The sequence below is a fragment of the Streptomyces sp. NPDC051109 genome, from assembly GCF_044455885.1.
Lineage (GTDB): Bacteria > Actinomycetota > Actinomycetes > Streptomycetales > Streptomycetaceae > Streptomyces.
This window is the reverse complement of the sequence record NZ_JBITFF010000020.1, coordinates 1-112817: the sequence shown is the minus strand read 5'-3', so window position 1 is coordinate 112817 and position 112817 is coordinate 1. Positions and strand designations below refer to the sequence as shown.

At 72.3% G+C, this 112817-nt stretch carries 108 protein-coding genes and 1 riboswitch (1 of these 109 running past the window's edge); of the genes, 31 read left to right on the top strand and 77 right to left on the bottom strand.

All coding sequences use genetic code 11. From position 1 onward, the window contains the following. Together ACIBAD_RS29635 and ACIBAD_RS29630 are read left to right on the top strand one after the other, a co-directional pair. On the top strand, window positions 1-234 hold the 3' portion of the coding sequence (locus ACIBAD_RS29635; protein WP_134074582.1) for an MFS transporter. It extends 1146 nt beyond the left edge of the window; only the last 234 of its 1380 coding nucleotides appear in the window; its start codon lies off the left edge, out of view; the stop codon is at window positions 232-234. 299 nt (window positions 235-533) lie between these two features. Next, complete coding sequence (locus ACIBAD_RS29630) at window positions 534-908, top strand: RNA polymerase-binding protein RbpA (RefSeq protein WP_007262928.1); 375 nt, start codon at window positions 534-536, stop codon at window positions 906-908. 94 nt (window positions 909-1002) lie between these two features. Here the strand turns inward: ACIBAD_RS29630 and fxsA are convergent, their stop codons facing one another. The 4 genes from fxsA to ACIBAD_RS29610 form a co-directional block, all read right to left on the bottom strand. Continuing rightward, window positions 1003-1587, bottom strand: coding sequence for an FxsA family membrane protein (gene fxsA / locus ACIBAD_RS29625; protein WP_398909637.1), 585 nt, complete (start codon window positions 1585-1587; stop codon window positions 1003-1005). A 60-nt stretch (window positions 1588-1647) separates the two neighbouring features. Beyond that, on the bottom strand, window positions 1648-2505 hold the full coding sequence (locus ACIBAD_RS29620) for a polyprenol monophosphomannose synthase (RefSeq protein ID WP_134074584.1): 858 nt from the start codon (window positions 2503-2505) through the stop codon (window positions 1648-1650). A 327-nt stretch (window positions 2506-2832) separates the two neighbouring features. Beyond that, the gene (locus ACIBAD_RS29615) at window positions 2833-4467 is read right to left on the bottom strand and encodes an amidohydrolase (RefSeq protein ID WP_398909634.1); all 1635 of its coding nucleotides are present in this window, start codon (window positions 4465-4467) and stop codon (window positions 2833-2835) included. 66 nt (window positions 4468-4533) lie between these two features. Continuing rightward, on the bottom strand, window positions 4534-4974 hold the full coding sequence (locus ACIBAD_RS29610) for an Lrp/AsnC family transcriptional regulator (protein WP_166682183.1): 441 nt from the start codon (window positions 4972-4974) through the stop codon (window positions 4534-4536). 217 nt (window positions 4975-5191) lie between these two features. Between ACIBAD_RS29610 and ACIBAD_RS29605 the strand changes: the two genes are divergently transcribed. Further along, window positions 5192-5635 (top strand): hypothetical protein, encoded by a 444-nt coding sequence (locus ACIBAD_RS29605; RefSeq protein WP_134074586.1) that lies wholly within the window; start codon window positions 5192-5194, stop codon window positions 5633-5635. Between the two features lie 57 nt (window positions 5636-5692). On the opposite strand, the gene ACIBAD_RS29600 is transcribed toward ACIBAD_RS29605, so the two are convergent. Both ACIBAD_RS29600 and ACIBAD_RS29595 read right to left on the bottom strand, forming a co-directional pair. Then, window positions 5693-6790, bottom strand: a complete 1098-nt coding sequence (locus ACIBAD_RS29600) for a phosphotransferase family protein (protein WP_134074587.1) — start codon at window positions 6788-6790, stop codon at window positions 5693-5695. Window positions 6791-6803: 13 nt separating this feature from the next. Next, window positions 6804-7937 carry a hypothetical protein gene (locus ACIBAD_RS29595; protein WP_398909631.1) on the bottom strand — a complete coding sequence of 378 codons (1134 nt, stop codon included), beginning with the start codon at window positions 7935-7937 and terminating at the stop codon, window positions 6804-6806. A gap of 710 nt (window positions 7938-8647) precedes the next feature. Between ACIBAD_RS29595 and ACIBAD_RS29590 the strand changes: the two genes are divergently transcribed. After that, the gene (locus ACIBAD_RS29590) at window positions 8648-9547 is read left to right on the top strand and encodes a phytanoyl-CoA dioxygenase family protein (protein WP_398909629.1); all 900 of its coding nucleotides are present in this window, start codon (window positions 8648-8650) and stop codon (window positions 9545-9547) included. 12 nt (window positions 9548-9559) lie between these two features. On the opposite strand, the gene ACIBAD_RS29585 is transcribed toward ACIBAD_RS29590, so the two are convergent. Continuing rightward, window positions 9560-10732: an acyl-CoA dehydrogenase family protein gene (locus ACIBAD_RS29585; protein ID WP_398909627.1), complete on the bottom strand. Its 1173-nt coding sequence runs from the start codon at window positions 10730-10732 to the stop codon at window positions 9560-9562. A gap of 149 nt (window positions 10733-10881) precedes the next feature. Next, window positions 10882-11628, bottom strand: coding sequence for a TetR/AcrR family transcriptional regulator (locus tag ACIBAD_RS29580; RefSeq protein WP_134074591.1), 747 nt, complete (start codon window positions 11626-11628; stop codon window positions 10882-10884). A 241-nt stretch (window positions 11629-11869) separates the two neighbouring features. Between ACIBAD_RS29580 and ACIBAD_RS29575 the strand changes: the two genes are divergently transcribed. Continuing rightward, complete coding sequence (locus tag ACIBAD_RS29575; protein WP_398909676.1) at window positions 11870-12391, top strand: DUF6230 family protein; 522 nt, start codon at window positions 11870-11872, stop codon at window positions 12389-12391. Next, window positions 12382-13356 (top strand): DUF6114 domain-containing protein, encoded by a 975-nt coding sequence (locus ACIBAD_RS29570; RefSeq protein WP_398909624.1) that lies wholly within the window; start codon window positions 12382-12384, stop codon window positions 13354-13356. The genes ACIBAD_RS29575 and ACIBAD_RS29570 overlap by 10 nt, the downstream gene beginning before the upstream one ends. Window positions 13357-13433: 77 nt before the next feature. Here ACIBAD_RS29570 and ACIBAD_RS29565 read toward each other — a convergent pair whose 3' ends face one another. The 3 genes from ACIBAD_RS29565 to ACIBAD_RS29555 all read right to left on the bottom strand — a co-directional run bounded on the left by ACIBAD_RS29565 (window position 13434) and on the right by ACIBAD_RS29555 (window position 15685). After that, on the bottom strand, window positions 13434-13586 hold the full coding sequence (locus tag ACIBAD_RS29565) for an SCO1431 family membrane protein (RefSeq protein ID WP_134074592.1): 153 nt from the start codon (window positions 13584-13586) through the stop codon (window positions 13434-13436). Between the two features lie 144 nt (window positions 13587-13730). Further along, a complete protein-coding gene (locus tag ACIBAD_RS29560) occupies window positions 13731-14153 on the bottom strand; it encodes an SPW repeat protein (RefSeq protein WP_134074593.1) in 423 nt (140 codons plus the stop codon). A 95-nt stretch (window positions 14154-14248) separates the two neighbouring features. After that, window positions 14249-15685 carry a peptidase C39 family protein gene (locus ACIBAD_RS29555; protein WP_398909621.1) on the bottom strand — a complete coding sequence of 479 codons (1437 nt, stop codon included), beginning with the start codon at window positions 15683-15685 and terminating at the stop codon, window positions 14249-14251. Window positions 15686-15820: 135 nt separating this feature from the next. Between ACIBAD_RS29555 and ACIBAD_RS29550 the strand changes: the two genes are divergently transcribed. After that, the gene (locus ACIBAD_RS29550) at window positions 15821-16456 is read left to right on the top strand and encodes a hypothetical protein (RefSeq protein ID WP_134074595.1); all 636 of its coding nucleotides are present in this window, start codon (window positions 15821-15823) and stop codon (window positions 16454-16456) included. Window positions 16457-16834: 378 nt separating this feature from the next. Further along, window positions 16835-18784, top strand: coding sequence for an AAA family ATPase (locus tag ACIBAD_RS29545; protein ID WP_134074596.1), 1950 nt, complete (start codon window positions 16835-16837; stop codon window positions 18782-18784). Window positions 18785-18806: 22 nt separating this feature from the next. On the opposite strand, the gene ACIBAD_RS29540 is transcribed toward ACIBAD_RS29545, so the two are convergent. The 10 genes from ACIBAD_RS29540 to ribD form a co-directional block, all read right to left on the bottom strand. Continuing rightward, entirely contained in the window at window positions 18807-19880 is a 1074-nt protein-coding gene (locus ACIBAD_RS29540) for a hemolysin family protein (RefSeq protein ID WP_134074597.1), read from the bottom strand. Next, window positions 19877-21337 carry a hemolysin family protein gene (locus tag ACIBAD_RS29535; RefSeq protein ID WP_398909618.1) on the bottom strand — a complete coding sequence of 487 codons (1461 nt, stop codon included), beginning with the start codon at window positions 21335-21337 and terminating at the stop codon, window positions 19877-19879. Before ACIBAD_RS29535 ends, ACIBAD_RS29540 begins: the two co-directional genes overlap by 4 nt. A 327-nt stretch (window positions 21338-21664) precedes the next feature. Further along, complete coding sequence (locus ACIBAD_RS29530) at window positions 21665-22129, bottom strand: PH domain-containing protein (RefSeq protein WP_134074598.1); 465 nt, start codon at window positions 22127-22129, stop codon at window positions 21665-21667. 52 nt (window positions 22130-22181) lie between these two features. Further along, window positions 22182-23030, bottom strand: coding sequence for an ATP phosphoribosyltransferase (hisG, locus tag ACIBAD_RS29525; protein ID WP_099893832.1), 849 nt, complete (start codon window positions 23028-23030; stop codon window positions 22182-22184). Between the two features lie 76 nt (window positions 23031-23106). Beyond that, window positions 23107-23388 (bottom strand): phosphoribosyl-ATP diphosphatase, encoded by a 282-nt coding sequence (locus ACIBAD_RS29520; protein ID WP_030157590.1) that lies wholly within the window; start codon window positions 23386-23388, stop codon window positions 23107-23109. Window positions 23389-23423: 35 nt separating this feature from the next. Beyond that, window positions 23424-23909: a 6,7-dimethyl-8-ribityllumazine synthase gene (ribH, locus tag ACIBAD_RS29515; RefSeq protein WP_048475497.1), complete on the bottom strand. Its 486-nt coding sequence runs from the start codon at window positions 23907-23909 to the stop codon at window positions 23424-23426. Between the two features lie 65 nt (window positions 23910-23974). Then, window positions 23975-25273, bottom strand: coding sequence for a bifunctional 3,4-dihydroxy-2-butanone-4-phosphate synthase/GTP cyclohydrolase II (locus tag ACIBAD_RS29510; RefSeq protein ID WP_134074599.1), 1299 nt, complete (start codon window positions 25271-25273; stop codon window positions 23975-23977). Next, entirely contained in the window at window positions 25270-25923 is a 654-nt protein-coding gene (locus tag ACIBAD_RS29505; protein ID WP_398909614.1) for a nicotinamide riboside transporter PnuC, read from the bottom strand. Before ACIBAD_RS29505 ends, ACIBAD_RS29510 begins: the two co-directional genes overlap by 4 nt. After that, on the bottom strand, window positions 25920-26552 hold the full coding sequence (locus tag ACIBAD_RS29500) for a riboflavin synthase (RefSeq protein WP_398909612.1): 633 nt from the start codon (window positions 26550-26552) through the stop codon (window positions 25920-25922). Before ACIBAD_RS29500 ends, ACIBAD_RS29505 begins: the two co-directional genes overlap by 4 nt. Beyond that, window positions 26553-27638 carry a bifunctional diaminohydroxyphosphoribosylaminopyrimidine deaminase/5-amino-6-(5-phosphoribosylamino)uracil reductase RibD gene (gene ribD, locus ACIBAD_RS29495; RefSeq protein WP_398909674.1) on the bottom strand — a complete coding sequence of 362 codons (1086 nt, stop codon included), beginning with the start codon at window positions 27636-27638 and terminating at the stop codon, window positions 26553-26555. A gap of 251 nt (window positions 27639-27889) precedes the next feature. Next, window positions 27890-28019, bottom strand: a riboswitch (FMN riboswitch). Window positions 28020-28300: 281 nt separating this feature from the next. Here ribD and ACIBAD_RS29490 point away from each other — a divergent pair. The 4 genes from ACIBAD_RS29490 (at window position 28301) to ACIBAD_RS29475 (ending at window position 33602) form a co-directional block, all read left to right on the top strand. Next, complete coding sequence (locus tag ACIBAD_RS29490) at window positions 28301-30658, top strand: chitinase C-terminal domain-containing protein (RefSeq protein ID WP_398909610.1); 2358 nt, start codon at window positions 28301-28303, stop codon at window positions 30656-30658. A gap of 92 nt (window positions 30659-30750) precedes the next feature. After that, on the top strand, window positions 30751-31689 hold the full coding sequence (gene sigJ / locus ACIBAD_RS29485) for an RNA polymerase sigma factor SigJ (protein WP_398909608.1): 939 nt from the start codon (window positions 30751-30753) through the stop codon (window positions 31687-31689). A gap of 30 nt (window positions 31690-31719) precedes the next feature. Further along, on the top strand, window positions 31720-32478 hold the full coding sequence (locus tag ACIBAD_RS29480) for an SDR family oxidoreductase (RefSeq protein ID WP_398909604.1): 759 nt from the start codon (window positions 31720-31722) through the stop codon (window positions 32476-32478). Window positions 32479-32609: 131 nt separating this feature from the next. After that, entirely contained in the window at window positions 32610-33602 is a 993-nt protein-coding gene (locus ACIBAD_RS29475; protein ID WP_398909602.1) for a CorA family divalent cation transporter, read from the top strand. A 21-nt stretch (window positions 33603-33623) separates the two neighbouring features. Here ACIBAD_RS29475 and ACIBAD_RS29470 read toward each other — a convergent pair whose 3' ends face one another. Next, window positions 33624-34781, bottom strand: a complete 1158-nt coding sequence (locus tag ACIBAD_RS29470; protein WP_398909600.1) for an ROK family transcriptional regulator — start codon at window positions 34779-34781, stop codon at window positions 33624-33626. Window positions 34782-34836: 55 nt separating this feature from the next. Here ACIBAD_RS29470 and ACIBAD_RS29465 point away from each other — a divergent pair, with 55 nt between their 5' ends. The 3 genes from ACIBAD_RS29465 (at window position 34837) to ACIBAD_RS29455 (ending at window position 38294) form a co-directional block, all read left to right on the top strand. Next, window positions 34837-36051: an MFS transporter gene (locus ACIBAD_RS29465; RefSeq protein WP_398909598.1), complete on the top strand. Its 1215-nt coding sequence runs from the start codon at window positions 34837-34839 to the stop codon at window positions 36049-36051. 85 nt (window positions 36052-36136) lie between these two features. Beyond that, entirely contained in the window at window positions 36137-37561 is a 1425-nt protein-coding gene (locus ACIBAD_RS29460; protein ID WP_134074604.1) for a solute carrier family 23 protein, read from the top strand. 91 nt (window positions 37562-37652) lie between these two features. Further along, window positions 37653-38294, top strand: a complete 642-nt coding sequence (locus ACIBAD_RS29455) for a DUF5995 family protein (protein WP_398909595.1) — start codon at window positions 37653-37655, stop codon at window positions 38292-38294. Window positions 38295-38375: 81 nt separating this feature from the next. Here the strand turns inward: ACIBAD_RS29455 and ACIBAD_RS29450 are convergent, their stop codons facing one another. Both ACIBAD_RS29450 and ACIBAD_RS29445 read right to left on the bottom strand, forming a co-directional pair. Then, a complete protein-coding gene (locus tag ACIBAD_RS29450) occupies window positions 38376-40088 on the bottom strand; it encodes a flavin monoamine oxidase family protein (RefSeq protein ID WP_398909593.1) in 1713 nt (570 codons plus the stop codon). Window positions 40089-40139: 51 nt separating this feature from the next. Continuing rightward, window positions 40140-40940: a carbon-nitrogen hydrolase family protein gene (locus tag ACIBAD_RS29445; RefSeq protein ID WP_134074607.1), complete on the bottom strand. Its 801-nt coding sequence runs from the start codon at window positions 40938-40940 to the stop codon at window positions 40140-40142. Window positions 40941-41270: 330 nt separating this feature from the next. Between ACIBAD_RS29445 and ACIBAD_RS29440 the strand changes: the two genes are divergently transcribed. Both ACIBAD_RS29440 and ACIBAD_RS29435 read left to right on the top strand, forming a co-directional pair. After that, window positions 41271-41987: a GNAT family N-acetyltransferase gene (locus ACIBAD_RS29440; RefSeq protein WP_398909591.1), complete on the top strand. Its 717-nt coding sequence runs from the start codon at window positions 41271-41273 to the stop codon at window positions 41985-41987. Window positions 41988-42094: 107 nt separating this feature from the next. Continuing rightward, the gene (locus ACIBAD_RS29435) at window positions 42095-42412 is read left to right on the top strand and encodes a WhiB family transcriptional regulator (protein WP_134074609.1); all 318 of its coding nucleotides are present in this window, start codon (window positions 42095-42097) and stop codon (window positions 42410-42412) included. 80 nt (window positions 42413-42492) lie between these two features. On the opposite strand, the gene ACIBAD_RS29430 is transcribed toward ACIBAD_RS29435, so the two are convergent. Together ACIBAD_RS29430 and ACIBAD_RS29425 are read right to left on the bottom strand one after the other, a co-directional pair. Next, window positions 42493-42948 carry an Lrp/AsnC family transcriptional regulator gene (locus tag ACIBAD_RS29430; protein ID WP_007262967.1) on the bottom strand — a complete coding sequence of 152 codons (456 nt, stop codon included), beginning with the start codon at window positions 42946-42948 and terminating at the stop codon, window positions 42493-42495. Between the two features lie 10 nt (window positions 42949-42958). Then, a complete protein-coding gene (locus ACIBAD_RS29425) occupies window positions 42959-44431 on the bottom strand; it encodes an amino acid transporter (protein WP_053693965.1) in 1473 nt (490 codons plus the stop codon). 332 nt (window positions 44432-44763) lie between these two features. Here ACIBAD_RS29425 and ACIBAD_RS29420 point away from each other — a divergent pair, with 332 nt between their 5' ends. The 7 genes from ACIBAD_RS29420 (at window position 44764) to ACIBAD_RS29390 (ending at window position 54335) form a co-directional block, all read left to right on the top strand. Continuing rightward, window positions 44764-45786, top strand: a complete 1023-nt coding sequence (locus tag ACIBAD_RS29420) for a GDSL-type esterase/lipase family protein (protein ID WP_398909587.1) — start codon at window positions 44764-44766, stop codon at window positions 45784-45786. 126 nt (window positions 45787-45912) lie between these two features. Further along, a complete protein-coding gene (locus ACIBAD_RS29415; RefSeq protein WP_398909672.1) occupies window positions 45913-46857 on the top strand; it encodes an SCO0930 family lipoprotein in 945 nt (314 codons plus the stop codon). A gap of 120 nt (window positions 46858-46977) precedes the next feature. Then, window positions 46978-47862, top strand: a complete 885-nt coding sequence (locus ACIBAD_RS29410) for a LytTR family transcriptional regulator DNA-binding domain-containing protein (protein ID WP_398909585.1) — start codon at window positions 46978-46980, stop codon at window positions 47860-47862. A gap of 199 nt (window positions 47863-48061) precedes the next feature. Then, complete coding sequence (locus tag ACIBAD_RS29405; protein WP_134074611.1) at window positions 48062-48337, top strand: hypothetical protein; 276 nt, start codon at window positions 48062-48064, stop codon at window positions 48335-48337. A gap of 117 nt (window positions 48338-48454) precedes the next feature. Next, window positions 48455-50185 carry a cation acetate symporter gene (locus ACIBAD_RS29400; protein ID WP_398909583.1) on the top strand — a complete coding sequence of 577 codons (1731 nt, stop codon included), beginning with the start codon at window positions 48455-48457 and terminating at the stop codon, window positions 50183-50185. After that, window positions 50182-51417 carry a histidine kinase gene (locus ACIBAD_RS29395; RefSeq protein ID WP_134074612.1) on the top strand — a complete coding sequence of 412 codons (1236 nt, stop codon included), beginning with the start codon at window positions 50182-50184 and terminating at the stop codon, window positions 51415-51417. Before ACIBAD_RS29400 ends, ACIBAD_RS29395 begins: the two co-directional genes overlap by 4 nt. Before the next feature lie 104 nt (window positions 51418-51521). Then, complete coding sequence (locus ACIBAD_RS29390; protein ID WP_398909580.1) at window positions 51522-54335, top strand: ATP-binding protein; 2814 nt, start codon at window positions 51522-51524, stop codon at window positions 54333-54335. On the opposite strand, the gene ACIBAD_RS29385 is transcribed toward ACIBAD_RS29390, so the two are convergent. The 29 genes from ACIBAD_RS29385 to ACIBAD_RS29245 form a co-directional block, all read right to left on the bottom strand. Further along, window positions 54278-54850: a sigma-70 family RNA polymerase sigma factor gene (locus tag ACIBAD_RS29385; RefSeq protein WP_398909579.1), complete on the bottom strand. Its 573-nt coding sequence runs from the start codon at window positions 54848-54850 to the stop codon at window positions 54278-54280. The two genes, ACIBAD_RS29390 and ACIBAD_RS29385, sit on opposite strands and share 58 nt — an antisense overlap. Window positions 54851-55050: 200 nt before the next feature. Further along, on the bottom strand, window positions 55051-56493 hold the full coding sequence (locus ACIBAD_RS29380; RefSeq protein WP_208329120.1) for a GuaB1 family IMP dehydrogenase-related protein: 1443 nt from the start codon (window positions 56491-56493) through the stop codon (window positions 55051-55053). Between the two features lie 166 nt (window positions 56494-56659). Next, entirely contained in the window at window positions 56660-57799 is a 1140-nt protein-coding gene (locus ACIBAD_RS29375; protein WP_398909576.1) for an XdhC family protein, read from the bottom strand. Then, entirely contained in the window at window positions 57799-59124 is a 1326-nt protein-coding gene (locus tag ACIBAD_RS29370) for a transposase (RefSeq protein ID WP_134074615.1), read from the bottom strand. Before ACIBAD_RS29370 ends, ACIBAD_RS29375 begins: the two co-directional genes overlap by 1 nt. A 71-nt stretch (window positions 59125-59195) precedes the next feature. Next, window positions 59196-59843 carry a TMEM175 family protein gene (locus tag ACIBAD_RS29365; protein ID WP_398909574.1) on the bottom strand — a complete coding sequence of 216 codons (648 nt, stop codon included), beginning with the start codon at window positions 59841-59843 and terminating at the stop codon, window positions 59196-59198. 137 nt (window positions 59844-59980) lie between these two features. Further along, the gene (locus tag ACIBAD_RS29360; RefSeq protein WP_030157542.1) at window positions 59981-60337 is read right to left on the bottom strand and encodes a nuclear transport factor 2 family protein; all 357 of its coding nucleotides are present in this window, start codon (window positions 60335-60337) and stop codon (window positions 59981-59983) included. Beyond that, window positions 60338-61852, bottom strand: coding sequence for an ATP-binding protein (locus ACIBAD_RS29355; RefSeq protein ID WP_398909572.1), 1515 nt, complete (start codon window positions 61850-61852; stop codon window positions 60338-60340). Further along, window positions 61849-63111 carry an MFS transporter gene (locus ACIBAD_RS29350; RefSeq protein WP_398909570.1) on the bottom strand — a complete coding sequence of 421 codons (1263 nt, stop codon included), beginning with the start codon at window positions 63109-63111 and terminating at the stop codon, window positions 61849-61851. The genes ACIBAD_RS29355 and ACIBAD_RS29350 overlap by 4 nt, the downstream gene beginning before the upstream one ends. 25 nt (window positions 63112-63136) lie before the next feature. After that, window positions 63137-63961, bottom strand: a complete 825-nt coding sequence (locus ACIBAD_RS29345) for an FAD binding domain-containing protein (protein ID WP_398909568.1) — start codon at window positions 63959-63961, stop codon at window positions 63137-63139. Further along, window positions 63958-66363: a xanthine dehydrogenase family protein molybdopterin-binding subunit gene (locus tag ACIBAD_RS29340; protein ID WP_398909566.1), complete on the bottom strand. Its 2406-nt coding sequence runs from the start codon at window positions 66361-66363 to the stop codon at window positions 63958-63960. Before ACIBAD_RS29340 ends, ACIBAD_RS29345 begins: the two co-directional genes overlap by 4 nt. 5 nt (window positions 66364-66368) lie before the next feature. Continuing rightward, window positions 66369-66944, bottom strand: coding sequence for a (2Fe-2S)-binding protein (locus tag ACIBAD_RS29335; protein ID WP_398909564.1), 576 nt, complete (start codon window positions 66942-66944; stop codon window positions 66369-66371). A gap of 2 nt (window positions 66945-66946) precedes the next feature. Then, entirely contained in the window at window positions 66947-67561 is a 615-nt protein-coding gene (locus ACIBAD_RS29330; RefSeq protein WP_398909562.1) for an NADPH-dependent F420 reductase, read from the bottom strand. 48 nt (window positions 67562-67609) lie between these two features. Then, a complete protein-coding gene (locus ACIBAD_RS29325; RefSeq protein ID WP_134074620.1) occupies window positions 67610-69094 on the bottom strand; it encodes an aldehyde dehydrogenase family protein in 1485 nt (494 codons plus the stop codon). 32 nt (window positions 69095-69126) lie between these two features. Next, window positions 69127-69867, bottom strand: a complete 741-nt coding sequence (locus ACIBAD_RS29320) for a type 1 glutamine amidotransferase domain-containing protein (RefSeq protein WP_398909559.1) — start codon at window positions 69865-69867, stop codon at window positions 69127-69129. Between the two features lie 70 nt (window positions 69868-69937). Next, window positions 69938-70681 (bottom strand): MinD/ParA family protein, encoded by a 744-nt coding sequence (locus ACIBAD_RS29315; RefSeq protein ID WP_398909557.1) that lies wholly within the window; start codon window positions 70679-70681, stop codon window positions 69938-69940. Continuing rightward, on the bottom strand, window positions 70681-71949 hold the full coding sequence (locus tag ACIBAD_RS29310) for a PP2C family protein-serine/threonine phosphatase (protein ID WP_134074623.1): 1269 nt from the start codon (window positions 71947-71949) through the stop codon (window positions 70681-70683). The genes ACIBAD_RS29315 and ACIBAD_RS29310 overlap by 1 nt, the downstream gene beginning before the upstream one ends. After that, on the bottom strand, window positions 71931-72395 hold the full coding sequence (locus ACIBAD_RS29305; RefSeq protein WP_398909555.1) for an ATP-binding protein: 465 nt from the start codon (window positions 72393-72395) through the stop codon (window positions 71931-71933). Before ACIBAD_RS29305 ends, ACIBAD_RS29310 begins: the two co-directional genes overlap by 19 nt. A 5-nt stretch (window positions 72396-72400) precedes the next feature. Further along, on the bottom strand, window positions 72401-72712 hold the full coding sequence (locus ACIBAD_RS29300) for an STAS domain-containing protein (RefSeq protein WP_134074624.1): 312 nt from the start codon (window positions 72710-72712) through the stop codon (window positions 72401-72403). Window positions 72713-72770: 58 nt separating this feature from the next. Further along, a complete protein-coding gene (glgX, locus tag ACIBAD_RS29295) occupies window positions 72771-74906 on the bottom strand; it encodes a glycogen debranching protein GlgX (RefSeq protein WP_398909553.1) in 2136 nt (711 codons plus the stop codon). After that, complete coding sequence (locus ACIBAD_RS29290; protein ID WP_030157517.1) at window positions 74903-75247, bottom strand: STAS domain-containing protein; 345 nt, start codon at window positions 75245-75247, stop codon at window positions 74903-74905. The genes glgX and ACIBAD_RS29290 overlap by 4 nt, the downstream gene beginning before the upstream one ends. Window positions 75248-75284: 37 nt before the next feature. Next, window positions 75285-77105, bottom strand: a complete 1821-nt coding sequence (locus tag ACIBAD_RS29285; RefSeq protein WP_134074625.1) for an AGE family epimerase/isomerase — start codon at window positions 77103-77105, stop codon at window positions 75285-75287. 1 nt (window position 77106) lies between these two features. Then, a complete protein-coding gene (locus ACIBAD_RS29280) occupies window positions 77107-77553 on the bottom strand; it encodes a VOC family protein (protein ID WP_208329121.1) in 447 nt (148 codons plus the stop codon). Next, on the bottom strand, window positions 77553-78164 hold the full coding sequence (locus ACIBAD_RS29275) for a DJ-1/PfpI family protein (RefSeq protein ID WP_134074626.1): 612 nt from the start codon (window positions 78162-78164) through the stop codon (window positions 77553-77555). Before ACIBAD_RS29275 ends, ACIBAD_RS29280 begins: the two co-directional genes overlap by 1 nt. Next, on the bottom strand, window positions 78157-79770 hold the full coding sequence (locus ACIBAD_RS29270; RefSeq protein ID WP_398909549.1) for a GMC family oxidoreductase: 1614 nt from the start codon (window positions 79768-79770) through the stop codon (window positions 78157-78159). Before ACIBAD_RS29270 ends, ACIBAD_RS29275 begins: the two co-directional genes overlap by 8 nt. Window positions 79771-79783: 13 nt before the next feature. Then, window positions 79784-80164, bottom strand: a complete 381-nt coding sequence (locus ACIBAD_RS29265; protein ID WP_398909547.1) for a nuclear transport factor 2 family protein — start codon at window positions 80162-80164, stop codon at window positions 79784-79786. A gap of 12 nt (window positions 80165-80176) precedes the next feature. Next, entirely contained in the window at window positions 80177-80632 is a 456-nt protein-coding gene (locus ACIBAD_RS29260) for a nuclear transport factor 2 family protein (RefSeq protein WP_134074629.1), read from the bottom strand. A gap of 40 nt (window positions 80633-80672) precedes the next feature. Next, the gene (locus ACIBAD_RS29255) at window positions 80673-81104 is read right to left on the bottom strand and encodes a nuclear transport factor 2 family protein (RefSeq protein ID WP_134074630.1); all 432 of its coding nucleotides are present in this window, start codon (window positions 81102-81104) and stop codon (window positions 80673-80675) included. Between the two features lie 90 nt (window positions 81105-81194). After that, window positions 81195-82838, bottom strand: coding sequence for a thiamine pyrophosphate-binding protein (locus ACIBAD_RS29250; protein WP_398909545.1), 1644 nt, complete (start codon window positions 82836-82838; stop codon window positions 81195-81197). A gap of 8 nt (window positions 82839-82846) precedes the next feature. Next, window positions 82847-83671: a type 1 glutamine amidotransferase domain-containing protein gene (locus tag ACIBAD_RS29245; protein WP_134074631.1), complete on the bottom strand. Its 825-nt coding sequence runs from the start codon at window positions 83669-83671 to the stop codon at window positions 82847-82849. 267 nt (window positions 83672-83938) lie between these two features. Here ACIBAD_RS29245 and ACIBAD_RS29240 point away from each other — a divergent pair, with 267 nt between their 5' ends. From ACIBAD_RS29240 to ACIBAD_RS29220, 5 genes are all read left to right on the top strand, one after another. Continuing rightward, on the top strand, window positions 83939-84211 hold the full coding sequence (locus ACIBAD_RS29240; RefSeq protein WP_134074632.1) for a UBP-type zinc finger domain-containing protein: 273 nt from the start codon (window positions 83939-83941) through the stop codon (window positions 84209-84211). Next, window positions 84208-85929, top strand: a complete 1722-nt coding sequence (locus tag ACIBAD_RS29235; RefSeq protein WP_134074633.1) for an FAD-dependent oxidoreductase — start codon at window positions 84208-84210, stop codon at window positions 85927-85929. The genes ACIBAD_RS29240 and ACIBAD_RS29235 overlap by 4 nt, the downstream gene beginning before the upstream one ends. Window positions 85930-85983: 54 nt before the next feature. Continuing rightward, the gene (locus ACIBAD_RS29230) at window positions 85984-86502 is read left to right on the top strand and encodes a hypothetical protein (protein ID WP_134074634.1); all 519 of its coding nucleotides are present in this window, start codon (window positions 85984-85986) and stop codon (window positions 86500-86502) included. Window positions 86503-86585: 83 nt separating this feature from the next. Next, entirely contained in the window at window positions 86586-86921 is a 336-nt protein-coding gene (locus ACIBAD_RS29225) for a putative quinol monooxygenase (RefSeq protein ID WP_030157498.1), read from the top strand. Next, a complete protein-coding gene (locus tag ACIBAD_RS29220) occupies window positions 86918-87397 on the top strand; it encodes a group II truncated hemoglobin (RefSeq protein ID WP_398909541.1) in 480 nt (159 codons plus the stop codon). The genes ACIBAD_RS29225 and ACIBAD_RS29220 overlap by 4 nt, the downstream gene beginning before the upstream one ends. 100 nt (window positions 87398-87497) lie before the next feature. Here the strand turns inward: ACIBAD_RS29220 and ACIBAD_RS29215 are convergent, their stop codons facing one another. From ACIBAD_RS29215 to fmt, 8 genes are all read right to left on the bottom strand, one after another. After that, window positions 87498-87905 carry a barstar family protein gene (locus ACIBAD_RS29215; RefSeq protein WP_398909539.1) on the bottom strand — a complete coding sequence of 136 codons (408 nt, stop codon included), beginning with the start codon at window positions 87903-87905 and terminating at the stop codon, window positions 87498-87500. Then, the gene (locus tag ACIBAD_RS29210; RefSeq protein WP_398909537.1) at window positions 87902-88282 is read right to left on the bottom strand and encodes a ribonuclease domain-containing protein; all 381 of its coding nucleotides are present in this window, start codon (window positions 88280-88282) and stop codon (window positions 87902-87904) included. The genes ACIBAD_RS29215 and ACIBAD_RS29210 overlap by 4 nt, the downstream gene beginning before the upstream one ends. Before the next feature lie 149 nt (window positions 88283-88431). Continuing rightward, window positions 88432-88653 (bottom strand): CarD family transcriptional regulator, encoded by a 222-nt coding sequence (locus ACIBAD_RS29205; protein WP_030157491.1) that lies wholly within the window; start codon window positions 88651-88653, stop codon window positions 88432-88434. A 156-nt stretch (window positions 88654-88809) separates the two neighbouring features. Then, entirely contained in the window at window positions 88810-89823 is a 1014-nt protein-coding gene (locus tag ACIBAD_RS29200; RefSeq protein ID WP_134075717.1) for a sugar-binding domain-containing protein, read from the bottom strand. A 124-nt stretch (window positions 89824-89947) separates the two neighbouring features. Next, on the bottom strand, window positions 89948-90634 hold the full coding sequence (rpe, locus tag ACIBAD_RS29195; protein WP_030157487.1) for a ribulose-phosphate 3-epimerase: 687 nt from the start codon (window positions 90632-90634) through the stop codon (window positions 89948-89950). A gap of 112 nt (window positions 90635-90746) precedes the next feature. Then, window positions 90747-91469, bottom strand: coding sequence for an alpha/beta fold hydrolase (locus ACIBAD_RS29190; RefSeq protein ID WP_398909534.1), 723 nt, complete (start codon window positions 91467-91469; stop codon window positions 90747-90749). Window positions 91470-91666: 197 nt separating this feature from the next. Further along, window positions 91667-93127 (bottom strand): RsmB/NOP family class I SAM-dependent RNA methyltransferase, encoded by a 1461-nt coding sequence (locus ACIBAD_RS29185; RefSeq protein ID WP_398909532.1) that lies wholly within the window; start codon window positions 93125-93127, stop codon window positions 91667-91669. A gap of 104 nt (window positions 93128-93231) precedes the next feature. Next, window positions 93232-94176, bottom strand: a complete 945-nt coding sequence (gene fmt, locus ACIBAD_RS29180; RefSeq protein WP_134074638.1) for a methionyl-tRNA formyltransferase — start codon at window positions 94174-94176, stop codon at window positions 93232-93234. Window positions 94177-94473: 297 nt separating this feature from the next. On the opposite strand from fmt, the gene ACIBAD_RS29175 reads away from it, so the two are divergent. Next, entirely contained in the window at window positions 94474-95022 is a 549-nt protein-coding gene (locus tag ACIBAD_RS29175) for a hypothetical protein (RefSeq protein WP_398909530.1), read from the top strand. Window positions 95023-95167: 145 nt separating this feature from the next. Here ACIBAD_RS29175 and ACIBAD_RS29170 read toward each other — a convergent pair whose 3' ends face one another. The 14 genes from ACIBAD_RS29170 to pyrR form a co-directional block, all read right to left on the bottom strand. Continuing rightward, window positions 95168-97300 (bottom strand): primosomal protein N', encoded by a 2133-nt coding sequence (locus ACIBAD_RS29170; RefSeq protein WP_134074640.1) that lies wholly within the window; start codon window positions 97298-97300, stop codon window positions 95168-95170. A gap of 92 nt (window positions 97301-97392) precedes the next feature. Then, window positions 97393-98601, bottom strand: coding sequence for a methionine adenosyltransferase (metK, locus tag ACIBAD_RS29165; protein WP_030873691.1), 1209 nt, complete (start codon window positions 98599-98601; stop codon window positions 97393-97395). A gap of 197 nt (window positions 98602-98798) precedes the next feature. Continuing rightward, window positions 98799-100028, bottom strand: a complete 1230-nt coding sequence (gene coaBC / locus ACIBAD_RS29160) for a bifunctional phosphopantothenoylcysteine decarboxylase/phosphopantothenate--cysteine ligase CoaBC (RefSeq protein ID WP_398909527.1) — start codon at window positions 100026-100028, stop codon at window positions 98799-98801. 98 nt (window positions 100029-100126) lie between these two features. After that, on the bottom strand, window positions 100127-100399 hold the full coding sequence (gene rpoZ, locus ACIBAD_RS29155) for a DNA-directed RNA polymerase subunit omega (protein ID WP_004948662.1): 273 nt from the start codon (window positions 100397-100399) through the stop codon (window positions 100127-100129). 63 nt (window positions 100400-100462) lie between these two features. Next, complete coding sequence (gene gmk, locus ACIBAD_RS29150; protein ID WP_134074642.1) at window positions 100463-101026, bottom strand: guanylate kinase; 564 nt, start codon at window positions 101024-101026, stop codon at window positions 100463-100465. A 61-nt stretch (window positions 101027-101087) separates the two neighbouring features. Continuing rightward, window positions 101088-101411 carry an integration host factor gene (locus tag ACIBAD_RS29145; protein WP_008740406.1) on the bottom strand — a complete coding sequence of 108 codons (324 nt, stop codon included), beginning with the start codon at window positions 101409-101411 and terminating at the stop codon, window positions 101088-101090. A 299-nt stretch (window positions 101412-101710) separates the two neighbouring features. Continuing rightward, window positions 101711-102559 carry an orotidine-5'-phosphate decarboxylase gene (gene pyrF / locus ACIBAD_RS29140; protein ID WP_398909524.1) on the bottom strand — a complete coding sequence of 283 codons (849 nt, stop codon included), beginning with the start codon at window positions 102557-102559 and terminating at the stop codon, window positions 101711-101713. Next, the gene (locus ACIBAD_RS29135) at window positions 102556-103665 is read right to left on the bottom strand and encodes a quinone-dependent dihydroorotate dehydrogenase (RefSeq protein ID WP_398909522.1); all 1110 of its coding nucleotides are present in this window, start codon (window positions 103663-103665) and stop codon (window positions 102556-102558) included. Before ACIBAD_RS29135 ends, pyrF begins: the two co-directional genes overlap by 4 nt. An 83-nt stretch (window positions 103666-103748) precedes the next feature. Then, window positions 103749-107057 carry a carbamoyl-phosphate synthase large subunit gene (gene carB / locus ACIBAD_RS29130; protein WP_134074644.1) on the bottom strand — a complete coding sequence of 1103 codons (3309 nt, stop codon included), beginning with the start codon at window positions 107055-107057 and terminating at the stop codon, window positions 103749-103751. Beyond that, a complete protein-coding gene (carA, locus tag ACIBAD_RS29125; RefSeq protein WP_398909519.1) occupies window positions 107050-108207 on the bottom strand; it encodes a glutamine-hydrolyzing carbamoyl-phosphate synthase small subunit in 1158 nt (385 codons plus the stop codon). Before carA ends, carB begins: the two co-directional genes overlap by 8 nt. Beyond that, the gene (locus tag ACIBAD_RS29120) at window positions 108204-108785 is read right to left on the bottom strand and encodes a hypothetical protein (protein ID WP_134074646.1); all 582 of its coding nucleotides are present in this window, start codon (window positions 108783-108785) and stop codon (window positions 108204-108206) included. The genes carA and ACIBAD_RS29120 overlap by 4 nt, the downstream gene beginning before the upstream one ends. Beyond that, on the bottom strand, window positions 108782-110068 hold the full coding sequence (locus tag ACIBAD_RS29115; RefSeq protein ID WP_134074647.1) for a dihydroorotase: 1287 nt from the start codon (window positions 110066-110068) through the stop codon (window positions 108782-108784). The genes ACIBAD_RS29120 and ACIBAD_RS29115 overlap by 4 nt, the downstream gene beginning before the upstream one ends. A gap of 2 nt (window positions 110069-110070) precedes the next feature. After that, on the bottom strand, window positions 110071-111060 hold the full coding sequence (locus ACIBAD_RS29110; RefSeq protein WP_030157459.1) for an aspartate carbamoyltransferase catalytic subunit: 990 nt from the start codon (window positions 111058-111060) through the stop codon (window positions 110071-110073). A 144-nt stretch (window positions 111061-111204) separates the two neighbouring features. Continuing rightward, window positions 111205-111774 carry a bifunctional pyr operon transcriptional regulator/uracil phosphoribosyltransferase PyrR gene (gene pyrR / locus ACIBAD_RS29105; RefSeq protein WP_134074648.1) on the bottom strand — a complete coding sequence of 190 codons (570 nt, stop codon included), beginning with the start codon at window positions 111772-111774 and terminating at the stop codon, window positions 111205-111207. A 240-nt stretch (window positions 111775-112014) separates the two neighbouring features. Here pyrR and bldD point away from each other — a divergent pair, with 240 nt between their 5' ends. Then, the gene (bldD, locus tag ACIBAD_RS29100) at window positions 112015-112515 is read left to right on the top strand and encodes a transcriptional regulator BldD (protein WP_007263032.1); all 501 of its coding nucleotides are present in this window, start codon (window positions 112015-112017) and stop codon (window positions 112513-112515) included. The last annotated feature ends 302 nt before the right edge of the window (window positions 112516-112817 follow it).

Here is a 112817-nt window from a genome sequence, read left to right as displayed (position 1 = left end):
CTGGTGCCGGCGGGCAAGGAGGCCGAATACTTCTCGGCGTACGAGATGAGCGACCGCGGGGTGAGCTGGGTCGGGCCGCTGGTGTTCGGCCTGACGTACCAGGTCACGGGCAGCTACCGGGACGCGATCATCTCGTTGGTGGTCTTCTTCGCACTGGGTTTCGTGCTGCTGGCGCGAGTGCCGGTGCGGCGCGCGGTGGAGGCGGCGGGGAATCCTGTTCCCGAGCGGATCTGAGAGGACACGACCCGGATCTTCATACGAATTCCGAACGGATTTCGACGTTGAAGCGAAGGGCCGGTAGTGTACGCCTTTGGCCTGCCAGCCGGACCGTTACTGCGCGCTAAAGAACTGAAGACGTTGGGTGACATCTGCTGCCAGATGTGACAAAACGGGCACTGGTGGGTACAACAAGGGGCGGCACGACGGGCGACGCATCACCCGGAGCGGGAATCTATACCGCCGACCGGACGTTGACCGGATGACGACGACAGCGACACCTGTCCTGTGGGCGACAAGCCCGGGAGGCACGATTCATGAGTGAGCGAGCTCTCCGCGGTACGCGGCTCGTGGTTACCAGCTACGAGACGGACCGCGGCATCGATCTGGCCCCGCGCCAGGCGGTGGAGTACGCATGCCAGAACGGACATCGATTTGAGATGCCGTTCTCGGTTGAGGCAGAGATTCCGCCGGAGTGGGAGTGCAAGGCGTGCGGCGCCATGGCACTCCTGGTTGACGGGGACGGGCCCGAAGAGAAGAAGGGCAAGCCTGCGCGAACGCACTGGGACATGCTCATGGAGCGGCGCACCCGCGAGGAACTGGAGGAAGTGCTGGCCGAGAGGCTGGCGGTCCTGCGTTCCGGCGCCATGAACATTGCCGTGCATCCGCGGGACAGCCGCAAGTCCGCCTGACACCCGGACGTGTAGCAGAACGAGAGCCGAGGGCCCCCGCCACGAACTGTGGCGGGGGCCCTCGGCTTTCGTTCTTTTGTCCGTGCCTGCCCGCTCAGGGCGCCAGCGGCGGCCGGTAGCCGGCGTCCGGCCCCGGCTGCCGCGGCGGCTGCTGCCCGTCCTCGCGGATGACCTCGCCCTGGACGATCTTTCCGTCGGGCTGGTGGATCCGGGCCTGCTGGAAGGCGTCCCCGAAGCTGCCGGCCGGAGCCGCGGCCATCTTGCGTTCCAGGGAGCCGGACAGCCGGCGGCCGGTCCACGCCCGGACGGGCGGGACCAGGAGGAGCAGGCCGACCACGTCGGAGAGCAGGCCCGGCAGCATCAGGAGCAGTCCCGCCAGCATGGTGAGGCCGTTGCCTCCGCCCGGCTGCTGCGGGGCGGGCTGCTGCCCCTGCTGGGCCTGCTGGAAGGTGTTCGCCAGGTTCTTGAAGGCCCGCCGCCCGGCCCGCTTGATGACCACGGCGCCGAGCACGATCCCGCCCGCGAGCAGCGCGGCGACGGCCGGCCCGCCGACCGCGCCGGCGACCAGGCTCAGCAGCCAGATCTCCAGGATCAGCCAGGCGGCGACCGCCAGCGGAAGGAAGGTGCGGGCACGCGAGCGCCGCCGCGGGGCCGTCGAGAGGGGAACACCGGTCGTCATACCACCCAGTGTGCCTGGGGCGGCGTAAAAGCGGCCTCAGCCGGAGGTACCGGACATCCCCTAAGGGGCGTCCGGCCCCTGGGCCGCGCCCTTGTCCGGGCCCTGGGCCGCGCCCTTGTCCGGGCCCTGGGGCGCTCCCGGGGCCCCGCCCTTCGGCTTGTCCTGGCCGGTCAGCTTCGCGGCGTGGCCCTTGAGCCCCCACTGGGTGACCCGCCAGAGGGCCTCCACCACGATGTCCTTGCTCATCTTGCTGTCGCCGAACTCACGCTCGACGAAGGTGATGGGCACCTCGACGACGCGGAAGCCCTGGTGCACGGCCCGGCGGGCCAGGTCCACCTGGAAGCAGTAGCCCGCGGAGGCCACCTCGTCCAGGCCCAGCCCCTCCAGGGTCTCGCGGCGGAAGGCGCGGTAGCCGCCCGTCACGTCGCGGATCGGGACGTCCAGCATCAGCCGGGAGTACACCGAGCCGCCGCGCGAGAGGAACTCGCGGCTCTTGGGCCAGTTGACCACCCGGCCGCCCGGCACCCAGCGCGAACCCAGGACCAGGTCGGCCCCGGCCAGCGCGGTGAGCAGCCGCGGCAGCTCCTCCGGCTGGTGGGAGCCGTCGGCGTCCATCTCGACGAGCACGCCGTAGTCGCGCTCCAGGCCCCAGGCGAAGCCCGCCAGGTAGGCGGCGCCGAGGCCTTCCTTGCCCTTGCGGTGCAGGACGTGCACGTGGTGGTCGGCGGCCGCCAGCTCGTCGGCGAGCTTGCCCGTGCCGTCGGGGCTGTTGTCGTCCGCGACCAGGATGTGCGCCTCGGGCACCGCTGCGCGCACGCGGCCGACGATGGGCCCGATGTTCTCCGCCTCGTTGAAGGTCGGAATGATCACCAAGGCCGTGCCGAGCGGTCCGTGCCCTCGCTGTCCGCCGTCGCTCACTGGGTCCGCCTTCGTGTTCTGGTCCGTCCTGTCACAGAGGATGACTTTAGAACAGTGGCCGGGTCCCGCGGTCCTTCGGGCCGGTCCCGGCTCCCGCTGGCTGCGGGTCGCCGTGACCGTTGTCTACTGGACCGCGGGCCCCGACCGGGGCCACCCTCCCCCGAGCTCCTGCGGAGCAGGGGGGACCACCGTCCCGGCGAAACCTTCCCTCGCCCCCGAGGCGCGGGCGCGCTGAGCAGACGGAGCCGCCCGGTACGGACGTCCGGTGGTGGACCCGGCCGAACCTATCCGGGTCCGAGCACCCGTACCGAACCGAGGCCGACCGGATCACCCCTGTGGCCGTACGAATACCTCCCGGCCGCCGACGACGGTGGCGAGGCACACCGGCAGATCGCCGCCGGGGGTGAGGTCGGGCAGACCGGGAGTCCCCGAACGGGGGTCCGTGGACCAGCGGGCGACCCGGTCGTCGGGTGCCTGGACCACCAGTTCGGCGGTCTCCCACAGCGCGTAGTCGGCCGGGGCGCCGGGCACGAGCACACCGGCTCCGTCGCGGCCGAGGGCCCGCCAGCCGCCCCGGGTGTGGGCGGTGAAGGCGGCCCGTACGGAGATCCGGTGCTCGGGCGTGCGGTGGAAGGCGGCCGCCCGGACGGTTCCCCACGGGTCGAACGGGGTCACGGGGGCGTCGGAGCCGAAGGCGAGCGGCACACCGGCCTTGAGCAGGGCGGCGAAGGGGTTGAGCGTACGGGCGCGCTCCGCGCCCAGCCGGTCGGCGTACATGCCGTCCTCGCCGCCCCAGGCCGCGTCGAAGGCGGGCTGTACGGAGGCGGTGAGGCCGAGGTCCGCGAAGGCCGCGATGGTCTCGGGGGTCATCATCTCGGCGTGCTCGACGCGGTGCCGCGCGGCGCGGACGCGGCCGAGGCCGACCTTCTCGGCGGCGGCGCGCATGCCCTCCACGACGGCGGTGAGGGCGGCGTCGCCGATGGCGTGGAAGCCGGCCTGGAGGCCCGCCTCGGTGCACGCGGCGACGTGTTCGGCGACGTCGGCGGCGTCGAGGTAGCCGGTTCCGGTGTGGCCGGCGTCGGCGTACGGGGCATGCAGGCAGGCGGTGTGGGAGCCGAGGGCGCCGTCCACGAAGAGGTCGCCGGCTGCGCCGATGGCGCCGAGCGCCTTGGCCTGTTCGAGGTCCCGGTCCGCCCAGTAGCCGAAGACGCGGGGTCCGGGGCGCTCGCGGGCGAGGCCCAGGAGGCCCGCGAAGTCCTCGGCGGAGGAGATGTCGGGGCCGCCGCACTCGTGGACGGAGCCGATGCCGAGGGAGGCGGCCCGGTCGAGGGCGGCCCGCTGGGCCTCGGCGCGCTGGGCGGGGGTGACGGCGGCGAGCGCGGCCCTGCGGACGGCGTGGTGGTCGTCCCGGGTCAGCGGCTCGTCACCGCGGACGGAGACGGCCGGTACGAGGTCCAGCAGTGCGGTGGTCACGACGGCGGAGTGCACGTCGATGCGGCTGAGGTAGAGCGGGCGTCCGCCGGCGGCCTCGTCGAGCTCGGCGCGGCGGGGGGCACGGCGCTCGGGCCACCGGGCGGCGTCCCAGCCGTGGCCGAGGAGCACCCGGTCGGCCGGGCGGCGCTCGGCGTACGCGCGGACGAGGCGCAGGGCGTCGGCGAGGGAGGCGGCGCCGGTGAGGTCCAGCCCGGTGAGGGCGAGGCCGGCGGAGGTGGTGTGGACGTGCGCGTCGGTGAAGGCGGGTGTGACGAGCGCCCCGCCCAGGTCGACGACCTCGTCGACCCCTTGCGCGAAGGCGTCGGCGGCGCCTTCGGAGCCCACCCAGGCGATGTGTCCCCGCTCGACGACCATCGCGGTGGCGAAGGGGTCGGCGGGGCTGTGTACCTCGCCCCCGCGGAGGAGGACGGTCCGTTCGGATGCGGGGGCTCCGGCGGCGTCGGCGGAACTGGCGGTGCGGTCGGTCATGGCCCTAGTTTCGCGGGTCCGCGGCCCCGCCTCGACCGCGCCCCCGCGGGCGCGGCGGAAAAGGCGTCACACCCGGGGCGGGCGGGCCTCGTACGGGGTGGAGAGGACCACGGTGGTGCGGGTCGCGACGTGGGCCAGGGCGCGCAGGCGGCTCAGGAGGTCCTCCAGCTCCAGCGGGGTCGCGACCCGGACCTTCAGGATGTAGTTCTCGTCGCCGGCGACGCTGTGACAGGCCTCGATCTCCGGTACTCCGGCCAGCCGGTCGGCGATGTCGTCCGGCGCGCTCGGGTCGAAGGGCTTCACCGAGATGAAGGCCGTCAGGGGCAGGCCGACGGCTTCGGGGTCGACGACGGCTGCGTATCCGCGGATCACTCCGCGCTGTTCCAGACGGCGTACCCGCTGGTGGACCGCCGACGTGGACAGTCCCGTGGCCTTGCCCAGATCCGTGTAGCTCATCCGCCCGTCCCGCACGAGCAGATCAACGATCTGGCGGTCCAGCTCCTCCATTGCGCTCATAGCCGCTCAACCTAAGGCCCAAGGGCGCTCCAGGCCCAGTGCTGTCCAGCCACAAGTGGCACCTGCGGCGGGCATGTGACCAAGGCCACAAGGGTATGCAGGCGTACGCCGGGATGTTGTGGTTACTCGTGCCGCGCGGCGGGAAGTGCTTGCTGTGGCCGAGGCCGTAGAACCTGCCCGCCCGGCCCACCCAAGGGGGAGTACATCCATGCTGAACACCAAGCGCGCCGGTCGCACCGAACCGGAGCCCCTGGAATTCGTCGACGCCGAGGACGGTGAGTACCTCGAAGACGCCGACGGGTTCGACGGCTTCGAGATCCACCACGCGATCTGCCCCGACTGCGGCCAGTCGATCGCACTCGTCGCGGATGAGGAGTACCTGCCGGAGCACGCGCTCTGCCTGACCCCGTGGAACCCGTTCGGGCTCACGGTGTGCGCGGGCACGGGCCGCCCGGCCTCCGACGCGCTGCCGACGGTGGGCACGGGCCAGGGCGAGCCCCAGGAGCTGGAGGTCGTGCTGCTGGACCTGCCGCAGGGGCTGGACTGGCGGACGCAGCCGTTCTCGCACGTCGGCGGTCCCGGTTCGCGTCCCGTGCGGATGCCGGCGCCGACGCTGCTGCCGCAGATGCGGCAGCACGCGCAGGCCGCCTGACGGCCTTCCCGGCCGCGTGCGCCCGGTCCCGGCCGGATCCGGCGGATCCCGCCGGATCTACCAGTACGTGCCCCGCACCATGGCCCGGAGGGTGGCGTGGTGCAGGATCAGGCCGTCCGGATCCGCGGGGACCTCGACCTCCCCGAAGTGCGCCTGACGGTAGGCGATGCGCAGCATCACGATCCCGTGCCGCAGGGCCGCGTACAGGGTGTGGAACTCCATGTCCCGCGGTGTGTGGCCGGTGAGTTCGGCGTACCGGCGCTCGATGTCGTCGCGGCGCAGGAAGTCCGGCAGGCCGGGCTGTCCGAAGCTGACGGTGAGGTCCTGGAAGAAGCGGTGGAGGTACACGGTCCAGCCGAGGTCGACCTCGCGCGGGGCGTACGCGGCCATCTCCCAGTCCAGGACGGCCACGGGCTCGAACCCGTCGGCCCGGTAGACGACGTTGCCGATGCGGGCGTCGCCCCAGTTGAGGACGGCGGGGCCCTCGTCCTCGGGCCACAGCTCCTCCAGCCGTTCGAAGGCCCGTTCCAGCAGCGGGGACGGCGCGAGTCCGTCGACCACCCAGGCGTAGTAGGCGCGTTGGGCGTCGACGTGGCGGCGCAGCGGGCTGCCGGCGCCCTCGGGGAGGAGGAACTCGGCCTCCTTGGCGGGGAACTGGTCGTGCAGCCGGGCCAGCAGCGAGACGCTCGCCTCCTGGAGGGCGGCGCGTTCGGAGCCGGTGGCGGCGTGCAGCCAGTTGCCCTCGTACGTGTAGGGCATGACGTCGGGCGGGACCCGGCCCTCGGCGCGGGCCATGACGAAGAAGGGCGCTCCGAGCGGCTCGGGGTCCTGTTCCAGCCACAGTACGCGCGGGACGGGCAGGTCGGTGTGGGCGGCGACCAGGCTCATCACGCGGTGCTGGCGGGGCATGTCGTACGTGGGGAACACGGTGTAGGCGGCCGGGTCGGCGGCGAGCCGCAGCGCGCAGCCGCGGACCGGGGTGTCGGGGTGCTCTATGTCGAAGAGCAGGGTCTCGCTGGACATGCCGTTGGACGCGGGGACCGCGACGTTGGTGACCTTGGCGCCGGGGAGCCTGCCGTCCAGCCAGGCCGCGAGGCGGCGGCCGAGTTCCCCGGGCTCCCGGGTGGAGGTGCGCGGACGTGGTGCGGTGGCCATGTGAGCCCCTTCCCTACTGGGCGACGGAGGAGTGGTCGGCGAAGCCGCTCGGGTCGTGGCGGCCGAAGCTGCCGTGCTCGAAGATCCCGAAGCCGGTGCGCCCGTCGAGGGTGAAGCGTGCGGAGTGGTCGGTGACGCCGAAGGCGGCCATGGGGTGGGCGGCGGGGTCGGAGAGGTCGTAGACGCGGCGGTCGGTCCAGCCGCGGCCCTGCCAGGTGCCGTGCTGCCAGTCGGCGGCGGGCGGGTAGCCGGCGCCGACGGCGAGCGGTGAGGAGTTCAGGATCTCGACGCCGAGTTCGAGGGGATTGCGGGCCGGGTCGGTGAGGTGGACGACGGCGCTCTCGGGGTGTCGGGTGCCGGGGCGGTAGCGGATCTCGGTCTGGGGCCAGCCGAGTTGTACGTCGTGGCGGCCGCTGTCCTCGGGGAAGACCTGGACGGCCTCGTTGAGGGTGCGGTGGCCGTCGGCGTCCTCCTGGACGACGACCATGAGGAAGCGGTCCTCGAAGCGGACGGGGATCCAGAGCCAGTGGAAGCCCTCGGGGCGGTGCTCCTCTGCGGCGCGGCCGCCGTCCTCGCCGGGGATCGGGCGCACGCCCCAGCTGCGGTCGCGGGTTCCGGTCCACTCGCCGGGGGTGAGGGCGTACTCCCGGCCCTTGGCGCGGATGGTGCCGGTGACGTGGCCGGCCTGGACGAAGCGGCGGCCTTCGAGCATGAGGCGGTCGCCGCGCCGCTGGACGTGGTGGGGCTCCCAGACGGCGGGGAACTCGGCGGTCCAGGTGATGTCGCAGGAGAGCCCGTCGGGGTCGGCGGGATCGGCCTCGCACCGGAGGGTGATCCGCTTCAGGGGTTCGTCGACGGTGATCCGCAGCGGGCCGACGGAAAGGTTCATGCGGTCGTCGGTGAGGGCGTCGGAGGCGCGGACGGCGAGGAGTTCGTCGCCGGTGCGGAAGGTGGCGTAGGCGTCGATGACCCCGGCGTTGGGGTAGACGCCGAGGCCGAGGATGAGGACGGCGCGGCCGGCGTGGTCGAAGACGTGGAAGATGCAGCGGTCGTAGGCGTTCCGGTCGCCGGTGACGAGGTGCTTCATCGACAACGGGGCCTGGTGGAAGGGGTATTCGTCGAGCGGTACGGGTCGGTCCGCGGGCATGGCAAACCTCCTGTGGCAGCGGGCTCGGGCGGATATGACGGTACGTCAGATACCGGGTCCCGGGCCAGAGTTCTGTCACTCCCTGACACCCCGGCACGTCTGGCCATCGGGAAGGGACCCGGGGGACCGCAGGACGCGGTCGGGGACGACGGGGGCCGGGCGGGGAGGACGGGGACGACGGGGCGGGGCGGGCACGACGAGGGCCCGGCGGGGACGACGGGGAGGACGGGGCGGGGCGGGCACGACGAGGGCCCGGCGGGGACGACGGGGAGGACGGGCGGGGAGGGGCCGGTCGGGGACGTCTCGAACGGATACCCGGAGGGCGGGGGCGGTTACCCGTGCGTCGGGTGGCGCGTTGGCCCGGTATGACCACGCTCGAAAGCCCCGGGGCAAGAACGGGACGGCGGCGGCACCAAACGGCGCCGCCCGGCTGCGAAGAATCGGTTCCCCGGCATGAAGAATCGGTTCAGCAGCGGCAGCCGGACCCGCCGATCTACCATGCGCTGCTCGCCCGCTGGGCCGCCGACGGGCGTACCCTGCCGGGCCTCCGCGATCCGGAGTGGTCCCGGGTCGCCACCTCCCCGATCTGGCCCTCCGGCCCGCTCTACGGCGGCGGCCGGTAGGGAGCGGGCGGGGGATGACCCGGCGCACTCCCTGTGCGCTCCCCGTGCCGCCTCGCCGGGGCGGAGGCCGGGCTGCACCCTGGGCCCATGACCGACCCGAAGCGGCTCTTGGCCGAATACCGGCGCGACGGCTTCGTCGTCGTACCCCCGATGACCCCGCACGAGATATGGGGTCCCCTGACCGAGGAACTGCCCGCCGTACTCGCCGAGGAGGGACCGCAGCGGTTCTTCGAGGAGGACGGCACGACCGTGCGCGCCGTCTACGGACTCCACCGCAGGGGCGGTCCCTGGCAGGCACTGGCCGAGGCGTCGCCGCTGACCGCGCTGGCCCGGCTGCTCCTCGGCGAGGACATGTACGTGTACCAGTGGAAGGTCAATCCGAAGGCGGCCCGGCACGGCGACCGCTGGCAGTGGCACAGGGACTTCGACTTCTGGCGGGCCGCCGACGGGATGCGGCGCCCGGCGGCCCTCACCGCAGCCGTGTTCCTCGACGAGGTCACCGAGGAGAACGGGCCGCTGCGCCTGGTCCCGGGCACGCACACCGAACGGCCGGCGGATGCCGCGCCCGCCGCGAACGGCGGGCCCGCGGAAGGCGGGGAGGGCGACTGGGCCTGGATCACGTCGAGCCGGAACGCCTACGCCCTACCGGACCCCTCGACCGAGGAGCTCGCCCGTACCCGGGGGGTGCACGAGGCCACCGGCCCGGCCGGCACGGCGGTCCTCTTCCACGGCAACCTGGTGCACAGCTCGGGCCCGAACCGCTCCACGCGCGCCCGTACCCTCGCCCTGATCAGCTACAACGCGGTGTCCAACGCCCCGCCGGCCGACCACCCCGCCGCGCGCCGGGACCTCTTCGTCAACCACGACGCGAAGCCCCTGGCCGTCGGGTTCGACCTGGACCAGACGGATTCCGGCCGCCGGCCCGGCCGGGGCGCTCCGAGCGTTCGCCCGGTCCGGCGCCGACCGGGGCCGGGCGCACCCCGATGAGCAGGCCGGCCGTCAGCGGGACTCGGGGCCGGCCAGGTGGCGGGCGATGACCATGCGCTGGATCTGGTTGGTGCCCTCGACGATCTGGAGGACCTTCGCCTCGCGCATCAGGCGCTCCACCGGGAAGTCCGCGGTGTAGCCGTAGCCGCCGAGGACCTGGACCGCGTCCGTGGTGACGGCCATGGCCGCGTCCGTGCAGAACAGCTTCGCCATCGCCGCCTGGCGGGAGAACGGCTTGCCCGCGTCGCGCAGCCGCGCCGCCGCCAGGTACAGCGCCCGGCCGGCCTCGATCTTGGTCGCCATGTCGGCGAGCATGAAGCGCAGGCCCTGGAAGTCCGCGATGGGATGCCCGAACTGCTTGCGGTCCAGGGCGTACGCGAGGGCCTCGTCCAGGGCGGCCTGCGCGACGCCGACGGCGCAGGCGGCGATGCCCAGACGGCCCGCGTCCAGGGCGGCCAGCGCGATGGTGAAGCCCTGGCCCTCCTCGCCGATGCGGCGGGTGTCCGGGACGCGGACCCCGTCGAAGTGCAGCTGGGCGGTGGGCGAGCCCTTCATGCCCATCTTCTTCTCGGGGACGGCGGCCGTCAGGCCCTCCGCGTCACCGGGCACCAGGAAGGCGGTGATGCCCTTGGGGCCCTCGCCGCCGGTGCGCGCGAGGACGGTGTAGAAGTCGGCGACGCCGCCGTGGGTGATCCACGCCTTGGTGCCGGTGATGACCCAGTCGTCGCCGTCGCGTACGGCCTTGGTGGTCAGCGAGGCGGCGTCGGATCCGGAGGCGGGCTCGGAGAGGCAGTACGCGCCGAGCAGGCCGCCGCCGAGCATGGCGGGCAGGTGGGCCTTCTGCTGCTCCTCGCTGCCGTATCCGGCCAGGCCGTGGCAGGACAGGGAGTGCACGCTGACGCCGAGCCCGACCGTCAGGCGGGCCGCGGCGAGCTCCTCAAGGACCTGGAGGTAGACCTCGTACGGCTGCTCGCCGCCGCCGTACTCACCGGCGTACGGGAGACCGAGCAGGCCGGCCTCGGACAAGAGGGTGAAGATCGCGCGCGGGAACCTCCCGGCGTCCTCCTCGTCGGCGGCCACGGGGCGGATCTCCCGCTGGGCGATCTCTCGCACGAGCGCGAGAAGATCCCGGGACTCCTCGGTGGGCAGCTGACGGTCCACCGGCTGCGGGGCGCGGTCTGTCATGGCGGCGCTCTCCTCCCTCGTCGGGCACGGCGGCGGCACGTGAGGTGTGGGACGGGCCGCCGGGTCTCGGTGCTTCTCACAGCCGATACTGCCCTCCCGGATCACGGAAGCGGCAGATCAGTGGCTGCGGGCGGCTTGAGTATGCCCGATCAGGGACTTCCCGTCACTGGGGCAAGATCACCGACCGACTCGAACGCGTCTTCGGGCAGGGGCGGCGGCGGACACTCCGGGACGAACTCCCCGATCACCGTCAGCGTCGCGCGCAGCTGGCGGACGAGGAGGGCGCCGAGGCGGTCCCGGTCGGGCTGCCGTGCGGCGGATTCCGGGTGGTCGCCGTCCATCGCGGCGCACGCCGCCTCGGTGTCGGTTTCTGCCGCCAGGGCCCCGATCCACTCCAGCGTGGCCCCCTCCACCCCGGACAGCCAGCCGACGAGCGCGAGCCGGGCGAGCGGCGGGACGGCGCGGCGCCCGTACGCGCCTTCGGCGATGGTGGCCACCAGCTCCTCGCGCACCGCGTCGCGGATCGCGAGCACCTCGGCGTCGGAGCCCACTCCGCCCGTGACGATCGTGCGGTAGGCGGCTTGGTGGTGCTCGGCGTAGTGGAGGTAGCCGTCGATGGTGCGGCGCACCCGCTCGACCTTGGGCAGGTCCGGCTCCCCGGCGGCGCGGGCGACGAGCTCGGCCACCGAGTCCTCGACGATGGCGAGGTAGTAGCCGCGCTTGCTCTTGAAGTAGTAGTAGATCAGCCCCTTGGCGACGCCCGCCTGTTTGGCGATGTCGTCCATGGAGAGCGCGTCGTACGAGGTATCGGCGAACAACTTGCGCCCGGTGGCTATGAGTTCGGCCCTGCGAACCTGCGAACGCTCGCTCGTACCCCGCTGTTGACTATTATTCAAATTCGGCCCTAGCCTCGAACTGCCACAGGATGCCCGCAGTATGGCAGACCTGCCTCATGCACTTCCCCTGCGCACCGGACGACGTACGGGAGGCACTTCCATGAGTACGGACAGAGGCGTCGACAGCGGCGCGGACCGCGACCCGGAGGGCCGCGCGGAAGCGCCCCGCAGGCGCGAAGGCCGGGTCCGCCGGCGGAAGTCGGCCGCGGTCGCGGTGCCCGCGGTCCTCGCGGTCGGGGCGATGGCCGTGGTCATGGCACAGGGCGCGCTCGCCGCGTCGTTCGCCGTCTCGGGGACCGCCTTCCAGGTCTCTTCCTCCAAGCTGAGCAGCAAGGGCCTGGCCTCGTACGTGCAGACGGACCGATCCGTCGACGGCAAGGGGCATCCGGTCGCGCTGCTCGGCATCGGCGAGGCCGCGCTCACCGACATCTGCCAGGCCGCCGAGGTGGGCACCCCGCTGGGCAAGGTCGTCTTCAAGCTGACCGCGGGCGGTCCGGCCGGGGAGGTCACCGCGAGCAACCTCGTCATCGACGGCGAGGACCTCGACGGCGACGCGACGTTCGGCACGGCGCAGATCGGCCGGGACGCCTCGACCCTCGACCAGGTGGAGGGGGTCGAGGGGGAGCCGGGGAAGTTCGGCCTCCGGGCCGGGGACATCGAGGCCGTCGGGCTGAAATCGCACGCGTGGTCCGCGACCGGCGGGAACTTCCGCCTCAGGGGCATGGGGGTGAGCGTCGGCCTGGACGGCGAGAAGTGCTTCTGAGCCGCCTCCGGCCACCGCCCCCACTCCCACCCCGGCTCCGACTCCGGCTCCGACTCCCGCTACCGCGGCAGCGACAGCGGCTGCGCGCCTGGCGCCGGGCCCGGCCGTTCTGGGGCGGGCTGCTGGTCGTCCTGGGCGGGGCCGAGCTGCTGCTAGTCCCGCTCTCCCCACTGACCGTGCTGGTGAGCCTCGGCGCGGGCGGGATCGCGGCGATCGGGATCGGCGCCGCACTCGTCGTGGCGGGCCTGTTCCTCTGGTTCCTGCCACAGGCCCGGGCGTACGTCTCGGTCCACGCCCTGCTGCTGTCGGTGCTGTCGTTCCCGGCGACCAACCTGGGCGGGTTCCTGGTCGGCACGCTGCTCGGGATCGCCGGGAGCGCGCTGGCCTTCGGATGGACGTGGCTCCCGGACGAAGCGGCGGACGAAGACCCGTCGTACGCACGCGGGCCGGGCCGGACCGGTCCGGGTGCGTTCGCCGCCGTGCTGCCGTTGCTGCTGGCGGCCGCGCTGGCGACGGGGGCCCCGCCAGCCAGGGCGGCGACCCGGCCCCACGGGCCGCCGACGGCCCCCCGGACTCCCCCGGCGGTCACCACTTCGCTCTTCGCCCCGCAGGGCTTCGCCTTCGCGGGCGTCACCGAGGTCGCGACGGCCGACGGGCCGCTGAGGGTGCTGGTGCTCAAGATGGCTGCGGCCTCACTGGCCGACTACCGGCTGCGCACCCGCGACGGCCGCGAGGAGTACGGGCTCGCCGCCGCCTCCCTCGAGCTGCGGGGGAACGTGACCTTGTACCTGACGAAGTTCAGCGGCTGCATCGAAGGACTGCTGTGCGTCACGTTCAGCCCGGACGGACTGCCCGCTCCCCCGGTGGTCCCGCCGTTCGTCTTCATGACCCGGGTCAGCGCGGAACAGGCGCTGGTCACCGCGGACCTGATCGTCACGCACGGCCTGCGGCTGGAGGCCTCCTAGCGCAAGCCTCTGGGGAGTGTCGTCGAAGTAGCGCCCGCCGCCGCGAGCCCGGCGTGATCGGCGAGGCGCCCCCCAGGTCAGAGCCAGCCGACCTGCGTGACGAACATGGCGATGACGACCACCAGCGTCCAGCCGAGCACGTGCTCCAGCCACTTGGAGTGGTCCTTGGGGCCGCCGGTCCGGACGAGGTTGCGGGCGCGGGCGGTGAGAGAGGCGCTGTATGCGGTCATACCGTCCAATGTGACAGCGTTCGCGGCTTTCGCGGTAGAGACGATCGTCACGCGTGGCACGCGTCACGCGCCCCGGCGCGGCACGGGCCCGGGCATGCCACGGGCCCCGGCCGGCCGACGGTCGGGGCCCGGTGCGTACGCGGGTCAGGTCGCGCGGTTGCGGCCCGCCATGCCCGCCATGGCGAGGGCCAGCAGCAGCGCGACGCCGCCGGTGATGACGTTGCTGAGCACGGTGCGGGTCGTGCTGACGTCACCGGCGATGACCCAAGGAGCCACGATCGTCCAGGCTCCGATGGCGACCGCCGTCCAGGCCATCGCGTGGGTGCGTTCGTAAGCGGAGCCGAGTCCGCTCATGCACAGGCAGTACGCCACGCCGGCGATCAGGTTGTTGATCGCCAGCGAGCTGAGTCCGCTGAACCCGGCGATCCAGGGCGAGGCCGCGAGGTACAGGCCCGTGATGAGAGCCAGTGCCTCCACGGCCTGCGCGGCGGGGGTGCTGGTGACCCGCTCGAACCGGGAGCGCATCTCGGCGAGGTCGGGGTGGTGTTCGATGCTGTGGGTGGTCATGGCGGGCCGCCTCCTGTAGAAGACTTTATGTGCCCTTTACGCCCTTATGTTCCGCTTATCTGCGCTCGCGGTCAACGAGAATTTCCGGCCTCCGGTCACAGCACTCCCACCACCCGGAGGGCCGCGATCTGGGCTCGGCTCGGACGGGCCGGTGCGTACAGGTAGCAGATGCCTCCGGAGCCGGATGCAACCTTTCCGGCGGAATTGTTGCGCTTCGTCCGCAACCAGACGTTCTCCCACTCCCGGCGCCCGTACACCCGGCGGACGGCGTCGTCATCGGGCGAGTTCGGGTCGTTGGCGATCACGTCCCCGGCGGCGGTGAAGCCGACGACGGTCATCAGGTGGCCCGCGGTGCCGTAGCCCGCTCCGGTGAGCTCCTCCACGCGGAAGGACTGGGAGGTGATCACGGGCATGCCGGCCCGGACCAGGACCTCCAGGTCGGCGAGGGAGCGGAGCCGGGTGACGACCCCGGCGAGATCGGGGTAGGTGGCGGCGTACGCGGCGTTGAAGGGCCAGTTGCCGCACCCCTTGTACGCGCTGTCGTACGTGGACCGGGCCGCGTGGCAGACCTGCGGGTCGGGGTGGCGGGAGTCGACCCAGGCCAGGTCCCCGGCGGCGGGCTTGCGGCCCCAGTACTCGATGACCATCTGGGTGGAGGTGGGGCTGCACCACGCCTCGCCGCCGTTGTCGTACTGGGGGTAGTGGCCCTTGTGGATCTCCTGCGAGTAGCGGGGGACCTTCAGCTCGCGGGCCTTGCCCGAGGGGGCGGAGGCGGGGACGGTGAACCGGTCCGGGACGTCGGAGACCATGGCTCCGGCCAGCCACACCGTCGGGCCCTGGTCGGCGCCGGGCTTGCGGTGCAGGGTCAGGCGCAGCTGCCAGTCCGCGATCCGTACGCCGTTCGCCCGCGCGGGGGCGTCGACGGCCAGGGTGTCGGTCCACACGGTGGTGCTGCCGTCGGTCTGGCCGTCCACGGAGGTGCGGCGGATGTCGCCGTCGCCGGAGGCCCAGCGGCCCATCACGTACCAGGGGGTGGCCGTGCCGCTGCCGTACGTTGCGCGCAGTTCGATCTGGATCCAGGTGCCCGCCGGGGTGTGGGCGTTCCAGGAGGCGATGGCTTCGGTGCCGGGCACGTCGGAGCGGTGCACCGGGGAGGTCCACACCGCGTACTCCCAGGTGGCCTTCTCCGCGGTGTGCGGGTCCGTGTACTCGGTGCGGCCGGCCGGGGTGTCGATCACCAGGCCGGGGCGCGTGCCGGCGAGGGCGGCGGTGCCGCGGTGGGTGCCGGCCCGCCAGTGCCCGTACGAGTACCAGAACCGGTTGTCCACGGTCTTGGAGGCGGCCGCGGCCGCGGCTGCCGCTTCTGCTTCCGCTTCCGCCTCGGCCGGACCGGTCCCGCCGCCGGCCCCGCTGCCGGTGCCGGCCGGGGGCGTCGCGGCGGCGGCCGAGGCCCGGCCGCCCGGGACGGTGACCGCCGCGGCCGCGGCGAGCGCGACGGCCAGCAGGGCACGGCGGGGTGTGGGTGCGGTCATCGGCGTGGCCCCCAAGGGTCGGTGCGGCTGGGTCGGCTCCCCACCCTTCCAGTTCCCGTCCGCCGGGCGGCGAAGCCACGGCCCCGTGTCGGGGTGACGCGGGACCGGGACGGGTGAGGGTCCTACTCTGGCCGGGTGGAGCCTCAGCAGTCACTTCAGTCACTCGCGCGCGAACTCGTCGCCCTGCCCCCGTCTCTGGGCCCGGTCCGGCTGATCGCCGTCGACGGCCACGCCGGGTCCGGGAAGAGCACCTTCGCCGGGCTGCTCGCCGAGGCGCTGGGCGGGGCGCCGGTGCTGCACCTGGACGACGTGGCCACCCATGAGGAGCTCTTCGAGTGGCCGGAGCGGCTGCGCGCGCAGGTGCTGGAGCCGCTCGCCGCCGGCCGGCCGGCCCACTGGGCCCCGTACGACTGGGTGGAGCGCCGGTTCGGCCCCGAGCGGGTGCTGGAGCCGGTTCCGCTTCTGCTGATCGAGGGGGTCGGGGCGGGACGGCGGGCGCTGCGCCCGTATCTGGCGCGGCTGCTGTGGATGGAGACCCCGCGTGCGCAGTCCTGGGGGCGCGGGCGAAATCGGGACGGGCGTGAACTTTCCGACTTCTGGGACGGATGGGAGCGCGCGGAGCTCGCGCACTTCGCGGATGATCCTTCGCGCCCCTTCGCGGACACTTTGGTACGCCAGAGCGGTACGGGGTACGAGTGGACTTCCGGGGCGAATGTGGCCGCCGGAAGGGCCTCTTCCGTTACGGAAGGTGACGAATTCCCCCGGGCCTGAGCGGCTCGGGAAGACCGCCGGCGCGGGCCTGCACCGACCTGCTTGACCTGGGCCCCGCACCGGCCTTACGTTCTCAATGCACGGTCTTTCCAGGCCGCAGCGGACGCGAAGCCCCCGATTGTTCCCCCGTGATCGGGGGCTTCGTTCTTCCCCGGGCCGGGTTGCCGCCGGCGCCGCACGGGCCCGGCCTCCCCGAAATCTTCACCCTGAGTCACCTCGTGCGCCCCTGGTGCGCCGCCGACCGGTACCCGCCGCACCCTACGTATGGTGCTTGGCCGCAGGTACGATGCATCCCTGATTTCATCGGCGCAGTGGACAACTCGCGGGCGCGACGCGGGGGTTGCTGTGCACCACGGGGGCAGGCTTGTGGGGGATGTGATGGATTTCGGCACGCCGGGCACGCACGCCCCGGCCGAACTCGCCTGGCTGCGCGGAGTGGACGCCTGCACCATGGGCGCCTATCCGCAGGCCGAGGAGGAGTTCCGGGCGGCCGTACGACTGGATCCCTCGATGGCCGACGCATGGCTGGGCCTGCACGCGCTCCGGGTGGACACCACGAACGCCTTATTGCGCATGTACGCCCACCGCGACCGCTTCGGCGAGCAGCGGGCCCGCCACCGGCGGACCCTGAACTCCTGGTACTGGCTGGGCTGGTGGGTACAGCCGGTGCTGGAGAGCCGGCGGGACCTCCTGCTGGCCCACGCCTCGCACTGGCTGGACGGCCGGCACGTCCCGGAGCTGGACCAGGCACTGGCCGCGCTGCCGCCGGTGGACACCGATACGCAGGTGCGGTTCCTGCACGCCTGCCGGGCCTACCTGGTCAAGGACTGGGAGCAGCTGGTCCGGCACACCGAGCCGCTGGTGGACGATCCGCTGCTGGGGATCGAGGCGGGCCTGTTCGGCGGGATGGCCCGGGTCCGCCTGGAGATGTACGGGCAGGCCGAGCCGATGCTGTCGGCGGCGCTGATGCGCTGCCGCAGCGAGCAGCCGCAGCGCAAGGAGCTGCGGTACTGGCTGGCGCGGGCGCACGAGGGGACCGGGCGCAGTGCGGCGGCGCTGCCGCTGTACCGGGCGGTGCACCGGGTGGACCCGGCGTTCATGGACACCGCGGCCCGGCTGACGGCGATCGAGGACAGCGACTACGTCGACGGGGCCGACGGATACGCCGGATACGCCGCGTCCGGCTACGAGGGGTACGCGGGCCACGATCTCTCCCCGGTCGGCGGGGACTTCGCGGCGGTGGCCCTCGGCGGCGGCCCCGTCCAGGACATCGCGGCGGACGGGCAGGCGGAGCCGGACCCGCTGATCTCGCCGGATCCGGATCCGCGGTTCGGGGCTCCGGGCGGCCCGGGCACGGGCCGGATGGAGGGCGTGCGCCGCAAGGTGGCGGTCCCGCCCCAGGCCGCGCCCGGCGGGCTGCCGGCCGGGCCGGCCGATCCGGCGCTGCTCGCCGAGGCGCTGGCGGAGCTGGAGCGGATGGTGGGCCTGGAGCCGGTGAAGCGGCAGGTGAAGGCGCTCTCGGCGCAGCTGCACATGGCCCGGCTGCGGGCCGGGCAGGGGCTGCCGGTGCAGCCTCCGAAGCGGCATTTCGTCTTCTCAGGGCCGTCGGGCACGGGCAAGACGACGGTGGCGCGGATCCTGGGCCGCGTCTTCTACGCCCTCGGGCTGCTGGGCGGGGACCATCTGGTGGAGGCCCAGCGGGCGGACCTGGTCGGCGAGTTCCTCGGGCAGACCGCCGTGAAGGCGAACGAGCTGATCGACTCCGCGATCGGCGGGGTGCTGTTCGTGGACGAGGCGTACAGCCTCTCCAACACGGGCTACAGCAAGGGCGACGCGTACGGGGACGAGGCGCTCCAGGTGCTGCTGAAACGGGCGGAGGACAACCGGGACCACCTGGTGGTGATCCTGGCCGGCTATCCGGCCGGGATGGACCGGCTGCTGGCCGCCAATCCGGGGCTGTCCTCGCGGTTCACGACCCGGGTGGACTTCCCGAGCTACCGTCCGCTGGAACTGACCGCGATCGGCGGGGTGCTGGCGGACGCGAACGGGGACTGCTGGGACGCGGAAGCCCTGGAGGAGCTGCGCAGCATCAGCGGGCACGTGGTGGAGCAGGGCTGGATCGACGAGCTGGGCAACGGCCGCTTCCTGCGCACCCTGTACGAGAAGAGCTGCGCGTACCGGGACCTGCGGCTGGCGGGCTTCCCGGGCGAGCCCTCCCGGGAGGACCTGGCGACGCTGCGGCTGCCGGACTTGATGCAGGCGTACGGGGAGGTCCTGTCGGGCCGCGGCCCGCAGGACCGCGACCGGCCGGAGCCGCCTCCGCTGTAGCGGGGGCGGCTGCGGCGGCGCCTCACACCCCGGCGGTGCTGGTCTGCCGGGGGCCCGCGCGGCGGGCCGGGACGCGGTGCGCGGGGTCGCGCACCTCGCCGACCAGCATCTCCAGGACGTCCTCCAGGGCGACCAGCCCCAGCACCCGGCCGGCCGGGTCGGCGACCTGGGCCAGATGGGTGGCGTCCCGGCGCATGACGCTGAGCGCGTCGTCCAGCGGGAGGGTGGCGGACAGGGTGGTCATCCGCCGCCAGACCCGCTGGGGCACGGCCCGCTCCCGCTCCTCCAGGTCCAGTACGTCCTTGACGTGGACGTAGCCCATGAAGGCGCCGTTCTCGGAGCGGACCGGGAAGCGGGAGTAGCCGGTGCGGACCGTCAGCTGCTCGATCTGGCGCGGGGTCGCCGAGGGGCCGACCGTGACGAGCCGTTCGCGGGCGAGCAGGACGTCGGTGACGGGGCGGCTGCCCAGTTCCAGGGCGTCCTCCAGGCGCTCCTGCTCGCCCGGTTCCAGGAGCCCGGCCTGCCGGGAGTCCTCGACGAGCCGGCCGAGCTGGGCGCTGGTGTAGACGGCTTCGACCTCGTCCTTGGGCTCCACCTTGAAGAGGCGCAGGACCAGGTGCGCGCAGGAGCCGAGCGCGGCGGTGACGGGTCCGCACAGCCGGGCGAAGGCCACCAGGCCCGGGCTGAACCAGAGCGCGGTCTTCTCCGGCGCGGCCATGGCGAGGTTCTTGGGCACCATCTCGCCGATGACCAGGTGGAGGAAGACGACGGCGGCGAGCGCCACCGCGTAGCCCAGCGGGTGGATCATGCCCTGCGGGAGGTGCGCCGCGTGGAAGAGCGGCTCCAGCAGGCGGGCCATCGTCGGCTCGGCGACCGCGCCGAGGGTCAGGGAGCAGACGGTGATGCCGAACTGGGCCGCCGCCATCATCCGCGGCAGGTTCTCCAGGCCGTACAGCACCTGTCGGGCCCGCTTGGACTCCTTGGCCAACGGCTCGATCTGGCTGCGCCGTACGGAGACGAGAGCGAACTCGGCGCCGACGAAGAAACCATTGGCCAGGACCAGGAGCAGGGCGAAGAGCAGTTGGAGGGCGTTCATCGGCCGGCGCCTTCCAGCTGGGCCGGCTGCGCCGAGCGCGCGTCCGGCGGGGCCTGCCGGCCGGGCCCCGTGCGTGCGGAGCCGGCGTCGATCAGGACGGTGGCGCGGGCGGCCTCGGGGCCGGTCCCGTGCCCGGCGGCGGGGACGGTGCCCAGCCGGACCAGCCGGACCCGTTCGGCGCGGTTGCGGCCGACCTGGCGGACGGACAGCTTCCAGCCGGGCAGTTCGGCGCGGTCCCCGGGGGCGGGGATCCGGCCCAGCAGGTCCGCGACGAGGCCGGCGACGGTCTCGTACGGGCCTTCGGGCACCTCCAGGCCTATCCGGCGCAGGGTCTGCACCCGGCAGCTGCCGTCGGCCTCCCAGGAGGGGCGGCCGTCCTCGGCGGGCACGGCGGCCAGTTCGGGGCCCTCGTCCTCGGCGAGGTCGTGCTCGTCGCGGACCTCGCCGACGAGCTCCTCCACGATGTCCTCCAGGGTGACCACCCCGGCGGTGCCGCCGTACTCGTCGACGACGACGGCCATCGGCTGTTCGCTGCGCAGCCGCTCCAGCAGCGGCTGCACCGGCAGGGAGCCGGGCACCAGCAGCGGGGCGACGCAGATCCGGCTCACGGTGGTGCGGGCGCGCTCGGACTCGGGCACGGCGAGGGCGTCCTTGAGGTGGACGACCCCGGTGACCTCGTCGATGCGCTCCCGGTAGACCGGGAACCGGGACAGGCCGGTGGCGCGGGTCAGGTTCAGCACGTCGGCCGCGGTGGCCGTGTGCTGGAGGGCGCTGACCTTCACCCGGGGGGTCATGACGTGCTGGGCCGTGAGCTCGCCCAGCGAGAGGGTCCGTACGAAGAGGTCGGCGGTGTCCTGTTCGAGGGCGCCGGCCTGGGCCGAATGGCGGACCAGGGAGACCAGTTCGCCGGGGGTGCGGGCGGAGGCCATCTCCTCGGCCGGCTCCACGCCGAGCGCCCGTACGAGACGGTTGGCGACGGCGTTGAGGCCGGCGATGACCGGCCGGAAGGCACGGGAGAAGACCTGCTGCGGGCCGGCCACGAACCGGGCCACCTGCAGCGGCCGGGAGACGGCCCAGTTCTTCGGGACGAGCTCGCCGACGACCATCTGGACGGCGGAGGCGAGCAGCATGCCGATGAAGACGGCGACGCCGGAGACGGCTCCCGCGGGCAGGCCGGTGGCCGCGAGCGGCCGGGCCAGCAGTCCGGCGAGGGCCGGTTCGGCGAGCATGCCGACCACGAGGGAGGTGATGGTGATGCCGAGCTGGGTGCCGGAGAGCTGGAAGGACAGCTCCCGCAGGGCCTCGACCACCGTGCGGGCACGGCGGTCGCCGTCGGCTGCGGCGCGTTCCGCCTCGGGCCGTTCCACGGTGACGAGGCCGAACTCGGCCGCCACGAAGAAGCCGTTGGCGAGGATCAGGGCGAATGCCGCCACGAGCAGGAGTAGCGGGATGGTCATGCCGCCGCCTCCGTGGGGAGGGCGGCGCGGGTACTACCGGACGATCCGTCCATTGCTGGAGGGAGTCACTCCTCAAGTCGCAGGTGCCCGCGGGCCTCGGGGTCCCGGGGCCGGTGGGAGGGCGTAGGGGTGCGCCCCGCCACCAGGGTAGTCACTGAGATCGCCGCCGCAATGGGACGCAGCCGTCGGCTGTGGCTCCGGTGCTTCGTCCGAGAGCCGCTCAAGGCCCGTTCGAGGCCCGTTCGAGGCCCGTTCCACGGCTGTTCGCCGTGTGTTCGAGCTCCGTCGGCCGGGAGTGCGCCGGTGGGACGTCCGTGCGGCGGCGGGTCAGTGGTGGTGCGGCCCGGTTCCCCGGGCCTCGGCGAGCGCGCGCAGCGCGCGGGCGTCGCCGATGGCCTGCTGCTTGGCCACCCCTGGCTGGATGCCGAGGGCGGGCAGGCTCGTACCGTCGCTCAGGTCCAGGAACACCCACGGATCGCCCGGGCGGAGGTTGACGCGCAGGATCTGCGCCCACTCCAGGCGGCGGGTGTTGGTCAGGTTCACGACGGTGACGCCCGTCTCGTCCGCGACCACCTTAGGGCGGCTGAGCAGGACGAGGACGGACGACAGCAGGACGGCGGTGACGATGAAGCTCATCCGCTCCCCCGGGCCGAGGTTCTCCAGCAGCAGGGCGATCGCCGTGATGGTGGCGAACATGGCGAGCCCGACGCCCAGCAGGACGGCCCGGGTACGGGTCGGCCGGAAGGTGACCGGCAGGGCGGGCAGTGCGGGCTGGGCGGCGGACTCGGCCATGATGCGGGAGATGCCTTCGGGAGGGGGCGTACGGATCGAAAGGGCGTACGGGTCAGAGACGGCAGGCGTGGATCGAGGTGGTGAGGATCGCGCGCGCGCCGAGCTCGTACAGGTCGTCCATGATCCGCTGCGCCTCCTTGGCCGGGACCATCGCGCGGACGGCGACCCAGCCCTCGTTGTGCAGCGGGGAGATGGTCGGCGACTCCAGGCCCGGGGTGAGCGCGACGGCCCGCTCCAGGTGCTCGGCGCGGCAGTCGTAGTCCATCATCACGTAGCTGCGGGCCACCAGGACGCCCTGGAGGCGCCGCAGGAACTGCTGGGCCTGCGGGTTCTCGGCGTCGGCGCCGTTGCCGCGGATGACGACGGCCTCGGAGGTGAGGATCGGCTCGCCGATGACCTCCAGGCCGGCGTTGCGCAGGCTGGTGCCGGTCTCGACGACGTCCGCGATGATCTGGGCGACGCCGAGCTGGATGGCGGTCTCGACCGCGCCGTCCAGGTGCACGACGGAGGCGTCGATGCCCTGCTCGGCGAGGTGCTTGGCGACGATTCCCTCGTACGAGGTCGCGATCGTCATCCCCGTGAAGTCCTCGGGGCCCTTCGCGGTGCCGGGCTTGGTGGCGTAGCGGAAGGTGGAGCGGCCGAAGTTCAGCGGGAGGATCTCCTCCGCGCTGGCGCCGGAGTCGAGCAGCAGGTCACGGCCGGTGATGCCGATGTCGAGCTTGCCCGAGGCGACGTAGATCGCGATGTCCTTGGGGCGGAGGTAGAAGAACTCCACGCCGTTCTCGGGGTCGAGGACCACGAGCTCCTTGGACTCCTTGCGCTGGCGGTAGCCGGCCTCATGGAGCATCGCCGACGCCGCTCCGGAGAGTGAACCCTTGTTGGGGACGGCGATGCGCAGCATGGGGCTTCCTTCAGTGCGTGGATTGCGAAACGTGTGGGCTGGGCGGCGGGCGGGGGACCCGCGGGAGGACTCCGGCCTAGAGGTGCGCGTAGACGTCGTCGAGGGAGATCCCGCGCGCGACCATCATCACCTGGACGTGGTACAGCAGCTGGGAGATCTCCTCGGCGGCGGCTTCCTTGCCCTCGTACTCGGCGGCCATCCAGACCTCGGCGGCCTCCTCGACGATCTTCTTGCCGATCGCATGGACGCCCTTGCCGACGAGCTCGGCGGTGCGGGAGGAGCCGGGGTCGCCGGTGGCGGCCTTGAGCTGGAGCTCGGTGAAGAGCTCTTCGAAACTCTTGGAGGGTGTGTTCGCCATGATGGTCCTCAGAATACGGGGTCCCCCGCCGCCACTCAGCGCCAGGGTTCGCTGACGGACCGCAGGGTCGCAGCAGTCGAGACGGCGGCGATGACCGCTTCGTGTCCCTTGTCCTCGTTCGACCCCTCAAGCCCGGCGCGGTCCAGCGCCTGCTCGTCGTTGTCGCAGGTCAGTACGCCGAAGCCGACGGGGACTCCGGTGTCGATCGACACCTGCACCAGGCCCTGGGTGACGCCCTGGCAGACGTATTCGAAGTGCGGGGTGCCGCCGCGGATGACCACTCCGAGGGCGACGATGGCATCGTAACCGCGACCGGCCAGTACCTTCGCCACGACCGGGAGCTCGAAGCTGCCCGGGACGCGGAGCAGGGTGGGCTCGTCGATGCCCAGTTCGTGCAGGGCGCGCAGGGCGCCGTCGACGAGGCCGTCCATGACCTTCTCGTGCCACTGGGCCGCGATGACGGCGACCCGGAGGTCTCCGCAGTTCCTGACACTCAGTTCGGGTGCGCCCTTGCCGCTCACAGCTGTGCTCCTCGGTTCTTCACGGTTCGTGGTGGTTCGTGCTGTCTGGTGGTGGTCGTACGTGCTTACTGGTTGCCGCAGGCGGAGGTGGTCACGCCCTGGTCCAGCCAGGGCAGGTCGTGGCCCATCCGGTCCCGCTTCGTGCGCAGGTACCGCAGATTGTGCTCGCCCGCCTCGGTGGGCATGGCCACCCGGTCGTTGACCGCGATGCCGTGCCGTACGAGGGCGGCGGACTTGTCGGGGTTGTTGGTCAGCAGCCGGACGCTCTTGACGCCGAGGTCGGCGAGGATCTGCGCGCCGGCGCCGTAGTCGCGGGCGTCGGCCGGCAGGCCGAGTTCCAGGTTGGCGTCCAGGGTGTCGCGGCCGCGCTCCTGGAGCTCGTACGCGCGCAGCTTGGACACCAGTCCGATGCCGCGGCCCTCGTGACCGCGCAGGTAGACGACCACGCCCCGGCCCGCGTCCTTGATGCGGGCCATGGAGGCGTGCAGCTGGGGGCCGCAGTCGCAGCGCAGGGAGTGGAAGATGTCGCCGGTCAGGCACTCGGAGTGGACTCGGACCACGACGTCCTGGCCGTCGCCGATCTCGCCGTGGACGAGGGCCACGTGCTCGACGCCGTCGGCCGTGGAGCGGTATCCGTACGCCGTGAAGTCGCCGTGGGCGGTCGGCAGCGTGACCGTGGCCTCGCGGCGCACGGTCGGCTCGGCGGAGCGGCGGTAGGCGATCAGGTCCTCGATGGAGATGATCGTCAGGCCGTGCTTGCGGGCGAACGGAATCAGCTCGGGCAGGCGCAGCATGACGCCGTCCTCGCCGGCGATCTCCACGATCGCGCCGACGGGGCGCAGTCCCGCGAGGCGGGCGAGGTCGACCGCGGCCTCGGTGTGGCCGTTGCGGACCAGGACGCCGCCGGGCTTGGCGCGCAGCGGGAAGACGTGGCCGGGGCGCACGAAGTCCGAGGGCTCGGAGACGCCGTCGGCGAGCATCCGCAGGGTGGTGGAGCGGTCGGCGGCCGAGATGCCGGTGGTGACGCCGTGGGCGGCACTGGCGTCGACGGAGACGGTGAAGGCGGTCTGCATCGACTCGGTGTTCTTCTGGACCATCTGGGGCAGCTCAAGCCGCTCCAGCTCGGGGCCCTCCATGGGGGCGCAGATCAGGCCGCGGCACTCGCTCATCATGAACGCGACGATCTCGGGGGTGGCCTTCTCGGCGGCGATGACGAGGTCGCCCTCGTTCTCGCGGTCCTCGTCGTCGACCACGACGACCGGCCGGCCGGCCGCGATGTCGCGGATGGCCTGCTCGACGGGGTCGAGGCGGAAGACGGCCTCAAGGACGGCGTCGATGTCGGGCACGGGCTTGAGGGTGGTCATGCCGTTGCTCCTTCCAGGGCCGGGGCGGGGGTGGTGCGCGAACGCTGGTACCAGTCGCGGGCGCCCCACAGGACGAGCGCGAAGTAGACGACGTAGACGAGGCCGGAGAAGGCCAGTCCGTTGGTGAAGGCGAGCGGGACGCCGACCAGGTCGACGAGGAGCCAGGCGAACCAGAACTCGACCAGGCCGCGGGCCTGGGCGACCATCGCGACGATCGTGCCGACGAAGATGTAGGCGTCGGCCCAGGGGCTCCACGACAGGTTCGGGAAGAGCGTGAACAGGCCGCCGACGGCCAGGGTGCCGAGGGCCGCCCCGCCGAGGAGCAGTCCGCGCTCCGTCCAGGTGGCGGTGCGCACCGCGAGGGTGCCGTCCTGGGCCTGCCGGCGGCCGCGCTGCCAGGTGCGCCAGCCCCAGGCGGCCACGCCGATGACGAGCAGCTGCTTGCCGACGCCGCCGGCGAGGTGGGCGGAGGCGTACGCGGCTATGAGGATCAGGCCGGACAGGAGCTGGGCCGGCCAGGTCCATATGGAGCGGCGCCAGCCGAGGGCGAGGGCGGCCAGGCCCATCAGGTTGCCGATCATGTCGGACCAGATGACCTTCTGGCCGAAGACCGCGAAGGCCTCCGCGTTGAGCCAGGTCAGGGCGGTCACGGCTGGTCCTCCTTGGCGGTCGGCGGCTCGGCTCGGAGATCGCCTGCGGCCATCAGGCGCTCGACGTACTTCGCGAGGACGTCGACTTCGAGGTTGACCGGGTCGCCCGGCTGCTTGAGGCCGAGGGTGGTCAGCGCGAGGGTGGTGGGGATGAGGCTGATGGTGAACCAGTCCGCGGCGGCCTCGACCACGGTGAGGCTGACGCCGTCCACGGTGATGGAGCCCTTCTCCACGACGTACCGGGACAGGTTCTGCGGGAGCGAGACCTTGACGATCTCCCAGTGCTCGGAGGGCGTCCTGGACAGGATCTCGCCGGTGCCGTCCACGTGCCCCTGGACGAGGTGTCCGCCGAGCCGTCCGCCGAGGGCCATCGGGCGCTCCAGGTTGACCCGGGAGCCCGTGTGGAGGGCGCCGAGGCTGGAGCGGTTCAGGGTCTCCTGCATGACGTCGGCGGTGAACTCGCCGTCGCCGGTCTCCACGACGGTCAGGCAGACGCCGTTGACGGCGATGGAGTCGCCGTGCTTGGCGCCGTCGGTGACGACGGGGCCGCGCAGGCGGAAGCGGGAGGCCTCCGAGAGCTGCTCGACGGCGGTGACCTCGCCCAGTTCTTCGACGATTCCGGTGAACACTCAGTGCTCCTTGGGGGCGGTGGGGGTGGGGACGGCTTCGGACACGGGTACGGCGGTGATGCGCAGATCGGTGCCGACGCGGACGGCCTCGGTGATGTCGAGGCGCACCGCTCGGGCGATGTTCGTGATGCCGGCGTCGGCGAGGGCGGCGGGGCCGGAGCCGAGGAGGGCCGGGGCGAGGTAGCCGACGACGCGGTCGACGGCTCCGGCTTCGAGGAAGGCGCCCGCGAGGGTGGGGCCGCCTTCCAGGAAGACGGAGCGCACGCCGCGGGCGTACAGCCGGCCGAGCAGGTCGTGGACGGCGATGCGGCCGTCGTGCAGGGGGAGCCGGAGCAGGTCGACGCCCGGCAGGTGCCGGGTGTCGGCGTCCTCGCCGACGACGAGCAGCGTGGGCGCGGCGTCGTCGAGGATGCGGGCGGTCGGCAGGAGCGCCGCGCGGGTGTCGAGGCCGATGCGCAGGGGCTGGGTGGCCCCTTCGACGCCCCGTACGGCCAGGTGCGGGTCGTCGGTGCGCAGGGTGCCGCCGCCCACGAGGACGGCGTCGGCCTGGGCGCGCAGCCGGTGGACGTCGGCGCGGGACTCGGGGCCGGTGATCCAGCGGCTGCTGCCGTCCGCGGCGGCGCTGCGGCCGTCGAGGGTGGCGGCGTACTTCCAGGTCACGTGCGGGCGGCCCAGGCGTACGGAGGTGAGCCAGGCGGTGTTCCCGGCCGCGGCCTCGGCCTCCAGGAAGCCGCCCTCGGCCTTGATCCCGGCGGCGCGCAGGGTGGCGGCGCCGCCGCTGGCCTGCGGGTTCGGGTCCGGGACGGCATAGACCACGCGGGTGACGCCGGCCTCGACGAGCGCTTGGGCGCAGGGGCCCGTACGGCCGGTGTGGTTGCAGGGTTCGAGGGTGACGTAGGCGGTGCCGCCGCGGGCCGCTTCGCCCGCGGCGCGCAGGGCGTGGACCTCGGCGTGCGGGCCGCCGGCCCGCTCGTGCCAGCCTTCGCCGACGACGGTCCCCGCGGCGTCGGTGATGACGCAGCCGACGACAGGGTTGGGGCTGGTGGAGCCGAGGCCGCGGGCGGCGAGCTCGACGGCGCGGCGCATGGCCTGCGCGTCGGCGACGGCGTCGACGTCGGCTTCGGGCTCGCCGAAGGCGTCGTGCGGTGTGTGCGCGGCGTGGTTCGCCACCGGGTCCTCCTGCCTCGTCGGGCACGGACTCCGGGGCCTGTCGGGATACGACAGATGAAGCGGTACAGCACACGGGGGACGCCGAGGCCGAAAAAACGGTCCTCCCGGACGCATCCGCAGGGATACGCCGATGAACCGCCGACGGCGGCGTACCGGTGACTGGCCCGCCGCGCACTGCCTCCCATCCGGACTTTCACCGTCGGTCCAGGAATTTCACCTGATCAACCGGCCGCTGGCTGCGGACGGGTCGCGGACTATACCGCCGGTTCGGAATTACACCGACCCCGGAGTGCGCTGCTTACTGGTACTGCTGCCAGTTTGCCACGGGTGATCGGCGGCCATGCGAGTGAGGGGCTGTGGCCTGGGTCACAGGGAGGGGATCGCGCGGGAGTCCGTCAAGTCCACTCCCTATTGGTCCAGACCTATTGACGGGGTGGTCTAGTCCTCTTAACGTTCCCTTCACCCTCCCCGGGAGACAGCCCGTCAGATGTGCGCACGTCACGGGCCAACACGCACCACTTCACCGCCTGTTGTGTCCTTCGTGTCCCGCCATCCTCCCCTCCCCAGGAGGCACCACAATGCCGTCCCCCACACGTACGAGAGCGATGCTCCTGGCATCCGGCGCAGCGATCGCCGGACTGCTGATGGGCGGGCTCTCCACCGGCGTCTCACACGCCGCGGACAACGAGGGCTGTCGCCCGGACGGGCTCTACAAGACGGCCGGCGTCGACGTCCCGTACTGCTCCGTCTACGACTCCGAGGGCCGCGAGAAGATGGGCGCCGACCACCAGCGCCGCGTCATCGGATACTTCACCGGCTGGCGGACCGGCAAGGACGGCACCCCCGCCTACCTCGCCAACAACGTCCCGTGGTCCAAGGTCACCCACCTGAACTACGCCTTCGCCCACGTCGGCTCCGACAACAGGATCTCGGTCGGCGGCGACAACGCGAACAACGCCGCCACCGGGATGACCTGGCCGGGCGTGGCGGGCGCCGAGATGGACCCGGCCCTCCCCTACAAGGGCCACTTCAACCTGCTGAACAAATTCAAGAAGCAGTACCCGAACGTCAAGACGCTGATCTCGGTCGGCGGCTGGGCGGAGACCGGCGGCTACTTCGGCGACGACGGCAACCGCGTCGCCTCCGGCGGCTTCTACTCGATGGCCACCAACGCCGACGGCTCCGTCAACCAGGCCGGCATCGACACCTTCGCCGACTCCTCGGTCGAGTTCATCCGGAAGTACGGATTCAACGGCGTCGACATCGACTACGAGTACCCGACGACCATGAAGGACGCGGGCAACCCGCTGGACTGGCAGCTCTCCAACGCGCGCCGGGCCGGCCTCGTCCAGGGCTACGCCGCCCTGATGAAGTCGCTGCGCGAGAAACTCGACCGCGCGGGCGCCGCCGACGGCAGGCACTACCTGCTCTCCGTGGCCGCCCCCTCCTCCGGCTACCTGCTGCGGGGCATGGAGACGTTCCAGATGCAGAAGTACCTGGACTACGTCAACATCATGTCCTACGACCTGCACGGCGCCTGGAACGAGTACGTCGGCCCGAACGCCTCGCTCTTCGACGACGGCAAGGACGGCGAACTGGCGGCCGCGGGCGTCTACTCCACCTCCCAGTACGGCGGCATCGGCTACCTGAACTCCGACTGGGCCTACCACTACTTCCGCGGCTCCATGCCGGCCGGCCGCATCAACATGGGCCTGCCATACTACACCCGCGGCTTCAAGAACGTGCAGGGCGGTACGGACGGCCTGTGGGGCAAGGCCCCGGCGACCACCTGCCCGGCCGGCGCCGGGCTGGCCAAGTGCGGGGACGGCGCCGTCGGCATCGACAACCTGTGGCACGACCTGGACGCCAACGGGGCCGAATCCCCGGCGGGCTCCAACCCGATGTGGCACGCGAAGAACCTGGAGAAGGGCGTCGTCGGCGACTACGTCACCAAGTACGGGTTCCCCGCGAACACCACGCTGACCGGCACCTACGCCCGCAAGTACGACTCCACGCTGGTGGCGCCGTGGCTGTGGAACGCCCAGAAGAAGGTCTTCCTGTCGACGGAGGACGAGCAGTCCGTCGGCGCCAAGGCCGACTACGTAGTGGACAAGGGCATCGGCGGCGCGATGGTCTGGGAGCTGGCGGGCGACTACGGGTACAACGCCGCCAAGGGCCAGTACGAGATGGGCGACACCCTCACCTCCCTGATGTACGAGAAGTTCAAGTCGGCCGCCCCGTACGGCGCGAAGAAGGCGGGCGCGGCCCTGCCCGCCCGGGCCGTGGACATCAAAACGGAGTTCACCGAGTTCAAGCTGGGCGACTCCAACTACCCGATCACCCCGAAGCTGAAGATCACCAACAACACGAAGACCACGCTGCCCGGCGGCACCGAGTTCCGGTTCGACTACGGGACCTCGGCCCCGGACAACGCTTCCGACCAGTCCGGTTTCGGCACGAAGGTGATCGCGAGCGGCCACACGGGCACCAATGCCGGCGGCCTGAAGGGCGATTTCCAGCGGGTCTCGCTCAAGCTCCCGGCGTGGCAGACCCTGGCTCCCGGCGCCTCGGTGGACCTGGCGTTCAACTACTACCTGCCGGTCTCCACGCCCTCCAACTGGACGGTGGACATCTCCGGCACCACCTACGCCCTCGCCGGGGACCTGGCGCGCGGCACGACGCTGACGGAGCCGGGCGCCACCCAGCCCCCGACCACCCCGCCCACGACCCCGCCGACCACTCCCCCGACGACTCCCCCCACCACCCCGCCGGGCGGGACCTGCACGAACCCGGCCTACGTCGCGGGCACGGTCTACAACAGCGGGAACCTCGTCTCCCACAAGGGCCACACCTGGAAGGCCCAGTGGTGGACGCAGAACGAGGAGCCCGGCACCACCGGCGAGTGGGGCGTCTGGAAGGACCAGGGCGCCTGCTGACCCGGCGCGGGTAGAGGAACGCGAGGACCCGGTGGCCCGGCGGCCACCGGGTCCTCGCACGTCCGCCGCGGGTGCCCTCGTAGGCTGCTGCGGTGATCACACAGGACCCCGCGGCGCTCGCGGCCTTCGAGGAGCACCGGCTGCGGATGTTCGGGATCGCCTACCGCATGCTCGGCTCCGCCGCGGAGGCGGAGGACGCGGTCCAGGACGCCTGGCTGCGGTGGAGCTCCGCCGGGCGCGAGGACGTCGGGCACCCCGGGGCCTGGCTCGCCAAGGCCGTCACGCGCCTGTGCCTGAACCGGCTCACCTCGGCGCGGGCCCGGCGGGAGGAGTACGCCGGCCCCTGGCTCCCGGAGCCGGTACTCACCGGGGGCGGGGCGCTGGGCCCGCTGGAGTCGGCCGAGCAGCGGGACGGCGTCTCGCTGGCGCTGCTGGTGCTGCTGGAGCGGCTGACCCCGGTGGAGCGGGCGGTGTACGTGCTGCGCGAGGCCTTCGCGTACGGCCACCGGGAGATCGCAGAACTGCTCGACCTGACCGAGCCCAACTGCCGCCAGCTCTACCGGCGGGCCGCCGGCAGGGTCGAGGCGGGCCGGGCGGAGACGGGCCGGGCGGGCGCGCCGCGCCCCCGCTTCGCACCGGATCGGGCGCAGTGGCAGAGCCTGGTGGAGACCTTCCTGGCGGCGGCGCGGGAGGGGGACGTGGCGCGGCTGGAATCCCTGCTGGCCGCCGACGTGCGGTACGTGGCGGACGGCGGCGGGATCGTGTCCGCGGCCCGGCGGCCGATCCTGGGCCGGGCCAAGGTGGCGCGGTTCCTGGCGGGCGCGCTGCGCAAGTACGGGGCCGGCCTGCCGATCTGCCTCGCGGAGGTCAACGGCGAATCCGCGCTGCTCGTCGGCGGGGCGGCGGTGCTGCAGGTGGAGGTCGAGGACGGGCTGGTCAGCGGGGTGCGGAGCCTGGTGAATCCGGAGAAGCTGGAATTCCTCCGGCGGCAGCTGTCACATTCCCGGGGGCTGTCCGGTCCCAGCTGGTGAACGGACCCCTGCAGGGAAGGAACGGACACCATGAGCACGATTCTCGTCACCGGAGGCACCGGAAACCTCGGCGGGCTGGTCGTCACCCGGCTGCGGGCGGCGGGCCACGAGGTACGGGTCCTGAGCCGCCGCGCGGAGGACCACCCGGTGGATCTGCGGGACGGCAGCGGGCTGGACGCGGCGATGGCCGGCGCGGAGGTGGTCGTGCACTGCGCGAGCACCCCGCGCGGCGGCGACGACGTGGCCGCCGGGCACCTGATCGAGGCGGCCCGGCGGGCCGGGACGGTCACGAACATCGTCTACATCTCGATCGTCGGGGTGGACGTGGTCCCGTTCGGCTACTACACGGTGAAGCACGAGGTCGAGCGGATGCTGGAGGCTTCGGGGCTCGGTGTCACGATCCTGCGGACGACGCAGTTCCACGACCTGGTGGCGAGGTCGGTGGACGCGCTGGCGAAGGTGCCGGTGGTCCCGCTGCCGCTGCCGAAGGGGGTGCGGGTGCAGCCGATCGCCGTCGAGGAGGTCGCGGACCGGTTGGCGGAACTGGCCGTCCCGGCCCCGGCGGGCCGCGTCACGGACATGGGCGGCCCTGAGATCCACACCCTCGTGGAGCTGGGCCGGTCGTACCTGGCGGCGACGGGGCGCAGGCGCAGGGTGTTCGCGCTGCCGCTGGCGGGCAAGGCGTACGCGGCCTTTCGCCGCGGCGGCAACCTGACCCCGTCGCATGCGGTCGGCAAGACCACCTTCGGGGAGTACCTGAAGTCCCGGGGCGCGCAGGCCGAGGGCTGAGGGCGGGGCCCCGGAGCCGCCGGGGGGGCCGCCACATGGAGTCTTCAGAGCGCCTACCGGGACCCGATGGGCGACGATGTGCTTGATATCAGCACATTTGATGACCACGGCATGATCCACGGTGAGGGGCGATGATCGTTTCGGTGGTGTCCATGCCGGAGGGCGTCGCGCGGCGCACCCCTGTGTCGGAGGCCCGTGAGCGACTCGCGGAATCCCGTTTCCTGCTCGTGGACGCGGAGCTGCCCGAGGTGGCCCCGCCCGGGGAGCAGCCGGTCGCCCACCTGCTCGGCCTGGAGGCCGACGACCTGGCGTGGCTCGGCGGGGAGCGGGAGTCCGCCCGCGCCGAGTTCCTCGGTGACAGCGCCGCGTTCGTCGTCCCCGCGATCGAGGCGGGCGAGGTCGTCCACCTCCACGTCGTGGCCACCGAGCGGTACCTGGTCACGGTGCACCGGGGACCGGCCGGGCTGGTCGAGAGCCTCATCGCCCGCTTCCCGCACGAAAGGCCGCCCGACGCCGTGGCCATGCTGTTCCTGTTGCTCGGCGAGGCCGTGGAGACCTATCGACGGGCCGCCGTCCAGGCCCTCCTGGAGGTGGAGGACCTGGAGGACGAGATGTTCCGGCAGCGGGAGCCGGAGCAGCTCTACCGCCTGGCGCGGCTGCGCCGGACCGCGGCGCTCCTGCACCACACGCTCCTCCCGTACCACGAGGCGGCGGAGGAGACCCTCACCCGCCGGGTGCTGAACCGCAACTTCCCGGAGGAGCGCCAGCGGCTCGCCCGTGAGTACCAGCGCATGTCGAGGCAGGTCCTCACGGAGATCGAGGCACTCCAGGAGGCCGCCCGGCGGGGCTTCAGCACCTACTCCTCCCTGGTGTCCGGCGAGCAGAACGGTGTGATCAACCGTCTGGCGATCGTCTCGACGATCTTCCTGCCGCTGACCTTCGTGACGGGGTTCTTCGGCATGAACTTCGCGTACCTGACGGACGAGCTGGAGAGCGGCGCCGTCTTCTGGCTGCTCGCGGTGGGCCTGCAGGTCGTGTTCCTGGTCGTCGCGCTGTACGTACTGCACCGCACCCGCATCTGGCGGAGGCTGCACGACGACGAGGGGTTCGACGACGACCGCTAGACCGCGTCGCGGCCCGCCGGCCTACGGGGCGAAGAGGTCCGCCTGGGCGGCTTCGCGGGCGGCCAGGCGGGCGCCCGTGAGGACCGCCGGGTCGCCGAGCGCGGTGGCGCGGACCTCCATCGGCACGGGGGTCAGCCCCGCCAGCCGGCCGGCGACGGCGGCCGCCAGGCCGGCGCCGCCCGCGTGGCCGAGTTCGCCGGCCAGGACCAGGCACCCCGGGTCCAGGACGGCCGCGACGGCGGCCGCGCCCAGGGCGAGCCGCTGGGCCAGGGCCTCCAGGAACGCTTCGCCCGCGGCGCCCGCCACCGCCTCCTCGACCGGCCCGGCGTAGCCGTGCTCCGCAGCGAGCGCGGCCACGGCGTCCCGGCCCACCAGTGCGTGGAAGCCGCCGCCGCAGTCCGTGGCGGAGGGCAGCCGGCCCGTGCCGGGCACCGGGAGGAAGCCGATCTCGCCCGCGCCGCCGGAGGCTCCGCGGCGCAGGCGCCCGTCCAGTACGACCGCCGCGCCGACGCCCGCGCCGAGCCACAGCAGTACGAAGGATTCCAGGTCCTGCGCCGCGCCGACCCGCTGTTCGGCGAGGGCCGCGAGGTTGGTCTCGTTCTCCACGGCCACGGTGGCCGGCAGCCGCCGCTGGAGGGCCGCCACCAGGTCCCGGTGCCAGGCGGGCAGCCCGACGGTGCTGCGCAGCTCCCCGGCGGCGGCCACCAGCCCGGGGGCGCCGACGACCACGGTGTGCAGCCGGTCGGCGCCGGCCTCCCGGGCGAGGGCCTCCAGCCGGGTCACGGCCTCGTCGACGGCGTCCACCGGGAGCGCGGCCCGGGCCAGCGGGCGGCCGAGCAGGTCCGCGACCACCGCCGTCGCGCTGTCCGTCCGTACGTCCAGGGCGGCCAGGTACGCGCGGCGGGCGACGATCCCGTACAGCCGGGCGTTGGGGCCTCGGCGCTGCTCGCCCGACTCCCCCACCACCTCGATCAGCCCGGCGTCGGTGAGCCGCTCGACGAGGTCGGCGACCGAGGGACGGGACAGGCCGGTCATCGCCTTGAGCTGAGTGGCGGTCAGCGGCCCCTCCTCCTGCAGGAATCGCAGGGCCAGGCGGTCGTTGATGGCCCGGGCGGTGCTCGGCGACGCGGGCGACGGAGCGGCGGGGGTCAGGGCCTTGGCAGGAATCACGGCGCCCATCTTAGGTAGCTCCGGCACACTAACTATCAGGCAGGGTCCCTGATAGTTTAATTCCATGACAGGGGAAACAGACCTCAGCCCGGCGCGCCTGCGCCATGCCCGCTTCGCCATCGCCGCCGTCTTCTGCACCCACGGGGCCGTCACCGGCTCCTTCGCCACCCGCATCCCCTGGATCCAGGACCACGCCCAGCTCAGCGCGGGCACCCTGGGCCTCGCCCTCGCCTTCCCCGCCCTGGGCGCGGCGGTCGCGATGCCGCTGGCCGGCCGGATCAACCACCGCTTCGGGGCCCGCGCCGCGCTGCGCGGGCTGCTGGTGCTGTGGACCCTGTCCCTGATCCTGCCGAGCCTCGCCCCGAACCTGGCCACCCTCTGCTTCGCCCTGTTCGTCTACGGGGCGACCGCCGGGATGGCGGACGTGGCGATGAACGCGCTGGGCGTGGAGACCGAGAACCGGCTCGGCCGCTCGATCATGTCCTCGCTGCACGGCATGTGGAGCGTGGGCGCGCTGATCGGTTCGGCGGCCGGCACGGTCGCCGCGCACGCAGGAGCCGACGCCCGGCTGCACCACCTCGTCGCCGCACTCGCCCTGACCGTGGCCGGGCTGATCGCCGTTCGGGGGGTGCTCGATCTGCGCAGCGCCGCGGGGGCACAGGCCCCGCCGCACTTCGCGCTGCCCCCGAAGTCCGCACTGCTGATCGGCGCGATCGGGTTCTGCGCGGTCTTCGCGGAGGGCGCGAGCATGGACTGGTCCGCGGTCTACCTGCGGGACGTACTCGACACGGACGCCGGCCTCGCGGCCGCCTGCACCACCGCGTTCGCGCTCACCATGGCGCTCGCCCGGCTCGCCGGGGACCGGGTGGTGGACCGGTTCGGGGCGGTGCGCACGGTCCGGGCGGGCGGGGTGCTGGCCACCGCGGGCGGGGTCCTCGTGGTGACGGCCGGGGATCCGGCGGTGGCGATCGCGGGCTTCGGCCTGATCGGGCTCGGCATCGCGGTGGTGGTCCCGCTGGCCTTCGCGGCCGCCGCGCGCAGCGGGCCGGCCCCCGCGCAGGCCATCGCGGGCGTCGCGACGATCACGTACACCTCGGGGCTGATCGCACCGTCGGCGATCGGCGCGGTGGCGGACGCGACCTCGCTCGTGGTGTCCTTCGGGCTGGTCACCCTGCTCGCGTTCGCGCTGGTCGCGGGGGCCGCCGTACTGCGGCAGAAGCCGGTGACGGCGGGTTCCCTGCCCGCGGACCGGGACGAACCCGCAGGTGTCCGGCCGTAAAATGGCGCCGGCCGCCGGGGCATGCCCCGGCGGCCGGCATGTTTGATCAATCGGTGTCGTCCGGTTCGACGGAAGTGGTGGAGACATGGGCCTCGGCGTGCGCTGGACCCTGCACGGAGACGGGCGGACCCCCGCCCCCGGAGCGGTGGTGCGGCCGGACGAGCGGCTGTCGTGGCCGCGGACCGCCGGGCTCGGCGCCCAGCACGTCGTGGCGATGTTCGGGGCGAGCTTCGTCGCGCCGGTCCTGATGGGCCTGGACCCGAACCTGGCCATCATGATGTCGGGTGTCGCGACGGCCATCTTCCTGCTGGCCACGCGCGGGCGCGTGCCCTCCTACCTGGGCTGCTCCCTCTCCTTCGTGGGCGTCGCGGCGGCGATCCGGGCGGGCGGCGGGGACAGCGCGGTCGTCACGGGCGCGGTGTTCGTGGTCGGCGTGGCGCTGTTCCTGGCCGGGCTCGCCGTGCAGCGCTTCGGCGCACGGATCATCCACGCGGCGATGCCGCCGGTGGTGACGGGCGCGGTGGTGATGCTGATCGGCTTCAACCTGGCGCCGGTGACGGCCTCGACGTACTGGCCGCAGGACCAGTGGACGGCGCTGCTGACCATGCTGTTCACGGGGCTGGCCGTGGTCTGCCTGCGGGGGTTCTGGTCGCGGATCGCGATCTTCCTCGGGCTGGTCTTCGGGTACGCCGTCTCCTGGGTCCTCGACCTGCTCTTCGGCAAGATCCACTCGACGGTGGGCGGGACGGAGGCGGTCGACCACTGGCGGCTCGACCTCTCCGGGGTCGGCAAGGCGGACTGGATCGGGCTGCCGTCCTTCCACGCGCCGCAGTTCGAGTGGTCGGCGATCCTGATCGCGCTGCCCGTGGTGATCGCCCTGATCGCCGAGAACGCCGGGCACATCAAGGCGGTCGGCGAGATGACCGGCGACCCGCTCGACGACACGCTCGGCACCGCGATCGCGGCCGACGGCGCCGCCTCGATGCTGTCCACGGCGGTGGGCGGCCCGCCGAACACCACGTACTCCGAGAACATCGGCGTGATGGCGGCCACCCGCGTCTACTCGACGGCGGCCTACTGGGCGGCCGCCGGGTTCGCGCTGCTCTTCGGACTGTGCCCGAAGTTCGGCGCGGTCGTCGCCGCGATCCCCGGCGGGGTGCTCGGCGGCATCACCGTCATCCTGTACGGGATGATCGGCCTGCTCGGCGCGCAGATCTGGATCAACGGCGGGGTGGACCTGCGCAATCCGCTGAACCTGGTGCCGGCCGCGGCGGGCATCATCATCGGCATCGGCGGGGTGAAGCTGCAGTTCACGGACAGCTTCGAGCTGGGCGGTATCGCGCTCGGCACGATCGTGGTGATCACGGGCTACCACACGCTGCGGTACTTCGCGCCCGCGCACCTGAAGCAGCAGGAGCCGCTGCTCGACTCGGGCACGTCGGCGTACGACACCGGCGACGGGGACGAGGACGCGGGCGGGGGCGAAGCCGCCCGGGACACCCGCTCCTGACGGCCCGGCGAGCGGTCGGGGTTCGCCCGAACCGGCGAAGCACACGGCCAAGTTCCCCGGATCCGCACCGCCGGCTGCGACGCTGCCACCCATGGAAGCGGTACTCGCGCGGATGCGCGCCCTGGACGAGCGGCTCCCCGCGCAGGACGGTGTCGCCGTCTTCAACCGGGTGTACCTGACGGTGACGGAGACGCTGCACGCGCGCATCTCCGACGGGGAGTTCCCCGCGCCGCGGCGGGCGGAGGCGCTGAGCGTGCGGTTCGCGGAGCGGTACCTGACGGCGGTGGAAGCGGACCGGGCCCCGGCCTGCTGGCGCCCGCTCCTCCAGTACCGCCGCCATCCCGGGGTCCGGCCGCTGCAGCACGCGCTGGCCGGGATCAACGCGCACATCGGGCACGACCTGGCACTGGCGGTGGTGGCCACCTGCCGGGCCCTGGACTGCGAACCCGGGGCCTTGGAGGCGGACTTCGACCGGGTCGGCGACACCCTGGTCTCCCTGGAGGAGCACATCCGCGAGGACCTGATGCCGGGCCCGGACCTGCTGGAGATCGCGGATCCGCTGACCCACCTGCTCGGCTCCTGGAGCCTGGACCGCGCCCGCGGCGCCGCCTGGTCGGCGGCCCGCCTCCTGTGGACCCTGCGCCGCTCCCCCGACCTGGCCGAGGAGTTCACGGACTCCCTGGACGCCGGCGTGGGCCTGGTGGGCCGCTGCCTCCTGACCCCGACCTCCTGAGCGGGCGCATGAGTACGGGCCGCCGCCGCGCTCGTGGCGCGGGGGCGGCCCGTGGTCATGGGGCCGGAGCGACCGGGTGGGTCAGTCCTCCGGGAGTTCGACCGGGGCTATCTCGTCGTAGAGGTCGCCCGGGCCGGGGTTGGTGGCGTCCGTGGAGCCGCCGAGGTGGTGCATGACGCCCCAGACCGCGTTCAGCGCCGTCTGGACCGCGCCCTCGGCCCAGCCCGCCGTCCAGGAGATGTCGTCGCCCGCGAGGAAGATGCCGCGCTTGTCCTCGGGGAGGCGGTCCTGCATGAAGTGGGTGAACAGGCGCCGCTGGTAGCGGTAGTGGCCCGGCAGGTTGGCCTTGAACGCGCCCATGAAGTAGGGCTCGTTCTCCCAGGACACGGTCACCGGGTTGCCGATGATGTGGCGGCGGATGTCGACCTTCGGGTAGATCTCGCCGAGGGACTTCAGCATGACCTCCATCCGCTCGTTCGCGGACAGCGGCAGCCACTTCAGGCTGTCGTCGCACCACGTGTACGAGAGGCAGATGACGGCCGGCTGGTCCGGGCCGTTGTCCAGGAGGTACGTACCGCGGGTCATGCGGTCCGTCAGGGTCATCGACATGACGTCGCGGCCCGTCGGATTCCCTGCGTCGTCGACGGCCTTGTCCAGCCAGAACGGCCGGTCGACGGGGATGAAGAGCTTGGACGACTCCATGTAGTGGGTGCGCTCGATCGCCGTCCAGTGGTCGATCGGGAAGAGCGTGTCGTCGCACTCGATCTTCGACAGGAGCATCCAGGACTGCGCCGTGAAGATCGCGGCACGGTACGTACGGATGTCGCCGGAGGCGTCGGTGACCGTGATGCGGTTGCCGGCCGTGCGGTGCAGGCGGGTCACCGCCGGGCGCGGGGCGCCCTCGTGCAGGGAGGACAGCGAAGTGCCCGGCGCCCAGTGGACGATCTTCTCGGGCTCGCGCTCCCACAGGCGCAGCGGCAGCTGCTGCGAGCCGCCGACGATGCCGCGGTGGTGGTCGTCCGCCTCGGTGTAGACGACGCGCAGGATCTCCAGGATGGAGTTCGGGAAGTCGGTGTCCCAGCCGCCCGTGCCGAAGCCGACCTGGCCGAAGATCTCGCGCTTGCGGAAGGACTGGAAGGCCTCGGACTTGCAGAGGAAGCCGTAGAAGGTCTCGTCGTCGAGCTTCTCGACGAGCTTGGCCCAGATCTCGCGGATGCGCGGGACGTCCCGCTCGCGCATCGCCTGGTTCATGTCCGAGAAGTCGGCGCCCTCGTCGAGGCACGCGTTCCACGCGGCCGACACGTCGCGGTAGACCTGCGGGAGGTCGGCGATGGTCTCGGCGTAGTGGGTCTCGCCCTTGAGGTCCACGACCGTCGAAGGGGTGGCCTCGGCGAGCGGGTTCGGGAACGGCTCGGTGACCAGGCCGACGAGGTCGATGTAGTGCTGGAGCGCGGTGGAGGACGGCGGGAAGCGCATGGCGCCCATCTCCGCCGTCAGACCCTCGGTGCCGGCGCCCTCGAAGCCGACGGTGCGCAGCCGGCCGCCGATCTGGTCCGCCTCGTAGACGACGGGCTTGAGGCCCATCTTCATGAGCTCGTACGCGGAGATGATGCCCGACAGGCCGCCGCCGATGACGGCGACCTCGGTGCCGAACTCCGTCGCCGGGATCTGGCCCAGGCCCGCGGGGTGGGCGAGGAAGTCGTCGTACGCGTACGGGAAGTCCGGGCCGAACATGGTGATCGGCGGCTGTCCGTCGCTGTGCGGGACGGCGGTGGTGGGCACCGTGGACGTCATGGGGTACGGCTCCTTGCGGGGGTGGGGCAGGGGGGAGGGCGCTGGCGGGGCTCAGACGAGGGAGGCGTAGAGCCCGGGGCGGCGGTCGCGCAGGTACGGGTTGGTCTCGCGCGACGCGCGCAGCAGCTCGGGATCGGCCTCGCCGATCACCAGCTCCTCGCCGCGCCCGGCCCGGGTGCGGGTCGCCCCGTCGGGGCTCGCCAGGCAGCTGAGTCCGACGAACTCGAACTCGCCTTCCGGACCGGTGCGGTTGACGTACGCGATGTACATCTGGTTCTCGAAGGCCCGTACGGGGACGAGCTGTTCGGCGACGAACTGGAACGGGTGCATCTGCGCGGTCGGCACCAGGAGGAGGTCGGTGCCGGCCAGGGCGTGGGCCCGGACGTTCTCCGGGAACTCCACGTCGTAGCAGATCATGATGCCGATGCGGAGGCCGTTCAGCTCCGCCTGGACGACGGGGGTGTCGCCGGGGGTGAAGGCGTCCTGCTCGAAGCAGCCGAAGAGGTGGGTCTTGCGGTAGTTCGCGAGCCGGGTCCCGTCGGGGCCGATGAGCTGGGCCGCGTTGTAGACGGTGTCGCCCTCGCGCTCGGGGTAGCCGTACAGGACGGCGACGCCGTGGCGGCGGGCGATCTCGCCGATGGCGCGGGCCGACATGCCGTCGGCGGCCTCGGCGAGGGCGGCGATGTCCTGGACCTCCAGCGCGTAGCCGGTCAGGAACATCTCCGAGGTCACGAGGAGCCCGGCACCCGCCCGTGCGGCGCTTTCCGCGGCCCCGTCGAGCGCCTTCAGGTTCTCGGCGGTGTCGCCGAGCCGTCCGGAGCTCTGGAGGAGGGCGGTGCGCAGCGGGGGCATGGGCGTACCTCTGTGGCAGGAGGGGAGTGGGTCCTATTGAAGGTACGTTCACCCGTTCGACGCCGACAAGCCATGACTGTTGCGCTCCGCGCATCGATTCGTTGCGCGTTTCGCGGCCCGGACGGAGATTCGTTGCGCAGGGCCGTTCGTCCCCTGCCGCAGGTCGCGTGGCCTGCCGGTTCGACCGGGCATAAACCCGGCCGCGCCGGATGCTGACGCTCATGACCCGCACGATCCGCATGTCCCGCAGGACCCGCAGTACCCGCAGTACCCGCAGTACCCGCAGTACCCGCACGACCGTCGTCACCCGCAGAAGGAGTCTCCCACCCCATGGCGCCCGACATCGACACGGCCACCTCGGTCCACGTTCTCGACAATCCGGTCTGGGCCGCGCTGAGCGGCCCGAGCAGCGCCTTCGCCGAGACCGGGCCCCGGGGTCTGGCGGCTCGCTACGTCGCCGACACCTCGCCGTTCGTCGCGCTCGCGGACCCGGAGGACCCCGAGGCCTGGGCGGATCTGGCGGCGCTGGCCGGGCCCGGCCAGACGGTCTGGATCACCGGCCTGCCGACCCCGCCCGCGGGGTGGACGACGGAGAACTCGATACCGGGCGTGCAGCTGGACGGCGGTGCGGTACGGGCCGAGGCCGCGCCCGAGGCGGTCCTCCTGGGGGCGGCCGACGTACCGGAGATGCTGGAGCTGGTCGAGCTCACGAAGCCGGGGCCGTTCGCGCGGCGCACCGTCGAGCTGGGCACGTACCTCGGGATCCGGCACGAGGGCCGGCTCGTCGCGATGGCGGGGGAACGGATGCGCCCGCGGGGCTGGTCGGAGATCAGCGCGGTGTGCACGCACCCGGACCACCGGGGCCGCGGCCTGGCCGGCCGCCTGATCCGTGCGGTGGCCGCGGAGGTCGTGGAACGCGGCGACCGCCCGTTCCTGCACGCGGCGGCGGACAACACCGGTGCCGTGGCCCTCTACGAGTCGATGGGCTTCACCCTCCGCCGCCGCCCGTACTTCATGGGCGTCCGCACCCCGGACGCGACGGCCTGATGCAGGGCCTCGTACGGCAGGAGTGACCCGGAGGCAGGTTTCACGGGCCGCGGAGTGGTCACACGCGTGGACATCCCATGGAAATGAAAGGACCGAAAGGACCTGCGATGAACGACGTCTCACGCCTGCCCGGTGCCGCCGGCCATCACTGGCAGTGGCAGCTGCGTGCCGCCTGCCGGAATCTGGGACCGGGCCGCTTCTACCATCCGGCCGGTGAGCGGGGCGAGGAGCGGGAGGACCGCGACGAGGCCGCGAAGCGGGTGTGTGCCGTCTGCCCGGTGCGTGCCGCGTGCCTGGAGCACGCGCTGCAGACCCGTGAGCCCTTCGGGGTGTGGGGCGGGCTGACGGAGGAGGAGCGCCGGGACCTGCTCGCGCCGTCCGGCCGCCGCACGGGCGCGGCCCGCGTGAGCGCCGGGCACCGCTGAACGCGGCCCGCGGGACGCCGGACGCGGCTGCGCCCCGGCATCGGGATGCCGGGGCGCAGCGGTGTCCGGGGGCGTACGGCTCAGGCCGGGGCGCCGGAGGTGAAGCGGCGCAGCAGCGGGGACAGGACCAGCACCGACTTCGTGCGCTCCACGAACGGCTCGCCCGCGATGCGCTCCAGTACGCGCTCGAAGTGGCGCATGTCGGAGGCGAAGACCTGGACGAGGGCGTCCGCGTCGCCGGTGACGGTCGAGGCGGACACCACCTCGGGGTACCGCTCCAGCCCTCGCCGGATGTCGTCCGGCGAGGTGTTGTGGCGGCAGTAGATCTCTATGAAGCCCTCGGTCTCCCAGCCCATGGCGGCGGGGTCGACGCGGACGGTGAAGCCCGTGATGGCCCCCTCGGCCCGCAGCCGGTCCACGCGACGCTTCACGGCCGGGGCCGATAGTCCGACCTCGGAGCCGATGTCGGCGTAGGAGCGGCGGGCATCCTCGGCGAGGGCGTGCACGATGCGTTCGTCGAGATCGTTCAGTCGCACTGCGGGTGGATCACATTTCTGCTGTGGCCACTTCTGCCGTGGCCAGTCGGGAGCGGCGGATGCCGTACAGGAAGTACACCACGAGGCCGACGGCCATCCAGACACCGAAAGCGACCCATGTCGCGGTGGGCAGGCTGTACATCATGTAGCCGCAGGCGAGGAAGCCGAGGATGGGCGTGACCGGGAACAGCGCCACCTTGAAGGTGCGCGGCATGTCCGGCTTGGTCCGGCGCAGGATCACGACGGCGACGTTGACGAGGGCGAAGGCGAAGAGAGTGCCGATGCTGGTCGCGTTGGCCAGCTCACCCAGGGGGACGAACGCCGCGAGCGCGCCGCAGAACAGGGAGACGATCACCACGTTGGCGCGCGGGGCGCCGGTCTTCTCGTCGACCTTGGCGAAGACCTTGGGGACGAGGCCGTCGCGGGACATCGCGAAGAGGATGCGGGTCTGGCCGTAGAGGACGGCGAAGACGACGGAGGCGATGGCGACGACCGCGCCGGCGGCGAGGACGACGCCCCAGAAGGAGTCACCGGTGACGTTGGTCATGATCTGCGCCAGCGCGGCCTCGGTGCCCTCGAAGTCCTGCCACGGCATGGCGCCGACGGCGACGAAGGCGACGAGGCAGTACAGGACGGTGACGATGCCCAGCGAGAGCATGATCGCGCGGGGCAGGTCCTTCTTCGGGTTCTTGGCTTCCTCACCGGCGGTGGAGGCGGCGTCGAAGCCGATGTACGAGAAGAAGAGCGTGGAGGCCGCGGCGCTGATGCCGGTGACGCCGAGCGGGGCCAGCGGGGCGTAGTTGCCGGACTTGATGCCCATGACGCCGATGCCGATGAAGAGCACCAGCGTGACGATCTTCACGACGACCATGATCGTGTTGATCCGGGCGCTCTCCTTGGCCCCGCGGAGCAGGAAGACCATGGCGAGCAGGACGACGACCAGGGAGGGCAGGTTGATGAAGCCGCCGTCGCCCAGCGGGGCGGCGGAGAGCTTCTCGGGGAGCGTGACGCCTATGGTCCCGTCGAGGAGCTCGTTGAGGTACTGGCCCCAGCCGACGGCGACGGCCGAGACCGAGACGGCGTACTCCAGGACCAGGCACCAGCCGCAGACCCAGGCGATGAATTCGCCCATGGTGGCGTAGGAGTACGAGTACGAGGAGCCGGAGACCGGCACCGATCCGGCCAGCTCCGCGTAGGAGAGGGCCGAGAAGAGGGCGGTGAGGCCCGCGATGATGAAGGAGATCGTGACGGCCGGGCCGGCCTTGGGGGCCGCCTCGCCGAGGACGACGAAGATGCCGGTGCCCAGGGTGGCGCCGATGCTGATCATGGTCAGCTGCCACATGGTGAGCGAGCGGCGCAGGGTTCCGCCCTCGCCCTGGCCGCCCTCGGCGACCATCTGCTCGACCGGCTTGCGGCGCAGCAGAGGGTTCACAGGCTTGCGGGGCTCGGAGGTGAGCGGTGGCGCCTGGCCGGTTTCGAGCACGAGGGGACTCCTTTGACACTGCGGATGGGGACTGAGGCATCGACCGCAGCGGTCCGGGGCAGGACACAGACAAGGAGCCTGGGCATGGGGGACCGCCGAGCAGGCGGTCCGCGCCACTCCACGTACAGCGAGTGAGCCTACGAGCTGAGTGATACCGCCCGTAATGCACCATCCTTGCACATTGCCGCACGATCGTTGCGCGGATCTGTCCTGGAGGGTCCTTTGTTGCGCACGGATGATCGATCAGTGCGTACGTCCCCTTTGTCTCCATCGTTGACACCTCGTCAGATCTCCCGGAGCATGCCGCCGGGACCCACGACCGGAGGCGCGCCGTGAGCACCGTGAACGCCGAGAGCACCACCCCGCACTGGCTGGACCCGGGGCCCTTCCTGCGCGGGGTCGCCTGGCTGGACAAGGGGCGCCCGGTCCGGGCCGACCCGGAGGACGGCGCGCGGCTGCCCTGGGACACCGGGGAGCGGGCCACCCTGCCGATAGGGGTGCGTCTGGAGTTCACGGCGCACGCGGCGCACGCCGTGGAGATCCGCTACCGGGCGACCGTGCCCGGCCCGACCGACGCGCTGCGCGACCTCGCGCACGGCTTCGCCCTGTGGGACCGGCACGGGGTGGTCCGCGAGGTCTGGACCGACCCGGCCGCGGAGGCCGTCGTACGGATCGAACTGCCCGGCGGGACCGGCCCGTTCACCCTCCACCCGCCGGAGGCGCAGTCCCCGCTGATCCTGGGCCTGCGCGGGATCGGCGGCGCCGTGGCCCCGGCCCCGGCCGGCCCGCGCTGGGTGGTGCACGGCGATTCGATCACCGAGGGCTGGTGGTCGACCCGGCCCGCCCACGGCTGGCCCGCGGTCGCCGGGCGGGCCCTGGGCTGGGACACGGTCAACCTCGGGTACGCGGGCGCCGCCCGCGGGGAGCTCGCCACCGCCGAGCAGATCGCCGGCCTGCCCGCCGATGTCCTCACCCTCGCGTTCGGCACCAACTGCTGGTCCCGCGTGCCCTTTTCGGCGCCCCTGCTGTACGAGACCACCCGGGCGTTCCTCGACCTGGTCCGCCACGGGCACCCGCGTACCCCGCTGCTGCTGGTCTCCCCCGTACTGCGGCCCGACGCCGAGCGCACCCCGAACCGGCTCGGGGCCACCCTGGGGGCCCTGCGCGATGCGATGGAGCGGGCCACCCGCGACCGGATCGCCGCCGGGGACGACCGCCTGGCCCTGCTGCCGGGCCGCGACCTGCTGGGTCCGGAGCACCTGGCGGACGGTCTGCACCCCAACGACTCCGGACACCAGGTCCTGGGCCTCGCTGTGGTCACGGCTCTGCGGCGCTCCGGGTTCGGTCCCGGGTGAGTGAAACAGCCCACAGGAATCCGCTTGAACAGATCGACCCCGACAGGGCGTGTCCTGAGCACAGTTGCCGACGCACCGCGCAGACGGGCGGCGGACACGGAGACACCACACGTGGGAGAGATCAAGATGGGCATCAAGCGCGGAACCACCCTGGCCGCCGTCGCAGTCGTCGTCGCCCTGACGGCGACCGCCTGCGGAGGGGACGACACGGCGGGCGACGCGAAGCCGGCCGGGGCCGCGTCCCAGGCTCCCGCCTCCGGCGCCGGCGACTACGGCTCCGACTACGGCGCGGGAACCGCCGCCGCCGGTGCCGATTCCAAGGGCGCCGGGCAGCTGGCGGTCGCCCAGAACGAGCAGATCGGCTCCCTCCTCGCCGACAGCGCCGGCTTCACCCTCTACCGCTTCGACAAGGACACCGCCAAGCCGCCGAAGTCCAACTGCGAGGGGGACTGCGCGAAGACCTGGCCCGTCGTACCGGCCGGTGACGCCACCGCCGCCGCGGGCATGGACCCGGCGCTGCTGGGCGAGGTCGTGCGCACCGACGGCAGCAAGCAGCTGACGGTGGCCGGCTGGCCGGTGTACCGGTACAGCAAGGACACCAAGGCGGGCGAGACCAACGGGCAGGGTGTCGGCGGGACCTGGTTCGCCTTCGCCCCCGACGGCAAGAAGGCCGCGAAGGCGGCCGCCGCGCCGGCCGGTGCGGGCGAGGCCGCCGGCGCGCTGACCGTGGCCAAGGACCCCAAGCTGGGCGAGCACATCGTCGACGGCAACGGCATGACCGTCTACCGGTTCAAGAAGGACACCGCCTGGCCGATGGCCTCCAACTGCACCGGCGACTGCGTGGCCAAGTGGCCGGTGGTGCCCCCGGTGGACAAGGCCAACGCCAAGGGCATCGTGGAGAAGGGCTACTCGGTCCTGGACCGCCCCGACGGCAAGAAGCAGCAGGCCATCGACTGCTGGCCCGTCTACACCTTCTCGGGTGACAAGAAGGCCGGCGACGTCAACGGCCAGGGCGTCGGCGGCACCTGGTACGCGGTGGCCCCCGACGGCAAGCTGATCACCACCTCCTGATCCACCGCCCCTCCCCGCATCCCCCACACCCGGAACCGCGCGGCCCCCTGCCCCTCTCCCCCCGGGCAGGCGGGCCGCGCACCGTTCCGCCTTGGCGCGCTCCTCCCTACACTCCACCGCATGCTGCGCGTACTGGCCGTCGACGACGAGAAGCCGCTCCTTGAGGAGCTCCTCTACCTGCTGGGCTCCGACCCCCGGGTGCTGAGCGCCGAGGGCGCCTCGGACGCCACGGAGGCCTTGCGGCGGATCACCCGGGCCCTCGAGTCCGGGCCCGAGGGGCCCGACGGCATCGACGTCGTCTTCCTCGACATCCACATGGCGGGGCTGACCGGCCTCGACATCGCCCGGCTGCTGGCCGGGTTCGCGCGGCCGCCGCTGATCGTGTTCGTCACCGCCCACGAGGGGTTCGCCGTCCAGGCCTTCGACCTGAAGGCCGTGGACTACGTGCTCAAGCCGGTCCGCCCGGAGCGGCTGGCCGAAGCCGTCCGGCGGGCCTGCGCCCAGCTGGGCCGGAGCGCCGCGCAGCCTCCCGGGACCGCGGAACCGGCCGGGACCGCCGGTCGGCCCGCGCCGGCCGGCCAGCCCGGTCTCCCCGGCCCCTCCGGCCCCCATGGCCACTCCGTCCCGCCGCAGCGCCGGCCCGCCCCCGAGCTCAACGCCGCCGACCGCACCGCGGACCAGATCGCCGTCGAGCTGGGCGGCGTCACCCGGTTCGTGGCGATCGCCGACATCGCGTACGTCGAAGCCCAGGGCGACTACGCCCGGCTGCACACCGACGAGGGCAGCCACCTCGTCCGCATCCCGCTCTCCACGCTGGAGGAGCGCTGGGCGGTCCGCGGGTTCGTCCGCATCCACCGCCGCCACCTGGTGGCCCTCGGCCGGATCGACGAGCTCCGGATGGACGCCGGCACCACCAGCGTCCGGGTCGGGTCCGCCGAGCTCCAGGTCAGCCGGCGCCACGCCCGCCAGCTGCGGGACCTGCTGATGCGCCAGGCGACCGGCTAGGGGGCGGGTCAGGCAACGTCCGCAAGAGACCGCCTGGGCGGCCGCCGACCGTCCGGCGTGCCCGTGCGCCGTTCGTCGCACCGAACGGGACGTACGGCGCCCCGCGCCTGCCGTCGGTCGCAGGGCGGCCCCCGCCGCCCGCCGCCGACCGGCACCGGACCTATGGTGGAGCCGCCGGGAACGAGCTGGGGGGTAGGGCATGGCCGAGATCCAGGCGCTGCTCGACGCCCTCGCCGAACTGCCCCGGACCGCGCCCGCCGGCCCCGCCGAGGCCGAGCTCCTGCTCGCCCGGCTGCGCAGCGCCGCCGCCCGCTGGGCCGACGTCCTGTACGAGGCCAACGAGGGCGTCCGCCGGCAGCTCCCGCCCCGTGCGGAGGCGGCGCTGACGCTGGCCTTCCGCCGCGCCGAAGACTCGTACGTGGAACTGGAGATCGCCCTGCGCGACTGCGCCGAACACCGCGACCCCGCCCTCTGACACACCCCCTTTTCGGCCGGTGGGAGGGGCGGGATCGGCCCGGTTCGCGTCTGTTGCGGGGTCCGGTGGCGTGCGTAGACTCCGGTACCCCCTCCCCCGGGCGATGAGGACCGAGCCTTGAACCAGGCGTACGCGCTGACCGCCGTCACCGTCGTCGTCCTGGTCACGGTGCTGGTCGGCGCGCTGGGGCTGCGGATATCGCGGACCACCTCCGACTTCTACGTCGCCTCGCGGACGGTGGGGCCCCGGCTCAACGCGGCGGCGATCAGCGGGGAGTACCTCTCCGCGGCCTCCTTCCTCGGGGTGGCCGGGCTGGTGCTGCTCCAGGGGCCCGAGATGCTCTGGTACCCGGTCGGCTACACCGCCGGATACCTGGTGCTGCTGGCGCTGGTGGCGGCCCCGCTGCGGCGCTCGGGGGCGTACACGCTGCCCGACTTCGCCGAGGCCCGGCTGGAGTCGCAGGCGGTGCGCCGGGTCGCGGTGCTGTTCGTGGTGGGGGTGGGCTGGCTGTACCTGCTGCCGCAGCTCCAGGGCGCCGGGCTGACCCTGGAGATCCTGACCGGGGCCCCGCACTGGGTGGGCGGGGTGGTCGTCGCGTTCGTGGTCACCGCGGCCGTCGCGGCCGGCGGGATGCGGAGCATCACCTTCGTGCAGGCCTTCCAGTACTGGCTCAAGCTCACCGCGCTGCTGGTGCCCGCCCTCTTCCTGCTCGCCGCCTGGGCCGGGGACGGCGCGCCGCGCGCCTCCTTCGACGCCCCGGCGGTCTTCCGCGAGCACACCGCCGTCACGCTCGCCGAGGACGTACGGCTCTCGCTGGACGCGCCGCTGGCGGTGAAGGTCACCGGGCAGGTCGACGGACGCAGCCATACGGCCGCCCCGCTGACGCTGGAGCCCGGGGAGCACTCCGTACGGGCCAAGGCGCGGCTGGAGTTCGCCCCGGACACCCGGGTTCCGCAGACCCGGGCGAAATCCGGGCGGGACACCGCCCGCTGGTCCGAGCCGATGGACGGGGACCGGCCGGCGCTCGGCCTGTACGCGACGTACGGGCTGGTGCTGGCCACCTTCCTCGGCACGATGGGCCTGCCCCACGTGGCGGTGCGCTTCTACACGAGCCCGAACGGCCGCGACGCGCGGCGCACCACGCTGGTGGTGCTCGGCCTGCTCGGCTTCTTCTACCTGCTGCCGCCGGTGTACGGGGTGCTCGGCCGGACGTACGCCCCGGAACTCGCCCTCACCGGGGACGCGGACGCGGCGGTGCTGGTGCTGCCGGATCGGATGGTGGGCGGGGTGCTCGGCGATCTGCTGGGGGCGCTGGTGGCCGGGGGCGCGTTCGCGGCGTTCCTGTCGACGGCTTCGGGGCTGACCATGGCGGTCGCCGGGGTGCTGCACCAGGACGTCCTGGCGAGGCGCGGGGTGCGGACGTTCCGGATCGCGGTGCTGGTGGCGATGCTGGTGCCGCTGGGCGGGAGCATGCTGCTGACGGACGTCCCGGTGGCGGACGCGGTGGGGCTGGCCTTCGCGGTGTCGGCCTCGTCGTTCTGCCCGCTGCTGGTGCTGGGCATCTGGTGGCGCCGGCTGACCCCGCCGGGCGCCGTGGCCGGGCTGGTCGTCGGGGGCGGGGCGGCGCTGGGCGCGGTGCTGGCGACCCGCGCGGGGCTGCCCCCCGCGGGGTGGGTGCACACGCTGATGGCGTGGCCGGCGGCGTGGTCGGTACCGCTGGGATTCCTGACGATGGTGCTCGTGTCGCTGGCCACGCGTTCGCGGATACCGGCGGGGACGGCGGCCACGCTGGCCCGGCTGCACCTGCCGGAGAGCGTGACCGGGGCCGGCGCGGGCGGTGCTCCATGACCGGAGCGGTGCTCGCGGCCCTCGCCGTGGCGGGCGCGGCCCTGCTGCTGGGCCTGGGCTGGGCTGGCGGCCGGTGGCACGCCCGGCGCGGCGAACGGGCGAGTGGGCCGGCCCTCGGCACCCCCGTGGAGCGGGCCACCTTCCACACCCTGCACACCGCCTCGCTGGCCGCTCCCCCGCTGCGGGCCGGGCTCACCGAGGACGCCGCCCGCAAGGCCGCGAAACGCCTGCGCTCGCTGCTGGGCACGGAGGCGCTGTGCCTCACCGACCGGCATTCCGTGCTGGCCTGGGACGGGCCGGGCGCCGACCACCACGAGCGGCGGGCGATGGCCCGCGTCGCCGTCATGCTGGACTCCGGCCGCAGCATGAGCGTGCGGACGGAGTGCACCCGCCCCGACTGTCCGCTGAAATGGGCGGTGTTCGCCCCGCTCACCGGCGAGGACGGGGTGCTCGGCGCGCTCGTGGCCTACGGTTCACGGGAGTCGGCGGTGCTGGTGCGGGCCGCGACGGAGGTGGCCCGCTGGGTCTCCGTCCAGCTGGAGCTCTCCGAGCTGGACCGCTCGCGCACCCGCCTGATGGAGGCGGAGATCAAGGCGCTGCGCGCGCAGATCTCCCCGCACTTCATCTTCAACTCCCTCGCCGCGATCGCCTCGTTCGTCCGCACCGACCCGGAGCGGGCGCGGGACCTGCTGCTGGAGTTCGCCGACTTCACGCGCTACTCCTTCCGGCGGCACGGGGAGTTCACCACGCTCGCCGAGGAGCTGCGGTCCATCGAGCAGTACCTGGCCCTGGCCGGGGCCCGGTTCGGGGACCGGTTGAAGGTGACCCTCCAGGTGGCGCCCGAAGTGCTGCCGGTGGCGCTGCCCTTCCTGTGCCTCCAGCCGCTCGTGGAGAACGCCGTCAAGCACGGGCTGGAGGACTCCACCGAGGAGTGCCTGATCACCATCACCGCCCGGGACGCGGGCGCGGAGGCCGTGATCACCATCGAGGACAACGGGGTCGGCATGGATCCGGCCGTGCTGCGCCGGATCCTGGCCGGCGAGCACGGCGGATCCTCCTCGGGCATCGGGCTGACGAACGTGGACGAGCGGATCCGGCAGGTGTACGGGGACGCGTACGGCCCGGTGATCGAGACGGGGGTGGGCGCGGGCATGAAGATCTCCCTGCGGATACCCAAGTACCGTGCGGGCGTGCACAGTTCGGGACCGGGACAGCAGCCGCGCCGGTACTGACCGGGCCCCGGGCGTGCCATCCTGGCCGAGACACCCCCGAGCGCGGACCGACTGCCAGGGCTCCCCCGGCGGCAGCCGGGGGACGGTCTGGGAGGTTCGCCGAGGTGCGGGTCGGGCGGGAACAGCGGCGCGAGGAGTTACGGGACTGGGTGCGCGGCGGTGCGCGGGGCCTCGGTGGCCGCCTGGTCGTGGAGGGCGAGCCCGGCGCGGGCCGGACGGCGCACGTGCGCGAGGCGCTGGCCGAGGCGGCCGCGCTGGGCTGCCGGGTGCGCTACGGGGCCGCCGACCCCTTCACCGCGGAGCTGCCGCTGCGGGCCGCACTGGACTGCCTGCACCCCGACGGCGCCGACCGGACGGCCGTGGTCTCCCTGCTCCGGGAGGCCCGGGAGGCGGAGCGGCCCGGCGGGGCATGGCTCGCCGCCATGGACCTGCTGGTGTCCGGGGTCGAGGGGTGGTGTGCGCGGGGCCCGCTGCTGCTGGTGCTGGACGACCTGCACTGGGCGGACCCGGCCAGCCTGGCGCTGTGGCGGCGCCTGGGCCGGACGGCGGACCGGCTGCCGCTGCTGCTGGCGGCGACCCGAAGACCGCTGCCCCGGCGCCCCGAGGTGGAGCAGCTGTGCGCCGAGCTGGGCGCCGGCCCGGGCGGGCACACCGTACGGCTGGAGCCGCTGGACGGGCCCGAGTCGGCCGAGCTCCTCCACGGGCGGCTGGGCGCACCCCCGGGCCCGGGCCTGCGCCGGGCCGCCGACCAGGCGGGCGGCAACCCCCGTCTCCTGCACGAGCTGGCCGCACACTGGTCCGGGGCCATCGAGGTCACCGCCGGCACCGCCGAACTGACCGTTTCGGAGGAGGAGTTGCCCGAGCCTCCCGACTCCCTCCGCCGGGGCCTCGGCTACCTGTCGCGCGCCGCCTACACCACCCTGCGGCACGCCGCCCTGCTCGGGCCGGCCTTCACACCGCGCGAGCTGGCCCTCGTACAGGCCAGGCCCGCCCGCGAGGTGCTGGCCGAGCTGGAGGAGCCGCTGCTCGCCGGGCTGCTGGAGGACGCCGGCGAGCAGCTGCGCTTCCGGCAACCCGCGCTGCGCCGTGCCCTGTACGCCGAACTGCCCCGGCCGGCCCGCTCCGCCCTGCACCAGGAGGCGGCCCTGGCCCTCGCCGGGGCCGGCCGCGATCCGGCCCGGACCGCCGAACAGCTGCTGGCCGGCGGAGCCTTGGACCGCTGGGCGGTGGAGTGGCTGGCGGACTCGGCCCAGGCCCTGATCGCGGCGGCACCGGGCGCGGCCGCCGAACTGCTGGAGCGGGCCGTCGGCCAGGCGGGGCGCGCGGACCGGGACGCCCTGGAGGGGAGCCTCGCGGACGCCGCCCTGATGCTGCGCCGCCCCGAGTCGGCGGAGCTGCTGACCACCCTCCACCGGCGGGCCGCGGATCCCGGGGCCCGCGCGGCACTGGCCTTCAAGCTGGTGTCGGCGCTGATGATCGAGGGGGACATGGGCCGGGCGCTGGCCGTCACCGAGGACGCGCTGGCGGAACCGGTCCCCTCCCCCGCGCTCCGGCTGCGGCTGGAGGCCTGCCGGGTCCTGGCCCTGGCCGAACGGGGCAGCCCGGCGCAGGCCCGTGTCCTGGCCGTCCCGGTGGTGGCGGAGGCGGCCCGGCTGGGCGATCCGCTGTGCGGGGCGGAAGCCCACCACGCGATGGCCTTCGCCCTGTTCCACCTGGGCCGCGGCCGGGAGTCGCTGCGCCATGTCGCCGAGGGGATCGCCTGGGCCCGGCGCGGCCCCGAGGCCAACGACATGCGGCTGCTGCTCCTGGCCAACCAGGCCGAGGGCCATGGGCAGTTCGACGAGCCGGAGCCCGTCGAGGCGGCGCTGCGCGAGGCGCGGGAGCTGGCTCTCGCCACCCGCTCGACGGGGCGGCTGGCGGTGACCGAGGTCCTGCTCGCCGAGTTCCACTACCGGCTCGGCGACTGGGACGCCGCGCTCGCCGGGGTGGCGCGGGCGGACGGGCTGCCCGTCTCGGACGGCTGGCTCCCGGTGGTGGTGCACGGACTGCGGGCGCTCGTGCGGGGCCACCGCGACGAGCGCGAGGCGGCGCGGGCCGAGCTCGCCCTGCTCCCGCCGGCCGCGTTCGCGGCGCCGGCGGCCCGCCGCTACAGCGGGCACGTACGGCTGGCCCGGGCCCTGCTGGCGGAGCGGGCGGGCCGGCCGGCCGACGCGGTGCGCGAGCTGCTTCCGGCGCTGGCGGACGGGCCGGACGAGGCGAGGACGTACGAACGCCCCTGGATGCTGTCGGAGATCGTCCGGCTGGCCCTGGAGTGCGGGGACACGGCTACGGCCCGGGCGGCGGTGGCGGCCTGCGGGCGGACTGCGGCGGCACTCGCCGAGTACCCGGGCCCGGCGCTGGCGCTGCTGCGCTGCGAGGGCCTGTTCGCGCAGGACCCGCGGCTGCTGGCGCAGGCGCTGGAGCGGGCGGAGCGCGTCGGTCGGCCGCTGGTGCTGGGCCACGCGTGGGAGGACTTGGCGGTGGCCCGGGCCTGGCACGGCGATCTGGCGGCGGCGCGGTCGGCGCTGACGCGTGCGGTGGCCGCGTACGAGGAGCTGGGCGCGCGGTGGGACGTCGCCCGGGCCGACGCCCGGCTGCGGAGCCTGGGGGTGCGGCGCGGCAGCCGTTCGGCGCGGCGGCGGGCGGCCAACGGGTGGGAGGCGCTGACCCCGGCGGAGCTAAGGGTGGCCCTGCTCGTCGCGCAGGGCCGCTCGAACCCGGAGATCGCGAGCGCCCTGTTCCTGTCCGCACGGACGGTCCAGACGCACGTCTCGCACATCCTGGCGAAACTGCAGGTCCGCTCGCGGGCGGCGGTGGCCGCTCAGGCGGCGCGGCGCCCGGGGTCGGAGCCGGGCCCGGCGCCGGGGCCCGGGCCGTAGCCGGGCATGGCGTCGCGCAGCGCCCGAAGGGCGTAGTACGTACGGGACTTGACGGTCCCGGCGGGGACGCCGAGCGCCTCGGCGGCCTCGCCGACCGATGCCCCGCGGAAGTAGATCTGCACGAGCACCGCGCGGTGCTCCGGGCTGAGCGATCCCAGCGCGTCGCGGACGTCGAGGACGGTGACGGCCCGCTCGGTGCCGTCGTCGGCGACGGGCGCGTGACCGTCGAGCGCGTCCGGCCCGACCTCGGCGGGCCGCACCCGGCGGGCCCGCCGGGCGTCGATGGCGAGGCGCCGGCCGACGGTGTAGAGCCAGGGCCGCATGGAGGCGTGGTCGCTCTCCAGGACCTCGGGGTGTTTCCAGGCGCGGAAGAGGGTCTCCTGCAGGAGGTCCTCGGCGCGGTGCCGGTCGCCGAAGGTGAGACCGAGGAGGAAACCGTAGAGGGCCTTGCCGTGTTCGCTGTGCAGTCGCGCGAGGGCGTGGGCGTCGGTGCGGCGGCAGAGGGTCGTGGTCACGGGGCGCCCCTTCCAGGTCGGATGACCTGAGCGTGACCGAACCGGCGCCCGGAGTTATCCGCCGCATGGCGTATCCGCCGCCACCTGCGCCGACCGGTCGAGCGGCGCGCCGAACGGTCCCCCGCGGAACGCCGGTGGCCCCGGGCCCGTCCGCGGGGGACGGGCCCGGGGCCACCGGGAAAACGGGTCGGACGTGCCGGCTAGCTCCAGCTGGCGTGCAGCGGCTTGCCCTCGGCGTAGCCCGCCGCCGACTGGACGCCGACCACGGCCTTCTCCTCGAACTCCGCGAGGGAGCCCGCGCCCGCGTAGGTGCAGGACGAGCGCACGCCCGCGATGATCGAGTCGATGAGGTCCTCGACGCCCGGGCGGGCCGGGTCCAGGAACATCCGCGAGGTCGAGATGCCCTCCTCGAACAGGCCCTTGCGGGCCCGGTCGTACGCCGACTCCTCGGACGTGCGGTTCTGCACGGCACGCGCCGACGCCATGCCGAACGACTCCTTGTAGAAGCGCCCGTCGGCGGCCTGCTGGAGGTCGCCCGGGGACTCGTACGTCCCCGCGAACCAGGAGCCGATCATCACGTTCGACGCACCGGCGGCCAGCGCCATCGCCACGTCGCGCGGGTGGCGGACGCCGCCGTCGGCCCACACGTGCTTGCCGTACTTCTTCGCCTCCGCCGCGCACTCCAGCACCGCGGAGAACTGCGGGCGGCCCACGCCGGTCATCATGCGGGTGGTGCACATGGCGCCGGGGCCCACACCGACCTTGATGATGTCGGCGCCGGCCTCGATGAGGTCCTTGACGCCCTCGGCGGCCACGATGTTGCCCGCCACGATCGGGACCTGCGGGTCCAGCGCGCGCACGGCCTTGATCGCGTTGATCATCGACTCCTGGTGGCCGTGGGCCGTGTCGATGACGAGCGTGTCCACGCCCGCGTCGAGCAGCTGCTTGGCCTTCTGCACGAAGTCGCCGTTGATGCCGACGGCCGCCGCGATGCGCAGCTTGCCGTCGGCGTCGGTGGCAGGGGTGTACAGGGTCGCGCGCAGCGCGCCCTTGCGGGTGAGGAGGCCGACGAGCTTGCCGTCCTTGTCGACGGCCGGGGCCAGCTTGCGGTGGCCGGCGTCGAGCTTGTTGAAGGCCTCGCGGGGGTCGATGTCGGCGTCGATGAGCAGGAGCTCCTTCGACATGACCTCGGAGAGCTGGGTGAAGCGGTCCACGCCGGTCAGGTCGTGGTCGGTGACCACACCGACCGGGCGGCCGTCGGCGTCGACGACGACACCGGCCCCGTGTGCCCGCTTGGGCAGCAGGGACAGCGCGTCGGCGACGGTCTGGGTGGGCGCCAGGGTGATCGGGGTGTCGAGCACGTGGTGGCGGGTCTTCACCCAGGAGATGACGTCGGTGACGATCTCGATCGGGATGTCCTGCGGGATGACCACGATGCCGCCGCGGCGGGCGACCGTCTCGGCCATGCGGCGGCCCGCGATGGCGGTCATGTTCGCCACGACGAGCGGAATGGTGGTGCCGGTGCCGTCGGGCGAGGAGAGGTCCACGCCCTGGCGGGAACCGACCGCAGAGCGGCTCGGCACCATGAATACATCGTCGTACGTCAGGTCGTACGGCGGCTTCTGGTCATTGAGGAAACGCACGTGCTGAACATCCCAGTCGATCGAAGGATCCGGCTGCGGCCCCGGCGGGCGGCCGGGGAAACGCACGTACTTCATTCTCCCATGACCCGCGCTTCATGCCGCCCGGGCTGATCGTCCAGGACATACCGGGCCCTGTGGTCTGTTCCTACGGGACCGTCGGCCGCCCCTACGGGACTTTGGTCCTCTCCCGGTGGACCGGACCGGGCCGGTGGGCCAGGGGCAGGATCGATCCTCCGTAGCGGGCCGCCGTGAACTCGGCGGCGATCGACAGGGCCGTCTCCTCGGGCGTGGCGCCGCCGAGGTCCAGTCCGATGGGCGAGCGCAAGCGGGCGAGCGCGGCCCGCGGCACCCCCTCCTCGCGCAGCCGCTGCTCGCGTGCGGCGTGGGTGCGCCGCGATCCCATGGCCCCGACGTAGCCGAGCGGCAGCCGCAGGGCGAGGGCCAGCAGGGGTACGTCGAATTTGGCGTCGTGGGTGAGGACGCAGACCGCCGTACGGGAGTCCACCCGGCCCGCCTCCCATTCCGCGGCCAGGTGCCGGTGCGGCCAGTCCACGACCACCTCGTCGGCGTCGGGGAAGCGGGCCGCGGTCGCGAAGACGGGCCGGGCGTCGCAGACGGTGACCCGGTGCCCCAGGAAGGCCCCGATCCGGGCGAGCGCGGCGGCGAAGTCGATGGCGCCGTAGACGATCAGCCGCGGCCGTTCGGCCGCCGATTCGACCAGCAGGGTCAGCGGCTGCCCGCACAGCCCCCCGGCGGTCCCGAGCTCGGCCGTCCCGGTGCGCCCGGCCAGCAGCAGGTCCCGTACGTGCACGGCGGCGGCTCGGTCCAGGGCCGCGCCCCCGCCCAGGCAGCCCTCGTACGATCCGTCGGGGTGGACGGCGAGCGCCCGGCCGAGCTGCGGCGGCGGGCCGGAGACCACCCGGGCCAGCGCGGCGCGGGCCCCGCCGGCGGCGGCCTCCAGCACGGAGCCGAGGACGGGCCGCACCGGATCGTGCCCGCGCACCGGGGTGACGAGCACGTCCAGGACTCCCCCGCAGGTCAGGCCGACGGCGAAGGCGTCGTCGTCGCTGTATCCGAAGCGGTGCACGCCGCCTTCGCCGGAGGCGATGGCGTCGAGGCACAGCTCGTGCACGGCGGACTCCACGCAGCCGCCCGAGATGGAGCCGAGGGCGGTGCCGCCGGCGTCGACGGCGAGCGAGGCGCCCGGGCCGCGCGGCGCGCTCCCGGTGACGGCGACCACGGTGGCCAGGGCGAATTCCCGGTGCGCGGAACACCACGCGCGTAGCTCTTCGGCGATGTCGAGCATCAGCGGATGTACTCGCGTCTCGCGCTCTGGCCCGGGATCAGCGGCCGCGGCGGCAGCACCGGCGGGCCGGTCCGCGGCACGGGACCGGGCGCTCCGGTGCGTGGCCGGCCCCCCGGCGCCCCGCCGATCGCGGGCCGGCCGGGCGGGGGGAACGCGTCGGGTACCCGGCCGCGGGCGCTGAGCAGCTTCGACGCGTGGGCGACGCTCGCGAGCGTGGCGTGGTGGTGCCAGCCACGGAAGGAGCGGCCCTCGAAATCACGGATGCCTACGGGTTCGCAGGTCTCGGTGAAATCGAGGGATACCCGGTCGGTGAGTTTGGCGAGCAGGAAGAGCTGGGCCAGCGGCCGGTCCCCGATGTTGGTGATCCAGAACTCGGAGGGCAGCAGGGCGGCTTCGGTCCAGGCGCCGACGAGCAGCAGCGGGGTCGGCGGCATCGGCACGGGGCGGTCCTCGCCGGGGGTCGCGAGGATGGCGGCCGAGGTCAGCAGGGTCACTGCTCCTTCGGCGCGGCCGTGCCGGGTCCATTCGACGACGCGCCGCTGGGAGCGCAGGGAGTCGATGAGTTCGCGGGCGGGTGCGGTGTGCGGTCCGGGCTTGTGCCGGCCGGCGCCGCCGAAGGAGACGGGCAGCGAGCCGTCGACCTTGAAGACGAAGGGTATGTCCTGCAGGGCGAAGGACTCGATGCTCTGCGGGATGTCGGTGTTGGCGACCTCCATCACCACGGGCCGGCGCTGGAGTTGCCAGGTGGCGGCCATCCGCTGGACGGCGTGTACGGCGTCCTGGGCGGGGGTGAGCGAGCGGGCGGTGTCGGGGATGCCGGCCCGCCGGCGGCGCATCAGCTCGTTCGTCCAGGGCCCCGGGAGGGTGAGGGTCCACTCGACGGGGAAGCTGGCCTCGCTGGAGGCGAGCCAGATGCCGCTGGCCTGCTGGCAGTTGGCGGTGCGGCCGAGCTGGGGGACGAACTGCCGGCCCACTCCCACGGAGCGGTCGCCGGCCTTCTCGATGACCATGGGCTGGACCACCCAGGCCAGCGGGCGCTGGGCGGTGCGTTCGAGGTACTGGGCGAGGGAGCGGCGCACCGGTGTCCAGTCCCACGGCGACTTGCTGATGAACTGCTGCAGGCTCTGCTCGACGGAACTCGCCCCGGTTCCGGCAATGTTACGGATTGTTTTCTTCCCACTGGTCCGCACGAGGCCGTTGAGATAAACACGGGCCCAGTTTCGCTGGTCCCGCCGGGGTAAGGATTCGAAGAAAAGCGAGATCAGGACGTCGATCAATTCGGAGATTTCCTTGGTGGATTCCTCCGGCAGGACTGCGCGAGCCATCTGGGCCTCCCCCGCGACCACTAGATCCAATACCCTACTTGACCGTACTGAGCGGCCGTAGGCCCCGGCGGCTACTTCCTGAGGTCGCTCGCAGATTCGAGCCGCTCTTCCTCTACCACGAGGGGGATGGGGATCTGGTTCGCCGCATAGTAGAGCGCGATCAGGAAGTGTGTGGCGAGAGTGAGGGGAGCGGAGAAGAAGGACAGGAGAACGGTCAAGGGGTAGGCCACGGCGCCGAGGCCGAAGCGCACGCGGGTGGCCCGGGCGCCGTCCTTGTCCACCCGCTCGTGGAAGAGGTGGCCGACCCGTGTGACGTACCACCAGAAGGCCAGGAACGCCAGCGCGTAGGCGACGGTGACCGAACTGTAGAGGACCGCGGCGGCGTTGGCGGAGCCGCCCTCCTCGACGAGGTGCTCGGCGAGGACGGTGGTGGTGTAGGGAATCACCGATACCACCATCAGCACCAGGAGATTCAGGAACAACAGCGGCCGGTCCACCCGCTTCAGGTGACTGAAGATGGTGTGGTGATTCACCCACATCACGCCGATGATGAGGAAACTCACCACGTATGCGGCATAGTGCGGCCACTGTTCCGACACCCCGTGCCAGAAGTCCGACCCCCTTTCCTCCGGAACCTTTAGTTCCAGAACCAGGATCGTGATGACGATGGCGAATACACCGTCACTGAATGCCTCGACACGTCCGGTTTCGCGTTCCATGACCTCCCCTTTGCCATTTCACAAGCCAAGCCAAGCCAAGCCGGTCCAAGCCCTGGTCCCGGTCGCCGGAGGGGCTTGCACGTGCGGGGAGGGCGCTGCCTCCGCCCTCCCCGCACACGCTACCCAGATATCCTTGGTCAGCCGCCGAAACCGGCGGTCTGGCGCCAGATCCGGCCATCGCGGACCACGAGTGTCCCGAACGCGTGCTCCGGTTCTCCGTTCAGGTTCATGATCGCGCGGTAGAAGATCGTGTCCTCGGTCTCGATGTATTCCTGGAGCTCCACCAGGGTCGGCTTCACCGTCAGGTAGCCCGTGAACGTCTCCCGCACGGCGTCGATGCCGACGGAGACCCCCTCGAAGCGCAGCAGCACCGCGTCGTCGGTGTAGTTCTTCATGACCGCCTCGATGTCCAGGGCGGCCAGCGCCTCCATCTGGCGGACGAACACCGGGTGGAGCTTGGAGATGTCGTACTTGGCCATGTCGACTCCGTTCATTCAACTGGTGGTGGAGCGGTCGGAGGTGGGTTCCTCGGGTGTTTCGGCGCAGGCGGCGGCCGCGGTGAGCGGCAGCCGGACGACCATCCGGGTCTCGCCGGGACGCGAGCGGGCGGTGATCGAGCCGCGGTGGCGCTGGGTCACGATGCGGTAGCTGAGGTGCAGTCCGAGGCCCGTGCCCTTCCCCACGTCCTTGGTCGTGTAGAAGGGTTCGAAGATCCGCGGCAGGGATTCCCCGGGGATGCCCCGCCCGGTGTCGGCGATCTCGACGACCAGGCACACGCCTTCGGCGCGCACCCGCAGGGTGAGGGTGCCGGCGCCTTCCATGGCCTCGGCGGAATTGTCGATCAGGTTGGTCCACACCTGGTTCAACTCACTCGGATAGCCCGTCAGTTCGGGCAGGTCCGGTTCGTACTCACGCACGATGGTGATCCCGGCGAGCTTGGCACGCAGGACGACCAGCGTGTTCTCGATCCCGTCGGCCACCGCGAAGCGCTGTTCGGGCGCCCGGTCGAGATTGGCGTAATCCCGGGTGGCGGCGACGAGTTGGGAGATCCTGGGGCCGGCCGCGCGCAGCTCCGCGGCCAGGGAGCGGATCTCCAGCAGGGCCGCGAGGTGGTCGAGGGCGGCGGGCAGGGCCGGCTCCCCGACCCCTTCCAGCCGCTCCAGCAGCCAGCCCAGTTCCAGCCCGAGGTCCGAGATCCCCGAGCCGAGCAGCCCGGGCCGTTCGGTGCCCGCCTCCTCGGCCCAGTCGGCGATCTCCTCCTCGGCGTCGGCCTGGGCGAACGGATCGGTGGTGACCGGCGGCGGCAGCTTGTCGAGCTCCTCGGCCAGCCGGTCGAACACGGAGCGCTCCGCGCCCGTCGCCGCGGCGCCCCAGGCCTGCGCGGTCCGCGTGAGGCCCTCCAGGGCCGGTGCCAGCTCCTGCGCGGCCCGGGCCACGGCGGCCGCCGGGTTGTTCAGCTCGTGCGCGAGGCCGGCGGCCAGGGTGCCGAGCGCCTCGACGGTGGCCCGCTTGCGGGCCTGCACCTCCGAGGACTTGATCCGCCAGGCCAGGACCGGGATCAGCACCGCCGCCACCCCGTGGCAGCGGGTCAGCATCTCGAAGAACACCGGCTTCGGGTACGCGACGACGGTGGTCGCCGGGCCGCTCGCGGCCGCGGTGGCCACGTACGCGCCGTCCGTCAGCAGCGGCAGCTCGCCGGTGAAGCGGTGCGCGGCGGAGGGCTTTCCGTCGTGCTCCTCGGCGGCGGCGCTCTCCTCCTCGGTGGAGTGCCGGGTCAGCACCTCCTCCCGGCCGTCGACGACCTTGGTGACCACCAGTCCGCCCGCGAGCAGGACGTGGAAGCCGGTGGCCTCCTCGCCGTCCCGGAACAGGACCTCCCCGTCGCCGAGGACCCGGGGCTCGGATACGGAGACCAGCCAGTCCAGCTGGTCCTCGGTGAGTCCGGCGAAGACCTCCAGCCCGAGCAGGGCCGACCGCAGCTCCGCGGTGCTCATGTCGGCAGCCTTCATGTCGTGCTCCCTTCGGCCCGGGTGCGGGCGGCCAGCCGCAGTGTGGTGAACAGGGCCAGCGCGCACACCCCGGCGACGGCGGCCATGAAGCCGACCGAGGTGCGGTGCAGGCCGTGGATGTTGGTGAGCATTCCGGCGAGCACCGCCGGCACGCTCATGGCGAGGTACGCGAAGACGTAGACGGCGGCGGTCAGTTCACCGCGGTGCGCCGGATCGGCGAGTGCGCTCAGCGCCCGGAAGGAGCCGAGGAACGCCGCGCCCCAGCCGCCGCCGAGGACGGCGGTGCCCACGAGGAACACGGGGGCCGAGCGGAGGCCCAGCGCCAGCAGGACCAGGCCCAGCCCGGCCAGCAGCCCGCACAGGCCCAGGACGGCGGTGCGCAGGGCCTCGACGCGGCCCAGCAGCAGCTGGGCCGCGGTGGCGGCGCCCGCGAGCAGGGCCACGGTGGCCCCGCCGACCAGGTAGTTGGAGCTGCCGAGGAGCGAGAGGGCCAGGTGCGGCCCGAGCGAGAGGTAGAAGCCGCCGACGGACCAGACGGCGACGATGGTCAGGACGAGGACCGCGAACCGGCCCCGCACGGCGGCCGGGACGTGGATCCGGCGTGCGCTGATCCGCATCCGGCCGCCGGAGCGGGCCTCGGGAGCGCTCTCACGCATCCTGAACACCCCCACCAGGGTGACCGCGAAGGCGGCGACCAGCAACAGGTAGCTGAGCACGGTCGGGGCGGGCGCGTACTGGACGAGCAGCCCGGCCCCGATCCCGCCGAGCCCGATCCCCACCGTCGGCCCCGCGCTGTTGACCTGGGCGCCGAGCGCCGGCCGTGAACGCGGGGCGAGTTCGAGCAGGGCGGCGCCCATCGCCCCGGTGGCCAGGCCCACCGCGAGGCCCTGCACCGCGCGGGCGGCGAGCAGCAGCCCGAGCCCCTGCGCCCCGGCGAACAGCCCCATGGAGACGATCGCCAGGACCAGGCCGGCGCCCAGCACGGGGCGCCGGCCCAGGGTGTCCGAGAGGGACCCGAACAGCAGGAGCCCGATCAGCACGGTGACGGCGTACAGGGCGAAGACCACCGTGATCGTGCCGGAGGACAGGCCCCATCTCTGCTGGTAGAGCACGTAGAGGGCGGAGGGTACGGACGAGGAGAGCATCAGCAGGACGAGCACCGCCCCGACCACCCAGAAGCCGGAGCCTCTGGGGGCCGCGGCCGCCTGGGCGGCCGGACCGGCCGGAACCCCCGTGGTCGTCCTGGACAATTCGGCCACTGCGTCAACTCCCCGTGGTGGGCGGTCAGGCGAGGGCCTGGTCTGCCCTCTGCAGCGCGCGGGCGGCGAGCACCCCCGCGAGGTGGCCGAGGTACTCGGCCGAGGTGCCGCGCCCGGGGACGAACAGCTCCCTGGGCTCGGCGCGGAAGGCCGCGAGCACGGCCTCCGTCGTGTACGGGCCCCCGCGCAGCCGTTCTTCGACCCCGCGCAGCCGCAGCGGACGGGCGGTGGCCCCGGTGACCGCGATGCGCGGCCCGTCGGCAGTGATCCGTACGGCGGTGGCGCACACCGGGTAGCGGGTGGCCCGGTCGGCGGTCTTCTCGAAGGCGGCTGCCCGCCCGGCTGCGGGCACCAGCAGTGCGGTGACCACCGCCCCGGCCGGCGCCCCGGAGACGGCGAACTCCTCGGCGGGCACGGTCCACCGCCCGCCGGGGCCGGCCAGTTCGACCGCGGCGTCCGCGGCGATGGCCGCGACCGGCAGGTCGGTGGCGCGCCCCGCGGCCGCGAGGTTCCCCCCGGCCGTGCCGAGGTTGCGGACCTGGGGGTCCCCGTTGGCCCGGGCGGCGGCCGCCAGTTCCGGGGCCTCGGCCAGGACGGCCGCGTGGCCCGCGAGCTCGGCGAGCGTGGTCAGCGCGCCGATGCGGATCAGGCCGGCGGTCCGCTCGATGCCGCGGAGCTCTTCGAGGTGGCGTACGTCGACGAGCAGCCGGGCGGTGTCCTCCCCGGTGCGCAGCCCGGGCAGCAGGCTCTGGCCGCCGGCCAGCACCCGGGCGCCCCGGTTGCCGGAGAGGAAGGCCAGGGCCTCTTCGAGGCCGACGGGCCGGACGTAGTCGAACTCGGTGAGGATCACTGGGCTTCCCCTCTCAGGCGGCGCCAGACCTTCTCGGGGGTGAGCGGCATGTCGATGTGCTGTACGCCCAGGTCGGACAGGGCGTCGACGACCGCGTTGACGACGGCCGCGGCGGGCGGCACGGTGGCGATCTCGCCGGCCCCCTTGGCGCCCAGCGGGTTGTGCGGGCTGGGCGTGGTGGTCTTGCCGAGGGTGAAGAACGGCACGTCCGCTGCGCGGGGCAGGGCGTACGTGGTCAGGTCCGAGCTGAGCAGCAGGCCCTGTTCGTCGTATACGGCGGCCTCCATCAGCGCCTGGCCCAGGCCGTGCGTGATGCTGCCCTCGATCTGGCCGAGGACGATCTTCGGGTTGCCGATGTTCCCCGCGTCGTCCACGGCGGTGTAGGCCACCACCTCGGTCTCGCCGGTGAGTTCGTCGACCTCGACGACCGCCACGTGCGTGCCGAAGGGGTAGTTGAAGTCGGGCGGATCGAAGTGGGTGGTCTCGTCGAGGGCCGGCTCGATCTCGTGCGGCAGCCCCCAGCCGTACCACATGGCCATCGCCAGCTCGGCGAAGGTCTTGGTGTTCTCCTCGTTGCCGTCCTCGTAGACCCTGCCGCCCGCGTAGACGACCTTGTCCTCGGGGACACCGAGGAAGACGGCCCCGGCCTTGACCAGCTTCGCCTTGATCTTCCGCGCGGTGAGGGCGACGGCGGGCGCGGCCATGCTGTAGGAGCGCGAGCCGTACGTGCCCTGCCCGTACGGGGCCTTGAGCGTGTCCCCCTCGTACACCTGGACCAGGGCCGGGTCGATGCCGAGTTCGTCGGCGGCGACCTGCGCGAAGACCGTGTGGTGGCTCTGGCCGGTGGAGGCGGAGCCGACGGTGACGGTGACCTCGCCGGTCGGGTGGACGCGGATGTTCGCGCTCTCCCAGGTTCCGCCGAGCATGCCCTCCTTGGACATCCGGGTGGAGGGGCCGACCCCGCAGATGGCCACGTAGGTGGCGATGCCCGCGCCGAGCCGCTTGCCGCGGGTGCGGGCCTCGGCCTTGCGGGCGGGCATGTCGGCGTAGCCGGAGAGCTCCATCGCCTTGTCGAAGTTCACCTGGTAGTCCCCGGAGTCGTACGTCCAGCCGAGGCCGTTGTCGTACGGGAACTTCTCGTTCGGTACCAGGTTCTTGCGCCGGACGGCCGCCGGGTCCATGCCGATCTCCGAGGCGAACCGGTCGACGAGCCGCTCCATCAGGAAGGCCGCCTCGGCGCGCCCGCTGCCGCGCTGGGCGCCGAGCGGGACCGTGTTGGTGAACGCTGCGTACACCTCGCAGAAGGCGGCCGGGATGTCGTACATGCCGCTGATGGAGCGGCCCATCAGGGCGGTGGCGACGCCGGGGCCGATGGTGGAGGGGTACGCGCCGAGGTTGGCGTAGCTGGTGGCCCACAGGCCGGTCATCCGGCCGTCGCGGGTGCCGGCGAGCACCACGTGCTGGCGGTGGTCGCGTCCCTGGACGGTGGAGTTCATCAGCCCGGTGCGGGTGTCCACCCATTTGACGGGCCGGCCCAGCGCCTTGGAGAGCAGCAGGACCAGCGCCATGTCGGGGTACAGGTACCCCTTGGTGCCGAAACTGCCGCCGACGGTCGGGGCGATCACCCGGAGCTTGTTGAACGGGATGCCGAGGACCAGCGCGGAGAGCAGGAAGCGGTGGTTGTGCGGGCCCTGGGTGGAGGCGTACAGCGTGTACTCGTCGGTGGCGGCGTTGTAGTCGCCGACCGCGCCGCGCGGTTCGATGGGGCTGTTGATGGTGCGCTGGTTGACCAGGTCCAGTTCGACCTTGACCTCGGCCTCGGCCAGGGCCGCCTCGGCGCGGTCCTTGTCGCCGCAGGTCCAGTACGCGTTCAGGTTGCCCGGTACGGCCTCGTGCAGCTGGGGCGCGCCTTCGGCGAGTGCCGCGTCGGCCCGGGTGACCACGGGCAGCGGTTCGTACTCGACGGCGATGGCGGCCAGCGCGGCGGCGGCCTGGCGCGGGGTCTCGGCGACGACCACGGCGATCGGGTCGCCGACGTGCCGGACGGTGTCGCCGGTCAGGACCGGGCGGGCGCCGGGAAGTCCGTAGGGGTGGGGCGGGAAGTGGCTCTCGACCCCGCCGGGGATCCAGATGCAGGGCAGCGGCATGACGTCGGTGAAGTCGGCCGCGGTGGCCACCTTCAGCACGCCGGGCATCTGCTCCGCGGCCTTGGTCTCGATGGAGAGGATCTTCGCGTGGGCCACCGGGCTGCCGAGGATCGCCATGTGGGCGGTGCCGGGCAGGTCGATGTCGGCCACGTACTTCGCCTCGCCGCGCAGCAGCTGCGGATCCTCGCGGCTGTCCAGCGGCTGGCCGAGCAGGCCCGTTCCCTGGAGGGGAGTCTCCCCCGTCACTGCGGTCATCTCCCTCACACCTCCTTGCCGGGCGCGGAGGCGGACACGGACGCCGGCTGGGGCTCGGGCCCGGCGGGCGCGGAGACGGCGGCGCTCCCGCTGATCTCCTCGGGTATCTCGGTCCGGGCGGCGGAGCAGGCGCGCTGCACGCCCCGTACGACGCTGTGGTAGCCGGTGCAGCGGCACAGGTTGCCGGTGAGCCACTCGCGGATCTCGGGCTCGGTGGGCGCCTCGCGGTCCGCGGCGTTGTTGGTGAGCGCAGTCTCGACGAGCTCGCCGAGGGCCATCACCATGCCGGGGGTGCAGAACCCGCACTGGGTCCCGTGCTCCTGGCGCAGGGCTTCCTGGAGGCCGTTGAGTTCGCCGCCGCGCGTGGTGACGCCTTCGATGGTGGTCACCCGGGAGCCGGCGGCGGACGCGGTGAGGATCAGACAGCTCTTGACCGAGCGTCCGTCGAGCTGGACGACGCAGGTGCCGCACTGGCCGGTGTCGCAGCCGACCTTGGTTCCGGTCAGCCCGAGGCCGTCGCGGAGCCGTTCCACGAGCAGTTCGTTCGGCTCGGCCGCGAACTGCTCGGGTCTTCCGTTCACGTTCAGTGAGAGATCCATGCCAGCGCCTGCGCTTCCGTGAGCGGCCGGTTGAAAAGGGGCCCGCCGGGCTGCTGGAGAATTCCTCCGGAGTGCAGCGAGCCGGTGTCGACGGGCGCGAATCCCAAATCCGCGATGATTCCCGCGACGATTTCCTTCGCCTTCTCGTCGTCGCCCGCCGTGAAATGGGCCAGGCGTTCGCCCCCCGCTGCGCCGGCGACGGCGAGAGTCTCGAAATGCATCGTGTTCAGGGATTTCACGACCCGGGCGCCCGGATACCACTCGGCGACCAGTTCGCTGGAGGCGCGCCCGCCCAGGTCGGCGGGCTCGCCGCCGCCGGCGAACGCGTTCGTGGCGTCCACCAGCACCTTGTCCTGCACGGCCGCGGAGGGGAGCAGCCCGCGGACGCTCGCGTACGGCACCATCAGCACCAGCAGTTCGGCCTGGTCCGAGACCTCGGCGGGGTGCGCCGCCGAGGCCGCCGGGCCCAGTTCGGCCAGTAAGGGGCCCATGGACCGGGGGCCGCGGGCGTTGGCCAGTAAGACCTCGTGCCCGGCCGCCACCAGGATCCGTGCGAGGGTCGAACCGATCCGCCCGGTGCCGATGATGCCTGTGCGCATTGCCGCTCCTACTCCGTCGGTCGCTCGGTCGGTCAGCCGGTCGGGAACTCAGTCCATGCCGATCCAGACCGACTTGGTCTGCGTGTAGCTCTCCAGGGATTCCGGTCCGCACTCGCGCCCGTATCCGGAGGCCTTGTAGCCGCCGTACGGCACGGAGGGGTCGTACTGGTTGTAGCAATTCACCCAGACCGTGCCGGCCTTGATCTGGGAGGCCACCCGGTGGGCGCGCCGCAGGTCCTTGGTGTGGACGCCCGCGGCGAGCCCGTACGCACTGTCGTTGGCGATCCGGATCGCGTCTTCCTCGGTGTCGAAGGGGATGATCGACAGGACCGGGCCGAAGATCTCCTCCTGCGCGATCCGCATGCTGTTGTCGACGCCGGTGAAGATCGTCGGCAGGAAGTACAGGCCCTGGCTGGAGGCCCCCTCCGGGGTCCAGCCGGTACCGCCGGTCCGCAGGACCGCGCCTTCCTTCTCGCCGATCTCGATGTAGGAGCTGACCTTCTCGAACTGGCCCCGGTGGGCGAGGGGCCCGAACAGGGTCTCCGGGTCGCGCGGGTCACCGGGCTTGAGGGCCGCGGCCCGGCTCACCAGGCGTTCGACCAGTTCGTCGTGGATGGGGCGCTGGAGCAGCAGGCGCGAGCCGGCGGTGCAGATCTCGCCCTTGTTGTAGTAGATGCCGAAGAAGGCGAGCTCCTCGGCGGCGTCCAGGTCGGCGTCGGCGAAGACGATGTTGGCGGACTTGCCGCCGAGCTCCATCGTCACCTTCTTCAGGGTGCCGGCCGACTTGCGGATGATCGTCTGGCCGACCGCGGTGGAGCCGGTGAAGGCGATCTTGTCGATGTCGGGGTGGCCGGTGAGGGTCTCACCGAGCTCCACGCCCGGACCGGTGATCACGTTCAGCACGCCGTCCGGGATCTCCGCCTCCTGGAAGAGCTCGGCGATCTTCAGCGCGGTGAGCGGGGTGGCCGGGGAGGGCTTGTGGACGACCGTGTTGCCCGCCGCCAGCGCCGGTGCGATCTTCGTCATCGACAGCAGCAGGGGGAAGTTGAACGGGGTGATGGCGCAGACCACGCCCAGCGGCTCGCGCAGGGTGTACGCGAGCTGCCCGCCGGCCGGGGCCCGCGAGGAGCCGTCGACCCGGGTCACGGCGCCGGCGTAGTAGTGCATGAGCTGGGCGGCCATGGGGGCGTCGACCGTGCTGGAGAAGGCGAACGGCTTGCCCATGTCCACCGTCTCCAGCAGGGCGATCTCCTCCAGGTCGCGCTCGATGAGCTCGCCGACCCGGTTCAGCCGCAGCGCGCGTTCCTGTGCGGAAAGTCTGCTCCAGGGACCTTCCTCGTACGCCTGGCGGGCGGCGGCCACGGCCGCGTCCGCGTCGGCGGCGGCGGCCTGGGCCACCGGTACGATCTCCTGTCCGTCCACGGGGCTGATGTCCGGCTCGGTACGGCCGTCCTGGGCCGAGACCCATGTGCCGCCGATGAACAGCTTCCCGGGGTTGGCCAAGGGCTGGTCGCTGAGCGCGCGCTTGGTCATGGCTGCCTTCCGGTGTCGGATGCGGGGGCGTTCTATCCCTTGGCGAGCTGCTGTAGGAACGTCTCGGCAAGGGCCTTGGAGGAGTACGGGTTCTGGCCGGTGGTGAGCCTGCGGTCCACGACCACGTGCGAGTCCCAGATCTTCTCGGCCTTCTCGTAGCGCGCGCCGAGCCGGGTGAGCTCGGCTTCGAGGATCAGCGGGAGGCGGCCGGCCATGTTGGTGACCATCTCCTCGCTGTGCGAGAAGGCCGTCATCCGGTAGCCCTCGAACGGCCAGCGGCCTTCGCCGTCGCGCAGTGCGAGCAGCGAGGTGTGGCCGTGGCAGACGGTGGCGAGCGGCTTGTCCTGGGCGAGGGCCCAGCGCAGGATCTGGGCGAGCTCGTCGGAGTGGGGCAGGTCTCCGATCGCGCCGTGGCCGCCGCTGACGTAGATCCCGTCGTACTCGGCTATGTCCTTCTCCCCGAGGGACTCCAGGGCGAGGGGGTTCTTGAGCTGGGGGGTGCTCTCGACGACTCTCACGTACTCGGCGGCGTTCGCCGCGTCCTCGTCCGGCGAGCCCTCGGGGCGGACCCATCGGAGGAACTGGGGGTCGATGCTGGTCTGGTCGACCGTGGGGGCCTGGCCCCCGATCGTCGCCACGTCCACGGTGTGGCCTGCGGCTGTGAAGAGGGTATAGGGAACGACGAATTCCTCGGCCCAGAAACCCGAGGGGTGTTGTTCCCCGTCCAGCAGGTGGAGCGTTGCCTTGGCCGTCATGACGACGAGAATCTTCATGACTGTTCTCCTTGTTCTGGAATCGCTGCCGATTCAACACGCCCCCCGCAGGGGGCGTAAGGGGGGAGCGTCAGGCGCGCGATACTTCGTGAGGTGCGTCCAACGCGGAGATGATGGAGCGGAATTCACCGACCAGGGGGTGGTCGGGATGGGCTTCGGCGAATATGCGTTCGCCGTACAGGGCGGCCATTTCCGGCACATAGGGAAGGATTCCGGCCAGGGGGGCGCCGTACACTTCCTCGGCACGCCGGCGGATCCGCTCCCCGTCGATGCCCTCGGGGGCCATGCTCATGACCAGAGCCCGCCGGCAGGCCAGCCGCCCGGCGAGGGCGATGGTCTCCTCGACCCCGGAGAGGTCGATCCGGTCGGCCCGGGCCATGATCATGAGTACGTCGGCGCTCGCCATGGCGGTCACCGACTCGTTGTTCAGTCCGGCGTGGGTGTCGAGCAGCAGCACGTCGAGCGCGTGGCACTCGATCAGCCGGTCGAAGCCCTCCGGCAGCAGCCCCACGTCGTATCCGCTGGTCATGAGCTCACGCAGGGCCGCCGTCCCGGTCCGTGCGGGTACCACGTACAGCCCGGGCACGCCGACCTGCTGGGCCGTGGACTCGATCTCGCAGCGCCCGAGCAGGTAGTCGGCCAGGGAGGGACCCGGGCCGAGCCGGAAGAGCAGGTCCAGGGTGGGCGACTGGATGTCCGTGTCGACCACCCCCACCCGGCGCCCCGCGCCCGCGATGAGCAGGGCGAGGTTCGCCAGTACCGAGGACTTTCCGGTGCCCCCGCGGTGCGAGTGCACCACGATCGTCCGGGCCATCAGGCCACCGCCGCACGGCCGGCGGCCCTGGTCCGGTCCGCGTGCGGCCCCCGCGCCGCACGTGGCCGGTGCAGGGCCAGCATGGTGACGTCGTCGTGCTGTTCGGCGGTTCCGGTGTGCTCCCGTACCGCGGTGTCCATGAGGTCGACCACCTCCCTGCCGCTCACCGGGGGGCCGGCGAGCAGCTCCAGCATCCGCTCGTCACCGAGGAAGCTGCCGTTGGGGCAGCGGGCCTCCGGCACTCCGTCGGTGAACACGAACAAGGTGTCGCCCGGGTTCAGCTGGGCGTAGCCGAGCGTGTACACGCAGTCCGGCAGTACCCCGACGGCGGGTCCGGTCACCTCCAGGGCGAGCGGCTCACCGCCGTCGGCGCGCAGCAGCAGCGGCGCGTTGTGGCCCCCGTTGATGTACACGAGGCTGCCGGTCACGGGGTCGAGCACACCGAAGAACAGGGTGGCGAAGTAACCCTGTCTCAGGTGGTTGCGGGTGAGGTAGCCGTTGGTGGCGGTGACCGCGTTGAGCAGCGGTGTCGCGCCGACCACCGGGATCCGCCGGCTGCCGCCCGCGCGCCCGGCGGCCACCAGGTGCTGGAGTCCGCTGTTCTCCGCGGTGTGCCGCAGCAGCGAGCGGATCAGCGCCATGAACAGCGCGGCGCCGACCCCCTTGTCGCAGACGTCGGCGACGACGAAGGCGAGGCGGCGGCCGCGGGAGATCTCGAAGACGTCGTAGAAGTCCCCGGCGACCTGCCGGGCGGGCCGGAAGCGGACGTCGATCTCCCAGCCTTCGGGGACCGGCAGCGATTCGGGCAGGAAGCCGGCCTGGATCTCCCGGCCGATCTCCAACTCCTTCTCGTAGCCCATGAGTTCGGCACGAGCATCGGCTTCGCGCAGGGTGCGGCCGAGTCCGGCGCGCTCCGAGCAGCTGTGCAGCCGGGCCCCTACGAGGGCGGGCAGGAAGGGCGGTACGAGGTAGTCGTGGCCGAGCCGGACGTGCTCCTCCAGGGCGGCGAACTGCGTCACCGTCCAGACGACCACGATGGGGGCCCCGGCCCAGCGGCGCAGCCGCCGTACCGCGAGGCGCACCGACTCGCCGTCGGCCTCGGCCGGGGCGAGCAGGACGTCGGCGACGGGCAGCTCGTCGAGCGGGCCGCCCCGCAATTCCGCCAGCGTGCGGGCGACGAGCTGCGCGTCCATCGAGCGCAGCGCGTCGAGCAGTTCGAGCGGAGGCGGCGGGTACTCGTCGAGGATGATCACGGTCGTGGAGGGCATGGGTCCGTCCCCTCAGCGTTCACAGTCAGCGTGCTGATGTTGCGGCCGTCCCTGCGTACGTAGCTGAATTCGTCCACGCTGGTCAGCGCCAGGTGGATGCCGAGACCGCCGATCCTGCGCCGCTCGGGGGGAATCCCGGGGGCGGGGGGCAGGCGGCCCTCGACGGGGTCGAACGCCGGCGCGGAGTCCGCTAGGGAGATCTGCACCCGGCCGGGACCGGAGCGGCCGCGGACGGTGATCCGTCCGTCGCCGCCCCGGTACCCGTGCATCACGATGTTCGTGGCCAGCTCGTCCACGGCCAGCCGGATCCGGTACGCGGGCCCCTTGCCCAGGCCCGCCCGGCCGGCCAGCCGCAGGACGAACGAGGCGATGTCGCCCAGTGCCCCCAGCGTGGCGGGCACCTCCAGTTCGGCGGGCGTCCTCGCCAGTTCGACCATGTCACTCATGCGATTCACTCATCGGAGAGCACGATGCTGCGGTCCAGCCCGGCCGTCCGGATGGTCCGGGACACGGGCTCGATCGCGCCGACCACCTTGATGGTCACGTGGTTCGCGACCTTCTGCTGGGCGAAGACCAGGGACCGCAGTCCGGCACTGGCCATGTAGCCGACGCCGGCCATCCTGATCTCGACCGTGCCGGTGCCGTGCCCGGCGGCCTTCTCGATGGTCTGGTGGAAGTCCGGCGCGGTCTTGGCGTCCAGCTCGCCCGTCAGCTCGATCACGGTGGTGTCGCCCTCGATGCTCAGGGACACGGAAAGCGGCATGTGAGGTCTCCTTCGGCCGTACGGTTGGAGCGTTCGGTGGGATCGGCGAGCGGTGCGGCTAGAGCTCGGGATCGGGCGTCCGGCCGACCAGGATCACGACCGAGCGCGGACCGATCAGGTACTTCCCGGCGTTCTCCAGTTCGGGCTCGCCGCCCGGAGTGCGGATGTCGTGCGGGGCCTCGGCCCCGGTGTCCGCGAACAGGTGCCAGCTGCGTCCGTGCGGCAGCGCGGGCAGCTCCAGGTCGTGCGCCTCCCAGTGCGAGTTCATGGCCACGTACACCACGTCGTCGTCCCCGGTGCCGCAGCGGGCCACGGCCAGCAGCCTGCTGTCCGCCGACCAGTCGGGCTGCCAGGCCCGCTCGCCGTGCCAGCTGATGTCCGGCAGTCCGAGGCTCTCGCGGACCTGGCCGGTGGGGTGGGAGGTGGAGCGCAGTTCCCGGTGGCGCCCGCGGAACGCGATCATCTCCCGGGTGAACCGGAGCAGTTCGGCGTTCTCGTCGACCTGGTCCCAGTCGAACCAGGACAGCTCGTTGTCCTGGCAGTACGTGTTGTTGTTGCCCTGCTGGGTGCGGGCGACCTCGTCGCCGGACAGGAGCATCGGGATGCCCTGGCTGGTCATGAGGATGGCGATCGCGTTCTTCATCTGGCGCGTGCGCAGCCGGTTGATCTCGGGGTCGTCGGTCGGCCCCTCGGCCCCGCAGTTCCAGCTGTTGTTGTCGTTGGCCCCGTCGTTGTTGCCCTCGCCGTTCGCCTCGTTGTGCTTGTCGTTGTACGAGACGAGGTCGGCCAGGGTGAACCCGTCGTGGGCGGTGAGGAAGTTGACCGAGGCGGAGGTGCCGCGGGTGGAGTACAGGTCGGGCGAGCCGGCGATCCGGGTGGCCAGCTCGCCGGTCACGCCGGGGTCGCCCTTGAGGAAGCTGCGCACGGTGTCGCGGTACTTCCCGTTCCACTCGGCCCAGCGCCCGTACGCCGGGAAGTTGCCGACCTCGTAGAGGCCGCCCGCGTCCCAGGCCTCGGCGATGAGCTTGGTGTGCCGCAGGACGGGGTCGTAGGCGAGCATCTCCAGCAGCGGCGGGTTGGGCAGCGGGGTGCCGTCCAGGTCCCGGCCGAGGATGGCCGCGAGGTCGAAGCGGAAGCCGTCGATGTGGTAGTCGGCGACCCAGTGGCGCAGGCAGTCGAGCACGAAGTTGCGCACGACGGGGTGGTTGCAGTTGACCGTGTTGCCCGTGCCGCTGAAGTTGAAGTAGTACCCCTCCGGCGTGAGCATGTAGTACGTGGCGTTGTCGAGCCCCTTGAAGGAGATCGTCGGGCCCTGCTCGTTGCCTTCTGCGGTGTGGTTGAAGACGACGTCGAGGATGACCTCGATGCCGGCCGCGTGCAGGTCCTTGATCAGGGTGCGGAACTCGTCGCCCTGCATCCCGTACCGTCCGGTGGCCGCGTAGCCGGCCTTCGGCGCGAAGAACGAGACGGTGTTGTAGCCCCAGTAGTCGAAGAGGTGCTCGCCCGTCTCCGGGTTGGAGCGCATGTTGTCGCTCTCGTCGAACTCGAACACCGGGAGCAGTTCGATGCAGTTGACCCCGAGCTCCTTCAGGTACGGGATCTTCTCGCGCAGTCCCGCGAACGTGCCGGGAGCGGTGACCTGCGAGTTGGGGTGCCGGGTGAAACCGCGCACGTGGGTCTCGTACACGACGAGGTCCTCGGCGGGCAGCCCCAGCGGGGTGTCGTCGCCCCAGTCGAAGTCCTGGAGGCAGACGCGGGAGCGGTACTGGTAGCCGCGGCTGCGGTCCGGCTCCACGCCCCACACGTCACGGCCGGAGATCAGCCGGGCGTAGGGGTCGGAGAGGACCTGGCGGGCGTCGAAGCGGTGGCCGGAGACCGGGTCGTAGGGGCCGTCGGCCCGGTACCCGTACTCGATGTTCTCGTGGTCGAGGCCGAAGACCGTCATGGCGAAGACGCTGCCGGTGCGGAACTCCTCGGGGAATTCCAGCTCGGCCATCGGCTCGGGCTCTCCGCGCTTGAAGATGACCAGGGTCATGGAGGTCGCCTGGTCGGAGAAGACGGAGAAACTGACCCCGCCGGGGACCACGTTGGCCCCGAAGGGGAACGGCTTGCCGGCGCGGACGCGGTACCCGCCCACTTCGTGGGTCGGGTACGCGTCGACGCGCAGCACCTGCTCGGACTGGGCCTCGGTCATCGCGCGGCCTTGGCCTTGGCGCTCGCCGCGACGGCCTCGCCGGTCTCGAAGAAGTCGAGGAAGCCGGTGGCCGACATGACGAACCGGACTTCCTCGCTCACCCCGTACAGGGTGACGGCGACACCGGCGTGCTGGGCCTCGCGGTAGACGACGAGCAGGGTGCGCAGGCCCGCGCTGGACACGTACGTGACGGCCGTGAGGTCGATGCGCAGCGGCCGGCCCTCGCGGACCAGCGGCAGCAGGGCCTGCAGCAGCTGTCCGGAGGTCTCACTGTTGATCTCGCCGGTGGCGACGAGGACGGTACCGCCCTTGTTGCGGCGTTCCTTGACGTTCAGAGACATTGCTTTCCCCTCTAGTCGGGGCGCCCCCCGTTGAGCGCTATGAAGTCACCGGGCGCAGCCGGACCTTGACCTTGACCCGCCCCTGGACGTCCGGCAGCTTGACGGTCAGACCGTCCGCGTCGAAGTCCCGGTACGGCTTCTCGTCGATCTCGACGGACGCGATCTGCACGGAGCCGGCGGGCAGCAGGTCGGGAGAGACCCGCAGCACGCGGTCGGGCAGGTCGGTCGGGTCGGGCTTGAAGTGGAAGTCCATTTCCCGCTTGTTGATCAGCAGGTTGTTGTAGACGGCGGACAGGTAGCAGAGCTCCGCCGAGTGGTACATGGACATCGAGTGGCTGCCCTTGAGCCGCTCCGTGCCGAGCAGGTACGGCGTACCGCTGGCGAGCACGTTGAAGTAGACGGCTCCCTCGTCGTGGTCGAGGAAGAACGTGTTGTAGAAGGCCTCCGCCTGCCGGGCCTCGCGCAGGAAGGCGTCGCCGCCGACCGTGCCGTTCAGGATGAGGTAGGCGAGGATCGCCTGCTCCTGCTGCCACCAGGCCTTGCGGTCGTGCCAGGCGAAACGATACGTCTCCTGGTCCCCGGCCTTCACGCGCTCCACGACGTCGTACCAGCCGCCGCGCTGGACGTCGCTGCCGACCGCCGGCATGATCTCGCCGATCTTCTTGGCGAGGTCCTCGTACGCCGGCTTGGCCTTCAGCGAGTTCATCCGCATCAGGTTCCAGGCGATCTTGAGGTTGTGCCCGACGACCGCGCGGTTCTGCTGCCAGCTGTGCGCGGTGTCGTGCGACCAGTCGCGGAAGAAGCGCTCCTGGACGAAGGGGCTGTTCTTGTAGTCCGGGAACTTGTCCGCGATGGTGTCGAAGGTGTACTCCAGGAAATCGGCGTACTTCTGCTCGCCGGTCGCCAGGTACAGGTTGATCAGGTACGCGGGCGCGTGGTCGCCGACCGAGTTCCAGTTCTTGCGCTCGGCGTTCTCGCCGAGGGACTCGTGGTCCGCGCTGAACAGGATCGGGTCGATGTGCGAGTAGTAGCCGCCCTGCTCGCGGTCCAGGAAGAACTTGTCGAACAGCCGGATGGTGGCGTCCGCGTCGTTCTTGATCCGGACGTCTCCGGTGACCCGGTAGGTCTGGATCGGGCCGGCCAGCGCGTAGATCTGCTCGTACATCGGGATCGCGTCGTAGTCGTCGGAGAACTCCGAGGTGAACAGCTTGCGCTCGCTGTCCCCGTCGACGCTGATGCCGTGGTACCAGAAGACCACGTCCTCCTCGCTGTCCACGACCCGCATGTGCTTGCGCAGGTACTCGGTGCCGCGCTCGGCGACCTCCAGGTACTCGTCCTTGCCGGTCAGCAGGTAGGCCGAGGCCATGCCGTAGACCAGGCGGGAGATCGTGTCGGTCTCCTGGACGTGGCTGGCGGTCTTGTCACCGCCGAGCCGGACCTCGGTGCGGTACTCGGTGAAGTCCACCGGGCCCTCGCCGAACTGCGCCCGCTTGTAGAAGTCGGCCAGCGACTCGATCTGCTTGACCCACCAGCTGGGCTCCTCGAACCGGTAGTCCTCGGCGCCGCGGCCCAGGAACACCAGGCGCTTGGCGTCGAAGCGCCCGCCGTGCTCCGGGTAGTGGACGCCGTAGACGAAGAGGAACCGGCCCGGTGAGAGCATCTCGTCGATGTGCCCGGAGGCGTCGATGTACGGCTCGTCCAGGTTGCGGACCAGTTCGGCACTCGGGTCGCCGGCCAGCGAGACGTCGAACTCGCGGCCGTCCGAGGTCTTCAGCCGCAGCACGCGGGACTCGGAGTCGAAGCGGCCGACGTAGCCCGCGATGGTGTCGGAGAAGGAGAAGCTCACGGCGTCCGCCATGTCATGCACCGTCCTTGTCGTGTGAGCGGTCGTCCTCGAATCCCTGGCTGACCTCGACGATCACCCCGTCGGGATCGCGGACCCACACGGTCCGCCAGCCGCAGATGAAGTCGTCGAAGTCCAGCGGCCCCAGGGTCACTTCGGCCGCGTCGCCCAGCTCGGCCAGGAACGCGTCCACGCTGTCGGTCTGGAAGGCCAGGTGGCGCATCCGGCCCGGGGCCTGCGGCCCGTCGTCCTGTGCCGGGCGGGCCGCGGCGGTGCCCGCCGCGAAGAGCTCCAGGTACGCGTCCCCCTTGCGCAGGAACACGATCTGCGCCTCTCCGAGGTCGACCACCCGGGCCCGGGTGAAGCCGAAGTACCGGGTGTAGAACTCCTCGGTCGTCTTCTGGTCCGCGCAGTTCAGGCCCACGTGCGACCAGACCATCGCGCGGTCGCCGGCGCCGGGCATCAGGCGCTCCCCCGGCCCCGCCCCGCCGCGATCAGCTCGATGATCCGGCGGGCGAAGAGGTGGTGGTGGGCGCCGGTGCGGCCGGTGACCAGGTCACCGTCGACCACCACGTCCTCGTTGACGTACTCGGCGCCCATGTTCCGGACGTCGCCGATGAGGTTGTTGTGGCAGACCACCTTGCGGCCCTGGATCTTGTCCGGGATCGAGGCGGCCAGCCACATGCCGTGGCAGATGATCCCCTTGAGGACCGTCGGCTCCTCGAAGGCCCGGCGCAGCAGCTCCGTGGCCGGAGCCAGTACGTCCACGTCCTCGGTGTAGCGCAGCCGGTCGGCCACCATGCCCGAGGGCACGATGATCGCCGCGTACCGGCGCAGCTCCTCGTCGCCCAGCCCCTCCAGGGACTTGTCGGCGGTGAACGGCGCCCGGTACTCGTGCCCGGAGAAGGTGATGGAGCCGTTGCCCCACAGCCGGGTCAGGAAGTCGACCTCGGCGCCCTCCTCGGCGAAGCGGTGCTGGTAGTAGAAGATCTCCGGTTCGTAGAAGTCGCTCTCGACCAGGACCGCGATCCGGGTCCCGCTCAGCGCACCCTCGCGCAGTACGGCGTCAGGCACGGGAGGTCCCCCTCAGGAAGTCCGCCGCGCGCTCGGCGATCATCGCGATGGCGGTGTGGCAGTTGCCCGACGGGACGGCGGGCATCACGCTGGCGTCGACGACGCGCAGGTTGCGTACGCCGTGCACCCGCAGCTCGGGGTCGACGACGGAGAGGTCGTCGACGCCCATGCGGCAGGAGCCGGCCTGGTGGTGGTAGCTCTCGGACTTCTGCTTCGCGAAGGTCCGCAGGTCCTCGTCGGAGACGAAGCCGGGACCGGGCTGGAGCTCCTGCTTGTACCAGGGCGAGAAGGCCGAGGTCGCGAAGATCTCCCGGGCCAGTTCGATGCCCTGCACCATCCGCTCCAGGTCCCACCGGTCGCCCAGGTAGTTCGGGTTGATCAGCGGGTGGGCCAGCGGATCGGCGCTCGCGAGCCGGATCCAGCCGCGCGAGACGGGGCGTACGACCCCGGGAAGGATGCTCACCGTGTTCGGGTGGTCCTTTCCGACGATCACGTCGAACGGCACGTGGACGAAGGCGATCTGCAGGTCGGGCGCGGGCAGACCGGGGCGGGACGAGAGGAACAGAGCGCTCTCCGACAGGTTCTGCGCCGGGGGCGGGAGTTCCTGGGTGACCTCGGCCATCAGCCCGGTCAGGACGTGGTTGTGGAAGTTCTCGCCCACCCCGGGCAGCGCCGCGACCGTCTCGATGCCGTGCTCGCGCAGCTGCTCGGGGCTGCCGATGCCGGAGAGCAGCAGCAGCTTCGGCGACTCGATGGCCCCGGCGGCCACGATCACCTCGCGGCGGGCCCGTACGGAGTGCGGTCCGGGCTCGGCGGCGGTGCTGTGGGAGTCGCGCACGGTCCGGCCGGGGAACTCGGCGGCCGGTGCGAGCTGCGCGTACTCGACTCCCGTGCACGTGTCGCCGTCGAAGAGCAGCCGCGTGCTCTGGGCACTGGTGCGCAGCGTCAGGTTGGAGCGCTCCAGCGCCGGCTCCAGGTAGGCGGCGAGGGTGCCCTGGCGGCGCCCGTCGGCCACGTCGATGTGGTGCCAGCCGGTGCCGAACAGCCCGCGCCGGGGTCCGTCGGTGTTGAAGTCGGCGATCTCCTGGTGGCCCAGCTCGACGGCCGCGTCGATGAAGGCGCGGGAGACCGGGTTGGGGCCGTGCTGCCCGGCGTTGGTGATGCGCTGCGGGCCGCGGGTGCCCGTGGTGGGCGCGGTGGAGTCCTCCTGGCCCTCCAGCAGGGCGAAGTACGGCAGGACGTCCTCGTACCCCCAGCCGGCGGCGCCCTGGTAGGCCCAGTTGTCGAAGTCCGAGGCGTGGCCCCGGATGTGCATCATGATGTAGAGGTTGCTGCTGCCGCCGGGGGCCTTGCCGCGCGGTTCGTACGTACGGCGGCCGTCGAGCCCGGGCTGCGGGACGCTGGTGTAGCCCCAGTCGACGGGCCCGCCGAGCAGCTTGTACCAGGAGGACGGGTCGTCCACCTCGGGCGGGATCCGGTTGCCGCCCGCCTCCAGGACCAGGACGGAGACGTCCGGGTCCTCGGAGAGCCGGTTCGCGAGGACGCTGCCCGCGGTGCCGGATCCCACGATGACGTAGTCGTACTCTTCTCTCTCGGCGATCGCCACGAGTCGGCCTCCCTCAGTCCTGGCTCAGCACCTGGAAGGGGACGGTGTCGTGGTAGTTCGCCATGTAGGCGATCTTTCCGTCCACGATCCGGAAGAAGTTCATGACCTCGGCCTCGATCGCCTCGCCGGAGGCGCTGACGGCGCTGAGGTGGGAGACGGCCGCGGCCTTCTCCCCGTCGACGAGGAAGTGCACGGGCTCGTTCCGGAAGGCCCGGTACATCGTCCCCATGCCCTTCATCATCGAGCGCAGGAGCTCCAGGCCCTCGATGTGCCCGGCGAGCTGCTCGTCCATGACCTGGTCGTCGGCGAACAGGTCGCACCAGCGGTCCCAGTCGCCCGCGTTGGCGTACTCGTAGTACTTCTCAAGGATCTGTCGTGCGTCCACAGCGCTCATCGCGCTCCTCCCCTATCGGTCCCGGCGGGTTCCGTCGGGCGCGAACGGCGCCCAGAACTGGCTGAACGCGGTCGCCGAGTCCCCGAAGAGCCCGTCGCGGCCCTCGACGATCCGGCCGTCCCGCCACCGCATGAAGTGGAAGACGGGGTAGTCCATCCGCTCGTACGGCGACTGGCTCTCCCGGTCCGCGCCGTCGCGCACGGCGACGTTGCGGCAGACGTCGGCGCTGCAGTCCTCCCCGACGAGGACCGCCTGGATGTCCATCCGGAAGGTGCCGCCGGTGAGTTTGTGCGTCTGCCCCATCAGCTCCAGGAAGGCGTCCAGGCTCTCGTACCAGCCGGCCAGCGGGTGGCTGCCCGGCACCAGCCAGCGCAGGTCCTCGGAGTAGTACTCCAGGATGCGGGCCCGGTCGCCGGAGCCGAGGGCCGCGTACGCCGCCTCGACCCGCTCCCGTGTCACTTCGGTCATCGTCGTCTCTCCTTCGCCTGAGCCTGAGCTGCGCCCGCGCTCAGAGCGAGCCGGAACCGGGCATCGGGGCCAGGTCGTTGACGGTGTACTGCTTGATCAGCGGTCCGTCGGGACCGGCCACGACCGTCCATGTCTGGTCGGCGTCGAAGCCGAGCCACTCGCTGCGGGCGGCCGGCGGGTCCCAGATCTTGGCCTGCCAGTTGACCAGGACCCGGACGATGGCCCGGTCGCCCTCGATGACGGGCTCCACCTTCGTGACGGTGTGGACCTCGTCGAAGAAGCGGTTGGTGACGGCCTCGTACCAGCGGCCGAAGCCCTGGTGTCCGAGGAAGGTGTCCTCGGGGACCTTGAACTCCAGGTCCTCCGTGATGAGGGGGAGCACCCGGTCCAGCGGAAGGTGCTGGTCCAGGGCCACGTACCAGTTCTCCGCGAAGGTGCGGATCGCGTCCTCGGTCAGCCGCTCGGCGGGCATGCGGTCTCCTCCTGTCCGTGGTGGTGTGCGGTGCGGTGGGTCGCTGAGGTGCGGTGCGGCGGTGCGCCGGCACCGGGTCGCGGCGCTGCGTCAGATCTGCACGTCGACGAGGAACGGTCCGGGGTGGTCGAGCATCCGGGCGACGGCGGCGACCGCCTCGTCCGGCTTCTCCACCCGCATCCCCTCGGCGCCGAGCGCCCGCGCCAACCCGGCGAAGTCGATCTCGGGGTGGGAGAGGTCGAAGGAGCCCGGGAAGCCGTGCTCCGGGATGTCCCGCTCCCGCCAGTACTGGGCGATGTTGTCGTCCAGCAGCCGGTACTTGCGGTTGTTGCAGACCACGAACTTGGCGTCGATCCCGTGCCGGACCGCGGTCCACAGCGCCTGGTACGTGTACATCGACCCGCCGTCGCCCGCGAAGCCGACGACCAGGCGGTCCGGGCGGGCCAGCTTGGCGCCGACCGCCCCCGGGAAGCCCACCCCGAGCGAACCGCCCCGGGTGAGGTGGTAGTCGCCGGGGCGCTCCGCCGGCAGGTACCGGGTGACCAGCGGCGAGGTGGTCAGCGCCTCGTCGAAGACGATCAGGTCCCCGCCGGTGCGCTCGGCCAGGGTCCGCAGGAAGACGGCCATCGGCGTGCCGTCCTGCTCGCTGTCCCCGCCCCCGGCGGACAGCGCCCGCTCCCGGGTGCGGGCGTCGAGCCGGGCGGCCGCGGCCGCCCGCTGCTGCGGGCTCAACCGGCGCTCCAGTACGCCGGCCAGCGCGCGCAGGGCTTGTTTGGGGTCGGCGGCCAGGCCCAGGTCCACCGGGTGGTTCTTGGCGATCTCGTACGCGTTCAGGTCGATGTGGACGACCTTGGCGCCGGCCCGGAAGGGGTTCTCCAGCTCGGGGAAGACCTCCGGGAAGACATAGGTGCCGACGATCAGCACCCCGTCCGCGCCGGCCACGAGCTCCTTGCTGTGCGGGCCGAACATGTGGCCGGTCTGGCCGCGGCGCAGGGGGTGCGAGGCCGCGATGTTCACCTCGGAGGAGTCGACCTCGTACACGTCGGCGCCCAGCAGCTCCGCGACGGCGGCGAGTTCGCGCTGGGCCCCGGAGAGCGAGACCCCGTCCCCGACGAGGATCACGGGCCGCTCCGCGGAGGCGAGCAGCTCGGCCGCCCGCCCCACCGAGGCCGGCGAGGGCGCCACGTCCGTGAGCGGCACCGCGGCGGGCAGGACGGGCTCGGAGTTCAGCTCGTCCAGCACGTCCATCGGCAGCGCCACGAAGACCGGGCCGCGCGGCGGCGTCAGGGCGATCTTGACCGCCCGCCGGACGGTGCGCAGTACGGAGTGCCGGTCGGTGACCCTGGTCGCGTACTTGGTCACCGGCTTCGCCATCGCCACCAGGTCGGACGCCATCTGCGCGTCCATGGCGTCGTAGCGGACCCCGGCGTCGCCGGCGACCACGACGAGCGGGGTGTGGCCGCGCAGCGACTGGTACATCATCCCGATGCCGTTGCCCAGCCCGACCCCGGAGTGCAGCTGCAGGAGGGCCGCGCCGCCGGTGGCCCGGGCGTAGCCGTCGGCGATGCCGGCGGCCACGGTCTCCTGGAGGGCGAGGACGTAATGGAAGTCCTCCGCCGCGTCCACCGCGTCGAGGAATCCCTGTTCCACCGTCCCCGGATTTCCGAACATCACATTCAGGCCGTCGGCCTTGAACTGCTCGATCAGCCTTTCCCGTCCGGGAGTGGCTTCCATGATTCCCCCTACCACCCGTAACGGGTGAGACCGTCCTCCAGGACTTCCACGATCTTCTGCCCCGTCAGATATGAATCGGGGGTGGAACGTCCGGTCACGAACGGGTAGTCGACGATCACCGAGAGCGGGTGGCCGAAATTCCCGTGATACGCGCCGCGCGGCCCGGTGGCATCGCGCAGGATGTACTCCAGCGGGTACGGCGGCGGGCCCATGTTGAAGTCGGTACCGAGGAATCCGGTTCCGTCCTTGTAGTCGTACTCCTTGCAGTGGCCGGTCACGTGCTTGCCCCAGATGATGCTCCTGCGGTCGCCCCAGTCGCGGGCGAAGGCCAGGCAGGCCACGCCGTAGCACTCGGCGGCCACGACCTTGCCGGCGTTCTTGAAGGCCAGGATCAGCGCGTGGACGCGCTCGTTGTTGGCGAGGTCGACGATGGGGCCGCTGCCGCCGACGATCAGGAGCGCGTCGTAGCCGGCGATGTCGGCTTCCAGCTTCTCCAGGTCGCGGTGGTACTGCTCCAGCTTGCGCAGGTAGCCCTCGTCGCTCGTGTACGGGCGCTCGGGTGCCCACGCCTCGATGTCGAGCGGCGTGTCCAGCCGACTCGACTGCTCGAACTCCCGCCCCAGCCGGGCGTTCTCCTCGGTGGTGACCGAGCGTCCCAGTGGAGGGTCGATGAAGTTCGCGTCGAGGCTCGGCGGAAGAGCGTGCGGACGCTTTCCGGTCGGCGTGGCGAATACGACTTCGTAGCCCCGCTCGTCGAACTTCGAAACCGGCCCTATCAGTTCTTCGGCCCAGTAACCGTGTTCGGAGACAATGACCAGAATCTTTCTGCTCACGGATTCCTCCAGGCGCCGCCTGTTGTCGTTGGCGTGACCCACAGTGCTTGCGCCCGGGGGCTGCGTCAAAGCGCCGGTGTGCGACTTCATGAGGTGGGAGGGCAGGTCGCAGGGGCACTTCAGGTAGTCGCTTCCGGAGGTCATGAAGTAGCCGCCGGACTTCATGACCTCGGCCGAATCGCTGAACCATTGCGGGGGCACCGCCCTATGGTCTGGACGCGCCGTGAATCACGGGTGCGCGAAGGACCGAGGAGAGGGACGGGGACGATGACGACGGACCTGTTGTGCACACACATCGATCAGATACGTCCGGTGAAACCAGGCACCGAGGGCTGCGAGGAGTGCCTCGCGCTCGGCGACAGCTGGGTGCACCTGAGGATGTGCCTCAGCTGCGGGCACGTCGGGTGCTGCGACTCCTCCAAGAACCGCCACGCCACCAAGCACTACCGCACCTCCGAGCACCCCATCGCCGCCTCGCACGAGCCCGGCGAGGCGTGGGCCTGGTGCTACGCGGACAAGCTGATGCTGGACGCGGCGTGAGCGCGGCCCCGGAGAGCGCCACCGCTCCCGCCACGGCGGCCGCGGCCGAGCGCGCCGAGAGCCGGAAGCCCGTCATCCTGGCCGTGGACGACGATCCGCAGGTGCTGCGGGCCGTCCGCCGGGACCTGCGCAGCGCGTACGGCGACCGCTACCGGGTCCTCGGCGCCTCCTCCGCCGCCGACGCCCTCAAGATCCTGGACTCCCTCGACGAGCGCGGCCACGACCCCGCGCTGTTCCTCGTCGACCAGCGGATGCCGGACGTGACCGGCGTCGAGTTCCTCCTGGAGGCCGTCAGCCGCTTCCCCGACGCCCGCCGCGTGCTCCTCACGGCGTACGCGGAGACGGACGCGGCGATCACCGCCATCAACCGGGTCCGGCTGGACTACTACCTGCTCAAGCCGTGGGACCCGCCGCACGAGCGGCTCTTCCCCGTCCTGGACGACCTGCTCTCCGACTGGCTGGCCACCTACCGCCCCGCATACGACGGCATCATCGTCGCCGGGCACCTCGTCGCCCCCGGCACGCACGCCGTCCGGGACTTCTTCACCCGCAACGGCCAGCCGTTCCGCTTCCTGAACGTGGAGCGGGATCCCGAGGCGCTGACCCTGATCGCCGCCCAGCCCGACGCGGTGCTGCCCCTCGTCCGCTTCCCGGACGGGGCGGTGCTCTCCGCGCCGTCCGACACCGAGCTCGCCCAGCGCCTCGGGCTGGCCACCACCGCCTCGCGCCCGCACTACGAGTGCGTCATCGTCGGCGCGGGTCCGGCGGGCCTTGCGGCCGGGGTCTACGCGGCCTCGGAGGGCCTGTCGACGCTGATGCTGGACTCCCGCGCCCCGGGCGGCCAGGCCGGCACCTCCAGCCTGATCGAGAACTACCTGGGCTTCCCCTCGGGCCTCTCGGGCGGCGACCTGACCCGCCGGGCCACCATCCAGGCCTCCCGCTTCGGCGCCGAGATCCTGCACCCGGTGGAGGTGGTCTCGCTGACCCGGGACGACCCGGCGAAGATCCTCACCCTGGCCGACGGCACGGAGATCAGCGCCGAGACGGTGCTGCTGGCCACCGGGGTCTCGTACAACCGCCTGGAGGCACCCGGCGCGGACCGCTTCGAGGGCGCGGGGCTCTACTACGGCGCGGCGACGACGGAGAGCTCGGCGTGCATCTCGCAGCACGTGTTCATCGTGGGCGGTGCGAACTCGGCCGGCCAGGCGGCGGTGCACTTCGCCAAGTACGCGGCCAGGGTGACCATCCTGGTCCGCGCCGAGTCCCTGGACGCGAGCATGTCCCGCTACCTGATCGACGAGATCGACCGCACCCCGAACATCGAGGTCAAGGTCCGTACGACGGTGGTCCGGCTGGACGGCGACGAGCACCTGGAGCGGCTGACCCTGCACGACTCGACGACGGGTGGGGACACCGAGGTCCCGGCCCGGTTCATGTTCACCTTCATCGGCGCCCGCCCCCACACGGACTGGCTGTCGGGCGTGGTCGAGCGCGACGAGTACGGCTTCGTGCTCACCGGGTCCGACCTGATCGCCAACGGCGGGGAGCTCCCGGAGGAGTGGAGCCTGGAGCGCGCCCCGTACCCGCTGGAGACGAGCGTCCCCGGCGTCTTCGCGGCCGGCGACGTGCGGGCCCACTCGGTCAAGCGGGTGGCCTCGGGCGTGGGCGAGGGGGCGATGGCGGTCTCGCTGATCCACCGGTACCGCTCGATGGGCTGAGAGCGAACACGAATCGCTTGCGATCAAGCGAGCGCCGGATGCAACGTTGATTACATGATTACAGCCGAGCAGAGCGAGCAGCTGCGCACCTGGTTCGCGGACCGCCTTCCGGTGGACGTGTACGAGTCCCTGGTCGACGTGGCCGTCGACCGCGAGGAGATCACGGTCGTCGGCACCATCCCGGCGACCGAGTCCGTCAAGGAGTTCCGCGAGCGCACCCGTGAGCAGCGCATCGAGGTCGCGCGTGAGGCGGAGGAGCTCTACCGCCGCAAGGTCGCCTGGGCCGTCCAGTCCGGCGACGACCGCGTCCTGTTCACGCACCTGGCGGTCCCGGTGATGACGCGCCTGCGCCAGCCGGAGCGCAAGGTCCTCGACACCCTGGTGGCGGGCGGCGTCGCCCGCAGCCGGGCCGACGCCCTCGCCTGGTGCGTCCGCCTCGTCGGCCGCAACACGGACGAGTGGCTGACCGAGCTCCGCGACTCGCTGGCCAAGGTCCAGCAGGTCCGCGCGGCCGGTCCCGACGTCACGGAGGCCTCCGAGGCGGCGGACTCCAAGAAGTCTGGGTCGGAATGACGAAAGTCCTCCCCACCGGGGCATGATCACGCAAGTCTGACAGCGAGCCGACCGGCACCCGATCACAGGGAGAGGCACGCCCCATGACCACCACCGTCGAATACATCCGCTACCGGATCGCATTGGACGACCAGCAGGCCTTCGAGGACTCGTACCGGCAGGCCGCGGAGGCCCTGGCCGCGTCACCCGAGTGCATCGACTACGAGCTGGCCCGCTGCGAGGAGGAGAACGACCGGGAGCGCTACATCCTCCGCATCCGCTGGACGTCGGTCGACGCCCACCTCAACGGATTCCGCAAGGGCGAGCACTTCCCGGCGTTCTTCAGCGCGATCCGCCCGTACGTGAAGGCCATCGAGGAGATGCAGCACTACCGCGTCACCGACGTGGCCGGCCCCGGAAAGGCCGCACCCCAGTCATGAGCACCACACCCGGCACCACTCCCACCGTCTACGAGTGGATGGGCGGGGCGGAGGCGATGAACCGCCTCACCGACGCCTTCTACGCGCACGCCCTGCAGGACGAGATCCTGGCCCCGGTCTTCGCGGGCATGGACTCGGAGCACCCCCGGCACGTCGCCGTCTGGCTGTCGGAGGTCTTCGGCGGCCCGGCGGAGTACACGGCCCACCACGGCGGCCACCAGCACATGGCCACCAAGCACCTGGGCCGCGGCATCACCGAGAGGCAGCGCCGCCGCTGGGTGGACCTGCTGATGGACACGGCGGACGAGGTCGACCTCCCGGCGGACCCGGAATTCCGCGCGGTGTTCGCGTACTACATCGAGTGGGGCACCCGCATGGCCCTGATCTACTCGGGACCCAACCCCCCACCGGTGGACGCGGCCAAGATCCCGATCTGGTCCTGGGGCCAAACGCCCCCGTGGATCCCGAAGGGCTAGGCAGGCCGTCCTCCGGTTCCCCGTGGGGGGTGGGGCGAAGTCCCCGCCCCCCATGGCCGCGCCGGGCCCGCCCCGGCACCCGGGGCCCCGCCGCCGCGGCTCAGCGCCCGGACGGCTCGCGCGGAGTCCCCTCGCGGGACCCGCCCGGAGCCTCGGCGAGCAGCACGGTCAAATCACCCTCGGCGCCGTCGCGCCAGAACCCCACGGCCTGCTCCAGGACCTCCTGCAGGGTCTCCCAGTCCTCCGGCCGCACCTGCGCGTACGAACGCCAGGACGTCACCGCCACCAACCGCCCCGGCGCCTGCGGCAGCCACGACAGGTCGGTCAGCGCATCGGCCAACGCGTCCCAGTTCCCGCCGAACCAGGACGGCACCCCCAGCGCCGCCCCCCAGCGCCGCATCAGCTCGGCCTTGCTGCGCACACCGGCCAGGTCCACCCGGAGCGTCGTCCAGCCCGCCTCCTCGGCGGCGGCCAGCGCCGGCCCGAGCGGCCGCGGATCCAGGGTCATCGCAGGACCGCCTTGAAGGTGTCGTAGTGGTCGTCCGTGTAGTAGAACTCCCCACCCTCACCGGTCACGATCCGCCGCGCCCCGCGGTCGCGCTCCCCCGGCGTCTTCACCGTGAACTCGTGGTAGTACCCGCGCTTCTGCTGAGGCAGGACCTTCTCGAAGTTCCCGAAAACGGTCCCGTCCTGCCGGTACGGATACGGCCCGCCCTTGTCGATGAGCACGAGCACGTCCCGCGCCTGCGCCGGCAGCCTGTCCGCCCGTACGGTCGCCATCCCCCTGGCCCAGACGGGCGGCACGGAGACGGCGGAACCCGGTACGGAAGCGGGCGCCGAGGCGGCAGCGGACGGCGCGGCCTTCTCCCCACCACACCCCGCCACGCCGACCAGCGCAGCGCACAGGAACACCGGCCCCCACGACCAGACGCAGCAACGACCGGGGCACGTCCCTGAAGATCATGCACCGATCGTGCCAAATATCCGATTCGCCCGCGAATCGCGCGGCGGCGCCACCCGCGGCGGCGACAGCCTCAGAGCGCGGACATCTTGGTGTACGGACTCAGGATTCTCTTCTGGACCGACCCGAAGTCGACCAGGACAGCGATCCCCTCCTCGATACCGACGACACGGCCGAGGCCGTGCTCATCGTGAGAGACCCGGTCGCCGACGCTGAACTGCCGGAGCGGCGGTTCCACGGGGGCCTTGAACGGGCTGGACGGCAAATGGCGGCGAGGTACTGCTGACTTTGTCATTGAGACCAGTATGCGCCCCACAGCCCCCTGCACGGGCCGCCGTTCGGATCTCAATTACGGCACCATCCGCGCCGGAACCGGGCAGGGCCCGCACCGGGCCCGGGCACGGAGGCGGTGCGGGGGCGGCGCAGACGATCCGCGAAAGAAACGGAGGACTCAGTCGTCCGGGTCGGCCCGCTCCAGTGCCGGCCGCAGCCCCGGCTGCGACTCGGTGAGCAGGTAGTCCGCGACCGCCGTGTCGGTGACCAGGCTGGTCACCAGCCCTGATCGCAGCACCGCCCCGATCGCGGAGGCCTTGCGCAGCCCGCCCGCGATGGCCACGACCTCGGGAATCCGCCGCAGCCGGTCCGCCTCGACGGTGATGCAGCGCTCGCCGAGGTCCCGCCCGACGCGCCGCCCCTCGGCGTCGAACAGGTGGGCGGACATCTCGGCCGCGACGCCGAGCGAGGCGTAGTGCGCCCGCTCCTCGTCCGTGAGCATGTCGTGGACGGTGGAGATGCCCGGCTCCCACGACCCGATCGAGACCGCGGCGACCGTCACCTTGTCGAAGTACTCGAAGGCCCGGGCGATCCCCGTCTGGCTCCGCAGCGCGGCCGCGGTCGCCGGATCGGGGAGCAGCATCGGCGCGTAGATCGGGTGCGCGTCGCCGCCCGAGACCTGGGCGGCCCGCCGTACGGCCTCCACGGACCCGCGCTCGGCCGTACCGGCGTCGTACACGCCCGTCAGCTGCACCACGGTGCACTGGGGCAGCCGGTGCAGGGAGGCGGCCATGTGGATGGTCGACCGCCCCCACGCCAGGCCCAGTACGTCGCCCTCGTTGACGAGCTCGCCGAGCAGGTCGGCGGCGACCGCGCCCAGGTTCTCCGGATCCGGCGCGTCCTCGGTCGCATCGGCCGGGGACTCGACCACGACCGCGTGCCGGAGCCCGTACCGGGCCCGCAGCGCGTCGGACCGCTCCGCGTCGAGCTCGGCGGGCACGCGGATCTCGATCCGTACGAGGTCGCGCTCAAGGGCGGTCTCCAGGACCCGGGCCACCTTGAAGCGGCTCACGCCGAACTCCTCGGCGATCTGGATCTTGGACTTGCCCTCCAGGTAGAAACGGCGCGCCATGGCCGCCGCCTGCACCAGCTCCGCGGGTCCCATCCGCAGGGCTGACCGTCCCGCCGACATTGCAGACACCGCGTTCTCCTCACTGCTGTTCACACTCTCGACTCGCCGTTCATCCTGTCAGATCCGGCGGCCGTTGATCAGCCTGGACAGCTCCCGTTCACCGAGCTGTTCACCAACTCTCGTTTCAGTGGTCGCAAGCCCAGGGCGCCGCGGCGATCGCGACGTCCGCCTGCTCCCGCAGGGTACGTACGGCCGCGGCCGGGTCGACCGCCCCGTAGACGGCGCTTCCCGCGACGAACACGTCGGCGCCGGCCTCCGCGCACCGCTCGATCGTCGTGGCCGAGACCCCGCCGTCGACCTGGAGCCACAGCTCCAAGCCGTGCTTGGCGATGAGCTCCCGGGTACGGCGGATCTTGGGGAGCATGATGTCGAGAAAGGGCTGGCCGCCGAAGCCGGGCTCGACCGTCATGATCAGCAGCATGTCGAGCTCGGGGAGGATGTCCTCGTACTGCTCGATCGGCGTGGCGGGCTTGAGTGCCATGGACGCCCGCGCCCCCTTGGCCCGGATCTCCCGCGCGAGCCGCACGGGCGCGGCGGCGGCCTCGGCGTGGAAGGTGACCGATCCGGCGCCGGCCTCGACGTACTGCGGGGCCCAGCGGTCCGGGTTCTCGATCATGAGGTGCAGATCCAGCGGGATGTCCGTGGCGCGGCTCAGGGACTCCACGACGGGCACGCCGAGGGTGAGGTTCGGGACGAAATGGTTGTCCATGACATCGACATGCAGCCAGTCGGCCCCCTCGACGGCCTTCGCCTCCTCTGCGAGTCGGGCGAAGTCGGCGGACAGGATGCTGGGATAAATCTGAGCGGCCATGCCCCAAGCCTGCCATGCCGTGGCGCAGTTCCGGCCACGACCCCGGAACTGAGGGCGGGCGTAGCAACGCTTGACCAAGACGGAAGAACAATCAAAATATTCTTACTGATCACTACCGGCGTGATCCCGCGGCCGTGTGTTCGAGGATCGCGGGGACGATCACCGCCCAGTCGGCCCGCTCGACCCCGTGGCCGGCGTCCTCCAGGACCAGGAGCCTCCCGCCGGGGATCTGCTCCGCGAGCGCCTCGCCGTGCGGCAGCGGGAACATCGGATCGGCGCTCCCGTGGATCACCAGCGCGGGCACCGCGATCGAGGACGGGGGCGCGGACGGAAGCCCGCCGTCCGGGAGGGCGCCGTGGTTGCGGACCGCGGCGAAATCGTGCGCGCGCTCGACGTCGCGGCGGACGAGGCCGCGGACGGCGGCCTCGTCGAACGGCCGCCGCCCGCCCGCGAGCAGGCGCGCGTAGGCGACCTGGTACTCGACCACCGAGTCGGCGTCCGACCAGTCGACGTGCGCGGTCGCGACGAACCGCATGAACTCCGCGGTGGGCGGCTCAGGCGCGCGGTCACCGGCGGGGACGGCCGAGGACGTGCTGATCAGGACCAGGGACAGGACGCGGTCGGCGTGGTCGAGCGCAAGCCGCTGCGCGAGCGCCCCTCCGGCGGAGACACCCACGACGTGCGCGGCCGGGACGCCGTACGCATCGAGCACCCGGGCGGCGTCGCCGACCAGGTCCGCGCCGGTGTACCCGGGACGGCCCGGCTCGTACGCGACGGATCGCCCGGTGTCGCGGTGGTCGTACCGGATCACGAAGCGCCCGCCCCCGGCGAGCATCCGGCAGAAGCCCTCGTCCCACAGAGCATCGAGGCCCCCGTCCCCATGACGAGCAGGACGGGCGGAAGGGCCGGATCCCCGAAGGACTCGGTGCACAGCGTGATGCCGCCGGATGCGACCACGCGCTCGACCACGGTTGCCGCTCCTCTCCGACTCCACGGTGCACGGCGGCGGGGGCTCCGGAGCCCGGGACCCCGCTACCCCGTGCGCCGGATCAGCGCCAGGTACATCGCGTCCGTCCCGTGGAGGTGCGGCCACAGCTGCACGTCCGGGCCGTCGCCCAGGGCCGGGACGCCCGCCATGTACGGCCTGGCGTCGATCAGTTCGGCATCCACCGGCGAGGCGCCGGCGCCGCGGCCGCGCAGGACGTCGTCCACGACGACCCGGGTCTCGGCCAGGTGCGGAGAGCACGTCGCGTAGCCCACGAGCCCGCCCACCCGGACCGCCGAGAGCGCCTCGCGCAGCAGCGCCCGCTGGAGCGGGGCGAAGCCCTCGAGGTCCTCCGGGCGCCGCCGCCACCTGGCCTCCGGGCGGCGGCGCAGCGCGCCCAGCCCGGAGCAGGGGACGTCCATCAGGACCCGGTCGAAGGAGCCCGGCCGCCACGGCGGCCGGGTGCCGTCCGCCGCGATGACCTGGTACGGACCGGGGTTGCCGGCCAGGGCGCGCTCCACGAGCCGCGCCCGGTGCGGCTGCTTCTCCGAGGCCAGCAGGAACGCCCCGCGCTGCGCCGCCAGGGCGCCCAGCAGGGCCGCCTTGCCACCGGGTCCCGCGCAGCCGTCCAGCCAGCGCTCGTCGCGCCCCTCGACCGGCGCGGCCGCGAGCGCCATCGCCACCAGCTGGCTGCCCTCGTCCTGGACGCCCGCGCGCCCCTCGCGGACCGCCTCCAGCGCGCCCGGTTCGCCGCCCTCGGCCATGCGCACGGCGTACGGCGACCAGCGCCCCGGCAGCGCCGAGTCCTCGCCGACCGCCGTCAGCAGCTCCTCGGTCGTGGACCGACCGGGCCGCGCCACCAGGGTGACCTCGGGCCGCTCGTTGTCGGCTTCGAGGAGGTCCTCGATGCCGGCCCGGCCGCCGCCGAGGGCGTCCCACAGGGCGCTGACGACCCACCTCGGGTGCGAGTGGTACACCGCGAGGTGCTCCTCGGCGTCCTCCTCGTACGGCGGGGCCACCCGCTCCAGCCATCCGTCCAGGTCGTGCGCGGCGATCTTGCGCAGCACCGCGTTGACGAACTTGGCACGCCCGTCCCCGAGCACCACCCGGGCCAGCTCCACGCTGGCCGACACCGCCGCGTGCGTCGGGATCCGGGTCCCGAGCAGCTGGTGGGCGCCGAGCGACAGCACGTCCAGCACGGGCGGGTCCACCTCGCGCAGCGGCCGGTCGATGCAGGCCTTGATGACCGCGTCGTAGGTGCCCTGCCGGCGCAGCGTCCCGTAGACGAGCTCGGTGGCCAGCGCCGCGTCCCGCGCCTCGAAGCCCTCCGTCTGGCGGGCCTTGCGCAGCAGCGGGGGCAGGACGAGGTTGGCGTACGCGTCGCGCTCGTCCACCGCCCGCAGGGCCTCGAAGGCCAGCAGCCGGACGGGGTCCTTCTTGGGGCGGCGGTACGGCTTGGCCTGCCGCTGGCCTGCGGCGCTGCGCGGGGGACGGGACTGATCGCTCACGTGAAAGGTGCTCCGGGTTTACGGGGTCTACGAGGTGGTGCCGGCGTAAGGGGTGCCGGCGGCGGGCCGGCGCCCGGCGGGGGTCCCGGGGATACCGGTACGGATCAGCCTACGTCCGTGCCGCCGAGGCGCTCACCGGGAGCGATCCGCACCCCGCGGGCCCAGTCGGCGCCGCGCATCGGCTTCTTGCCCTGCGGCTGTACCCAGAGCAGCTCCACGGCGTGCGAGCCGGTGCCGGCGTACACGTTGTTCTTGGCCGGGGAGAGCTCGCCGGGCGCCAGGTCCGTGCGGTCGGTGACCAGGCCGACGGAGATCAGCTTGAGCCGCTCCCCGCGGAAGACGGTCCACGCGCCGGGCGCGGGCGTGCAGCCGCGCACGACGCGGTCGGCCCGCATCGCCGGGGCGTTCCAGTCGATGCGCGCGTCCTCGACGGTGATCTTGGGTGCGAGCGAGACGCCGTCGGCGGGCTGCACGACGGCGCGCAGCGTGCCGTCCTCGATGCCGTCCATGGTGGCGGCCAGCAGGCCGGAGCCGGCGAAGGCGAGGCGGGTCAGCAGGTCGCCGCTGGTGTCGGTGGGGCGGATCTCCTCGGTCAGGTGCCCGTAGACGGGCCCGGTGTCCAGGCCCTCCTCGATGAGGAAGGTGGAGGCGCCGGTGACCTGGTCCCCCGCCATGATCGAGTGCTGGACGGGCGCGGCCCCGCGCCACGCGGGCAGCAGCGAGAAGTGCAGGTTGACCCAGCCGTGGCGGGGGATCTCAAGGGCGCTCTTGGGGATCAGCGCCCCGTACGCGACGACCGGACAGCAGTCCGGTCCGATCTCGCGCAGCCGGGCCTGGAACTCCGGGTCGCGGGGCCGGACCGGCTTGAGGATCTCGATGCCGGCCTCTTCGGCGCGCTCGGCGACCGGGCTGGCGACGAGCCGCCGGCCGCGGCCGGCCGGTGCGTCGGGCCGGGTGACGACGGCGGCGACCTCGTGCCGCCCGGAGGCGATGAGGGCGTCCAGGGCGGGCACGGCGACCTCGGGGGTGCCTGCGAAGACGAGCTTCACTGGGGTCCTACCTCGCTATCTCGGCTGTCAGCAGCGCACCAGTCTATGGTCCCGGCGCCGTGGGGGCCGCCCGGCCCGATCGGCGGGCACCGCAGGGGCCCGCCCGGGGCCCGGACGGCCCGTCAGGGGGCGTACGCACACACGCGCGCCTCTCGCATATGCCGACACGCCCCCGGTGCGTGACTTCAGTGCCGTTTGGCGCGTTGGTCAAAAGAGATTGACCGAAACCGGGCCGCGCGATGAGATCGGTGTCTGCGGCCCGATCCGCTCTTCAGCACCGGTTCGAGAGGCTTCTTCATGGCCGACCACGCCACCCACGACGCCCAAGCACGGGCCAGCCTGCACCTCCTGGTGCGGGACATCGAGCGGGTTCGCCGGCAGGTGGATGCTCTGCGTACGCTCACCGCCCAGCTCGGCAATGTGTACCGCCCGCGCCGCTCCGGTCCCTCCACGGGCTTCGTCGTCTATGGCCGGGCCCCCGCGCCCACCGTCCGCCTCGCGCAGGAGCTGCGGGACAGCGTCGAGACGCTGGTGACCGCAGCGGTGGACTTCGACCGCTCGCTCGGATTCTCGTGGGACGCGGTCGGTTCCGCGCTCGGCGTCACCAAGCAGGCCGTGCACCGGCGGTACGGGGCCCGGCGGGCCCAGGCCGCCGAGTCCGCGGAGCCGGCGGCCGAGGGCACGACCACGCGGACCCTCGGGCCGCTGCCCACGGTCCCGGCGGCCCGCTCGGTGCCGCCGCAGCCGCTGCGCGAGGAGCCCCAGGCCGCGGCCCCGTCCCGCTCCGCGGCCGCCTTCCCGGGCCCCCGCAACTCCGACTCGTCCCGGGTGATCCACAACGGCTGATCGGTCGCCGGCCGCCGGGACGCCGACCCTCCGACGGCCGGCCTGACGCCGTACCCCGCCCCGCCCTCGGCAGGACGCCCCCCGCGGCCGTCCCACCGGGGGCGTTCGGCCGTCCGCCCGCCACGGACGCCCCCCGGAGTGACCGCTAACCGATGTCCGGCGGGTCGATCCGGACGCGGACCGCCTCCGCCGCCGGGACTCCGCGGGCCAGCCGGGCCGCCTGGGCCGACTTCAGGGCGGCCGCCAGCGCGGCCCCGCTGCCGGGCGGGACGCGGACCAGCGCCCGCTCCCCCGGCGAGGGCTCGCCGCGCCGCCCCGGTACCGGGACCGGGCCCAGTACCTCCGCGTCCGGCGGCAGCCCGGCTCCGGCCAGGAAGGCCTCCACCGCCTCGCCCCGGCCGGCCACGGCCGCCATCCGGGAGACCGGCGGGAACCCGAGCTGGGCCCGCTCGGCGAGCTCCCGTACGGCATGGCCCACCGGGTCCCACCGCACGAGGGCCTGGACCGGCCGCAGCGTCGGCTCCGCGACCACGACGACCTGCCCCTCCGCCCGGACCAGCGAGGCGGCCGCGATCCACCGGCGCAGCGCGTCCTCCCCGGCCCGCAGGTCGGGCCGGGTCAGCATCGCCCAGCCGTCCAGGAGGAGCGCCGCCGCGTACCCGGCGCCGGCCGCGACCGGCTCGGCTCCCGGGGTGCACACCACCAGTGCCGGCCGGTCCGGCACCTCGTCCAGGATGTGGTCGCGCCCCGAGGTCCGGACGGGCACGGCCGGGAAGGCCCGCCCGAGCTCCTCGGCCGTCCGCCGGGCGCCCACCACCTGGGCGCGCAGCCGGAACGACCCGCACTCCTCGCAGTGCCAGGCGCTCTCCTGCCGCCCGCACCAGCCGCAGTGCAGCTCCCGCGCGTCGGGGGCCTCCAGTGGCCCCGCGCAGACCTTGCAGCGGGCGGGGGTGCGGCACCGCTCGCACGCCAGCCGCGGCGCATAGCCGCGCCGGGGCACCTGTACGAGCACGGGCCCGGACTTCAGCCCCTCCCGCACGGTCTCCCAGGCCAGGCTCGGCAACCGGGCGGCGCGGGCCGCCTCGTCCCGGGCCAGGAGCTCGTCGCCCACGGTCCGGATCCGGGGCGCGCAGGCCCGTACCGTCTCGCGGTCGGCGACGAGCGGCCGCGCCCAGCCCGTCTCGACCAGCTGGGCGGCCTCCACGGTGCAGCTGGTGCTCCCGGCCAGGAATCCGCAGCCGTCGCCGACGGCACGCAGCTCCAGCACCTCCCGGACGTGCGGGAACGGCGCGTGGTCGTCGGCGTGGCTGGAGTCGCCGTCGTCCCAGACGGCGACCAGCCCGAGGTCCCGTACGGGCGCGAACATCGCGGCGCGGGTGCCGATGACGGCCCGCACCGAGCCCCGGTGCACGGCGAGCCACTGGCGGTAGCGCTTCTCGGGGCCGGACTCGGCGGTCAGCAGCGCGTGCCGCCCCTCGCCGAGCAGGGCGGTCAGCGCCGCGTCGACCCGGGCGGCGGTGCGTCCGTCGGGCAGGACGGCGAGGGCGCCGCGGCCGGAGGCGAGGGTGGCGGCCATGGCGCGGGCCAGCTCGTCGGCCCAGCCGGGGCCGGGCAGGGCCGTCCAGACGGCGCGCGGCGCCCCGCCCGTGGCCAGCGCCCGCAGGAAGGCGGGGCCGGAGCCGTACCGCGCCCAGCCGCCCGGTTCGGGCGCGGCGGGCGGGGGCAGCGGCTCGGGTGAGGGCTTGGCCTCGGCGCGGGCACTGCGCGCGGGCAGGGCGAGCTGGAGCACGTCGGCCAGGCTGCCGGCGTACCGGTCGGCGACGGCCCGGGCCAGGGCCAGCATGCCGGGGGTGAGCACGACCTCGGGCGAGACGACGTGGGCGAGGGCGGCCAGGGCTCCGTTGTAGTCGGATTCGGCGCGGCGCTCGACGATGAACCCGTCGATGAGGCCGCCGCCCTCGCGGCGGCCGCCGTGCACCTGGTGGGAGCCGGCGCCGAAGCGGACCCGGACCCGGACGCCCGGCTGGGCGGCCTCGGAGAGCTCCTCGGGGACCGCGTAGTCCCAGAGCTGGTCGAGGTGGAGCACGCCCTTGTTGACGAGGATCCGGGCGACGGGCAGCTCTTCGGCGAGGGCGGCGCCGCGCCAGGTGCGCGGCTTGGCCTTGGGGGCCTTGGCCTTCGCCTCGGCGACCATCTCCCTCATCAGCGCGAGCTGCTCCGGCGGACCGCCGGGACCCTCGTCCCCGCTCCGCTGCCCGGATTCGTTCGTGCTGCTCACACCCGCATTCTTACCAAACCCCACCGACAACGGACGGCCCCGGACCACAGGGGTCCGGGGCCGTCCGTACGGCGGGCGTGCGCCGCGGGGTCCTACAGGCCGGCGGCCGCGCGCAGCGCGTCCACGCGGTCGGTGCGCTCCCAGGTGAAGTCCGGCAGCTCGCGGCCGAAGTGGCCGTACGCGGCGGTCTGGGCGTAGATCGGGCGCAGCAGGTCGAGGTCGCGGATGATCGCGGCCGGACGGAGGTCGAAGACCTGGCCGATCGCGTCCTCGATCTTCTGGACCTCCACCTTGGCGGTGCCGAAGGTCTCGACGAAGAGGCCGACGGGCTCCGCCTTGCCGATGGCGTACGCGACCTGGACCTCGCAGCGCGAGGCGAGGCCGGCGGCCACCACGTTCTTGGCGACCCAGCGCATGGCGTACGCGGCGGAGCGGTCGACCTTGGACGGGTCCTTGCCCGAGAAGGCGCCGCCGCCGTGGCGGGCCATGCCGCCGTACGTGTCGATGATGATCTTGCGGCCGGTGAGGCCGGCGTCGCCCATCGGGCCGCCGATCTCGAAGCGGCCGGTCGGGTTGACCAGCAGGCGGTAGCCCTCGGTGTCGAGCTTGATGCCGTCCTCGACGAGCTGGGCCAGCACGTGCTCGACGACGAACTCGCGGATGTCCGGGGCGAGCAGCGAGTCCAGGTCGATGTCCGAGGCGTGCTGCGAGGACACGACGACGGTGTCGAGGCGGACGGCCTTGTCCCCGTCGTACTCGATGGTGACCTGGGTCTTGCCGTCGGGGCGCAGGTACGGGATGGTCCCGTTCTTGCGGACCTCGGACAGGCGGCGCGAGAGGCGGTGCGCGATGTGGATCGGGAGCGGCATGAGCTCGGGGGTCTCGTCGCACGCGTAGCCGAACATCAGGCCCTGGTCGCCGGCGCCCTGCTTGTCGAGCTCGTCCTCGTCGCCCTCGACCCGCTTCTCGTACGCGGTGTCGACGCCCTGCGCGATGTCCGGGGACTGCGCGCCGATGGACACCGACACGCCGCAGGAGGCGCCGTCGAAGCCCTTCTTCGAGGAGTCGTAGCCGATCTCCAGGATCTTGTCGCGGACGAGCTGCGCGATCGGCGCGTACGCCTTCGTCGTCACCTCACCGGCGATGTGGACGAGACCGGTGGTGATGAGGGTCTCCACGGCCACACGCGAGGTCGGGTCCTCGGTGAGCAGTGCGTCGAGGATCGTGTCGCTGATCTGGTCAGCGATCTTGTCGGGGTGACCCTCGGTGACGGACTCCGAGGTGAACAGGCGACGGGACACAACGCTCCCTGGGGTTGCAGCGGCTGCTGGCTGATCATTTGGCGGAACCACACCGGGGGCTGCGCCCGATCACGTTCCGAGTGTGCAGTTTATCGGTCGCCACCGTTTGCCGGACCACCTGTCTCGCCCAATGGGAGCCATGTGACCTGCGGCACTCCATTCTGGCTCATGGAATCGGCTACGAGAAGAGTGGTCGCTCAGGCGCGTCGGGGGGCGAGTCGCGGAGTGATCCGATCCCAAATCGCTTCTGCGAGGGCTTCCTTCGGACCGTAGGGAACCGGGGTTTCCGTCCCATCGGAGGACAGGATGACCGCTTCATTCTCCTCGGAACCGAAGGTCTTGGCCTCGCCCACCTCGTTCACGACGAGGAGATCACACCCCTTGCGGAGCAATTTGGCCCGACCGTTCGCGAGCACGTCGTCCGTTTCGGCGGCGAAACCGACCACGACCTGGCCTTCCCGGGCCCGGTCGGCCGAGATCTCCGCGAGGACGTCGGGGTTGCGCACCAGCGCCACCGGGGCCGGATCCTGCCCGTCCTTCTTCTTGATCTTGCCGCTCATGTATTCGGCCGGCCGGAAGTCGGCCACGGCCGCGGCCATCACCACCGCGTCGGCGTCCGCCGCCGCCTTGAGCACGGCCTCGCGCAGCTGTACGGCCGTCCCGACCCGTACGACGTCCACCCCGGCCGGGTCGGCCAGGGCGGTGTTGGCCGCGACGAGGGTGACCCGGGCCCCGCGCGCGACGGCGGTGCGGGCCAGTGCGTAGCCCTGCTTGCCGGAGGAGCGGTTGCCGAGGAAGCGGACCGGGTCGAGCGGCTCGCGCGTACCGCCCGCGCTGATCACCACGTGCCGGCCGGCCAGGTCGGGCCCGGCCACCCCGCGCGCGGAAGCGTGCCTCCTCAAGACGGTGCGGCAGACCTCGAAGATCTCCTCGGGGTCGGGCAGCCGCCCCTTGCCGGTGTCCTTTCCGGTGAGCCGGCCGACGGCGGGCTCGATGACGACGGCCCCGCGGCGGCGCAGCGTGGCCACGTTCTCCTGGGTGGCGGGGTGCTCCCACATCTCGGTGTGCATGGCGGGGGCGAACACCACCGGGCAGCGCGCGGTGAGCAGCGTATTGGTGAGCAGGTCGTCGGCCAGGCCGTGAGCGGCCTTGGCGAGCATGTCCGCGGTGGCGGGGGCGACGACGACGAGGTCGGCGTTCTGCCCGATCCGTACGTGCGGGACCTCGTGGACGGTCTCCCAGACCTCGGTGCCCGCCGGGTTCCCGGAGAGCGCGGCCCAGGTGGCCTCGCCCACGAAGTTCAGGGACGCCGCCGTGGGGACGACCCGTACCTCGTGCCCGGACTCGGTGAGCCGGCGCAGCAGCTCGCACGCCTTGTACGCGGCGATCCCGCCGCTGACTCCGAGCACGACCTTCGGCTTACCCACCACACACGCCCTCTCGCTGATCGTCGTACGTGTCTATGACACACCACAGGCCCGGCAGATGTTCTGCCGGGCCTGTGGTGAAAGGAATTCTCGGGGCCTTACTGGGCCGGGGCCTCGATGGCCTCGGAGGTCAGCAGACCCGCGTTGATCTCGCGCAGCGCGATCGAGAGCGGCTTCTCGTGGACGTGGGTGTCCACCAGCGGGCCGACGTACTCAAGCAGGCCCTCACCGAGCTGCGAGTAGTACGCGTTGATCTGACGCGCGCGCTTGGCCGCGTAGATCACGAGGCTGTACTTCGAGTCCGTGGCCTCGAGCAGCTCGTCGATCGGCGGGTTGATGATGCCCTCGGGCGCGGTGATGGAAGAGGACACGCTCTACCTTCCGAAGAATGGGTGAATGATCAAGCATTGATCGAAATGAACATCGATCAACGATCAGACAACTTCCATCAAGGCTAGCAGCTCGCGCGCCACGTCCTCGACGGAGGTGTTGACCAGGGTGGTGTCGAACTCGGATTCGGCAGCGAGCTCGACCTTGGCGGTCTCCAGCCTGCGCTGGATGACCTCGGGCGATTCGGTGCCGCGGCCGGTGAGCCGGCGGACCAGCTCGTCCCAGCTCGGCGGCGCGAGGAAGACGAGCTGGGCCTCGGCCATGGACTCGCGGACGAGTCGCGCGCCCTGGAGGTCGATCTCCAGGAGAACGGGCTCGCCGTTCTCCAGTCGCTCCACCACCGCGCCGCGCGGTGTGCCGTAGCGGTTGCCCGCGAATTCGGCCCACTCCAGCAGCTCGCCGTTGGCGATCAGCTTGTCGAACTCGTCGTCGTTGACGAAGAAGTAGTGGACTCCGTGTCGCTCACCGGGCCGCGGCTTGCGGGTGGTGGCCGACACCGAGAGCCATACCTCGGGGTGGACCTTGCGCATATGCGCGACGACCGTGCTCTTGCCGACCCCCGAAGGGCCGGAGAGCACGGTCAGCCGCGGACGAACCTCTGCTGCCATAGAGCGATTATCCAGGTTCTCGGGACTGCCTGAGAACGCCGGGAGAACTTCAGGCAACGCGTCAGCCGGCAGGAGTGCCGAACTCACGCTCCAGAGACGCGATCTGGTTGGAACCGAGACCTCGGACACGCCGGGACTCGGAGATGCCGAGGCGCTCCATGATCTGCTTGGCGCGGACCTTGCCCACGCCAGGCAGGGACTCCAGCAGGGCGGAGACCTTCATCTTGCCGATGACGTCGTTCTCCTGGCCCGTCTTGATGACCTCTTGGAGCGAGGCGCCGGAGTGCTTGAGTCGATTCTTCACCTCGGCCCGCTCCCGGCGAGCCGCGGCGGCCTTTTCGAGCGCGGCTGCGCGCTGTTCAGGGGTAAGGGGCGGAAGAGCCACGCCTACGTCACCTCGGATGTCGAACTGTCGGATACGGACCGGTGGGGAACCCTAGGGCGCCACACCAGGCGAATGCCCGAACAGCGGTGGAACTCGTTCGCTGCTCGTCACTCTGATCGGAGACTAGCGGCCAACAACGCTCCAGTCAGCGAGAACGGACGAAAAGTCCTGGTCAGCCTCCACTGAACCGTACATCACGGACAAACCACCCCGGTTTTGTCCGGGGAAAGACGTTCGATTTTCGTCAGACCGTACGACCTGCGGTGCGGCCGGACCTCCCGGCCGCACTCCGAAAGGGCTCAGGCGGAGACCGCCTCGCGGATTTCGTCCGCGAACCGGGTGGCCGAGGCGCGCAGGGCGGCGGCGTCCGGGCCGTGCTTCAGCACGCCCCGCGAGACGTTCGGGACCACATTGCGGACGGCCGCGCCGAAGACCGCCGGGAGGTCGGCCGCCGTCGCGCCCTGCGCACCGATGCCGGGGGCCAGCAGCGGACCGTTGATGTCCAGGTCGAAGGAGGACAGGTCGCCGAGCGTGGCGCCGACCACCGCTCCGAAGGAGCCCATCGGCGCGGCGCCCGCGTTCTCCGCCGCGAGGTGCGCGAGCATCGTCGCCCCGATCGTGCGCCCGTCCTCCCGGACCGCGCGCTGGACCTCCGCGCCCTCCGGGTTCGAGGTGAGGGCGAGGACGAAGAGTCCGGCGCCCGAGCGGCGGGCCAGCTCCACCGCAGGCTCCAGCGAGCCGTAGCCCAGGTACGGGGAGACCGTCAGGGCGTCGGAGAACAGCGGGGAGGACGGCTCCAGGAAGGTCTGGGCGTACGCGGCCATCGTCGAGCCGATGTCCCCGCGCTTGGCGTCCATCACGACCAGCGTGCCGGCGGCCCGCGCGTCGGCCACGGTCCGCTCCAGCACCGCGATGCCCTTCGAGCCGAAGCGCTCGAAGAAGGCCGCCTGCGGTTTGAAGACGGCCACCGAGTCGGCCAGCGCCTCGACGACCGTGCGGGAGAACTTCTCCAGGCCCGCGATGTCGTCGTTCAGGCCCCAGGACGCGAGGAGGGCCGCGTGCGGGTCGATGCCCACGCACAGCGGGCCGCGCGCGTCCATCGCCGCGCGCAGGCGGGTGCCGAAGGGGGTCACGGGGGTCTCGGTCACTGCATGGCCTTCCGGGTCTCGGCGCCGACGGCCTCGGCGAGGGTCGCGTACGGGCTGACGGCCAGGCGCGCCGCCAGGCCCTTGTGGATCGCGCGGGCGTAGAACGGGCCCTCGTAGACGAACGCGCTGTACCCCTGGATCAGGGTGGCGCCGGCCAGGATCCGCTGCCAGGCGTCCTCGGCGTTCTCGATGCCCCCGACGCCCACCAGCACCAGGCGGTCCCCCACACGGGCGTACAGGCGGCGCAGGACCTCCAGGGAGCGCTCCTTGACCGGGGCGCCGGACAGGCCGCCGGCCTCCTTCACGAGGTCGGGGGCGGACTTCAGGCCCAGACCCTCGCGCGCGATGGTGGTGTTGGTCGCGATGATGCCGTCCAGGCCGAGCTCCAGCGCGAGGTCGGCGACCGCGTCCACGTCCTCGTCCGCGAGGTCCGGGGCGATCTTGACGAGCAGCGGGACCCGGCGGTCGGTGACCATGCGGTCCGCGGCCTCCCGTACGGCCGTCAGGAGCGGGCGCAGCGACTCGGTGGCCTGGAGGTTGCGCAGGCCCGGCGTGTTCGGCGAGGAGACGTTCACGACCAGGTAGTCCGCGTGGCGGGCCAGGCGCTCGGTGGAGGCGACGTAGTCCGCCACCGCCTCCTCCTCCGGCACGACCTTGGTCTTGCCGATGTTGACGCCCACGACCGTGTTGAAGACCGGCACACGGGCCGCCAGGCGGGCCGCCACGGCCGCAGAGCCCTCGTTGTTGAACCCCATGCGGTTGATCAGCGCGCGGTCCGGCACGAGCCGGAACAGCCGCTTCTTGGGGTTGCCCGGCTGCGCCTGCGCCGTGACCGTGCCGATCTCGACGTGGTCGAAGCCGAGCATCGACATGCCGTCGATGGCGACGGCGTTCTTGTCGAAGCCCGCCGCGAGGCCGAAGGGGCCGTGCATGCGCAGCCCGAGCGCCTCGGTGCGCAGCTCCTTGTACCGCGGTGCCAGGGCCGCGGCGGCGAAGGTGCGCAGCACGGGGGTGCGGGCGGTGCGCCGGATCCAGCGGAAGGCCAGGTAGTGGGCCTGCTCCGGGTCCATCCGCTTGAAGACCAGGTCGAAGAAGAGTTTGTACATGTCGAGAGGTTCCCTTGTGCGCTCATGACGAGGGGGACACCGATGCGCGTCGCGCATCCGTGTCCCCCTCCTCGTACGGGCTGCTAGTCGCGGGCCGCGGTCAGGTGCTCCGCGTGCTCCTGGAGCGAGCGCACGCCCACGTCGCCGTGGTTGAGCGCGTCGATGCCCTGGACGGCCGCGGCGAGCGCCTGGACCGTGGTCAGGCACGGGACCCCGCGCGCCACGGCCGCCGTGCGGATCTCGTAGCCGTCGAGGCGGCCGCCGGTGCCGTACGGGGTGTTGACGATCAGGTCGACCTGGCCGTCGTGGATGAGCTGGACGATGGTCTTCTCGCCGCCCGGGCCCTCGCCCTCGCTGAGCTTGCGCACGATGGTGGCGTTGATGCCGTTGCGGCGCAGCACCTCGGCGGTGCCGGAGGTGGCCATCAGCTCGAAGCCGTGGTTGACGAGCTCGCGCGCCGGGAAGATCATCGAGCGCTTGTCGCGGTTGGCGACGGAGATGAACGCGCGGCCCTTGGTGGGCAGCGGGCCGTAGGCGCCGGCCTGCGACTTGGCGTACGCCGTGCCGAAGACGGAGTCGATGCCCATGACCTCGCCGGTGGAGCGCATCTCCGGGCCGAGGACGGTGTCGACGCCGCGGCCGTGGATGTCGCGGAAGCGCGACCACGGCATGACGGCCTCCTTGACGGAGATCGGCGCGTCGAGCGGCAGGGTGCCGCCGTCGCCGGTCTTCGGGAGCATGCCCTCTTCGCGCAGTTCGGCGATGGTGGCGCCGAGCGAGATGCGGGCGGCGGCCTTGGCGAGCGGGACCGCGGTCGCCTTCGAGGTGAAGGGGACGGTCCGGGAGGCGCGCGGGTTGGCCTCGAGGACGTAGAGGATGTCACCCGCCATCGCGAACTGGATGTTGATCAGGCCGCGTACGCCGACGCCCTTGGCGATGGCCTCGGTGGAGGCGCGCAGGCGCTTGATGTCGAAGCCGCCGAGGGTGATCGGGGGCAGGGCGCAGGCCGAGTCGCCGGAGTGGATGCCGGCTTCCTCGATGTGCTCCATGACGCCGCCGAGGTAGAGCTCGGTGCCGTCGTACAGGGCGTCGACGTCGATCTCGATGGCGTCGTCGAGGAAGCGGTCGACGAGGACGGGGCGGGTCGGCGAGATCTCGGTGGATTCCGCGATGTACGAGGACAGCCGGTCCTCGTCGTAGACGATCTCCATGCCGCGGCCGCCGAGCACGTACGAGGGGCGTACGAGGACCGGGTAGCCGATCTCGTCGGCGATGGCCTTCGCGCCCGCGAACGTGGTGGCGGTGCCGTGCTTGGGGGCCGGCAGGCCGGCCTCGGCGAGCACCTGGCCGAACGCGCCGCGGTCCTCGGCGGCGTGGATGGCCTCCGGCGGGGTGCCGACGACCGGGACGCCGTTGTCCTTGAGGGCCTGGGCGAGGCCGAGGGGGGTCTGGCCGCCGAGCTGGACGACGACGCCGGCGATGGGGCCGGCCAGCGACTCGGCGTGGACGATCTCCAGCACGTCTTCGAGCGTGAGGGGCTCGAAGTACAGGCGGTCGGAGGTGTCGTAGTCCGTCGAGACGGTCTCCGGGTTGCAGTTGACCATCACGGTCTCGTAGCCGGCGTCGCTGAGGGCGAAGGAGGCGTGGACGCAGGAGTAGTCGAACTCGATGCCCTGGCCGATGCGGTTCGGGCCGGAGCCCAGGATGATCACCGCGGGCTTCTCGCGGGGCGCGACCTCGCTCTCCTCGTCGTACGAGGAGTAGAAGTACGGGGTCTTCGCAGCGAACTCGGCGGCGCAGGTGTCGACCGTCTTGTAGACCGGGCGGACGCCCAGCGCGTGGCGGACCTCGCGGACGACGTCCTCGCGCAGGCCGCGGATCTCGGCGATCTGGGCGTCGGAGAAGCCGTGGCGCTTGGCCTCGGCGAGCAGCTCGGGGTGGAGCTTCTCCGCGGCGGCCAGCTCGTCGGCGATCTCCTTGATCAGGAAGAGCTGGTCGACGAACCAGGGGTCGATCTTCGTGGACTCGAAGACCTCTTCCTGGGTGGCGCCGGCGCGGATGGCCTGCATGACGGTGTTGATGCGGCCGTCGGTGGGGCGGACGGCGGTGGCGAGGAGTTCTTCCTTGTCGCCGACGGGGCCGACGAAGGTGAACTGCGAGCCCTTCTTCTCCAGGGAGCGCAGGGCCTTCTGGAGGGCCTCGGTGAAGTTGCGGCCGATGGCCATGGCCTCGCCCACCGACTTCATGGTGGTGGTGAGGGTGGCGTCGGCGAGCGGGAACTTCTCGAAGGCGAAGCGCGGGGCCTTGACGACGACGTAGTCGAGGGTCGGCTCGAAGGAGGCCGGCGTCTTCTCGGTGATGTCGTTGGGGACCTCGTCGAGGGTGTAGCCGATGGCCAGCTTGGCGGCGATCTTGGCGATCGGGAAGCCGGTGGCCTTGGACGCGAGCGCGGAGGAGCGGGAGACGCGCGGGTTCATCTCGATGACGATGACGCGGCCGTCGACCGGGTCGATCGCGAACTGGATGTTGCAGCCGCCGGTGTCGACGCCGACCTCGCGGATGATCGCGATGCCGATGTCGCGCAGCCGCTGGTACTCGCGGTCGGTCAGGGTCATGGCCGGGGCGACGGTGATGGAGTCGCCGGTGTGGACGCCCATCGGGTCGAAGTTCTCGATGGAGCAGACGACGACCACGTTGTCCTTGGTGTCGCGCATCAGCTCCAGCTCGTACTCCTTCCAGCCGAGGATGGACTCCTCCAGGAGCACCTCGGTGGTCGGGGAGAGCGTGAGGCCCTGGCCGGCGATGCGGCGCAGCTCCTCCTCGTCGTGGGCGAAGCCGGAGCCGGCGCCGCCCATGGTGAAGGAGGGGCGGACGACGACGGGGTAGCCGCCGAGCGTCTCGACGCCCGCGAGGACGTCGTCCATGGAGTGGCAGATGACCGAGCGGGCGGACTCGCCGTAGCCGATCTTGGCCTTCACGGCCTCGACGACGCCCTTGAAGAGGTCGCGGTCCTCGCCCTTGTTGATGGCCTCGACGTTGGCGCCGATGAGCTCGACGCCGTACTTCTCCAGCACACCCTGCTCGTGCATGGAGATGGCGGTGTTGAGCGCGGTCTGGCCGCCGAGGGTCGGGAGCAGCGCGTCGGGGCGCTCCTTCGCGATGATCTTCTCGACGAACTCGGGGGTGATCGGCTCGACGTACGTGGCGTCGGCGATCTCCGGGTCGGTCATGATCGTCGCGGGGTTGGAGTTCACCAGGATGACCCGCAGGCCCTCGGCCTTGAGGATCCGGCAGGCCTGGGTGCCGGAGTAGTCGAACTCGGCGGCCTGTCCGATGACGATCGGGCCGGAGCCGATGACCAGGACGGACTGGATATCGGTGCGCTTAGGCACGCTCGGCCTCCATCTGGGCGGTGTTCATCAAAGACGTGAAGCGGTCGAAGAGGTACGCGGCGTCGTGCGGGCCGGCGGCCGCTTCGGGGTGGTACTGGACGGAGAAGGCCGGCTGGTCGAGCAGCTGGAGGCCTTCCACGACGTTGTCGTTGAGGCAGACGTGGGAGACCTCGGCGCGGCCGAAGGGGGTCTCGGACACCGTGTCGAGGGGCGCGTCCACGGCGAAGCCGTGGTTGTGCGCGGTGATCTCGACCTTGCCGGTGGTGCGGTCCTGGACCGGCTGGTTGATGCCGCGGTGGCCGTACTTCAGCTTGTAGGTGCCGAAGCCCAGCGCCCGGCCCAGGATCTGGTTGCCGAAGCAGATGCCGAAGAGCGGGGTCTTGCGGGCGAGTACGCCCTGCATGACGGAGACCGCGTGGTCGGCGGTGGCCGGGTCGCCCGGGCCGTTGGAGAAGAACACGCCGTCCGGTTCGACCGCGTACACGTCCTCGACGGTGGCGGTGGCGGGCAGCACGTGCACCTCGATGCCGCGCTCGGCCATCCGGTGGGGGGTCATCCCCTTGATGCCGAGGTCCACGGCGGCGACGGTGAACTTCTTCTCGCCGATGGCGGGGACGACGTACGTCTCCTTGGTGGCGACCTCGGCGGAGAGGTCGGCGCCCTTCATCTGCGGCGAGGCCTGGACCTTGGCCAGCAGGTCCGCGTCTCCGGCGATGCCCTCGCCGGAGAAGATGCCGACGCGCATGGCGCCGCGCTCGCGCAGGTGGCGGGTCAGGGCGCGGGTGTCGATGCCGCAGATGCCGACGACGCCCTGCCGGACCAGCTCCTCGTCCAGCGAGCGCTGCGAGCGCCAGTTGGACGGGACGCGGGCGGGGTCGCGCACGACGTATCCGGCGACCCAGATGCGGGAGGACTCGGGGTCCTCGTCGTTGACGCCGGTGTTGCCCACGTGCGGGGCGGTCATCACGACGACCTGCCGGTGGTACGACGGGTCGGTGAGGGTCTCCTGGTAGCCGGTCATGCCGGTGGAGAACACGGCCTCGCCGAAGGTCTCCCCCACAGCGCCGTAGGCGCGGCCGCGGAAGATCCGACCGTCCTCCAGGACGAGTACGGCGGGAGCTTTGGCTGCTCCCCTGGTGGAGGTCGTCATCGTTCGGCGCCTTCCGTCGTGATGGATTGGTTCATGAGATTGACGGCTTCGACCCAGGCGGCGTGTTCGGCCGCGCGGTCGGAGCGGAATCCGGAGTCGATCAGCTTGTCGCCGTGCGCCCACGTGACGACGAGCAGACCGCCCTCGGTGAGTACCTTGCCCGCGATTCCCTTGTCGAGGCGGGCGCCGCGCAGCTGCGCGGCCGGTACGAAGAAGTCGGTGGCACCCGGACGGACCACGTCGAGGCCCGCGTCGGTGAGCGTGAGCTCGACCCGGCTGCGCACCCCCAGGCCGTGGGCGACGATCCGGTCGAGCCACTGCCCGGCGGTGGTGGACCCGTGATACCGGCCGGTCAGGGCCAGCCGGTGCTCGGGGAGGCCGCCGGGGGCGGCGGGCAGCTCCGGCAGATCGCTCTGCAGGGCGCCGCGCCATTTCCAGCCCTGCCGCATCAGCCAGTACACGAACGCGATGAAGACGAGCAGACCGACCACCCACGCGATGCGTGCGCCCCAGTCCGTCACCTCCGCCGACCGTCGTTCGGCGGCCTCGGCGGCCAGTCGGATTACTGCAGGTGTCACGCCAGATTCCCGTCCACGACCGTTGCCCGGCCCCGCAGGAAGGTGTGAGTGACGCGTCCCGGCAGCTCACGGCCCTCGTAAGGCGTGTTGCGGCTGCGGGAAGCGAAGTGTGCGGGGTCCACGACACCACGGTACGAGGTATCGACCAAGGTCAGGTTCGCGGGTTCACCTGCCGAGACGGGGCGGCCGTGGTGGTCCAGGCTGCCGATCCGCGCCGGGGCGAAGGACATGCGCTCGGCGACGCCCGCCCAGTCGAGCAGTCCGGTCTCCACCATCGTCTGCTGGACGACGGAGAGCGCGGTCTCCAGGCCGACCATGCCCATGGCGGCGGCGGCCCACTCGCAGTCCTTGTCCTCGTGCGGGTGCGGGGCGTGGTCGGTGGCGACGATGTCGATCGTGCCGTCGGCGAGCGCCTCGCGCAGCGCCATGACGTCGCGCTCGGTGCGCAGCGGCGGGTTGACCTTGTAGACCGCGTTGTACGAGCGGACCAGCTCGTCGGTGAGGAGCAGGTGGTGGGGGGTGACCTCGGCGGTGACGTCGATGCCGCGGGACTTGGCCCAGCGGACGATCTCGACGGAGCCGGCCGTGGAGAGGTGGCAGATGTGCACGCGGGAGCCGACGTGCTCGGCGAGGAGGACGTCGCGGGCGATGATCGACTCCTCGGCGACGGCCGGCCAGCCGCCGAGGCCCAGCTCGGCGGAGACGACGCCCTCGTTCATCTGGGCGCCCTCGGTCAGGCGGGGCTCCTGGGCGTGCTGGGCGACGACGCCGCCGAAGGCCTTCACGTACTCCAGGGCGCGGCGCATGATCACGGCGTCGTCGACGCACTTGCCGTCGTCGGAGAAGACGGTGACGCGGGCGGCGGAGTCGTGCATGGCGCCCAGCTCGGAGAGCTGCTTGCCCTCCAGGCCGACGGTGACGGCGCCGATGGGCTGCACGTCGCAGTAGCCGGACTCCTTGCCCAGGCGCCAGACCTGCTCGACGACGCCGGCGGTGTCGGCGACGGGGAAGGTGTTGGCCATGGCGAAGACGGCGGTGTAGCCGCCGGAGGCGGCGGCGCGGGTGCCGGTCAGTACGGTCTCGGAGTCCTCGCGGCCGGGCTCGCGCAGGTGGGTGTGGAGGTCGACGAGGCCGGGGAGGAGGACCTGGCCCTCGGCCTCGATGACGGTCGCGCCCTCGGCAGACAGGCCCGTACCGACCTCGGCGATGGTCTCGCCGTCGATCAGGACGTCCTGCGCCTCGCCACCGAGTACCTTCGCCCCGCGGATCAGGATCTTGCTCATGATTACTTGCTCTCCTCGATACGGGGCGTGCTGGTGGTGGTGACGGCCGGCTCGGAGCCTCCGAGCAGCAGGTACAGGACGGCCATCCGGGTGGAGACGCCGTTGGCGACCTGCTCGACGGCCGTGCAGCGGTCGGAGTCGGCGACCTCGGCGGTGATCTCCATGCCGCGGTTCATCGGGCCGGGGTGCATGACGATGGCGTGCTCGGGCATCTTGGCCATCCGGTCGCCGTCGAGCCCGTACCGGCGGGAGTACTCGCGCTCGGTCGGGAAGAAGGCGGCGTTCATGCGTTCGCGCTGCACACGCAGCATCATGACGGCGTCGGACTTCGGCAGCACGTCGTCGAGGCTGTACGAGACCTCGCAGGGCCAGCTCTCGACGCCGATCGGGACCAGGGTGGGCGGGGCCACCACGGTGACCTCGGCGCCGAGCGTGTGGAGCAGCTGCACGTTGGAGCGGGCGACACGGCTGTGCAGGACGTCGCCGACGATGGTGATGCGGCGGCCGTTCAGGTCCTTGCCGAGGCCGGCGTCGCGGCCGACCAGGCGGCGGCGCATGGTGAAGGCGTCCAGCAGGGCCTGGGTGGGGTGCTCGTGGGTGCCGTCGCCGGCGTTGACGACGGCGGAGTCGATCCAGCCGGAGGTCGCGAGCCGGTAGGGGGCGCCGGACGCGTGGTGGCGGATGACGACGGCGTCGGCGCCCATGGCCTCCAGGGTCAGGGCGGTGTCCTTGAGGGATTCGCCCTTGGAGACCGAGGAGCCCTTGGCGGAGAAGTTGATGACGTCGGCGGACAGTCGCTTGGCGGCCGCTTCGAAGGAGATCCGGGTGCGGGTCGAGTCCTCGAAGAACAGGTTGACGACGGTGAGGCCGCGCAGGGTGGGCAGCTTCTTGATCGGCCGGTCCGCGACACGTGCCATCTCCTCGGCGGTGTCGAGGATGAGGACGGCGTCGTCGCGCGTGAGATCGGCGGCCGAGATGAGGTGGCGCTTCATCAGGGTGCTCCGTTGTGTCGATGAGGTCAGAGCGGCGGGGAGGGAGGGCGGCGGGGAGGCGCGGGCCGCGGACGGGGTGGAGTGCGGCCCGGCGGGCAGGCTCGCGCGCGGGCCCCCGCGTTCGGGGCCCCTCACTCGGACGGGCTACTGCCCGGCGGTCGAGTCGGTCCGCTGGCCGAGCAGCACGGCGTCTCGGCCGTCCTCCTCCTGGAGCTGGACCTTGACGGTCTCCCGCAGCGACGTGGGGAGGTTCTTGCCGACGTAGTCGGCGCGGATCGGCAGCTCGCGGTGGCCGCGGTCGACGAGGACCGCGAGCTGCACGGCGCGCGGGCGGCCGAGGTCGCCCAGCGCGTCGAGGGCGGCTCTGATGGTGCGGCCGGAGAAGAGCACGTCGTCGACGAGGACGACGAGGCGTCCGTCGATGTCGTCGCCGGGGATCTCGGTGCGGCCGATCGCGCGGGCGGGCTTCAGCCGCAGATCGTCGCGGTACATGGTGATGTCGAGGGATCCGACGGGGATCTTCGTGCCGGTGATCTCTTCGAGCTTGGCCGCCAGCCGGCGGGCGAGGTACACGCCGCGGGTGGGAATGCCGAGGAGCACCACGTCGTCGGCGCCCTTGGCGCGTTCGACGATCTCGTGGGCGATGCGGGTCAGCACCCGCGCGATGTCCTGCGCCTCCAGAACGGGGCGCGCATCGCTCTGCTGAGCGTCCATGAAAGGACCTCCTTCTCCGCCTCACGGGACGGTTCTTAAAGGACGTCTGGCTGTACGGCCTCCACGGTACCAGGGGCCCGGCCCCGCACCCGCACCGGGCTCGGGGAGGGCTGCCCGAAGGGAGGCGGCCAAGACCATTCGGCTTGACGCATCCAAGTAACGCTGCGTAACCTCACAGTGAGTTACCAGCCGCGCGGCGGTGCCGCACGTGGTCATGTCGTCACAGCGTCCGGGAGCGTTATGTCCAGCGAATACGCCAAACAGCTCGGGGCCAAGCTCCGCGCCATCCGCACCCAGCAGGGCCTCTCCCTCCATGGTGTCGAGGAGAAGTCCCAGGGCCGGTGGAAGGCCGTGGTGGTCGGGTCGTACGAGCGCGGGGACCGCGCCGTGACCGTCCAGCGCCTCGCCGAGCTGGCGGACTTCTACGGGGTTCCGGTGCAGGAGCTGCTGCCGGGCACGACTCCGGGCGGGGCCGCCGAGCCGCCGCCGAAGCTGCGCCTCGACCTGGAGCGCCTCGCGGGCGTGCCCGCCGAGAAGGCCGGCCCGCTGCAGCGGTACGCCGCCACCATCCAGAGCCAGCGCGGGGACTACAACGGCAAGGTGCTGTCGATCCGCCAGGACGACCTGCGCACCCTGGCCGTCATCTACGACCAGTCCCCCTCGGTCCTGACCGAGCAGCTGATCAGCTGGGGCGTGCTCGACGCGGATGCGCGTCGCGCCGTGGCGCACGAGGACATCTAGTCCCGGCACCCCCGACCAGCAGAAACGTTACCGGCGTGGGGGGGGGGGGCCGGGGGGGGGGCCGCCCCCCCCCCCGGGGGGGGGGCGGGGGGGGGGGCGCCGGGGCGGGGGGGGCCCGCCCCCCCGGCGCCCCCCCCGCCCCCCCGGGGCCCGGCGGGCGGGGGGGGGGGGGGGGGGGGGCGGGGGGGGGGGGGGGGGCCGGCGGGGGGGGGGGGGCCCGGGGGGGGGCCGGGGGGGGGGGCGGGGGGGGCGGGGGGGGGGCGGGCACGACGAGGGCCCGGCGGGGACGACGGGGAGGACGG

Coding starts and splice junctions, on each gene's coding strand:
- ACIBAD_RS29480 (WP_398909604.1), top strand. CDS start 31,720: ATGAGCACGATTCTCGTCACCGGAGGCACCGGAAACCTCGGCGGGCTG.
- ACIBAD_RS29615 (WP_398909634.1), bottom strand. CDS start 4,467: ATGACCGACCGCACCGCCAGTTCCGCCGACGCCGCCGGAGCCCCCGCA.
- ACIBAD_RS29230 (WP_134074634.1), top strand. CDS start 85,984: ATGATTACAGCCGAGCAGAGCGAGCAGCTGCGCACCTGGTTCGCGGAC.
- rpe (WP_030157487.1), bottom strand. CDS start 90,634: ATGGCCGCTCAGATTTATCCCAGCATCCTGTCCGCCGACTTCGCCCGA.
- ACIBAD_RS29605 (WP_134074586.1), top strand. CDS start 5,192: ATGCTGAACACCAAGCGCGCCGGTCGCACCGAACCGGAGCCCCTGGAA.
- ACIBAD_RS29220 (WP_398909541.1), top strand. CDS start 86,918: ATGAGCACCACACCCGGCACCACTCCCACCGTCTACGAGTGGATGGGC.
- ACIBAD_RS29595 (WP_398909631.1), bottom strand. CDS start 7,937: ATGCCCGCGGACCGACCCGTACCGCTCGACGAATACCCCTTCCACCAG.
- pyrR (WP_134074648.1), bottom strand. CDS start 111,774: ATGGACGCTCAGCAGAGCGATGCGCGCCCCGTTCTGGAGGCGCAGGAC.
- ACIBAD_RS29310 (WP_134074623.1), bottom strand. CDS start 71,949: ATGCCCTCCACGACCGTGATCATCCTCGACGAGTACCCGCCGCCTCCG.
- gmk (WP_134074642.1), bottom strand. CDS start 101,026: ATGGCAGCAGAGGTTCGTCCGCGGCTGACCGTGCTCTCCGGCCCTTCG.
- bldD (WP_007263032.1), top strand. CDS start 112,015: ATGTCCAGCGAATACGCCAAACAGCTCGGGGCCAAGCTCCGCGCCATC.
- ACIBAD_RS29565 (WP_134074592.1), bottom strand. CDS start 13,586: ATGACCGCATACAGCGCCTCTCTCACCGCCCGCGCCCGCAACCTCGTC.
- fxsA (WP_398909637.1), bottom strand. CDS start 1,587: ATGACGACCGGTGTTCCCCTCTCGACGGCCCCGCGGCGGCGCTCGCGT.
- ACIBAD_RS29440 (WP_398909591.1), top strand. CDS start 41,271: ATGGCGCCCGACATCGACACGGCCACCTCGGTCCACGTTCTCGACAAT.
- ACIBAD_RS29135 (WP_398909522.1), bottom strand. CDS start 103,665: ATGTACAAACTCTTCTTCGACCTGGTCTTCAAGCGGATGGACCCGGAG.
- ACIBAD_RS29215 (WP_398909539.1), bottom strand. CDS start 87,905: ATGACCCTGGATCCGCGGCCGCTCGGGCCGGCGCTGGCCGCCGCCGAG.
- ACIBAD_RS29460 (WP_134074604.1), top strand. CDS start 36,137: ATGGGCCTCGGCGTGCGCTGGACCCTGCACGGAGACGGGCGGACCCCC.
- ACIBAD_RS29600 (WP_134074587.1), bottom strand. CDS start 6,790: ATGGCCACCGCACCACGTCCGCGCACCTCCACCCGGGAGCCCGGGGAA.
- hisG (WP_099893832.1), bottom strand. CDS start 23,030: ATGCTGCGCATCGCCGTCCCCAACAAGGGTTCACTCTCCGGAGCGGCG.
- ACIBAD_RS29370 (WP_134074615.1), bottom strand. CDS start 59,124: ATGGCTCGCGCAGTCCTGCCGGAGGAATCCACCAAGGAAATCTCCGAA.
- ACIBAD_RS29250 (WP_398909545.1), bottom strand. CDS start 82,838: ATGGAAGCCACTCCCGGACGGGAAAGGCTGATCGAGCAGTTCAAGGCC.
- ACIBAD_RS29330 (WP_398909562.1), bottom strand. CDS start 67,561: ATGCGCACAGGCATCATCGGCACCGGGCGGATCGGTTCGACCCTCGCA.
- ACIBAD_RS29280 (WP_208329121.1), bottom strand. CDS start 77,553: ATGCCCGGCGCCGGCGACCGCGCGATGGTCTGGTCGCACGTGGGCCTG.
- ACIBAD_RS29450 (WP_398909593.1), bottom strand. CDS start 40,088: ATGACGTCCACGGTGCCCACCACCGCCGTCCCGCACAGCGACGGACAG.
- ACIBAD_RS29265 (WP_398909547.1), bottom strand. CDS start 80,164: ATGAGCGCTGTGGACGCACGACAGATCCTTGAGAAGTACTACGAGTAC.
- ACIBAD_RS29255 (WP_134074630.1), bottom strand. CDS start 81,104: ATGCCCGCCGAGCGGCTGACCGAGGACGCGATCCGCACCTTCGCGGAG.
- ACIBAD_RS29395 (WP_134074612.1), top strand. CDS start 50,182: ATGACCGGAGCGGTGCTCGCGGCCCTCGCCGTGGCGGGCGCGGCCCTG.
- ACIBAD_RS29520 (WP_030157590.1), bottom strand. CDS start 23,388: ATGGCGAACACACCCTCCAAGAGTTTCGAAGAGCTCTTCACCGAGCTC.
- ACIBAD_RS29560 (WP_134074593.1), bottom strand. CDS start 14,153: ATGACCACCCACAGCATCGAACACCACCCCGACCTCGCCGAGATGCGC.
- ACIBAD_RS29375 (WP_398909576.1), bottom strand. CDS start 57,799: ATGCTCGACATCGCCGAAGAGCTACGCGCGTGGTGTTCCGCGCACCGG.
- ACIBAD_RS29535 (WP_398909618.1), bottom strand. CDS start 21,337: ATGACCATCCCGCTACTCCTGCTCGTGGCGGCATTCGCCCTGATCCTC.
- ACIBAD_RS29355 (WP_398909572.1), bottom strand. CDS start 61,852: ATGAAGGCTGCCGACATGAGCACCGCGGAGCTGCGGTCGGCCCTGCTC.
- ACIBAD_RS29325 (WP_134074620.1), bottom strand. CDS start 69,094: ATGACCAAGCGCGCGCTCAGCGACCAGCCCTTGGCCAACCCCGGGAAG.
- ACIBAD_RS29555 (WP_398909621.1), bottom strand. CDS start 15,685: ATGACCGCACCCACACCCCGCCGTGCCCTGCTGGCCGTCGCGCTCGCC.
- ACIBAD_RS29510 (WP_134074599.1), bottom strand. CDS start 25,273: ATGACCACCCTCAAGCCCGTGCCCGACATCGACGCCGTCCTTGAGGCC.
- ACIBAD_RS29205 (WP_030157491.1), bottom strand. CDS start 88,653: ATGACAAAGTCAGCAGTACCTCGCCGCCATTTGCCGTCCAGCCCGTTC.
- ACIBAD_RS29455 (WP_398909595.1), top strand. CDS start 37,653: ATGGAAGCGGTACTCGCGCGGATGCGCGCCCTGGACGAGCGGCTCCCC.
- ACIBAD_RS29225 (WP_030157498.1), top strand. CDS start 86,586: ATGACCACCACCGTCGAATACATCCGCTACCGGATCGCATTGGACGAC.
- ACIBAD_RS29305 (WP_398909555.1), bottom strand. CDS start 72,395: ATGAGTGACATGGTCGAACTGGCGAGGACGCCCGCCGAACTGGAGGTG.
- ACIBAD_RS29175 (WP_398909530.1), top strand. CDS start 94,474: ATGGCCGACCACGCCACCCACGACGCCCAAGCACGGGCCAGCCTGCAC.
- ACIBAD_RS29115 (WP_134074647.1), bottom strand. CDS start 110,068: ATGAGCAAGATCCTGATCCGCGGGGCGAAGGTACTCGGTGGCGAGGCG.
- ACIBAD_RS29405 (WP_134074611.1), top strand. CDS start 48,062: ATGGCCGAGATCCAGGCGCTGCTCGACGCCCTCGCCGAACTGCCCCGG.
- ACIBAD_RS29585 (WP_398909627.1), bottom strand. CDS start 10,732: ATGACAGACCGCGCCCCGCAGCCGGTGGACCGTCAGCTGCCCACCGAG.
- ACIBAD_RS29590 (WP_398909629.1), top strand. CDS start 8,648: ATGACCGACCCGAAGCGGCTCTTGGCCGAATACCGGCGCGACGGCTTC.
- ACIBAD_RS29610 (WP_166682183.1), bottom strand. CDS start 4,974: ATGGAGGAGCTGGACCGCCAGATCGTTGATCTGCTCGTGCGGGACGGG.
- ACIBAD_RS29475 (WP_398909602.1), top strand. CDS start 32,610: ATGATCGTTTCGGTGGTGTCCATGCCGGAGGGCGTCGCGCGGCGCACC.
- ACIBAD_RS29315 (WP_398909557.1), bottom strand. CDS start 70,681: ATGGCCCGGACGATCGTGGTGCACTCGCACCGCGGGGGCACCGGAAAG.
- ACIBAD_RS29285 (WP_134074625.1), bottom strand. CDS start 77,105: ATGGCGGACGCCGTGAGCTTCTCCTTCTCCGACACCATCGCGGGCTAC.
- ACIBAD_RS29575 (WP_398909676.1), top strand. CDS start 11,870: ATGGCCGTGGTCATGGCACAGGGCGCGCTCGCCGCGTCGTTCGCCGTC.
- ACIBAD_RS29260 (WP_134074629.1), bottom strand. CDS start 80,632: ATGACCGAAGTGACACGGGAGCGGGTCGAGGCGGCGTACGCGGCCCTC.
- ACIBAD_RS29320 (WP_398909559.1), bottom strand. CDS start 69,867: ATGAAGATTCTCGTCGTCATGACGGCCAAGGCAACGCTCCACCTGCTG.
- ACIBAD_RS29545 (WP_134074596.1), top strand. CDS start 16,835: ATGGATTTCGGCACGCCGGGCACGCACGCCCCGGCCGAACTCGCCTGG.
- ACIBAD_RS29630 (WP_007262928.1), top strand. CDS start 534: ATGAGTGAGCGAGCTCTCCGCGGTACGCGGCTCGTGGTTACCAGCTAC.
- ACIBAD_RS29290 (WP_030157517.1), bottom strand. CDS start 75,247: ATGTCTCTGAACGTCAAGGAACGCCGCAACAAGGGCGGTACCGTCCTC.
- ACIBAD_RS29530 (WP_134074598.1), bottom strand. CDS start 22,129: ATGGCCGAGTCCGCCGCCCAGCCCGCACTGCCCGCCCTGCCGGTCACC.
- ACIBAD_RS29190 (WP_398909534.1), bottom strand. CDS start 91,469: ATGCTCGCCGGGGGCGGGCGCTTCGTGATCCGGTACGACCACCGCGAC.
- carA (WP_398909519.1), bottom strand. CDS start 108,207: ATGACGACCTCCACCAGGGGAGCAGCCAAAGCTCCCGCCGTACTCGTC.
- ACIBAD_RS29465 (WP_398909598.1), top strand. CDS start 34,837: ATGACAGGGGAAACAGACCTCAGCCCGGCGCGCCTGCGCCATGCCCGC.
- ACIBAD_RS29470 (WP_398909600.1), bottom strand. CDS start 34,781: ATGGGCGCCGTGATTCCTGCCAAGGCCCTGACCCCCGCCGCTCCGTCG.
- ACIBAD_RS29435 (WP_134074609.1), top strand. CDS start 42,095: ATGAACGACGTCTCACGCCTGCCCGGTGCCGCCGGCCATCACTGGCAG.
- ACIBAD_RS29240 (WP_134074632.1), top strand. CDS start 83,939: ATGACGACGGACCTGTTGTGCACACACATCGATCAGATACGTCCGGTG.
- ACIBAD_RS29410 (WP_398909585.1), top strand. CDS start 46,978: ATGCTGCGCGTACTGGCCGTCGACGACGAGAAGCCGCTCCTTGAGGAG.
- ribD (WP_398909674.1), bottom strand. CDS start 27,638: ATGCGCCGCGCCGTCGAGCTCGCCGCCCGCGGCCTCGGCTCCACCAGC.
- ACIBAD_RS29340 (WP_398909566.1), bottom strand. CDS start 66,363: ATGACCGCAGTGACGGGGGAGACTCCCCTCCAGGGAACGGGCCTGCTC.
- ACIBAD_RS29490 (WP_398909610.1), top strand. CDS start 28,301: ATGCCGTCCCCCACACGTACGAGAGCGATGCTCCTGGCATCCGGCGCA.
- glgX (WP_398909553.1), bottom strand. CDS start 74,906: ATGACCGAGGCCCAGTCCGAGCAGGTGCTGCGCGTCGACGCGTACCCG.
- ACIBAD_RS29415 (WP_398909672.1), top strand. CDS start 45,913: ATGGGCATCAAGCGCGGAACCACCCTGGCCGCCGTCGCAGTCGTCGTC.
- ACIBAD_RS29445 (WP_134074607.1), bottom strand. CDS start 40,940: ATGCCCCCGCTGCGCACCGCCCTCCTCCAGAGCTCCGGACGGCTCGGC.
- ACIBAD_RS29300 (WP_134074624.1), bottom strand. CDS start 72,712: ATGCCGCTTTCCGTGTCCCTGAGCATCGAGGGCGACACCACCGTGATC.
- ACIBAD_RS29110 (WP_030157459.1), bottom strand. CDS start 111,060: ATGAAGCGCCACCTCATCTCGGCCGCCGATCTCACGCGCGACGACGCC.
- ACIBAD_RS29200 (WP_134075717.1), bottom strand. CDS start 89,823: ATGTCGGCGGGACGGTCAGCCCTGCGGATGGGACCCGCGGAGCTGGTG.
- ACIBAD_RS29540 (WP_134074597.1), bottom strand. CDS start 19,880: ATGAACGCCCTCCAACTGCTCTTCGCCCTGCTCCTGGTCCTGGCCAAT.
- ACIBAD_RS29360 (WP_030157542.1), bottom strand. CDS start 60,337: ATGAACGGAGTCGACATGGCCAAGTACGACATCTCCAAGCTCCACCCG.
- ACIBAD_RS29365 (WP_398909574.1), bottom strand. CDS start 59,843: ATGGAACGCGAAACCGGACGTGTCGAGGCATTCAGTGACGGTGTATTC.